Here is a 115,343-nt window from a genome sequence, read left to right as displayed (position 1 = left end):
GGCGGCCGAGGACGTGCTCGACTACTGCGAAAGCCGCCAGATCGCCTTCATCCCGTGGTTTCCGCTGGCCACCGGCGGCCTGGCGAAACCGGGCGGGCCGCTCGAGGCCATCGCGTCCCGGCTGTCGGCCACCCCGTCGCAGCTCGCGCTCGCGTGGCTGCTCCGCCGCTCACCGGTCCTGCTGCCCATCCCGGGCACCTCGTCGGTGAAGCATCTGGAGCAGAACGTGGCCGCCGCGGGCGTTCAGCTGACCGACGACGACGTCGCCGGTCTGACCGCGGCCGTCACGCCATGATGTGGCCGTGACTTCACCTCCGCCGTCAGGAAGAGCGGGCGGCGTCCGCGGCGGCGGGAACCTCGATCTGGGGCCGTGACTGCCACCTCGCCCAGTCGGCGCTGATCGCGCTCGCCGCCCTGATCAGCCGCGGCAGGTGCTGCTCGACGAGCGTCTTCACGCTGGTCTCAGCCGAGTTGACGGTCACGTTCATGGCGGCCCTGACCACGCCGTGCCCGTCCCTGATCGGCACGGCCACCGACCGGATGCCCGATGCGAGTTCGTTGTCGGCGAGCGCCCAGCCGCGGGCCCGGACCTCGCGCAACATCGCGTCGGCCGCGCCGCGGGCGTGCTCGACCCGTGGCTGCACCCCGGAGCGGCTCGGCTGCGCGAGCACGGCGCCGAGCGCGTCCGGGTCGAGTGCGGCGAGCAGCACCTTGCCCTGCGAGGTCGCCAGCGCGGGGAACCGGGTGCCGATCTGCACCCGCAACGTGATGATCTTCGGTACGGCCACCCGGGCCATGTAGACGATGTCCGAGCCGTCGAGCTGCGCCATCGAGCTGGACTCGCCGGTCGTGGCGACCAGGTCCTGCATGTGCGGGCGGGCGATGTCCCACAACGAGAGCGCGCCGATGTAGGCCATGCCGAGCTCCAGAACCCGGGGCGTGAGCTCGTAGCCGCCGGCCTCTGTGCGGACGTACCCCAGTTCCTCGAGGGTGAGCAGGAAGCGCCGCGCGGTGGGCCGCGCCAGCCCGGTCGCGGCGGCCACCTCGGCGAGGCTCAGCCGCGGATGGTCGGCATGGAACGCGGTGATCACGTCCAGTCCTCGGGCCAGAGCCTCGATGAAGTCGGGTCCCTCGCCGCGTTGCGCCATCGTCGCCTCAATCCGTCTGCTCGCTCGGTTTCCGCCGCCGGCCGGTGGTCGCCGGTCGTCTCTCCGCCGTCCGGGGCGGTGTGCGGGTCCCAGTTCATCACGTGGCGCACCCCGCGTGGCGCCGCACGAGGTCGGCCCCCGGACCTCCGGGTGGCCGCGGCCGAAGGACCGCCGGCGCGGGGCGGGACGGCCCGCGTGACGACGGTCTCGGGCGGGGCCGCGCCCGCCTGGCTCCCGACGGTCCCGCGGCCACTGAAGGGCGAGGCCCTGTGACCGTTTAGCGGACATCAGTCCGCCTGAAGGGCAATTGTTTCCGGCTTGAGTCTTGACATTACCCAAGCATGAGCGCAGATTGTGATCTGCGCAACGTCCGTCTAGCGGACGAGTGTCCGCAACTGAGACGCGGAACGGCTCAGGCCTCCAGAGGAGAGTTATGGCACCGTCACCAGTGGTTGTGTCCGCTCCCGGCCCGGGGGCCGTCGGCACTCGACCGTCAGCCGTCCACCGTTGCGCGGACCGGGCCACACCGCAGCCGGCCGGGCCGATCCCCGGCCTCGCGGCATGAGCCCCGGGCCGCCGGCCCGCGCCGCGACGCCGCGGCGGCGCCGGAGGCAGGTCCTCACGGTGTGACGCCGACAGACACGCCGCCCCAGCGGGATTCCGCCGGCGGCTCCCTCCGACCCCACCACTGAAAGACCGGCCGCCTGCGGGCAACCTTCCGCGGCGGCCGCCCCTGACGGCTGACCGCCGTCGCCCGCCCGCGCGGACCGTGCCCCGCCACCGGCGACGCACGGAACCGCCCGACGATCCCCCCCATCCCCCCATCCCGCCCAGCCGCCGTTCTCTACGGCGGCGCACGCCCCACACCCGCACCACCGTGCCGCCGACGTCCCCCGCCGGCGGCCGGCGCACATCCCCACAGAGGTGAACCTCATATGAGCAACGAGGAACAGCGAGGACTCTCCCGCCGCAGCATCCTGCGCAGCGGAGCGGTGGCCGGCGCGGCCGCCGCGGCGGCAGCGGTCGGCGCCACCGCCGGCGCAGGCCCGGCCTCCGCCCATGAGCAGTACCGCGACGGTGCGCTCCGAGCCGACCTAGTGCTCCACAACGGCCGGATCCACACGATGGACCGGCGCAACCGGGTGGCCAGCGTGCTGGCCATCCAGGACGGCAAGATCGTCTACGTCGGAGACGACGAGCGGGCCGCCGTCCGCGGCTTCGAAGGCAACCCGCGCACCATCGACCTGCGTGGCCGTACGGCCGTCCCCGGCCTGATCGACTGCCACAACCACATCGTGCTGATGGGCAACCGGCCGGGACACCACACCCCGCTGGAGAACGCCTACTCCGTCGCCGACGTCCAGAACACGCTGCGGGACCGCGCGCGGCACCTGCCGGCCGGCGAGTTCGTCACCACCATCGGCGGATTCCACTTCAACCAGTTCAAGGAGGTGCGACTGCCCACCCTCGCCGAACTCGACAAGGCGCTGCCGCACCACCCGGTCTACCTGTCCATCGGCTTCACCGGGCCGTCGGTCACCAACAGCCTCGGGAAGAAGTTCTTCGAGGCGGCCGCGCTCCCGGTGACGGTCGGAGCGGACGGATCGATCGCCGGCGGCACCGAGACCGGCAAGGCGACGCTCGCGCTGCGCCAGACGCTCACCTTCGACCAGCGCAAGCGCGGGGTGCTCGACGCGATGCGCTACGCCGCGAGCCTCGGCGTCACCACGCACCTCGACCAGGGCGCCTTCCAGGCCACCAACACCCCGTCCGACGGCGCCGCCCACGAGGACAACTACTCGATGAACCTGCCCTTCCTCTCGGTGTACGACGAGGGCAAGGGACTCATCCGGCTGCGGATCAACTACCTGCACCAGGACACCGACACGAACGTGACGACGCTCAACCAGCGGCTGCTCAACGCGTTCCAGTTCTTCGGCAACGACATGGTCCGCACCGGCTCGATCGGCGAGTTCATCGCCGCCAGCTACTCCGGCGGGCCGGTCTTCCTCGAGGCCGCGCGGCGCACCGCCAAGGCCGGCTGGCGCGTCGAGGTGCACTCGCTGACCGGCAGCGACTTCCAGACCCAGATCCAGGCCTTCGAGGCGGTGCACGCGGAGACGAGCATCGCCGACCTGCGCTGGGTGGTCGCCCACGTGCCGCGGATCACCGAGGAGTACGTCAACCGCCTCAAGGCGATCGGCGGCGGGGTCAACCTCACCGGGTGGCAGTACCTCGCCGGCACCGGTGCCGCGGCGGGCCCGCCCTTCCGCATGATCGTCGACAACGGCATCCCCGCCGGGATGAGCTCGGACGGCATGCAGATCGCGCCGATGAACCCGTGGATCCACGCGTACTACGCGGTCACCGGCAAGAACGCCCGCGGCGACGTGATCAACGCCGGCCAGCAGATCACCCGCCAGGAGTTGCTGCGCCTCTACACCCGCGACAACCAGTGGTTTCTCGGCGGAGAGGACGAGGACCTGCTCGGCAGCCTCGAGGTCGGCCGCCTCGGCGACGTGGTCGTGCTCAACGACGACTACTTCACCGTCCCCGACGAGCGGCTCAAGTCGCTCTCGTCGGTCCTGACCGTGGTCGGCGGCGCCGTCGTGCACGACACCGGCGCCGTGCGCTGACCGTCCCGCGGTCTCGCACCCCCCAAAGAAAGGTCATATCCAGATGCGCAGGCGCTCCCTAGCTGTCATCGGCACCGCCCTGGTGCTCGGCGCCGCGGCCGCGGGATGCGGCAACGGCTCGGGCTCCGGCGGGGACAGCGACAAGCCCATCGTCGTCGGCTCCACTTTGTCGCTGACCGGCGCGTTCGCGGCCACCGGGCAGATCCACAAGATCGCCGGTGAGGAGTTCGTTGACCGGCTCAACGCGAACGGAGGGCTGCTCGGCCGCAAGGTCGAGTGGAAGGTCGTCGACGACCAGTCGGACCAGGCCAAGGTCAGCCAGCTCTACGAGCGCCTGATCAGTCAGGACAAGGTCGACCTGATCCTCGGCCCGTACGCGACCCCGAACATCCTGTCGGCGATGGCGGTCGCCCAGCGGCACGGGTACGTCATGCCCCAGCACAGCGCCGTGCTGGCCCCGCAGCTGACGTACGAGTGCCAGTTCCCCGCCTGGTCGATCAGCCCCACGCCGAACAGCTTCATCCCCAACCAGCTGTTCGACGCGGTGGCCTCGCTGCCCACACCGCCGAAGCGGATCGCGGTCCTGACCAGCCAGAGCGGGTCGGCCGCGTTCGTCTCCGACGGTTTCGGCGACGACAAGTCCGGCACGCTGAGCATCGCCAAGGAGCGCGGCCTCGACGTGGTGGCCGACATCCACTACCCGCCGACCACCACGGACTGGGCACCGATCGCCGCCCAGGTCCGCGACGCCGACCCCGACCTGGTCATCGACAACGGCCTCGGCGTGGACGCGGCGAACATCCTGCAGGCGATGGCCCAGCTCGACTACCGGCCGAAGCAGATGTTCGGGCTGTTCCCCGCACCCGGGCCGCTGCTGGCCCTCGGCGACGAGGCCGAGGGCATGTTGTCGGTCTCGATGTTCGAGCCGAACAAGCCGACCCTCGACAAGCTCGGCCCGGCGGCCACCGAGATCACCGCCGACTTCACCAAGCGCGCCGAGGCGGCGAAGCTGCCGTACACGGTCTTCGAGACCCAGGCGGCGGCGTCGTGGAACGCCTGGGAGATCCTCACCGACGCGGTCAAGGAAAGCGGCGGGACGGACCAGCGGAAGATGTGCGACACGCTGCACCAGAAGGGCGCGGACACGACGTTCAGCGGGCACCTGACGTTCGACCCGAAGGTGCAGAACTTCTGGCCCACCACGCAGACCATCAAGCAGATCCAGAACGGCGACTGGGTCACCGTGTGGCCGGCCGACCGGGCCGCCGCGCAGCTGGAGGGCCCCCGCTCCTGACCCCCCGGGTGCCCGGTTCACGCCGGGCATCCGGGCTCTCCGCACCACCACCGCACAACGCCGTCGGGCGCGTGGTTTCCCCCCGGCCACGCACCCGGCGGTCCCGGCTTCCCGACCACGTGCCGCGCACCGCGCGGCACCGGCCCCACGAGGCGACCCCCTATGAACGTTATCCAGGCCACGCTCACCGGAGCGCTGATCGGTGGCCTCTACGCCCTCATGGCCGCCGGCCTCTCGGTGACCTGGGGCGTGCTGCGCGTCATCAACCTGGCCCACTTCGGGCTGATCCTGATCGGCGCGTACCTCACCTTCCAGGTGGCCGACTCCTGGCACCTCGACCCGATCCTCACACTCGTGATCACCGTGCCGGCGATGTTCGTCGCCGGCGCCGCGATCCAGTGGCTGTTCGACCGGTTGCGGCTCACCGAGTTCAACTCGCTGCTGGTCAGCTTCGGATTGCTGATCATCACCATCCAGGTGACGAGCAACATCTGGAGTGCGGACTTCCGGAGGATGTCCGCCGACGTCAACCCGTACGCCACCCAGTCGGTCGCGATCGGCAGGCTGGTCTTCCCTGTCACCACGCTGGTCGCCTTCGGGCTGGCCGCGCTGGTGGTGCTCGCGTCCCACCTGGTGCTGCGCCGCACCTTCGCCGGCCGGGCGATGCGGGCGATCGCCCAGGACCGGGCGGTGGCCGGCGCGTTCGGGGTCGACCACCGCCGCCTCAGCGTGCTGCTCGGCGGGATCGTCGGCGCCACCGCCGCCCTGGCCGGCATGGTCTTCGCGCTCTCGAACGCGCTGACGCCGGACACCGCGTACGAGTGGTTCGGCACCGTCTTCGCGGTGGTCATCCTCGGCGGGATCGGCGAAGTGGTGGGGACGTTCGCCGCAGGCATCCTGGTGGGCGTCATCTCCGGCGTCGTCTCCGCGGTGTGGTCGCCCGCGGCCGCGCCGTTCGTGCTCTTCTCGGCAATCATCCTGGCCCTGCTGCTGCGTCCGCAGGGCCTGTTCGCGGCGGGAGGTGTCCGATGATCCGCCGGGGTGGCATCGGATTGTTGGCGGCGTTCCTGATCCTGGCCGCCCTGGGCGCGTTCAGCGACCAACTCGGCCTGTCGTCGTTCTATCTCATCCTGCTCGGCTCGATCTGCTTCTGGATCGCGCAGGCGACCAGCTGGAACATCCTCTCGGGCTACAGCGGCTACTTCAGCTTCGGCCAGGCCGCCTACGTCGGCGTCGGCGCGTACACCACGGCCGTGCTGAGCGGGCGGCACGGCGTCGACTACTTCCTCACCGTCCCGCTCGCCGGTCTGCTCTGCGGCCTGCTCGCGCTCGGCGTCGGCGCCGTCGCGTTCCGGCTCGGCTCGTTGCGTGGTGAGATCTTCGCCCTGCTGACCCTGGCCGTGCCGTTCATTCTCGCCGCGTTCGCCCGGATCAACCGGTCGATCGACGGCGGACAGGGGACCACGGTCCCGATCCCGGACGTGCCCGACGCGTTCGGCGGCCTGCCGCAGTTCCAGTACCTGCTCGCCCTGCTGGTCGCGGCCGTCGCCGTCGCGGCCGCGTACGCCGTCCAGCACAGCCGGATGGGCTCGGCGCTCGCGGCGATCCGCGACGCCGAGGACGTCGCCGAGGTGATGGGGGTGGCCACCTTCCGCTACAAGATGCTGGCCATGCTGCTCAGCGGCGTGATCGGCGGTGTGGCCGGCAGCGTGTTCGCGCTGCAGATCGGCTTCGTCACCGTGGAGAGCGTCTTCGGCCTGACCATCCCGCTCTTCGTCATCGTGATGGGCGTGCTCGGCGGTCGCACCCACTGGCTGGGCCCGGTGATCGGCGCGGTGCTGATCGTCACGCTGCAGGACCGGCTCTCTTCGTACGGCCTGGACGCATGGAACTCGATCATCCTCGGCGGCGTCCTCGCGCTGCTGGTGGCGGTCGCCCCGGACGGCCTGTACGCCAGGCTGCGGGCGCGCCCGCTCGTCGCGCTCGGCGCGCTGGTCGTGGTCAGCGGGGGACTGGCGGTGCTCAACGTCTGGGGTGACATCCTCGACTGGCTGGTCGTCGGGATGCTGGTGGCCTCCCTGCTGGCCATCGTGCTGGGCTCGCGCCTAGTCGGCGCCCGGCTGCCGTTCGGCCGGCGGCCCGCCGCAGATGTCGCGGCGGCCGAGGTCGCGCCTGACCAGGCGGCGTCCGCCGAAGCGGTACTCGCAGAGGCCGTGCACGCAGAAGCGGTACACGCAGAAGCGGTGCCCGCCGGTCCCGGGACCGGCGCGGACAGCGGCCCCGCCCCTGCCGGCGACGCGGATGACGCCGAGGAGGCCGCCGCCGCGGACGGCGCCGGCGAGGCCGACCGGCTCGGCCCGGTGCTCATCGAGTGCCGTCAGGTGGCGCGCTACTTCGGCGGCGTCCACGCGCTGGAGGACGTCACGCTCGACATCCGGGAAGGCGAGCTGGTGGGACTGGTCGGGCCGAACGGGTCGGGCAAGACGACCCTGATCAACCTGCTCTCCGGCGCGTTCCGGCCGACCAGGGGCGTGATCCGCCTCGACGGGCAGGACATCACCCGGATGGCCCCGCACAGGATCGCCCACGTCGGGATGGCCCGCACGTACCAGATCCCCCGGCCGTTCGACTCGATGACGGTCCGCGACAACGTGGCGATGGCCATCATGTTCGGCCGCGAGCCGCTGGCGCTGCACCGGGCCCGCCCGATCGCCGAGCGGCATCTCGCGACGGTCGCGCTGGACCACCTGGCCGACGCCCACCCTGCCGACCTCAACCTGCACCAGCGGCAACTGCTGGAGATGGCCCGCGCGGTCGCCTCCAACCCGAAGGTGCTGCTGCTCGACGAGGCGCTCGCGGGGCTCAACCCCGCCGAGGTCGACAACGCGGTGCGGGTCGTTCGCCGCATCCACGAGAGCGGAATCACCATCGTCATCGTCGAACACCTGCTGCGCGTGCTCAACCAGCTGGCCACCCGGCTCGTCGTGCTCGACCGCGGCACCTGCCTGGCCGACGGCGAGCCGCAGGTCGTGCTCAACGACCCCGCCGTCATCCGCGCCTACCTGGGGAGGCAAGCACATGTCTGAGCCGCTGTTGCAGATCCGGGATCTCGACGTGCGCTACGGCGACGCGCAGGCGTTGTGGGACGTGGCGATGGAGGTCCATGAGGGGGAGACCGTCTGCGTCGTCGGTCCCAACGGCGCCGGCAAGTCCACCCTGGTCAACGCCGTCGCGGGGATCCACCCGGCGCACCGGGGCCGGATCACCGTCGGCGGGGTCGACGTCACCCGGGTGCGCGGCCACCGGGTCTGCGGGCACGGCGTGGCGATCGTGCCCGAGGGCCGGCGGATCTTCCCCCGGATGACGGTGCTGGACAACCTGGTGCTCGGCGCCTACCGGAAGGGCGCCCGCGGGACGCACCGGGCGACCCTGGCGGCCGTCTACGAGATCTTCCCCAGGCTGGCCGAGCGCGCCGGTCAGCTCGCCGGCAGCCTCAGCGGGGGCGAGCAGCAGATGGTCGCGATCGGCAGGGCGCTGATGGCCCAGCCGCGGTTGCTGCTGCTCGACGAACCCTCACTGGGGCTCGCGCCGGTCCGGGTGGACGAGGTCTACGACGCGATCGCACGGATCAACGAGCGGGGGGTGAGCGTCGTGGTGGTCGAACAGGACGTGCAGCGTGCGCTCGACATCTCGGTCCGGGCGTATCTGCTGGGGGAGGGGCGAGTGGTGCTTTCCGGCTCGGCCGACGAGCTCCGCGACAGCGCCGAGGTGCGGCGCAGCGTGCTCGGGCTGTGACCGGTTCGGCGCCCGCCGGTCATGGGGAAGGCGTCCGGCCGCTCCTGCTCGGCGGGCGTCGTGCGCTCGTCGACGGGCATCCGATCTGTGCGGGTTGCGGCGTCGCCGTCGTGCCGTACGGACCGGATCGCTGGCGGCACCTGCCCGCCGGGCGACCCTACCCCCACCGGTCCCGGTGGCTGGCCCCGATCACCCTCGACGAGTTGCGCGAACTGCCGACGTTCGAGGACTTCGCCGCCCGCTATCCGGACGCGGTTCGGCCGCCGGGAGGCCCGGCGGCCGCGACCACCCGGGCGGACTGGGTCGAGGGCAGGCACCGGCTGGAGGCCTACCACGCCGCGCTCGGCGAACTGGGCCGGACGCGGCTCGGCCCGGCTCGCAACCCGTACCTCGATCTGGTGGCGATCCTCGCCGGCGGACCGCCCGGAGTCGGCCCGTTCCGGCTGACGCCCGGCCTGGCCCGGGTGCTCGATCTCCCCGGCCGCAGGCGTGAGCTGGCAGGCAGGCTCGCGTGGGCGATTCCGAACGAGGCGGCTCTGGCCCGCGTCGCCGACCACTCCCCGGTGATCGAGGGCGGCGCCGGCACCGGCTACTGGGCCGCCCTGCTGCGCCTACGCGGAGCCGACGTCCGCGCCGTCGACACCACGCCGCCGGAGTCCGGAGACAACCGGTACCACCTGGCGGACGCCCGCCGCTGGGCGCCGGTCGAGCCGATGAGCACCGCGGCGGCGGTCCGCGCCGACCCCCACCGCACGCTGCTGCTGTGCTGGCCGCCGCCGGACGACGACGCCGCGGGGTACGGCGCGCTGCGCGCGTACCGCGGCGACACGCTGCTCTACGTCGGCGGGGACGCGGACGGTCCCACCGGCACCGTCCGCCTGCACCGCGAGCTCGAACTGAACTGGACTCCCGCCGAGGAGTTCGGCCTGCCGTCCTGGCCGGGTGTGCCCGACCGGCTCACCGTCTGGCGGCGCAGGCCCGCTCGCCGCGCGCAGCGCGGCCTGGACCGGTGTCCGGGGTGCGGGCGGTTCCAGCCGGTCGGCGCGGCCGGCCGCTGCGACCGGTGTTTCGCCGCCGACCCGCCGGCGCTGGCCGTGCGGGTGGACGGCAGGCGGGTGGAGTATCCGCAGCATGTCGTCGACCGGATGCATCCCGCGCTGCGGGCGGCCCTGTCCACCAGCCCCCACAGGATCCGCTGACGCCCCGCGGTACGGCGGCTGACGCGATTCGAACGGGGGGCGACCGACCGCGGCGACGGGTATCAGGACAAAATGTCACGATGCCTTGCGTTTCGGCGCTGACCACCAGGGGCGCCCAGGCCGGGGCGGGACACCGCGCGCCACAAGCGATCGAGGATTCACATGACTCAGACGGACGACAGGCCCCTCACGGACGATTCGGACCGGCCGCTGTCGACCACTCGCCCAGGCCTGACAGACGACGAAGCCGCGGCGCTTCGCGAGATCTCCACCAGGGTTCTCTGGCTGTCCACCGCCATCGTTGACGCCGCCAACCGTAACCGGCCCAACCCTTCGGGCGTGAAAGTCGGAGGGCACCAGGCGTCGTCGGCGTCGATGGTCGACATCATGGTCGCCCTGTGGTTCCACGAGCTGACCCACGAAGACCGAGTCTCGGTCAAGCCGCACGCCTCACCCGTGCTCCACGCGATCAACTACCTGCTCGGAGATCTCGACCCGAAGTATCTGCGCACGCTCCGGGAGAAGGGCGGCCTCCAGAGCTATCCGAGCCGGATCAAGGACCCCGACACGGTCGACTTCTCCACCGGCTCGGTCGGCATCGGCGCGACAGCCTCGCTGTGGGCCGCGATGTCGCTGCGCTACCTGCGGTCGCGTTCGGCCGCCGCTCCCGCCGCCGGCCGGTTCGTCAGCCTGCTCGGCGACGCCGAACTCGACGAAGGAGCCATCTGGGAGGCGATCGCCGATCCCGCCGTCTCCTCCATGGGCGAGCTCCTGTGGATCGTCGACCTGAACCGGCAGTCGCTGGACCGCGTCGTCCCCGACATCCAGATCAGGCGGCTCCAAGGCATGTTCGCCGCCGCGGGATGGCAGGTCATCACGCTGAAGTGGGGCCGCCTGATCAGCGAACTGTTCGAGCTTCCCGGAGGTGAGGAGCTTCGGCTGAGGCTCGAGGCGATGCCGAACGAGGAATACCAGCGAATGCTGCGGGTCGACTCCTCCCAGATAGCCGACCGGATCCTCGACGGTGGCGGAAGTGACAGGCTCCGCGCACTGGTCGGCGGTCTGGAGCCGAGCAGGCTCGCCGCGGCCATCCGCGACCTCGGCGGCCACGACCTCGGCCTCCTCACGGACACCTACGGCAGCGCCGCGACCGACCGGCCGACCGTGGTCTTCGCTTACACGATCAAGGGACGCGGCCTGCCCACGGAAGGGCATCCGAACAACCATTCGGCCTTGTTGACCGAAGCGCAGATGCACGACCTGGCCGAGCGGTGCGGCACCAGCCTCGAAGACCCCTGGCGGAGCTTCGGCGCCGACTCGGCTCCCGGCCGCCTGTGCTCGACGCGCTCCGAACTGCTCAGGCGTCCGCCGCTGCGACCCGTGCCGGAGGTGGCCGTCCCGACATCGCTCGGCCACCCGTACCGCAAGCCCACATCCACGCAGGCCGCCCTGGGTCGCCTCCTCGCGGACATCCCTCGCGACGCACCGGATCTGGCGCCGTACATAGTCACCTGCAGCCCGGACGTCGCCTCGTCGACCAACCTCGGCGGCTGGATCAACAAGACCGGCGTGTGGTCGATCGCGGACCGCCGCGACTGGTTCGCTGACGACACCGAGCGGATCCTGAAGTGGTCAGAAGTCCCGACCGGACAGCACATCGAACTGGGCATCGCCGAGGTGAACCTCGTCGGCCTTCTCGGTGAGCTCGGCGCCACCTGGAGCCGCTGGGGGCACAGACTGATCCCCATCGGCACCCTGTACGACCCGTTCGTGTCCCGGGCGCTCGAACCGTGGTCGTATGGAATCTACGCCGGCGGCCAGTCGATCCTCGTCGGCACGCCGTCCGGGGTGACCCTCGCGCCGGAAGGCGGCGCCCACCAGTCGATCACGACTCCGTCGATCGGGCTTGAGCAGCCGGCGTGCACGGCCTGGGAACCGGCGTTCGCCCAGGACCTGGAGTGGACCTTCCTGCACGCGATGGCCCAGGTCGGAATTCCGGGAGGAACGTCGGCCTATTTCCGGCTCTCCACCCGGCCCGTCGACCCCGACCTCGCACGGCTGCCGGAGGAACCCGCGCTTCTGGAGCGCCGCCGCCTGCAAGCCGTCGCCGGCGGATACCGGCTCACAGACCACGACCCGGCGTCGGAGCAGGTGACGCTCGTCGGAATGGGCGCGATCATGCCCGAAGTGGTGCAAGCGGCTCAGATCCTGCAAAACCTCGGCATCGCGGCGGGCGTCGTCTGCCTGACCAGTGCCGACCTGGTCTTCCGATCGTTCCAGCAGCGTGGCGAGCGGCGCCCCGGTACCGGCGGCAACATCGTGGACATGCTGTTCCCGCAGCCGCACCCGACGCCGTTGGTGACGGTCCTCGACGGCCACCCGCACACCCTGTCGTTCCTCGCCGGGGCACGCGGAGACCGGATTCGCTGTCTCGGAGTGACCGAGTTCGGGCAGTCCTCGAGCCTCGCCGACGCCTATGCGCTGCACGGAATCGACGCGGGTTCCATCGTCGACGCGGCGCTGAGCCTGCTCGGCCGATAACGGTCCGGGAGCACCCCTACGGTGACCGCCGCTGCGTCACGCCTCGTGACCGGTCTCCCCGGCAGCGGCGGCCACCTTCACCAGCGGATATGCGTGGCGGGTCGGTCCGCCCGGGAGATCCTAGAGTTCAGGGTGTTCTTGCAGGCGGGAGACGATCGCTTCGGCGATGACGAGGTCCTGCCAGGACATGCCCGCGCTCTTGAACAACACGGGCCGGTCGGTGGTGAGTTCTACCTCGCCGGAGACCACCGAGCGCATCGTGATCAGCTGCTCCGGGGTGATGGCCTTCTCTTCGACGGCCATCACCACGTCACCGCATTCGCGCAGTGCCGTACGCACGTCTTCGACGATGACGTGCGCGCGCCGGAACAGGCCCGCGTCGACCTCCCTGGCGTCGGGCTCATGGGAGCCCACCGCGATGACGACCGCGTCGTCGCGGACGAGCGTCGAATCGAAAACCGGCACACGGGAACTGGTGGCGCACACGACCACGTTCGCGTCGCGGACAGCGTTCGCGGCCTGGGCGCCCCCCGCCGGCACGACCGCGACGTCGGCGTCCCGTGGTGCGGGATATGCCTCTGGACGTCGCACGACCTGGGTCACGCCTGCGATCTCCCGGCTCCCGGACAACACCGATTTCAGCGTGGCGGCGTGCCCGGTGGCCTGCGGTCCGGCGCCGAAGATCACGATGTTGGCGGGCTCGGTCGTTCGCGTGAGCGCGGGTCCGACAGCCGCCACCGAGACGGCGGGAGTACGCAGTGTGGTCAGCATGGGGGCGTCGAGCACGGCCTTGGGGGTGAGCGTCACGGCGTCGAAGAGCACGTAGAGGCCTTGGATCCGGGGCAGGCCGGTACCGCTGTTGTGCGGCGCGACGGTGACGATCTTGACGCCGGCGCCGGCCGCACGTTCGCTGGGCATCATGAGGACCTGCCCGTGCCGGACGTCCACCTGGCTTCGCGGGGGATCATCGGCGGGATTCAGCCCCGCACGCAGCGCCGCCTCGATGGCCTCGACGGCCTCACGCGGTGACACGAGCGCGGCGATCCGCTCAGGACCGACGTACGGAAACGGCGCGCCGGTCACCGGAGGACGAACCCTTCCCCGAGCGAGTCCTCGGAATCGATCTCGAAGGTGTGCCGGCCGGTCCGGAACGCCATGCCGGTGACCTCCGGCAGGAAAGCCCGACGGCCGGCGACCGTCTGTTCGCCCGCGACCCGCGCCACGAATCGGGTTCCCACGATCGAGTCGTGCACCAACCGCCTGCCGGGCTGGAGCACGCCGTCCGAGGCGAGCACAGCCACCCGTGAGCAGGTGCCCGATCCACAGGGTGAACGGTCGACCTCACCGTCGGCGAACACGGTGACGTTGCGCTGATGAGGATTGCCCGCATCGTCCACGCCGAGATCCTCGAAGAGGATGGTGCCGTAGATGCCGCTCAGCCGGTCGTCCAGCGGATGCGCGGAATACGGAGTGTCGTTGAGCAGCCATTTGATCTCACGGCCGATCGCGATGAGTTCGGTGTAGTTCTCCGGAACGACACCGAGGCCGATGCTCGAGGCGTCCAGATGCGCGTACGTCGCTCCGCCGAAGCTGATGTCGACGGCCAGTTCGCCACGCGAGGTCGAGATCCCGACCTGCTCGTGGAGGCGGTAGCTGGGAACGCTGACGAAGTCGACTCCGGTGATCTGCCCGCCCGCAGCGTGGACACGCGCGGTCACTCGTCCGGAAGGCACATCGATGCGTACGTCGGTGACACCGGACGGGTCGGGTTCGACGAGCCCGCTCTGCACCGCCCACACGCCCAGCGCGATGGTCCCGTGGCCACATGCCGTGGAGAAACCGTCCTTGTGCCAGAAGAGCACCCCCAGATGCGCGCCTTCGTCATCGGGCTCGGTGAGGAAGCCGCCGTACATGTCCGCGTGCCCGCGCGGCTCGAAGCACAACAGTTTGCGCAGGCCATCGACGTGCGGGTCGCTGATCGCGAACATGCGCTTGTCCGCTACGGTCGCGCCTTCGATGGCCACAGGCGGGTGGCTGACGATCCGGAACGGCTCCCCAGCGGTGTGGTAATCCGTGGTGGAAATCTCTCGGATGCTCATACGCGGCAAACGTAGCATCCAAGCCTGTCCGCGACTTTGATCATGTATACGCCTTCGAGCGCGCGATCGACGCCGGAGTCAACCTGATCGCGGCCTCCCAGACGGGGGAACCGTCCAGAATGTGCCAGCGAGCATGGTTTGATCGACGCGTGCGGCGATGAGGAGAGGGGTCGGGATGAGGACGTTCACCAGCTGGAAGACCGCGCAGGGCGCCGAATCCGCCCTCGCCGATCTGCTTGCGCAGGAGACCTTCCACGAGGTCCGCAGGGCTCTCACGTTCGCCGCCGAGCAACACGGTGATCAGCTCCGGCCGACGGGCGATCCGTACGTGGCCCACCTGGTGGAGGCCCTGGAGACGGCGGTGACCGGGGCGGGGATCGTGGACCGCGACGTGCTGGTCGCGCTCGCGCTGCACGACGTCGTCGAGGACACGCCTTGCCCGATCTCCGCGATCGCCGAGCGGTTCGGCGAGCGCGTGGCCGAACTGGTCGGCTGGGTGACCAAGCCGCAGACCCCGACCGGAGGCGACAAGCGCGCGGTGAAGCGCGCCTACCTTCGCTCTCTGGTGTCGGCGCCGGACGAGGCCGTGCTGGTCAAGCTGGCGGACCGGGTCAGCAACGTGCAGGAGTTGCACCGCATGCCGGAGGACTTCCAGCGCCGGTACCACCGCGAGACCGTCGACTTCATCCTTCCGCTGGCCCAGCGCGAGCCCTGGTTCGCCGACTGGTTCGCAACCTGGCGGCAGACCTGGCGCGAGCTCGAAGCCTGAGACGGCGCAGTCTGTCGCCGTCACCGGTTCACGGCAATCGGCAGGGGGAGGGCCGGGGCCGGTGCCTGCCTTCGCGGATGACGTGGCCCTGCGGGGGACCTTCGTCCCTTACTGGGGGCGGCGCGCTCAGGCAGGCTGTATGACGTGAGAACAGATTCGGCCGGGCTACAGGTCCTTTCCCCGGCAGAGTGCATGGCGTTGCTGGCCTCGGCTCGGGTCGGACGCATCGTCTATACCGATCGCGCCCTGCCTGCCGTGCAACCGGTGAACTTTCATCTCCACGGTGAGCGGATCGTCATTCTCACATCGAGCGGCTCGAAGCTGTCGACGGCAGTGGCGAACGCCGTCGTGGCCTTTGAAACCGACGAGTACGACGTCGAGACGCGCACGGGCTGGTCGGTCACGGCGGTGGGGCGCTCACGGACCGCGCATGAGCCTGATGAGGCCGCCGCACTCGCCCGCCTGCCGCTCACTCCGTGGGGGCCAGGGCGTGACCATTACATCGTGGTGGAAGTCCAACAGCTTTCCGGGCGTCGCGTCCCCCGCTAGGCGATCGGCACCCGCCACAGCAGCCGGGTTCCGCGGGGTTCGGCCCGCGCCACCTCGAAAGAGCCGCCGAGTCTTCGTGCCCGTTCCTCGAGGTTCCGCAGCCCGCTACGCCGCCCGCCATCCGGGATCCCTACCCCGTCGTCTTGGACGGTCAGGGTCAGCCAACCGTCGTCTGCCCCGACGGAAACGTCCGAGCGAGAGGCCCTGGCATGCCGGACGACGTTCGACAGGGCTTCGCGCAGGACGGCCAGCAACTGGTCGGCGCGCCCCGCCGTCACCTCGTTGTCGAGCCGGCCCTCCATGCTCAGGCCAGGCATGAAGCCGAGATGTCCGCGAGAGCTCTCCACGACGTCCACGATCCGGGCCCGCAGGCTCGGGGACCACGCGTCGTGAGGAGTCTGGAGCGCGAAGATGGTCGAGCGGATCTGCCGGATGGTTCCGTCCAGCTCGTCGATGGCGCTCTGAAGTCTCGATGACGCCTCCTGGCGCTCCACCAGCCGGACCGTGCTCATGAGTGTCATCGCCACGGCGAACAGTCGTTGGATGACGACGTCATGCAGGTCCTTGGCGATGCGGTCACGATCCTCCAGCAGCCCCAGCCGCTCGGCGTCCTTACGTGTATCGGCCAATTCGAGGGCGATGGCGGCCTGCCCGGCGAAAGCATGGAGCGTGCGGAGCTCGGAAGCGCTGAACGGGACGCGTCCCGAGCGTTTCCCAAGCGACAGCACGCCTCGGACGGCCCCCGCCGCGCCCAGCGGCACGGCGGCCTGCGGACCGGCGGACAGGTGGCGTGGACTGGTCGTCTCAAGGTTGTCTTCGGCCGGGCTGTCCGTCCTCAGCGGCCGGCCGGTGAGGAAGGCGCGTCCAGCCAGGGTGCCGGAAATCTCTTCTGCGGTATGCCGGCGGCGCCCCTCCTCGTCGACCGTGTGGAAGGTCCTCTCATCTGCACCCGGCAGCATGATCGTGACCTCGTCGGCGTCGGCCATCTCCCGGGCCCGCTGCGCCAGGAGGGCGAGAACCTCCTGTGGCTCTGCTCCCGACAGGAGCGCCGTGGTGATCTCGGACGAAGCTTGCAGCCACGTTTCGCGGCGCCGGGTCTCCTCGTACAGCCGGGCGTTCTCGATCGCGATGCCGGCCGCGGTCGCCAGGGCGACGACGATCGCCTCGTCCTCCTCGTCGAACTCGCCTCCTCCACGTTTCTCTGTGAGGTAGAGGTTGCCGAAGACCTCGTCTCGGACCCTCACGGGTACGCCGAGAAAACCTCCCATCGGAGGATGGCCGATCGGGAAGCCGTAGGACTCGGGGTGCTGGGCGATGTCGGCCAGCCTCAGCGTTTGAGGCTGCTTGATCAGCAGCCCGAGCAGGCCCAAGCCGTGAGGCCAGTGGGCGATCCTGGCGATCTCCTCCTCGGTGAGCCCGACGGGGACGAACTGCACCAGTGTGTTGTCCTCGCCGATCACGCCCAAGGCGCCGTAGCGGGCATCGACCAGCGTGGTGGCGGTCTCGACGATCCGGTGCAGCACCGTCTCCAGATCGAGGTCGCTCCCCACTGACACGACCGCGTCCAGAAGCCTGTGGACGCGATCGCGGGTCGCCAGCACCGCGTTCAACCGGGACTGCAGTTCCGACAGCAGGTCGTCAAGCCGCATGTGCGGAATCAGCGAACGCGGCTCGTTCTCGGTCATACCGAAAGTTTCCCACTCATCGCTCGCCCGCACCGGTGGCGGCAGTGCCAAAGGTCCTGTGTCAGCCGGGACATCGGCAGGGACGGGCCGAGCCGTACGGCACTGACGGCCGGAGCGGCGAAACGGTGTGCTGGAAGCAGCAGAAAACAGTGAACCCCCGCACTGAAAGGGCCGATCATGGCACTCGTCGAAGGGCGCCACCAGGGTGACGCCGCCCCCCGCACGACCGTTGTGAAGCCGCCGCGGACCACCCGCACCGGGGCGTACGCCTGGGCGGTCGCGCGCATCGCCATCGGATGGATCTTCCTGTGGGCCTTCCTCGACAAGGTCTTCGGCTGGGGGTTCGCCACTCCCGCCGACCGCGCGTGGATCCACGGCGGCAGCCCGACCACGGGCTTCCTCAAGGGCACCAGCGGCAACGCGCTCGGTGGCCTGTTCTCCGACCTGGCCGGACAGGCCTGGGTGGACTGGCTGTTCATGGCCGGCCTGCTCGGTGTCGGCACGGCCCTCGTCCTCGGCGCGGGCATGCGGATCACCGCCGCGACGGGCGGCCTGCTCCTGGTGTTCATGTGGGCCGCGTCGCTGCCGCTGGAAACCAACCCCTTCCTCGACGAGCACATCGTCTACGCCGTCGTCCTGCTCGGGCTGGCCCTGACACGGGCAGGTGACACGCTTGGTGTCGGCGGGTGGTGGCGGAACACCGCAATTGTGCGGCGCTTCCCCATCCTCACCTGAGCCTCGGGCGACCTCACGGCCTCGCAGCCTCCACCGCATCTCCTCTGATTCCGCCACGTCACGCCGGTGCCCGCTCTCCCCACGGGAGGGCGGGCACCGGCGTGGGCACGATCGTCAGGAGCCGCCGACCGGCGGTCTGCCGGCCTTCAGCCGGGCGGCGAGGGCGGCGACCTGGGTACGGCGCTGCATGTCGAGTTTGCTCAGCAGGTTGGAGACGTAGTTCTTCACGGTCTTCTCAGCCAGGAAGAGCCGCTCTCCGATCTGCCGGTTGGTCATCCCCTCGCCGATCAGCTCCAGGATGTGCCGCTCCTGGTCGGTGAGCGCCGCGAGCGGATCCTTCCGGCCGGCCTGGTCGCGCAGGCGCTGCAGCATGGTGGCAGTGGTCGCGGGATCCAGCAGGGACTGGCCCCGCGCGACCGTGCGCACCGCGCCGACCAGGTCGGAGCCGTGGATCTGCTTGAGCACATATCCGGCGGCGCCCGCCATCACGGCGTTGAACAGGGCCTCCTCGTCGGCGAACGAGGTCAGCATCAGGCAGGCCAGCTCGGGCACCCGGGAACGGACCTCGCGGCAGACGTCCACACCGCTGCCATCGGGGAGCCTCACATCGAGCACGGCGACGTCGGGCTTCAGCGCCGGGATGCGTGCCACCGCCGACTCGGCGGTTCCCGCCTCGCCCACGACCTCGATGTCGTCCTCGGACTCCAGCAGTGCGGCGACGCCGCGCCGTACCACCTCGTGATCATCTAGCAGGAACACCCGAATCATGTCTAGGACGCTAACCACGCGGCGCCCTCGCCGGTAGAGGGCCAAGGTCCTCAATGCGGGTCCGGCCGTGGGTTCATAGCAGGCGACGTCGAAACTGAGAAGGACGGGCGGGTGCCGGTACCAGGCGGAGGCGGACGTCCACGGCGACGGCGCCGGCGGGTGTGACGACCACGGGATTGAGGTCGAGTTCGGCGACCTCGGGAATCTCGTCCATGAGGCGGCCGATTCCGACGATATGCGTGGCCAGGGCGCTCACGTTCACCTTCGGACTGCCCCGGTATCCGCGCAGGAGGGGCGCACAGCGGAGTTCGCAGAGCATTCGCCCGGCCTCCGCGCGACTGATGGGAGGCACGCGGAAGGATCGGTCGATCAGCAACTCGGCGGTCACGCCTCCCATGCCGACCATGACCAGAGGGCCGAACGTCTCGTGCGAGACACCGCCCACGATCATCTCGACCCCGGCAGGGACCATGTGCTGGATCAGCCCCCCTGTCATGGCAGGGCCGACTCGCTCCACCATCTCGCCGTAAGCCTGCCCTACCTCCTCGAGACTGCGCAGGTTCGTCCGCACCCCGCCCACGTCGCTCTTGTGCACCAGGTCGGGGCCCGTCGCCTTGAGCACCACGGGCAGGCCCAGCCACATGGCCGCCTCGCAGGCCGAATCCGGCCCGTCGACCGAGATCGCGTCGGCCATCCGGAGCCCGTAGCAGTCGAGCAGGCGCGCCGCGGTCGAGTAGTCCAGCCAGCGCCCCTGCGGATGCTCCGCGAGATCGGCCTCGACGATGCCGCGAGCGGCCGTCGCGCGCACAGGGGTTGCGTTCCCAGGAGGGTCCGGCAGCCTCGAGCGCCATACGGCGTAGTCCACGGCCCGTCCGAGGGCGTGCACCGCCTGTTCGGGAAAGGCATAAGTCGGCACATCGGAGCCGATGACCCCGTCGTGTCCGAGCACGCAGGCCAGGACCGTCTTGTCCGTACCGGCCGTCGCTGCCGCGATGGCATCCCGCGTCTTGGCCATGCCTGAGCCGAAGGGCGGCGTGTAGACGGCCAGTGCGGCGTCGACGCCGGGGTCGGCCAGCACGATCCTCAGGGCATCCGCGAGTTCCTCGGCCCGGCCGTCCGCGGTGACGTCCACGGGGTTGCCGACGGCCGCGGACGGGCGCAGCCGGACCCGCAGCGCCTCCCTGGACGCCTCCGACAGTTCGGGAACGAGGAGACCTCGCCGTTCGCACGCGTCGGCCGTCATCGCCTGGGGCCCTCCGGAGTTGCCGACGATCGCGACTCGACGGCCGGCCGGAAGCGGTTGGGTGGCGAGCAGTCGCGCGGTGTCGAGCATGTCCTGGACGCTGTCTTCGCGAATCACGCCCGAGGCCCGAAGCAAGGCGTCCACTGCCGTGTCCGGAGTGGCCGCCGCCGCGGTGTGAGACTGTACGGCTCGTCCGCCGGCCGTTCCTCGGCCGCTCTTGACGACGATGATCGGTTTCTTGGCGGCCACGCGCCGGGCGATGCGGCCGAACCGGCGCGGATTGCCGAACGACTCCAGGTACAGTGCGATGACTTCGGTGGCTGGGTCGTCCTCCCAGTATTCGAGCAGGTCGTTGCCGCTGATGTCGGCCTTGTTGCCGACGGAGGCGAAGGAGGAGACGCCGAGGCCCATCTGGGCTGCCCGGTCGAGCATCCCGACAGCGATGGCGCCGGACTGCGACATCAGCGCCAGGTTCCCCGCTGTCGGTTGATGGGGGAGGAAACTCGCGTTGAGCCCCGTGGCCGTGTTCACCACGCCCAGGCAGTTCGGGCCGACCAGGCGCATTCCCGCCGCGCGGCAGATCTTCAGCAGTTCGGCTTCCCGGTCGGCGTGCCCCGCCTCGGCGAAGCCCGCGCTGACCACGACCAGGCTGCGTACGCCGTGTCGTGCGCAGTCGCGGGCGACGTCCAGCACCGCGGCGGCCGGGACGGCGACGACGGCGAGCTCTGCCTGCCCGGGGGCGGCGGACAGGTCGGGATAGGCTTCCAGGCCCTCCACCTCGTCGGCCTTGGAGTTGATCGGATAGATCGGGCCGGCGAAGCCGGCTGCGATCAGGTTGCGCAGCACGCGGTGGCCGACGTTGGCGGGGTCGCGGCCCGCCCCTATCACCGCTACGGACCCGGCGGCGAACAGGCCGGTCATGGAATTGCGCTCCGCCTCGTGCGCCCGGGCGTCGATCGCCGTCAGCAACTCGGCGGTGGTGCCCGTGGAGATCCGGAACTCCTCCCACCCGTCGGTATGACGGCGTCGCACGTCCAGGCCCGCGTCCTCGATCACTTGGATGATCGGCCTGTTCTCGGCGAGTACATCGGCGACGAGCTCCTTGACGCCGTTCTCCGCCGCGTTCAGGGCCAGATGTTCCAAGAGCACCGTGCCGAGCCCGTTTCCATGCGCCGCGTCGTCGAGCAGCACACCCAGGTCGGCTTGATCGGCCGCGTCGCCGCCGACCCATTCCGCGACGCCGACCACTCGGCCCGACATGATCGCGACCAGTGCCTGGCCCCGATAGTCGGGCCCGATCATCCGGTCCACGTAGGCGTGTGCCGTGGCGGTGCCCCCGACGGCGAATCTCATGTAGACAGAGCGCCCGGAGACCCTGTCGACGAGTTCGTGCAGCGCCTCCCGATCACCGGGCCGCAGGGGGCGGACATGCGCGACGCCGCCGTCGCGCAGCAGGACATCACATTCCTCTGGGAGAGTCCGTCTCATAGGCACAGGCTCCGCTGGTGCCCGCTGCGCCGACAGGGTCGAAGTCCCTCTCGAGGAGGGACTCTCGGCCTGGCTGATCGCGCCCTGCCCTCCCGGCCTTCGTGGTCGCTCCGCGACCTCATGGGTCTGGCCCGGCAGAGCTTCCGGGTGACTCGTCCGCCAAGGGCCGCACGTCGCACGCGACGGTGACTTTAGCCCCTTTCGTTGCCAAATACGCCTTCCTCACTTCCTGGATCTCCATGTCGACGCCCAATAGGACCGTGGTGATCGGCTGCGGCAACGCGGATCGCGGTGACGAGGGGCCGGGCGAGGCACTCGGCCTCATGCCGGCCACGCTTGTCGTTTTCGGGATCGAGGGCGGCGATTTTTCCATCGGCGCACCGTTCTCCGCCCCTGTCTGGTCGGCGGTTCAGGTTGTCGCGGGCGTCCTGTCGGCAGAGCTCGGCTGAGCAGGGCCGAGGGGGCGGAGGTCCCCGGCCGGATGGACCTTCGGCGCTTCAGATTCGCTTCCTCCGCCGCATGTCATGGAGGTAGGACGGCAAGAGAGGAGGAGCAAATGATCATCGTTGGGGTCGACGGATCGCAGGCGGGCCTCGAGGCCGCAGGGTGGGGAAGCAGGGAGGCCGCACTGCGCGGCGTGCCGCTGAAGGTCGTATACGCCCTGCCCGAATGGGCGTTCAAACGAGCCGTGAAGAAATCCCACGAGCAGATCGCCGAGTGGATGCGGGACAGCGGCACACAGGTGGTGATGGCAGGGGTCGAACGCGCCCGCCGGGAGGCACCCGATGTCGAGGTCGACCACGCGCTCCTCGCCGGTGATCCGCGCTCGGCTCTGATCCAGGCGGCCGGGGATGCGGACCTGCTCGTGGTCGGCAACCACGGACTCGGCGGTTTCCGGGGGCTACTGCTCGGTTCGGTCGCTCACGGTGTGGCAGGGCACGCGTCCTGTGATGTCGTCGTCGTGCGGCAGCCGGCCTCGCCGCCACGCGGCGAGGTGGTCGTCGGAGTCGACGGCTCGCCCGAAGGCGCCGCGATCCTGGAATTCGCCTTCGCCGAGGCCGCGCTCCGTGGTGCGGGGCTTCGTGCCGTCCGCGCCTGGAGTCTGTGGATGTGGAGCGCCGGCGGAGCCGTCGTGCCGATGATGGATCCCGCCGACGACGAGCGGATCGGGATCCGCCTGCTGGAGGAGGCCCTGGTGGAGCACCGGAAGCGCCACCCCGAGGTGGAGGTGACCGAGGACGTCGTGCAAGGTCATCCGGCTGATGTGCTCAGACGGGCTTCCGAGGGGGCGGACCTTCTGGTCGTGGGTTCTCACGGCGCCGGTGAGTTCGCGGGGTTGGTTCTCGGCTCGATCAGCCAGGCGATGCTTCACCACGCACGCTGCCCACTGGCCGTCGTCCGTGCGCCGAAGAGATGACCTGCATGCCGATCCGCTCTGCGGGGCCGTGCGACGAACACAGGAGTCTCCGCCACCGGACCGGCAGTCGGAGCGTCGATCGGCCGGGAAGATTGTGGCCGAAAGTCCCCGGCGGACAGGACCTTCACCGCTGTCGGGGCGGAGGCCGCCCGGGCGAGGCTCTGAGTGAGGCGAACGGGAGCCGAGCAGGGAGGCCCGACATGGCGCTCGAAGTGAAGGACGTGATGGGCAAGGTCGCCGTCGCCGCCCGCATGGACGCGTCGTTCGCCGACCTGACCGGCATCATGAAGCGGTACGGAGTCGGCGCGGTCACGGTGATCGACGAGAGCGGGCGCCCGGTGGGGGTGGTGTCGGAAGACGATCTTCTTCTCAAGGTGACGGCCAGGCGCGGCCCCCGGTTCATCCGGCTCCCGAAGAGGTGGGCGGAGCACCGCAAGGCCGCAGGCATGACGGCGCGCGATCTCATGACGAGTCCCGCGATCACCGTGGCAGGCGAGACCCCGGTGGACGAGGCGGCCCGGCTGATGCACAGCGGACACATCAAACAACTGCCCGTCGTCGATCGGGCGACCGGCCGCATCGTCGGAACGGTGCACCAGGGTGATCTGCTCAAGGTGTTCGAGCGGTCGGCGGAGGACATCACCAGAGAAATCGAGATCGTGGCGAGAGTGCTGGACGCCGACCCCGCCGAACTGCGGATTTCCGTCGAGGCGGGCGTTGTCAGGCTGCGGGGATGGATTCCCAGGCATTCACAACTGCTGCCCCTGCTCGAGGCTGTGCGCGACATCGACGGCGTCGTCGACGTCAAAGCCGACCTCGCCTTCGTTTTCGACGACCTCCTCGTGCCCCCGCCTCTTCTCTAGCGCGCCGAACGGGCGTACCCACATGTCAATGGGAGATGGCTGTGAACACGCGAACATCGAACGCGGTCGCCGGGGCTGCCCATGCCGCGATCGAGGCCGCGATCTGGGCGCCGTCAGTGCACAACACCCAGCCGTGGTCATTCGCTCTGACCGGCGACGAGATCAGCCTGCGGGCGGATACGGACAGGAAACTGCACGTCGCCGACGCCACCGGACGGCAGATGCTGATCAGCTGTGGTGCCGCGCTCTTCAACGTGCGGATCACATTGAGTGCGCTCGGTTACGAGCCGGCGGTCAGGGTGCTGCCGGATCCTGACCGGCCTTCGCTGCTCGCCACCGTCCGGCCTCGATCGAATGTGAGGGGTGATGAGGACGCCTGCCTGCTTCACGGTGAGATTCCACTGCGCAGGACTCACCGAGCCGGATTCAGCGCCTTACCCGTACCCGATCCTGTGATCGATGCCCTCACCGCCGATGCGAGTGCCGAAGGGGCGGCGCTCGTGCTTGTGCGGGCGGAATCCACCATGCGCGTGCTCGCCGCGCTCACCAGCGCGGCGCAGGAGATCGAGGCTCAGGATCGGGCGTTCACCTTGGAGATGATGCGCTGGGCCAGGCCCCCGGGCAGTTCGAGGCGCGACGGCATCCCGGCACGCAGTTATCCGGCGGCGCCGAGGCGTACCCGGCCGGAGCACTTCGCGCAGCGCGACTACGCCGGGGGAAACAGGTGGGGGAGCGAGGACGATCTGGCACTGTCGTCGGAGACCGGGCTGGTCACAGTGCTGACCACTACGGGTGACTCCCGCGAGGACTGGCTGGTCGCGGGACAGTCCCTGCAGCGCGTGCTTCTCCATGCGTCCGCCTACGGCTTGAGCGCGGCGTTCCATACTCAGGCACTGGAGATGCGCGATCTGCGGGAGTTCATCCGGCGACATGTCTGCGGGGGAACCTTCCCGCAAATGATCCTGAGGTTGGGCTTCGCACTCGACGACACCAGCAGCGTCCGCCGGCCCGCGTCGGAGGTCCTGGAGGAGAGGAGAGCGTGAAAGACGACACTCGGCCGGGCGCGGTCGACGCCCGGCCGGTGATTGCCGGGGCGATTACCTCGTGGGCCGGAAGTAGTGTCCGACCATGTACGCGGTGACCTGCCTGCCGATCTTCGCGCCCTGTATGTCGGCCGTGCGGGTGTGGATGCCGCCCCAGATGCGGGCGTTGATGACCTCGTCGATCGCCTGCGAGAAGCTGCTGAAGTGCCTGGTAGTACCCGAGTCGGCGCTGTAGCCGCTGAAGGGGATGTCGTCCCGGCCGAAGAAGTTCCTCAACGCCGACATGCTCGCGGCGGTGAAACAGGTGTGTCCTGACGTGAAATCGGGGTGCGGCGGCGTGACGAGCAACGGCATCCAGGTGGGGTCGGCCACCGTCTCCGGGTTGCCGTCGGTGTCGGCCAGCTGGATCGCGGTGCCCGGCCGCCAGAAGGTCCACGCCGCCTTCTCGTTGTAGCAGGCGATCGTGGCATCGGCTTCGGCCAGATCGACCATCGCGAACATCCGCGACGTCTGGAGAGCGTTCAGTCGCTGCGTCGTCGCGAGCTGCCGCTTGATCTCCCATTCGGCCAGATGCCGGTCATGCCACCAGATCGCGGCTTGCGTCTGGTCGACGGTCCTGACCGTGCTGGTCACCGAGCCGATCGTCTTGACCTCGTTGAAGTCCCGGGCGTACTGGCTGCTGGTGAGCGCCGGCGGGCCGGACGTGCGGAACATGGACGCGCTGGGGATGAGGAACGGCTTGAGGTAACCGACCCACGCTCCGTCGTTGGCCATCGTGGGAGGCGTCGGCCGCCACTGTCCAGGCTGGGTGCCGACGGGCCAGGTCTGGCTTCCGAACGCTCCGTCGTTCTTCCGCGCAGCGATCATGGCGGAGGCCGCCTGATCGCCCACGGTGATCCCCCGTTGCTTCGCGGGATTGTCGGGAATCGCGGCCAGCGACTCGTCGTACTGCGTCTTCAACCTCTCCTGCTGAGCCGGGAACAGCGCGTTCAGCACGCGAAAGGCCGCGGTCGCGACTGCCGCGTCCGTCGACGCCTTTCCCTTGACGGCAGGCGCGGTCAGGTACGGCTGGTAGGGGGTGCCGGCGATCGCGTTCACCGCGTCGTATACGGCTCCGTGGACCATCGCGAAACTGCGTGCCTGGACCTGCGGCTGTTGACCGGCGATGTCCCAGATCGCCGTCTGGGCGTTGCGGTCCCAGACAATGACGGCATTGTCGGCCCTGTGGGAATCCGACGCGTATGCGAATGACGACCCGACTCCCGCCGGTAACCCGGTGGCGACTACTGCGGCGACGGCCAACCAGACCGCCTTGCGTCTCAGAACAGTTGACCAACCCGTTTTACGTGGTTTAGGCATTGGAGCAAACTACTACGCGGCCGTCGGCCGCTACAGGCCCGAATGGCCTGAAAATTCGATAATGACGTAACCGAAAACAAGATCCCCGTTGATACGGAAACCGGTCTTTCGCAGATGCGGTTCAGCGGTTTACCGGAAGGTCATCTCGAGTTCGTTCAGGTGGACCGGTGCACGATCGCCGCCACAGACGCGATCAGGGGTTCAACGAGTCACGTGGCGTTTCATGGCCGCCAACCGGCACGATATTCGTCAGCCTCGGCTTTCCGTTCGTGACTCTTTTCCGTGGCTGCCGGAATCGGGGCCGAATTGAGGCGCCAGGCCTTCCGGCTAGCAGGACGACGGGAGGTCAGGCCAGCCGGGTCCGCGATGGGTGCTGACTGCACAGCGGGATTCCACGCTGCCCTCGAAGACGGGGAGCCTGCGCGGCGGAATCCTGGAAGCGACCGCGGCCGCGGGAAGCGGACAGCCATGATCGCGACGATCCGATCCGCTGCCTGGTTCGAGAGCGGTTCACTCGCGATCGCACGGTGGGAGGGCGACATGTGCAGCAAAAGCCCGCTTGGAGAGTTCCTCAGGGCAAGACGGCTGCTTGTGACCCCTGCCGAAGCGGAAACGCCCTGCGCCGACTCCCGGCGGCGGACGCCGGGCTTGCGCCGCGAGGAGGTCGCGATGTCGGCCAGAGTCAGCGTCGACTACTACACGCGCCTGGAGCAGGGCAGACAGCGCCACCCCTCGGAGCAGGTCATCGACGCCCTGGCGCGGGTCTTCCGCCTCGACCCGGCCGCCACCGCGCATCTTCACGATCTCGCGCGCCCGCGAGCGTGCAAGCAAGAGTGCATCCAGCGGTCCGTCGCCCCGGACATAGTTCGGCTGATGGAACATTGGACGCACGCACCCGCATTGGTGGTGAACCACCGCTTGGATGTCCTCGTCCGCAACCGGCTGTCCACCGCCCTATGGAAGGGGTACGAGCACATCGACAACCTGATTCGGTTCACCTTCCTCAATCCACAATCCCGCGAGTTCTTTGTGAACTGGGAGGGGGAAGCAGCCTTCAAGGTCGCTCATCTGCGTGCCATGACGGTAGTGGTCGCGGACCCCTCTGTACGCGATCTCGCCGAGGAAGTGGCAGACAACAGCGACGACTTCCGCCGACTCTGGGCACGCCATGATGTGGGCGTCGCAACGCAGGCATCCTGGCCCTTGCGCCACAGAGAATTCGGCGACCTGAATCTCTGGCGCCAGAAATTCCCCATCGAGAACAATCCCGGCCACCTCCTCTTCGTGGCCCAGGCCAAGCTCGGCTCCCCATCGGAGCGCATGCTTGTCAGCCTGGCCGACTTCGCATAAGCAGGCCCCGGATGTGTCGGCCTGGGACCATCTGCTGGTGGCCACCCGTTCTACGGCGACCTGGAAATGTCGTGCGGTGCACACGGAGATCAGGCCAATTGAGGCTGCCGTCGTCGCTGCTGCGCCAGGCTCCATCACTGCCGGTCGGTGTCCTGGCCGGCAGTGCATGCGTTGCCGCGGTGACCCTGCTGCTCTTCCCGCTCCGGCACTTCGTGCCCCCGAATTCGCTCGGCGTCGTTTACCTGCTCGGCGTGGTGCTGATCTCGACCGTGTTCGGGCTGGGGCCCGGACTGGCGACCGCGGTGGCCAGCGCCCTCGCCTATGAGTACTTTCACCTGCCGCCCTTCAATCAGTGGACGTTGACCGGCAGCGGGGAATTCGTCACGACCCTGGTCTTCCTCGCAACCGCGCTGCTGGCCGGCTTCGTCGGGGACCTGGCCCGGTCGCGGGCCGTGGAGGCGGAAGAGCAGCGTCGCACGGCCGACCTCGCCGCCGACCTCGCCCACCTGCTGCTGCGCGCGGAGGACCTGCGAACCGCACTTCCGGCGGCAGCACAGCGCCTGGCCCAGGCCCTGGACCTGCGCTACGCGGCGATCGAGCCCGCAGTGGTCGCCGCCACCGGGCGATACGGGGCGCTCCCGATGCGCGACGGCGCCACCCAGATCGCCACCCTCCTGATCCCCACGGACCTGCCGGAGCCGACGTTGCTGCGGCTGCACCAGCAGGTGGTGCCGTCGCTGCAGGCCCTGCTGGGCGCGGCCTGCGATCGCGAGGTCGTCGCAGCGGAACAGGCCGCGCTCCGACGCGTCGCGACGTTGGTCGCCGGTGGCGCCGGCCCATCCGAGGTGTTCAACGCGGTCACCCGCGAGATGGGCCGCATCATGGGCACACGACACACCGACATGACTCGGTTCGAGGTAGACGGCACGTTGACCATGCTGAGCCACTGGGATGATCATGATGGCCTGGACCATTTCGTGCCGCATGGCTCACGCCGGCCGATCGAAGACGTGCCGGTGGCGAGGCTGGTGTGGGAAACCGGGAAACCGGCCCGGTGCACTACCGACGACAGCGAGCTCTTCGGGCATACACGCGAGTGGGCGCCCGGCTCGGCGGTGGGCAGCCCGATCATGGTCGAGAGCCGGCTGTGGGGCGTGATGATCGCCTTTTCGCGCGCGGAGGGCCCGCAACCCGAGGCGATCGAGGAGCGCATGATGAAGTTCACCGAACTCCTCGGGACCGCGATCGCCAACGCGCAGAGCCGAGCCGAACTCACCGCCTCCCGCGCCCGCATCATCGCGGCCGCCGATGAATCCCGCCGCCGTATCGAGCGCGACCTGCACGATGGAGCGCAGCAACGTCTTGTCACGCTCGGGCTGGAACTGCGGCAAGTCGAAGCCATTGCGCCGCCCGACCTTCAGGCCCGCCTGTCGCGCATGGTCGAAGGCCTGACCGGCGCTGTCGAAGACCTCCAGGAGCTCTCCCGTGGCCTGCACCCGGCGATGTTGTCCCAAGGGGGCCTCTGCCCCGCCCTCAAAATGCTGGCGCGCCGCTCCTGCCTGCCGGTCGAGCTGAACGTCGGCGACATCGGGTCGCAGCCCGAGCACGTCGAAACCGCCGTCTATTACATCGTTTCCGAGGCACTCACGAACGCGGCCAAGCATGCGCAGGCTTCAGTGGTGCACGTCCACCTCACCGTTGACGTGACGGTCCTGCGGCTCTGGATCCGCGACGACGGAATCGGAGGAGCCGACCCCCGCTGTGGCTCGGGGCTCATCGGCCTCAAGGACCGCGTTGCGGTGATCGGCGGCGAAATGGAGGTCACCAGCCCGGTCGGAAGCGGGACCTCGCTGGTCATCACAATTCCCTGCTGAGGACGGCTACCGCCCGCGACGGCCGATTTGCAGCACGTCGCCAGACTGTTTCCGCACTTGCCGTCGAGGTGGTGGATCTCTACGAGAGGTGGCTTGCTGTCAGGTACAGCGGGAGCCGGAGGACGAGGCGTGCACCGCGAGGGCTGTCCTCGACGCAGAGGGTTCCTCCGCCTTCTTCAGCGAACTGGCGGGCGATCGGCAGGCCCAGTCCGGTGCCTGCCACATCCTTGTCGCGAGCCGCGTCCAACCGGATGAACCGCTGGAACACTACTTCGCGCTTGTCCGGCTCGATGCCGGCGCCGTCGTCGAGCACCTCCAGTACGGCGGCACCCTGGGGAAAGCGTTGATCGCCGTTCTCGTCGCCCGGCTCGCGGCGCAGGGTGATGGTGATCGTGGTTTCAGCATGACGTTCGGCGTTGTCGAGAAGGTTGTTGAGCAGGCGGCCCAGTCGTAGGGGGTCGCCGATCACGAGCACGCCATAGTCGAGCGAGCCTTCGAGCGTCTTCGCTGAAGGTCGGCGGATCCGGTGCTCCGCGATGACCAGTGCAGCCAGGTCGATCAGCTGGCGTGCGCCCGGCACCCCCGCGTCCAAACCTGCGAGGGTCAACAGATCGTGCGTGATCGCCTGCATTCGGTCCAGGCTGTTGAGAATGGTGATCACGACGTCGGTCACATTGGTCTTCGTCGGTGCGTACAGCGCATCCACTACATCGGCCCGCATCGTGGCCATCGGACTGCGCAGACCGTGTGAGGCGTCGAAGAGGAACTGACGCTGCTGATCCATGGCGGCTTGAAGCCTGTTCACGCTTACGGCCAGATCGTGAATCTCGTCATCGCTGGGCGGTATGGAGACTCGGCGGCCAGGGCAGGTCGCGTCGATCTCGTCGAGTTCGGCTCGGATGGCGTTCACCGGCTTGAGCGAGGCGATGGCGAACCGGTAGCCAAGGTAGGTGACGGCCGCTGCGAGCAGCACCGTACTTCCTCCTACCAGGCCGGCGAGCCGGGGATCGATCCACGGAGGGATCACCGGGGAGGCGCTGTAGACGATCCAGTTCTCGCCTGCGTGATGAGCCGGCCGCGCGACGACGGTGTAGCAATCGCCTTGCGGGAAGACTCCGCCGCACACGACGGACGTGGCGGGCCTGTGACCATTGGGCGCGAACGCGGCCATGGCCGGCTTGCCTCGTAGTTTCTCGGTCGAGGCGGCCACCCGACCCTGTGCGTCGACGACTTGGACGCTGCGGGACGGGCTGAGCGTGAGGGGGCGGTTCACCGGTTGGCCCCGTTCCACCCGGATGGCCACGCGAGCGCCGATCACGGCGTTCTCCTTGGCAAGGTGCTTGGTGGCGAAATGGCCCACGGTGAACATCAGCATCGTCGCGAGCACAGCCGGCAGCGCCGCGACCACCCCGGTGAACAGGGTGATTCGTGTTGCGATGGGTAATCGGCGTCCTGCACTCATCCTGGAGTCCCCCCAGGTCAGTGGAACACACGCGCCGAAAAGCAGTGGCAAAGGGGACGAATGGTAGCGACCACCTACTGGGTGATCCTCTGTCGGGAAGCGCCGCGAACTTCAGTTCGTGCCAAAGCCGCCTTCTGCGGAGCCCCCTGGATTAGCGTGCGGCGCGTAGGTCATCACGGGCTTCTGCGGAACCTCCGTCGTCGCGAAGGAGGGCCGGAGCGTCACCCGACGCCCCGGCCCTCCCCGGATCATCGGGTGGTGTAACGGATGACGTCGGTGCGCATCACGTCGCCCGATGCCTTCACCGCCATGAAGGTGTGCTGCGCCTTCGTGAGCCCTGAGACGCTGAACACCTTCTGCTGCGTCGAGCGTGTGTCGCTGTGCGTGTCGACGCGCTTGACGAGTTCGCCGTCGACGTAGATGTCGACGAGCCCCTGATCAGGCGTGGTGGCGGTGATCCAGTCGACGCCTGTGCCCGCGAACGTGTACGAGACCGAGTCGCCGTTGCGGGTCGTGGCGTGGACGTCGTCGAGGTTGTCCCCGCGGAACGCGAAGTCCAGTTTCGCCGCGCCGACAGGCAGCGTGGCGAGATAGCCGGCCGGCAGGGTCACCGTCGACCCTGACAGGGTGTAGTCGGTCCCTTCCTTGAGTGCTGTGCCATTGAGCGAAACCCCGGCGAACTCACTGCCGTCGCGCAGGAGTTTCACCTGCACGTCCGCGGGGGCCTTCTTGTCGAACGACACCGCCGACGGGTCGATGAGACTCGGCTGGATCACGTCGATGCGATCGAGCAGCATGAAAGACCCGGACTTCTTGACGACTTTGAGCGTGTGGCTTCCGTTGGGCAGGTCGTTCACGCTGAATACCGTCTGTTGCGCGAGGCGCGGCTGTCCTGAATCGCGCCCGGTGTTCACGGTCTTCACGAACTGTTCGTCGATGTAGACATCGACGTTCCCCTGCGAGGTGTCCATTTCGGTGATGTAGGAGACGCCCGTGCCCACGAAGGTGTGCTGGAACGAGTCACCGTCGTGTTCGGTGTAGTGCACGCCGTCGCCGTAGTCGCCCAGGCCCCGTCCGGTGCTTTGCGACCACGATCCCGTGTAGACGATGCCGGAGGCGGTGTCGTCGAGTGTGGTGGTCCGGGTCGGGCCCGATGCCGACGGCGGCGCCGCGGTGCCGGTGTCGGTGACGTTGACGTCGAGTGGTTGGGTGGTTGCGGCCACCTCGTTTCCGCCGTTGCGGGTCCACTCACCGGCATAGCCGACGCGGAGCGCGTCGTCGTTGACACTGACTTCGGCGCCGGACTGCGGCGTCACCTTGAGGAGCCGTACCCCGTGGATGGGGACGTCCGAGGCGGTGAACCCGGTGCGGAAACGGCCGAGGTTCTTGCGCGCCCACAGGTCGCGCACGGTGGCGGAGCCGGTCAGACCGATGTCGGCCCAGTTCGCGGTGATGTCCTTATCGGTCCGGCCGAGGTTGAACAGCGCGACGGTGTAACTGCCGTCGGAGTTGAGCGCGTACCACACCTGTTGCTGAGTCGCGGTCGAGACCGGGCGCGCCGGCGTTCCTTCTTGGTCGACGGCGATGACCTCCGGGTTGGTGAGCAGGCTGAGCCCGTAGGCGTCGAGGTCTGTCAGGTCGTTGCCCGTGTACAGCGGCGCGGCGGAGGTCGCCCACAGCGTCATCGCCGTCTGGCGTTCGTCGCGGGTCAGGCCGTCCATCTTGCCGTTGCCGACGTCAAGCGAGTCGAGGTCGTTCCAGCCGCCGTTTCCGCCGTTACGCCACCAGGTCGCCTCGGTCGGGAAAAGCCGGGCGATGTTGTCCCAGTTCGTGAGCGCGTCATTGGGACAGTAGCACTCGACGTCCCACTGGACCCGCCAGCCGTTGGCCATGGATCGCCAGTAGTCCGCGTAGTTCGGGTCGAGCGCCCACGACAGTTCGAACCAGATCTTGTGCGCCTTGAGGGCTTTCGACCAAGCCGCGACGTCGTCTCGGGCGTCAAGCGAGAGGTCGCTCACCCCGGATCCGGGCGTGACGCTGTCGAACTTGACGAAGTCGACACCCCACTGCGCGAGCAGGTCGACGATCGAGTCGATGTATTTCTGTGAGCACGGGTTCGAGAAGTCGATCTTGTAGCCGATCTTCCAGTAGTCGGAAGGGCGGAGCGGTTGCGCGGCGATGTCGTGCGTCGTGCATCCCGGGGCCCCGGCGATCGGCAGGTTCGCGTTGTAAACGTCGGGGGAGATGCCCGGGATCATGTAGAGCCCGAACTTCTGACCGTTCGCGTGGACGTGGTCGATGATCTTCTGCAGGCCTTGCGGATAGAGCGTGGTGCTGGGCTTGGGCCGCCCGTTGGCGTCGACCCCGTCGTTCCATCCCGCATCGACGTTGATGTAGTTGTAGCCGTACTTCTGCAGCTTGGCGTGCATCGCGTCGGACTGCTTGATGAGCTGCTCGCCGGTGATCCACTTCGAGTTCCCGGAGTAGACCTGCATGCTGTAGCTGCTCCACCCCATGTACGGCCGCGTGGCCCACGGGTCGGCGGTGGACGCGAGTGGCTTCCTCGGCGTCGGGGTCGGCACCGTGTCGGACGCGGGTGTCGTCGACGGCGTCGTCGACGGAGTGGGCGCGGTGCTCGGCGCTGCGGTCGTGGACGCCGTCAGGCCGATGCCGGCCCGGGTCGCGGACGCCGGCATGACCTCGCCGAGTGTGAGTCCCACGGCCATCGCCGCGACGCTCATCACCATGAGCGCTCGGCGCGTCCTCGTATATCGATTCAAGCGATCTTCTCCTCTTCGGTGTGGTCCGGGCCACGATGGCCGTGCGGCGGTGGGCCGCCCGGTGGAGCGATCAGTGATGGCAGCCTCGTGATGTCGAGGAGCACCGCCTGACGCGGGTCGAGGGGTGGGCAGTGGGATGCCTGCGTCGGCGAGCACGGAGCCGGATGCCTCAGCGCACTCAACTGCGCAGTGGCGACCGCTCGGGATCGCCGTTCTGATGCCGGGACGCGTCTCCGATCGCGCGGCGCACTCGCACGAGGCAGCGCACGTGCAGGTCCGGCTCGGGTGGGCGCATGCGCCCGCTCTGGTCGGCTGGAGAGCTGGACGGCCGCGCACCGACGAGAGGCTCGTCGACCGGCCTGAATCAACTGGACGCGACTCCGGCGTACACGGTCGGCATCCGTGAACCCGACCCGATCAGGGGAGGTCGCCTGGCGCCTTGCCGAACTCGTCCATAAGGACTCTCTCCGTTGAGTACGCATGACGCGACGGAGTGAGGAGGAAAGTGAGTGATCGCGCGCGGTGGCCAGGGGAAACGGCACGAAGGGCGACAACGGGCATGGGGGGTCCTCAAAGTCTGGCGGGGAAGCCTGTGAGTGCCGCCGAGCGTAGGACCCGTTCGCCCATGAATCAATACTTGACGAAGGAAATTATTAAGCCTACGTTTCGGGCCATGCTCACCACACCTCTAAGGCACGGGGACCTGACACAGGTCCGAGCCCCCTGGAATCCGGCTTACGCCTGTCCACGAGGCTCGGACCTGCTTGTTCGTTGCTTCCTTCCGCCTTCGGCCAGCCGAGGAGGTGGGATACGCCGACGAGGTCGACGTCCGGTCGGTCCGCCGACCAGCCGGATTCCACGCTTACCCTGAAGCGATGCATAATGCCGCGGCGGGCCCGAGGCGGCGCCGATGGTGACGATCTTCCCGCCGTCACGGACGGCCTGTGCGGACAACTCGGCGGTTGCTTGGCCCACGAGGTCGTACACGACGTCCACGCCGCCGGCCGTCACCTCTCGCACCGTGGCGAGAAAGTCAGGGTCCGTTGCAAGCAGCGCGTGGTCGGCACCGGCCTGCACCTGGGGCAACTTCTCCTTCGAGCCGGCCACTCCGATGACCGTCGCGCCCAAGTCCTTCGCCCAGCGCGAGAGGATGGAGCCCACCCCGCCGGATGCCCCCTGGACCAGGATCACCTCACCGGGCTGGACCTGATGCAATGCCCTGATTCCCATCCAGGCGGTCAATCCCTTGGCCAGGAACGCGGCCGCCTGGTCTGCTCCGATGTCTTCCGGAATCGGGATGAGCGACTCCGCGGCGACAAGGCGTTCGGTCGCGTAGGCGCCCATCGAGAAGAAATAGCCGACGCGGTCACCGGGGGAGTGGCGCTTCACTCCTGGGCCGACGGCCTGGATGACGCCCTCGACGCCGAGTACGGCAGGAAGTGCTACTGGCAGTAAATGCGCAGAGTGCCGCCCACCACCTGATCATTCTGTTGGAGCGCGCTACTTGATCGTGACTCGATCAAAAGCGGGCGGATAGGCTCCGACCATGCAACTCCTAGACCGGGAAGTCGAAAAAGAACTTCTGGCGGGATTGCTTCAAGCCGCCAAACGGGGCAAGAGCGGGACAATTGTGCTCCGCGGCGAAGCCGGTATCGGCAAGTCCGCTCTCATCGACCACGCGATGGAGTCGGCGACGGGAATGCGGGTGCTCCGCGTCACCGGGGTCGTGGCGGAATCCGAGCTCGGATATGCCGGTCTGCACCGATTGATGCTGCCTCTTCTGGACCGGCTCAGCGGCCTTCCCATTCCTCAACGTGCCGCGCTTGAGAGCGCCTTCGGCATGGCGGAAGGCATCGCTCCCGACCCCTTTCTCGTTGGCCTGGCGGTGCTCACGCTGCTCACCGACCACGCTGAGACACGGCCGGTGCTGTGCGTGTGCGACGACGCGCAGTGGCTCGACGACGAGTCCCTCCGCACACTCGCCTTCGTCGCGCGGCGTCTGCAGGCCGACCGCGTCGCCATCCTCGTCGGTCTCCGGGGAACCGACGGACTCACCGCGCTGGACGACTTACCCACACACCTTGTGACCGGACTTGCCACACAAGCCGCGCACACCCTTCTCGCGTCGACCGTCAAAGACAGGCTCGACCCACGCACCGCCGACCGGATCGTGATCGAGACGGGCGGCAATCCGCTGGCCATCTGCGAACTGGGTCGCGAACTGATCGCCCGCCGGGAGCCGCCCATCCCCCTCTCGGAACGGCTGCCGATGGGACGACAGCTGGAGGCCGGCTTTCTGCGCCGGGTCGGGATGCTGCCCGAGCACACCCGGACACTCCTGCTCGTCACGGCCGCCGACCCCACCGGGGACCCCGGCCTCGTATGGCGGACCGTACTGCACCTCAAGGCCTCCGGCGGCGCACCGGATCTGATCTCGGCGGCCGAACCCGCCGTGACCGCTGGTCTGATCAACACACATCGTGTGATCGGCTTCCGGCACCCCTTGATGCGCTCAGCTGTGTACGGCGGTGCGGCCGACGGCCTCCGGCGAGCCGTCCACAGCGCACTGGCGGCCATGACAGATCGAGACACCGACGCCGACCGGCGTGCGTGGCACCTCGCTGCGGCGACCGCCCATCTGGACGAGGATGTCGCGGCCGAACTCGAACGCTCGGCTCATCACGCACGTCTCCGGGGAGGTTTCGCCGCGGAGGCGACTCTCCTGGCACATGCCGCGGGCCTGTCCCCACACCCGGCGAAGCGCACCGCACGGCTCGTGGCGGCGGCGGGCGCGGCGCAGGCCGCAGGCCATGTTCAGCGTGCCGAGCATCTGCTGGACCAGGCGGAGCCCGCCCTCGATGACGGTTCGGCGGCGGACGCCATGCGACTGCGCGGGATGTTGCTCCTGCACACGTCCAGGTCGGAGCAGGCGATCGGGGTCCTTCTCCGGGCGGCGACCCTGTTCCAAGACCACCACATCGCCCCGGTGACGGAGTCGCTGCTGGCGGCGTTCGAGGCTGCCGCCATCTCCCCCTGGACGGTGACGGACAAGAGCCTCCACGATCTGGCGGAATTCGCGTTGCGCTTCGTCCGTGACAGCGAGCAGTCGGAGTCCGGCGCCCGGACTCTGCTGAGGGGTCATGCCACGGCGGTCATCGAGGGGTTCGACGCCTCCGCGCCGTTCCTCCGAGCCGCATTGACTGCGATCCGCCGGCGCACCCCCGAGGAAGAACCCTCTTCATGGCTCGTCCTGAGCGGCACTGCGGCGATGCAACTCTGGGACGACGAGGCGATCAGCACGATCGCCGTCAATGAAGCCGACCGGGCCCGGGAACGAGGCGACCTGCAGGTCCTGCGAAGGGCGCTGCACTGCCAGGCGATGCTGAGGATTTGGCGGGGCCAGTTCGCGGCTGCCGGCCTGCTTTTTGCAGAGTGCGATGAACTGTCGGCCGTCATCGGGAGTTCACGCGTTGGCTCGCCGGGGGAAGTGCTGCTCCTGGCGTGGCAGGGTGACGAGACCCGCACCCGGCAGGCCGCCGCCAGGCTGTTGAGCCTCGGCCCTGCGGAACCACAAGCAGTAGGCGGCCACATGGTGCAACTGGCCAGAACGGCGCTCGCCGTGCTGGAACTCGGACGCGGAAACTATCGCGAGGCTCTCGATGCGGCGCACCGCGCGTTCGATGACGACTTCGCCTTCTTCAACACTCCACCCTTACCCGAGCTGCTTGAGGCTGCCGTGCGTGGCGGTCAACCGGACGTCGCGCGGGCCGTACTGGACCGGCTCGCCGAACGCGCCGCCGCAGCGGGCACACCATGGGCGCTCGGACTGCTCGCTCGGTCCCGAGCTCTGCTGACCGACGAGCCCGAACAGCACTACGCCGAGGCGATCCGGCTGCTCGAAGGCACCGGGATCATCACCGATCTTGCCCGGGCCCACCTGCTCTACGGCGAATGGTTACGCCGGGTGCGCCGCCGTACCGAAGCCGGACTCCACCTCGCCAAGGCCCACACCATGTTTACGACGATGGGAGCGAACGACTTCGCGGAGCGGGCTCGAGCCGAGCTCATCGCCGGAGGCCACAGGCCACCGAAGCGAAGCGTGGAGTCCACCGACGGGCTCACCCCGAGAGAGGCCCAGATCGCCGCCCTGGCCGCGCATGGGGCGACGAATCAGGAGATCGCCACCCGTCTCTACATCAGCGCCAATACCGTCGACTACCACCTGCGCAAGGTGTTCATGAAGCTCTCCATCACGTCACGCCGTCAATTGCGCGAACGCCTTTCGCGGATTGACGGGCAAGATTGGACTACCCCCGTTCGGGGCTAGTCGCTCAGACGTGACGTGTGCATCCTCGTTCTACGAGCGTTCAACCGAGGAGCCCCCCATGGACGTCACCAGTGCTTACCGGGCGAGCCGGGACCAACTCCTGTCCATGCGGGGTGACTACAGGCGGGCCGTGGCGGAGTTCCAGTGGCCGCAGCTCGGTGACCGCTTCAACTGGGCGGTCGACTGGTTCGACGCAATCGCGCGCGGCAACGACCGGCCGGCTCTGGCGGTCGTGGAGGAGGACGGTTCGGCGATCGAGCGGAGCTTCGATGAGATGGCTCGGGCGTCGGATCGCCTGGCGTCGTGGCTGGCGTCGAACGGCGTGGTGAAGGGTGACCCGGTTCTCCTGATGCTGGGTAATCAGGTGGAGCTATGGGAGTCGATGCTGGCGATCATGAAGTTGGGGGCGGTCGTGCTGCCCACCACGACCGCCGTCACGGCGGCGGATGTGGCCGAGCGGATCGCCCGCAGTGGTGCGCGGCATCTGATCTGCAAGGCGGCCGACACTGCGCGGCTGGGTAAGGTGCCGGGAGAGTTCACGCGAATCAGTGTCGGACAGGCTGACGGCTGGGCTGATCTGCGAGAGGCGGCGACGCTGGAGTGGGCGCCGATCAAGCATCCGCGGACGTCGGTGGATGACCCGGTGTTGCTCTACTTCACGTCGGGGACGACGTCGCGCCCGAAGCTGGTCGAGCACACCCAGGTGTCCTATCCGGTCGGGCATCTGCCGACGATGTACTTCCTGGGGATCCTGCCGGGTGACGTACACCTGAACATTTCATCTCCCGGATGGGCCAAGCACGCGTGGTCATGCTTCTTCGCGCCGTGGATCGCCGAGGCGACCGTGTTCGTCTACAACTACAGCCGTTTCGACTCCGCCGCGCTGCTGGGGCAGATCCGCGCGCGTGAGGTCAACTCGTTCTGTGCCCCGCCGACGGTGTGGCGGATGCTGATCAAGGCGGAGTTGGGGGAACGTCCTGCGGGGTTGCGTGAGGCGGTCGGCGCCGGGGAGCCGTTGAATCCCGAGGTGATCGAGCAGGTCCGGCGTGCCTGGGGGCTGACGATCCGGGACGGGTTCGGGCAGACGGAGACGACCGCGCAGGTCGGCAACGTGCCCGGGGCCGAGGTCAAGCCGGGTTCGATGGGTCGTCCGCTGCCGGGCGTTCCCGTGGTCCTGGTCGACGTCGGCACCCATAAGCCGTTGATCGGGCCGGGCGAGGGAGAGATCTGCCTGGAACTGGCCCGCAGGCCGCTGTCCCTGATGAAGGGATACCAGTCAGATCCGGAACGCACCGCCGAGGCGATGGCCGGCGGTTATTACCACACCGGCGATGTGGCCACGATCGACAGTGAGGGATACATCTTCTACGTCGGGCGCACCGATGACGTCTTCAAGGCGAGCGACTACAAGATCAGTCCGTTCGAGCTGGAATCGGTCCTGATCGAGCACCCCGCAGTGGCGGAGGCGGCCGTCGTTCCGGCGGCTGATCCGATTCGCCTGGCCGTACCCAAGGCCTACATCGCGCTGGCGCCGGGGCACGAGCCGACGAGGGAGACGGCACTGTCGATCTTCAAACACACCCGCGAGCGGCTGAACCCTTATCAGCGGGTACGCCGCATCGAGTTCTCCGATCTGCCCAAGACCCTGTCCGGCAAGATCCGCCGGGTTGAACTGCGTGCGCGCGAGAACGAGCCCAGGCCCGACGAATGGCGCGACGACCAGTTCCGCTCAGAGTTGAGCTAGGTCCTGTATCGAAGTGACGTCCTAGCGGGTCAGCCGCGCACCCTTGTAGCGCTTGGAGCCGCCCTAAGCGCGCTTGGGCCAGATGAGGCCCTGGTCGGTCCAGATGACACCCTTGTTGTGGCAGAGGCAGAAGGGGTGACCGACGGGGTCGGTGTAGACGCGCCAGCCATAGCCGTCGGAGCCGATGGAGTCCTGCTGCAGGGACGCCCCGAGGGCCAGGACGCGGCTCTGTTCGGCCTCGATGTCGTCGACCTCGAAGTCGAGGTGGAATTGCTTGGGGTGCTCGCTGTCGGGCCACTGTGGGGGGTGGTAGTCCTCCACCGGGTTGAAGGCCAGCTCGATCTCGCCGAACTGGATACCGGCCCAGTTCTCGTGGCTGCCCTCCTTGAGCGGGCGACCCGTCACCTCGGAGTAGAAGGCCGCCAGTTTCATCGCGTCTGGGCAGTCGATGATGAAGTCGGTAAGTCGCAGCATTCTGGGATCTTGTCACAAGATCAAATTCTGTGGTTCGTGGAATCCGCACTTCGTCCAGGCGCGAGACACACCGAGGGCGGTCCGCCGGCATCCAAGCTGCGGGCGGTGTCGAGCCGGGTGAACCGCTGGAATGCCGCTTACGGATGATGATCATGGACTGTCGAGGTCAAGGAGCTCTGTTCCATCTCCGGAGGCTGGAAGTCGGGGATCCTTCGTCTCCAGAGCCGGCAGGCGGAGGACGAATCGTGCGCCTCGTGGCGAGTCCTCGACATGTAACGTCCCTCGGTGGGCGGCGGCGACCTCTCGCGAGATGGCGAGGCCCAGTCCGGTGCCGTTTGGATCTTTCTGGCGCCCGTCATCCAGGCGGACGAACGGTTTGAAGATTCGTTCGCGGTCGCAAGGGGCGATTCCATCGCCATCGTCGGTCACCGACACGACAACGTGGCCGTCCACGCGTGTCGCGCTGACCTCGACCCGAGTGTCGGCATGCCGCTGCGCATTGACCACCAGGTTGTTCAGTACGGCGCACAGTTGTGACCCGCTCCCCAAGACCTTCAGGTCATCCTCGACGCGGGTGAACACCGGGACGTCACGGCACGTAGTGATCAGTTTGTCGCTTATCAGCGCAGAGACGTTGACGGGTTCGGGGGGCGGCGCAGCAGCTGTTCGAACCCTGGCGAACATCAACATGTCGTCGATCACTGTGCGTAATCTCTCGGTCATCGACAGACTCCTGGCGATCGTCGCGCGCGGATCGACCTCGTCCGGATACAGCAGTGCCTCGTCGAGCTCAACTTGCAGGGCGGCCAGGGGCGTCCTGAGTTCGTGGGAAACGAGTGAGGCGAAATGCCGCTGGTGCTCTACAGCCGCTTCCAGGCGGGCCAGCGTGTGATTGAAGGTGCGGGCCAGTTGTCCGATTTCGTCATCTTGAGGCGGCTCGGGCACACGCAGCCGGAGGTCACTTACGGTGATATCGGATACTCGAGCCCTGATGTCCGCCACTGGGCGGAATGTCTTGCCCACCACGACCCAGGTGATCCACGTCGTCACGATGATCGCTAACACGACCATGATCAAAATAAGGAGCCCCAGCCGGGTGCCGGCCAGGGTGAATGGCTCTGGCATTCCTGCGTAGACGACATGGGGATCGCCTCGCCAGAGCAGTGAGGCCTCCTGAGGCGAGATTCGGATCGCCGTCACCAGGATGCAGTGGCCGTGTGAGCATCGCTCGAGATGAAGAGCGTGGTGGCTGTACGTGGGACGGGCCTTGCTCAACGGTGGCCTGCCCAGCGCCGCCCGAGAGGCCGCCTCCACGCGTCCATGGGAGTCCACGAGTTGGAGGAGCGGGACGTTCGCCGTCGAACGCGGCGCCGGCACGTGGCCCGGCTTCATTCGGGCGATCCACTCGCTTGCCGCTCGTGTCATGAGCGTCCACATCCGGCTTTCGATCGTCTTACGGACAGCGATGTCGAGGGCGACCCCGATCGCGCTGAAGACGAGCAACGCGAACAGCGCAGCCGCAGTCGTGAACCGTGCGCGGATCGAGCAAAGTCGTCGGTGAAGTCCCATTGATTCCTCGAATCGTGGCTCACGTTTCCGTGGCGACATCGCCATGCGATGCCCGCAGGGCCGAAGACACGTTCCGTACCTTTTGGAAGTCGTATGTGCGGCGATCATCGGTACATCAGGCGATCACCCGTCATGCGGACGTCGCGGATGAACGCACCTGAGTCGTCAGCGCATCTATCGATGCAGACCGCCGGCACGCCGACCATCTCTCAGTGAAGCCGCGGGCCACCTGCAGAAGTGCATCGTCCGTGGTTTCTGCTACAGCTTGCACGAGTATACGGTCTACGGGGTTCTGTATACATTTCGGCTGGCCTGCAAGCAGGTGATCCTGCTGCCGGGGTCCCACCTATGGCTGCTACCGCCCAGAACCGGGACCGTCTCCCCACCTGGGCTGGAGCCCCTTGATCCGGTCGCCGCAATAGGGATCAACGCGTGGGGTGGTGCAGACGGGCGGCGTCATGACTGGGCGGGGTGCCGTACTGGCGGCGGTATTCGCGACTGAACTGGGAGGGGCTGTCGTACCCCACGCGGTGGGCGATGGCGGTGATGTCGCGGGGGTGCGTGGCGAGCAGGAGCCGGGCCTGCTGGAGGCGGATCTGTTTCTGAAACTGGATGGGGCTCAGCGCGGTGACGGTCTGGAAGTGCCGGTAGAACGCTGAGGGGCTCATACCGGTCAGCCGTGCCAGGTCCTCGACGCGGAAGGGTTCGGCGTAGTTGTCGCGGATCCAGCGGACGGCTCGGGTGATGTGGCTCAGGTTGCTGTCGGCGAGGCCGAGCTGGCGTACGGCGCCGCCCTGCTCTCCGGTGATCAGCCGCCAGAGGATCTCGCGTTTGACCATCGGCGCCAGAACCGCCTGGTCGCGAGGCCATTCGAGCAGGCGCACCAGGCGGATCAGAGCGTCGAGAAGTCCGGCTGTCATGTCGGCGACGGCGATGCCCGGGAGTGCTCCCGCCCGGGAACGGGGAAGGTCGCCGGGCCCGGCATGCAAGAGGAGGTCGGCGATGGCGGACGGTTCCAGAACGAGCGCCATTCCCAGCGCCGGGTGCTGCGGGCCGACGTCGACGAAGTGGCCGGTGACCGGCAGGTCGACCGACGCGACCAGGTACGTGCCGGGCCGGTACTCATGTATCCGGTCGCCCACCATCAGGCGTTTGGCGCCTTGAGTGAGGACCGCCAGCACGGTGCCGGACATCGTCAGTGCCGGCGGGCCCGGCCGCTCGGCCTTCGCGATGTGCAGGCCGTCGATCGCGGTGGTCTCATCGGGCCGGACGTGCCGGGCCAGCAGGGTACGAAGCTCCTCGAGTCCCATGCCCTGATTCCATCACAGCGACCCTGGCTCCATTCCACTTGAGTAGAGGATCGTGCAAGAGGCGGAGAGCTTCCTTCTACCAGTCCCTTGCTCAGCAAGGTGAAATTGGATCAGCGAAGCCGCCGACCGGATGACGAAGGATCACCTGGTCGGGAGGATTCTGCATCTGTCCGACAAGGAGCTCCGTCATGAACGTCCGCTATGGGTTCAACGCCACCCTGACCGCCAAGCCCGGCATGGGCGCCCGGCTGGTCGACCTGCTGTTGACCGGCCTGGACGAGGGCAAGCCGGCCGCGAGCGAGCACTGCCTCGTCTACCTCGTGTGCCGTTCGGCGTCCGACCCCGACGTCGTCCACGTCACCGAGGGCTGGACCGGCGAGGAGGACCACCACCGGATCTTCGCCGGTCAGGCCGCCCAGGCGATCGTCTCCCAGGTCCAGGACCTGGTCGTCGCGGAATCCCCGTACACCGACTACGTCCCGGTCGGCGGCAAGACCTTCTGACCCCGCCCCCACACCCCTCCCACTGACCCGAAACACGTACCGAAAGGACTCCCATGCCGTTCCTCGCACGCCCCGCTCTCGACCCCGAACTGAATGATCTCCTCGCCGACATGCCGCTCATTCCCGAGGTCACTCCGCGGATCCTCCCGCAGCTGCGCCGGATGGCCCTGACGCCGATCGAGACCCTGCTCGACGGCCGCGCCGTAGACCGGCGCGAGGTCACCGTCCCCAGCTCCGACGGCGCGCGAATCCCGATGACGGTCCTCACTCCGGCCGACGCCGGACCCGGAGCTCCATGCGTCTACTGGATGCACGGCGGCGGCATGATCATGGGTGACCGGTTCTCGCAGATCGACATCCCCCTCGAATGGCTCGACCTGCTCAGAGCCGTTGTGGTCACCGTCGACTACCGGCTTGCGCCCGAGGCCGGCGGCATCACCGCTGTCGAGGACTGCTACCAGGGCCTGTCGTGGGTCGCCGACCACGCTGACGACCTCGGCATCGACCCCGACCGCATCGTCGTCGCGGGCGCAAGCGCCGGCGGCGGCCTCGCCGCGGGCGTGGCCCTCATGGCTCGCGACCGCGGCACCCCCGCGATCGCCGCCCAGATGCTGATCTGTCCCATGCTCGACCACCGCAACGCCACCACCTCCAGTCGCCAGTACGCCGGCGAACCCGGCGTCTGGACCCGCGAAACCAACGCGTTCGCCTGGAACGCCGTTCTCGGCGACCTCACCGACGACCAGGTTCCCGGCTACCTCTCACCCGCCAGGGCCGAAGACCTGTCCGGCCTGCCCATGACCTACATCGATGCCGGTTCCGCAGAGGTCTTCCGCGATGAGGACGTCGACTACGCCACGCGCATCTGGGCCGCGGGCGGCCAGGCCGAGCTCCACGTCTGGGCCGGCGGCTTCCATGGCTTCGACGCCCTCTTTCCCGACGCCCGACTGTCGACCGCCGCCCGCCGAACCCGCACTGAATGGCTCGCTCGTACGGTCGACCCCGAGACATCCCGGTAACGACACCCCCCGACGCGGATCACCCGACCCGGTGATGAGTCGTTTTGCAGGTTGTTGACCTGGGATTTCCTATCGTGCCTGGAATGAGCACTCTTCTGGGAGAGTTCCTTCGCGCTCGGCGCCGGCTCATAACCGTTGATCAGGTGGGGCTGACACGTGTGGGCGGGCGTCGCCGGACTCCGGGGTTGCGCCGCGAGGAGATCGCGATGCTGGCCGGTCTGAGCGCCGACTACTACACCCGGCTGGAGCAGGGGAGGGATGACAACCCATCGGATCAGGTGCTCGCCGCCTTGGCACGGGCTCTCCAGCTCGACCCCGCTGCCACCGAGTACCTGTTCAAGCTCGCACACCCGCGAGCATGCGTCCAAAGGACCGTTTCGCGCGCGGATCAGGTCAGCCTCCGCGTGTTGCGGTTCATCGAGAAATGGGATGACGCATCAGTCTTCGTGGTGAACCGTCGGTTGGACATTCTGGCCAAAAACCGGGTGGCCACTGCGCTCTTCGAGGAGGTGGATTACACCGACAACCTGATCAGATTGGGCTTCCTCAACCCTGCGGCACGCCAGTTCTGGTTGAACTGGGAAGAGGAAGCGGCTGCGAATGTCGCTCACCTGCGTGCCGTGGCGGGCCCAGACCGCGACGACCCGTACTTGCTCGAGCTGGTTGACGAGATCTCACGGGAAAGTGAGGAGTTTCGCCGGCTCTGGGCTCGCCACGATGTACGTGGCAGGAACCAGGGACTCATCCGCTTGCACCACAGCGAAGTCGGCGAGCTGACCTTTTCGCTCGAGACGTTGCGGATCGAGAGCGCTCCCGGCCTGCGTATCCTCGTCGCCGAGGCTGTGCCACGCGGCCCCGCTGACGATGTCTTGGCCAAGCTGCACGTGCTCGCCACCAGCCGGCAGTGATTCGAGCAGACGTGCCGGGCGCGGCCGCCGACTGCTACACCGACGTCAAGTGAACTACCGGGCGCGAGGCACCGGCGTCCACGGCGAGGGCAGATTCCGGCCGTCGGTGTGCGAGATCGACAGGTAGCCGTCCGCCAGCGCGGCGAGTTCCTGCTCTGACAGCACCTCGTCCACGCGGTCGAAGCCGTCGGGTGCCCGCCGCGCGACGGTCTCCATGATGGTGTCCCCGCGGGTGGTGCGGTTGGCCAGAACGATCGGGTTCACCGTCTTGCGCCGTACCGCCTCGTAGGCCGCGAGCCCGGCGGCGGGGGAGTCCGCCCGGGTGAGCTCGTAGGCGAGCGCCCGGGCGTCGAGGATCGCCTGCGATCCGCCGTTGGAACCGAGGGGGTACATCGGGTGCGCGGCGTCGCCCAACAGGGTGACCCGGCCCCGGCTCCAGAACGGCAGCGGGTCGCGGTCCACCATCGGGTACTCGAGGATCTCTTCGGCGCCGCTGATCAGCTCGGGCACGTCGAGCCAGCCGACGTTCCAGTCCGCGAAGTGGGGGAGCACGTCTTCGAGCCGACCGGCCCGGTTCCAGTCGGGCATCTCGGTGAGCCGGCCGGTGGCCGACTGGACCTCGGCCAGCCAGTTCAGCGAGGCCCGGCCTCGGTCGTCCGGCCGGGAGATCGGATATACGACGAACTTCGCCAGGAATCTGGTGCCGAGGATGGCCATCGTGTGGCCGTCGAGGAACGCGTCGGCCTCAGTGATGCCGCGCCACAGCCGGACACCGTTCCACAGAGGAAGGCCCTCGCCGGGATGCGACTGGGCGCGCACCGCGGAGTACAACCCGTCCGCGCCGATGAGGGCGTCGGCCGTCTCGACGAACTGCTCGCCGGTCGCCTGGTCCCGCAGCGTGGCGGAGACGTGGTCGGGCCCGTCGACGAACCGGACGAACGTGGTGCCGGTCCGCACCGTGTCCGCGCCCAGCCGCTCCCGCACCGCCGCCAGCAGAAGCATCTGGAGCTCGCCGCGGTGGATGCTGTACTGCGGCCACCGGTAGCCGAGGGCGATCCCGCGCGGCTCGCCCCAGACCCGGTTCCCGTGCCGGTCGAAGTGCGCGAACGACTCCACGGGCAGGCCTGTCGCGCTGAGCGCGTCGCCCAGGCCGAGCTCGATGAGCTCCCGGGTGGCGTGCGGGAGCAGGTTGATGCCCACGCCGAGCGGGCGCAACTCCCGGACGGAGTCCACCACTTCGACGTCGACACCTGCGGCGTGCAGGCTGAGGGCGGTGGTGAGCCCTCCGATCCCGGCGCCCACTATCAGAACTCGCATGGTGGCGGACCTTTCGTCGATCGGGCGGCCGCGGCCGGCCAGGACGGCCGGGAGCGGCCGGAGGACGGGCATACGGCGGGAAAGTGTCAGGACTTCGGCTCGTCGGCCGCCTCGCGGCCGCGTACCAGCCGGCCGACCTCGGCGCGCAGGTGGACGAACTCGGGCAGCTCACGGGTGGTGATCTGGTCGCGTGCCGTGGGCAGCCCGACCCACAGGTCCGCGCGGACGCGCGCGGGCCCCTTGCTCAGTACGACGACCCGGTCGCCGACATAGACGCTCTCGTCGATGTCGTGGGTGACCAGCAGGATCGTCATGCCGCTGTTCCCGCGCACCCGCAGTAGCAGGTCCTCGAGGTCCTCGCGGGTCTGCGCGTCCACAGAACCGAACGGCTCGTCCATGATCATGAACTCCGGCCCGTAGGCCAGGGCGCGGGCGATCGCCACGCGTTGCTGCATTCCGCCGGACAGCTGCCAGGGATACTTGGCCGCGGCGTCGGGAAGGCCGACCGACTCGAGCGCCTTCATGGCGTTCTCCTGGCGCTGCGCCCGGTTCTTGCGGCGGCGGCGGAGCGGCAGCGCGACGTTGTCGCGCACCGACATCCATGGGAACAGTGAACGGCTGTAGTCCTGGAAGACCACGGCAAGGTTGTCCGGGACCCGGTCGACGGGCTTCCCGTCGAGCCGGACCTGGCCCGCAGTGGGCGCTTGCAGTCCAGCGATGCAACGCAGAAGGGTCGACTTCCCGCAGCCGGAGGGGCCCACGATGCTGACCAACTCGCCTGGCCTGACCTCCAGGTCGATGCTGGAGAGGACGGGGGGAGCATCGCCGTAGGCATGGGACAGGTTCGCTACCTCGAGCACTCAAACCACCATCATGAGTCGAGTCCGCGTGCACGGCTGTGCCAGGAGAGGAAGCGGCGCTCCACCAGTGCGAACACCGCGTTGAACAGGCACCCGAGGATGCCGAGTAGCACGATGCCGGCCCACATCTCCGGCAGTTCCATGCCCTGTTGCGAGCTGATCAGATGCGCGCCGATCCCAGTCGTGCTGCCGATGAGTTCGGAGATGACCATCAGGATCAGGGCGAACCCCAGGCTGACCCGCAGGCCCGCGAAGATCTTCGGGGCGGCGGCGGGCAGGGTGATCCGGAAAAGGCGGGCGGCACCGGTGATGCCGAATACCTCGGCTGTCTCGAGCTGCAGCTTTTCCACGGTGCGGACTCCGTCGGCGGTGTTGAGCAGTACCGGCCAGATCACGCCGAAGGCGATCGTCGAGATCTGCATCTGGGCGCCGAAGTCGAACACGACGATGAAGAACGGAATCAGGGTGGGCGGCGGGACGGCCCGGCCGAACTGGAGCACCGGGTCCAGGATCTCGCGCGCCACGCTTGAGCGGCCGAGCAGGATGCCGAGCGCGAGGCCGACGACTGCGGCGAGCGCCCAACCGCAGAACAGGTTGACGAAGCTCGGCTGGAAGTCGTCGAGCGCCTTGTCGGTGAGGAACAGGTGCGTGGCCGGCCCGGAGAACCACAGCTCGTGGAATACCCGCACGATCGTGGACGGCGGGGGGAAGTAGGCGTCCTGCTTGGTCCGGGCGATGATTTCCCAGCAGCCGACCAGCAGAGCGACCAGCCACAGCCGGGCCGCGCCGCCGGTGAGGATCCGCAGGCCAGGCACGCCGGTGGGGCGGCGTCGCCGGCCGTTCGTCCCGGTGGGCCGTTCGGCCGGGTGGTCGCCGGTGATGGCGGTCATGTCGCGTTCTCCCGCTCGGTCATGCCGACGCCTCGGTCCGGACCGCGTGCCATCGGAACGCCCGTCGTTCCAGCGCGACGAGTCCGACGTTGATGAGCGCGCCCAGCACGCCCGCCCAGATCGCGCCGGCCAGCATCAGGTCGGGGCGGCCGCCCCCGGACTGGGTCTGCAACAGATAGCCGCCGACCCCTTCGCCATTGCCCGCGACGAGTTCGAAGCTGACCACCACGACCAAGCCCACCGCGGCCGAGATCCGGACGCCGGTGGCCACGAACGGCGCGGCGCTCGGCAGGCTGACCCGCAGCAGAATGGCGGCCTTGCCGAAGCCGAAGCTGCGCAGCGTCTCCTTGGCCAGGGGGTCGACGTCGCGCAGCGCGTAGAGGGTGTTGATCAGGATCGGCCAGCAGGCCGAGTAGAACACCAACGAGACCTTCGACTCGGTGATCGAGCTGAAACTCACGATGGCCAGCGGGATCAACGCCACCGATGGGATCGGGCGCATGAGCTCGACCAGCACACGGGTGGCCCGGTTCAGCCAGGGTGTGGTGCTGAGTGCCATCCCGACCGCGACCGCCACCACGGTGGCGAGCAACAGTCCGAGAACCCATGCCTCAAGCGTGCTCCCCACGGCGCTGAGGAACTCGGTGTCGCCGAAGAATTCCGCGGCCCGCAGCAGCACGGTGGACGCGGGCGGCAGGGAGGTGTCGGAGAACCCGGCCCTGGAGACCAGCTCGGCGACCGCGAGCACTCCCGCGACCCCGATCGTGCCACGGACGATTCGCGTCCAGTTCGTCATCCGTTCTGCAAGACCATCGAATTCACGTCGACGTCGTTCTTCAGGTAGCCGAACTGCTTCATCACGTCCGCGACCCGCTGGATCCGGGAGGCGCTCGTCGACGTGGGGAAGTTGTTCAGCGCGACGACGCTGATGACGGTCGGCGGGAGCTTCGTGTACTTGGGCACGACCTCCTGGAGAACGGCGCGGTCGGCGGCGTCGGCCTGGGCCTTGACGATCGCGCGCTGGAAGGCCGCAACCGTCTTGGGGTTCTCCTTCACGAACTCATCGCTGGCCGCGTAGCCGGTGATCGGGATGTCCTCGGTGGCACCGGTCGAGAAGTCGGTCAGCAGCCGCGCGCCGATGTTCTGCTGGATCTGCGTGACGAAGGGCTCGGGCACGACGACGGCGTCGACCTTGTTCTCCTTGAGCGCCGCCTCCTGGTTGGGGAACGGGATGACCTGAAAGTCCTTGTCCTCGTCGATCTGAACCCCGTAGGGCGCGAGGGCGGCGCGGACGAGCAGGGCGATCTGGTCGTGCTTGGCGTTGGTGGCGATCTTCTTGCCGACCAGGTCCTTCGGGCTGCTGATCTTGGAGTCCTTGGCGACGAGGATCGCGTTGAGGTTCTTCGTCATCGAGGACGCCTCAGCGATGATCTTCGGCTTCAATGTGCCACTGTCCGCCGCCAGCAGCCAGCCCACGTGCCCGCCCTGGCTGATGTCCAGCTGCCCGCTCTTCAGCTGCGGAATGGCCGCGGCGCCACCGGCTATCTGCCTGAGGTTGACGGTCAGCCCCTCGGCTTTGAAGTATCCCTTGGTGATCGCGATCTGGACCGCGGCGCCCTCGATGATGGGCATGACGCCGACGTTGAGGTTGGTCTTCTCCAGCCCGTTGGCGGACTTCTCCGAGTCGCTGCCGCCACAAGCGGCACTCGAGAGGACGAGCGCGACGGCCAGTGCCCCTCCGAGTGAGGCGCGGCGTAGACGAGCGAACTTCATGAACGCTCCTTCGAGAGAATGCATGGGGGGAAGTGGGCCGCCAATGCGCGGCTTAACCGCCGGCGACTTCAGCGTAGGAAACGGTGCGTGAGACCGATCTTCACCAGGATATTTACGCACCGCGCTGTATATAAGTCAAGATGGAACAAGCAGACATAAGGGGCGATGCTTGACGTATTTGTGCTGCTACGCCACCTACCGTCGTCCCCTTCACCCCACGAAGTCGGCTCGTGCGGTAGCGACCGAAGTGTCTTTTCGGTCAGGTCGCCATCGCGAGAGCGGGTAGGTCGACAAGCTTGACCGGACGGGCCACCACCGGCATGACGAAGCTGTACGGATTTGTCGTCTCGCTGCGTGCGATGAGTTCGCCGAGTGGGTCGAACTTGTCATGTTCGGCTCGTCGCATCCGCTCCGTATGAGTTCACTCAGCTCAGCAGAACCAAAGTGATGAACTGACTGCGAATTGGCCGCGGGGGAGTCCTGGTAAGAGGTCGCCCGGCGCGGCGATTATTGGCGGCCGCTCATCGGCGCAGGGCTCGGCGGGCGAGCCAGTTGCCGAGGAACTGGCCGGCCTGGACGATGACGACGATGGTGGCGACGCTGATGTAGACGATCGGCCAGTTGTAGCGCTGCGAGCCGTACGTGATCGCGAAGTCGCCCAGACCGCCGCCCCCGAACAACCCGGCCTGGGCCGACATGTCGACGACGGCGACGAAGATGAAGGTGTATCCGAGAATGATCGGGCCGAGAGCCTCGGGAATCAGTACGGTCACGAGGATGCTGATCGGGCGGGCGCCGGCCGCGCGGGCGGCCTCGATCACGCCGGGGTCGACGGTGAGAAGATTCTGCTCGACGATCCGGCCGACCGCGAACGCCGCGGACAGTGACAGCGCGAAGGTGACCGCGTTCGTCCCGATGGTGGTGCCGATGGTGTGGAGCATGATCGGCTGTATCGCGGTCAGGAAGATGACGAACGGGATAGGCCGCACCACATTGACCAACACGTTCACGAGCACGAACACGGGCCGGTTCGCCAGCAGGCTGCCGGGGCGGGTCGCGTAGAGCACCAGGCCGAGGCCCAGTCCGAGCAGCCCGCCGACGGAGACGGAAATGAGGACGATATAGAAGGTCTGCCGGATCGCCTCGCGGTAGACGGGCAGGTTGGTGAGGAACTCGTGCATCTCACTCGCTCTTCTCGGTCACGACGCCGGCGTCCTGTTGGGAGTCGTCCATCACTCCGGCTCCTCGATCAGGTCGACCCCGTCGGCGCGCAGCGCCGCGAGTGCGGTGTCCACGGCACCGTCCGGTCCGGTCAGCTCGAAGGTCAGACCGCCGACCGGACGGTCCTGCAGCTCGCTGATGCCCCCGAAGACGATCTCCGCGGCGACCTGATGGTCCAGGAACGTGCGCGCCAGGCGGGTCTGGAACCCCGCCTGGTCGCGGACCCGGACGGTCACGAGACGACCGGAGTGGGTGGCACGCAGCCGTGCCAGGGTCGCCGGTGATGGGCGGTCGCGCAAAGTCGTTCCGATGAAGCGGGCGGCCGCCTCGGTCTGCGGGCGCGCGAAGACGTCGTACACGCTGCCGGTCTCGACGACCCGTCCGGCGTCGAGCACCGCGACCCGGTCGGCGACCGCCCGGATGACGTCCAGCTCATGGGTGATGAGCACGATCGTCACGCCGAGGTCGCGGTTGACCCGGCGCAGCAGGCCGAGCACCTCGCCGGTCGTCTCCGGATCCAGGGCGCTGGTCGCCTCGTCGGCGAGCAGGAGGGACGGCTCGGTCGCCAGCGCGCGGGCGATGCCGACCCTCTGCTTCTGCCCGCCGGAGAGCTGCTCGGGGTGGTCGTGGGCGCGGTCGAGCAGGCCGACGAAGTCCAGCAGTCGCGCGACCCGCCGCTCCCGCTCGTCGCGTCCCAACCCGGCGACCTTCAAGGGGTAGGCGACATTGCCCGCGACCGTGCGCGATCGGAACAGGTTGAACTGCTGGAAGACCATACCGATGTCACGCCGCACCTCGCGTCGGCCCCGCTCGCCCAGCGCCGTGAGCTCGTGACCGCCGACCAGCACCTGCCCGGAGCTGGGAACCTCCAGGCCGTTGATCAACCGCAGCAGTGTGCTCTTGCCGGCACCGGAGTAACCGATGATCCCGAACACCTCGCCCCGCCGGATCTCCAGGTCGACGTCCTTGAGCGCCGCCTGCGGCACGCCACGGCGCCCCCTGCCCGGAAAGATCTTGTCGACATGCTCCAAACGCACGTGCACGTCGCCGGACACCCGCACACCGTCAGGCATCTGCGCCGGCTCGATCGCCGGCCCGGTCTCGGTGGACATCGGCCTCCTCATCTTCTGTGGACCCCGGCAGGCGGTGAGTCACCTACTGCTGTGCGGCCCTGGCCTGGCTTTCGACCGTCGTCAACTCGGACTGCAACTGCTCCGGCGGCACCGTGCGGAAGACGGCCGTGCCACTGTTGGCCTTCTGCACGCCCGCCTCGACCGCAGGGTCGTGGTAGAGCGCGGCCAGTTTCAGGTACGTGGGGTCGTCCTTGTCGGCGGCCCGCGCGACGAAGGCGTTCACGTACGGCGCGGCGCTCGAACTGGCCGGGTCGTCCTGGAAGATCGTGTTCGTCGTCGCCAGCTTCGCCGCGGTGGCGAAGTTGTTGTTCACGATCGCCGCGGCGACCGATCCGTTCTGCAGCGCACCGGCGGTCTGCGACGCGTCCAGCGTGACCACGTCCACCTTGTGCGTCTGGATGTCGGTGGTGGCGGAGAACGCCGTGCCGCCGTCTTTCAAGGTCAGCAGACCCGCCGCCTGCAGGACCAGCAGGCCGCGAGCCTCGTTGATCGCATCGTTGGGGATCGCGACCTTGGCCCCGTCGGGCAGCGCCGACGGCGCACCGTACTTCAGCGAATACAACGGCAGCGGATACACCGCGGTCGACCCGATCGGTTCCAGGTCGTCATGCGCGGTGACGTTGTAGTTCGCCAGATACTGGATGTGCTGGAACTGGTTGAGGTCCAGCTGCTTCTCCTTCAACGCCGGGTTCGGCTGGCTGTAGTCGCTGAAGTTCACGAGTTCGACCGTCACCCCGAGCCGCTTCCTGGCCAGATCGGAGAAGGTCTTCCAATACGGCTGCGACGCGTCCGTCACGCCGATTCGCACCGTCTGCGGGCCGTCGTCGCCGCCCCCGAAGGACCGGACAAGCCCGACCACCAACCCGGCGACCACGACCACCGCGAGGGCGGCGATCCACACCAGACGCCGGCCCGCACCGCCCTTCGACGGCAGTCGTGGTTCGGCCGGCGGCGCTCCCTGCGCCGACGGTCCCGGCGCCTCAGCTGACTCGGACACGGCAACCTCCATGAAGATCGAGACAAAGACGGAATAGACCGCACAACAAGGCGCCGTGGGCCGCGGAATGGACACCCCGTCTCGCCCCGGAGGGCGATGAGGAAGAGGCCTCACGGAGACAACGGTGCCCTTCAGGCATACCTATAATAACGGTAGGGTTTACCGGAATATGTCCATTGGGGCGGTGATCGGGATCACGTTCGCGACGCTGTCCCACCCGGCGGCAGTCGGCCACATCGGTGTCGGCGGATCCGCATCAAGGATCACCGGCGCGCGGCCAAGTAGCCCGCGAGGTGATCTATCACCTCGCGGGCGTCGTCCTCGACGCCGTAAATGAACGTGGACTTGCGTCGCCGCAGCACGGGTAGCCCCAACGCGTACAGGCCCGGGCTGTCGACCACGCCGCCCTCGTGGCGAAGCCGGCCCTTCGCGTCGACCACGGGCACGTCGAGCCACCTGTAGTCGGGCCGAAATCCCGTCGCCCACACGATCGCGCGGATCTCGCCGCTTCGCAGGTCGATCTGCCATCGCGCCGACTCGGGCACGTGTGTCGACGAGAAGCGCTCGGGAGGATCGACCTCGGCCTCGCACCCGTGAGCCCGGGCCCAGTCGTCGAACGTGTCCAGCAGGCGCCGCATCTTGAGATCCGCGAGCGAGAACACGTTACGCAGGCCACCGGAGAACAGCGCACGGCCGTCACGCACAGCCGCCCAGCGGCCCACCAGCTCGACACCCATAGCGGCGAGCGCGTTGAGATCGAGCGTGCTGCGCTCGGGGCTTCCGATCAGCTGCGGCGAGGGCAGGCGCCGCGCCCGCGTCAGATCATCGACCTCGTCGTGGCGCTGGTCCCACACGCCGGCGGCGTCCATCCACCACAACACATCACGCCCCCGGTACGTACGGGGCAACCGCACATGCTCGCCGACCGAGAGGGTCACCGGCCGGCCGGAGGCCTTCAGCTCGGCGGCCAACTGCACGCCGGTAGCCGACGCTCCCACGACGAGCACCGCACCGTCGGGCAGTTGGGCGGGGCCGTTGTAGTCGAACGGCGTCAGTTGCACGACGGACGCCGGCACCGCGTCTGTGAACTGCGGCACAGTCGGCTGGTTGCAGGCGCCGCTCGCGATGGCCACCGCCCGGCAGCCGATTTCGCCGTGGCTCGTCGTCACGCGGTACCCGTCGTCGGTGCGTCGCACCGATGTGACGTTCGTCCCGGTCCGGACGGGGGAGCGCGAGACGGCGGCGAAGTGCTCGATGAACTCGATCACTTCGCCCATCGTCATGTAGCCGTCGGGATCCGGGCCGTCGTAGCGATGGCCAGGCAGGCGGCTCTGCCAATTGGGAGTGAGCAGCCGCAGGGAGTCCCAGCGTTCGTGTCGCCAGGAGTTCGCCACCTCGCCGCGCTCGAGCACGACGTGGTCGATCGACCGGTCGCGGAAGAAGTGGCTCGCGGCGAGGCCCGCGTGCCCCGCACCGATGACGACCGTGGTGGTGCGTTCGATGGTTCGGCTCCCTCAGGCGACTTCGACGGTGACGTTCGTCGGGTTCGTGAGGGCGTCGAACACGGCGGAGCGCTTCTGGGACTGGGCCACGAGAGCTTCGATGTCCTCCTGCGAAGCGTCCGCGTCGATCGTGAACGTCACCTTGATGTCGTTGAAGCCGTTGCGCACGTCCGAGTCGGCGCCCAGGATCCCGCGAATGTCGTGGTCGCCTTCGACCGTCGACTCGACCGAGCGCAATTGAATGCCGCGATTTTGTGCCACGGACGCCACGCCCGCCGTCAGGCAGCTCGCCAGGCCGACGAGAAGGTACTCGATCGGCGTGATGCCGTTGTCCTCCGCCGCGAAGACCTCAGGGTGGTCGGCGGTGAACACCGTTTCCCTCTTGTGACTCTGCTCCTGACCGAGGCCGAAGAAGTTCTGGATCGTGGTCGTGCTGTGGACTCCGTTCTGCCACCTGGAGGACGCCCGCCAGGTGAACTGAGCCGCCTCGGGCGCGCCCTTCAGCACCTCGCGTGCGTCGAGCAGTGCCTGAACGTTGACTCCGTTGTCGATCGTCGTCATGTCCCGTGACGCCCCTTTCGCTGATCCCTGCATTTCCTGCCGGGATGCTCGACAATACTTTGGCCGGTACGGGTATGACTAGGTATGCTCTCGCCCATGATGCCGCCCTCGACGCTCCCTGCCGGTTCGGTCGGCAGTGTCGAAACGCAGTACCTCGACCTGCCGGAACCGGTGCAGCTGGACTGCGGACAGGCGCTGTACCCGATCCGCGTGGCGTACGAGACCTACGGCACCCTGTCTCCCGAGCGGGACAACGTCATCCTGGTGTGCCATGCGCTCAGCGGCGACGCCCATGCGGCGGGCTCGGCGAAGGAGTCCCCCGAGGAGAGCACACGCGACGGGTTCGGAGCCGAGGATCGCGACGGCTCGGCCGGCAAGGGGCTCGGCTGGTGGGACGGGATGATCGGCCCCGGCAAGGCGTTCGACACCGACCGCTACTTCGTCATCTCCACGAACCTGCTCGGCGGCTGTCGCGGGACGACGGGGCCGTCATCGATCAACCCCGCGACGGGCAAGCCGTACGGATCCGACTTCCCCGTCATCACGGTCGCGGACATGGTGCGCACCGAGCGAGCGTTCCTGGACGTCCTGGGTATCGAGCGACTCGCGGCGGTGGCAGGCGGCTCACTCGGCGGAATGCAGGCGTTGCAGTGGGCGATCCTGTTCCCTGATCAGGTCGATGCCGTCGTGGCGATCGCCAGCACGCACGCCCTGCACCCGCAGGGCGTGGCCTGGAACGCGATCGCGCGTAACGCCATCACGGGCGACCCCGCCTGGCAAGGCGGCCACTACTACGGCACCGGCCGCACGCCCGACGCCGGGATGGGCGTGGCCCGGATGGTCGGCCACGTCACGTACCTGTCCGCTCCGGCGCTGGACGACAAGTTCGGCCGGCGACTGCAGTTCGCCGACGACGTCCGCTACACGCTCGCCGAACCGGAGTTCGAGGTCGAAAGCTACCTCCGCCATCAGGCCGACTCGTTCGTCAAGCGCTTCGACGCCAACACCTATCTCTTCACGTCACGTGCGCTGACCTATTTCGATCTCGCGCGGCAGCACGGCGGCGGATCTCTCGCGCGGGCACTCGAACCTGTCTCCGCGCGGACGCTGCTGATCGCGTTCAGCTCCGACTGGCTGTACCCGCCGTCCGCGTCGGGGGAGATCGAAGACGCGCTGCGCGTTCTCGGCAAGCCTGTCGAGTTCCAGGTGATCGATGCGCCGTACGGCCATGACTGCTTCCTGCTTGAGGAAGCGCGTCAGACTCCGATCATCCAACGCTTCCTGGCCGAAGGTCAGGGCCGCGGGTGACGCCGAGGAAGAGGATTTGGTGACCGACAAGTTCCCCCGCGCCGAGAAAGCTCGCGCGTTCGGATTCGAGACACGACAGCTGCACGCCGGACAACGGCCCGACCCGAACACGGGCGCACGTGCGGTGCCGATCTTCCAGACGACCAGCTACGTGTTCGAAGATCCGGAATCGGCTGCGGCCTACTTCAACCTGCAGGAGTACGGGAACACCTACTCCCGCATCATGAACCCGACCGTCGCGGTGTTCGAGGAGCGAATGGCGAACCTGGAGGGCGGCTCCGGCGCGGTGGCGTTCGCCAGCGGGATCGCCGCGCAGGCAGCCGCACTCTTCACGCTGCTGGAGCCAGGCGACCACGTCGTCTCGTCCTCGGCGCTCTACGGCGGAACGGTGAACCAGTTCAAGCACCTGCTGCGCAAGATGAGCATCGAGGTGACATGGGTCGATCCCGATGACCCGGACGCGTGGCGGCAGGCGATCCGCCCGAACACCAAGGCCTTCTTCGGTGAGACGATCGGCAACCCGGCCGGGAACGTGCTGGACATCGAGACCGTGGCCTCCATCGCGCACGAGCACGAACTGCCCCTGATCGTGGACAACACGTTCGCGACGCCGTACCTGTGCCGCCCGATCGAGTGGGGCGCCGACATCGTGATCCATTCGGCGACCAAGTTCATCGGCGGCCACGGCACGAGCATCGGCGGCGTCGTCGTCGAGGCCGGCACGTTCAACTGGTCCAACGGGCGGTTCCCCGTGATCGCGGATCCGTCGCCCGCCTACCACGGCCTCCAGTTCCACGAGACGTTCGGGGCCTACGGCTATCTGATGAAGCTGCGCGCCGAGACCCTGCGCGATCTCGGCGCTGCGCTCGCGCCGTTCAACGCGTTCCTGTTCCTGCAAGGGCTCGAGACGCTGTCGCTGCGGATGGAACGCCATGTGGAGAACGCGCGGGCGGTCGCGGCGTTTCTCGAGTCGCACGAGCTGGCGGAGAACGTCACCTACCCCGGCCTGCCCTCGAGCAGGTACCGGCCACTCGTGGAGAAGTACCTGCCGCGTGGTGCCGGCGCGGTGTTCTCGTTCGACTGCGCCGGCGGCCGGGCCGGCGGGCAGGACCTCATCCGCGGCGTGGCGCTCTGGTCCCACCTGGCGAACGTCGGCGACGCGAAGAGCCTGATCATCCACCCGGCCAGCACGACGCACCGTCAGTTGGGCGACGACGAACTGCGGGCGGCCGGAGTCGGGCCGGGGACGGTGCGCCTGTCGGTCGGCACCGAATCCGTGTCGGATCTGATCTGGGATCTGGAGCAGGGCCTGGCCCGCGTCGCCGCGGAAACAGGAAAGAAGGGGGCGACGGCATGACCGATCTCGGGCGGTACCAGGACCCGTCGACGATCCAGCGCGTGCTGCACACCGCCAAGACGATCGCGATCGTGGGCCTGTCGAACAACGAGCTGCGGGCCAGCTACTTCGTCGGCTACTACCTCAAGCGGCACGGATATCGCGTGATTCCGGTGAACCCCCGCGAGAAGCAGATCCTCGGAGAGACGAGTTACCCGAGCCTGCTCGACGTACCCGTGCCGGTGGACGTCGTGGACGTCTTCCGCGCGCCGGACGCGCTGCCGGGAATCGCACGGGAGACCGTGGCGATCAACGCCGGTGCCCTCTGGTGCCAGTTCGGCGTCATCAACGAGGAGGGCGCGCGGATCGCGGAGGACGGCGGCGTGACGGTGATCATGGACCGCTGTCTCAAGATCGAGCACGCGCGGTACGTGGGCCGGATGCACTGGCTCGGCTTCAACACCCAGCGCATCACATCGGTTCGCGCCGGCCTCCAGTAGCCGGCGATCCGCAGCGTCTTTCGTGATGCTCAGGTCTCCACGGATCCACCGCGGACCCTGGCGAGGGACGCGCGGAACTCCTGGATTCCACCGTGGTCGCGGCGGAGTGTGCCGGTGACGACCACGACTTCCGTGGGCTCGCCGAGGGCGTCTCTCGCGAAAGCCTGGACGCCCTCAGTGAGGATCACGTGCGGACTGCTCTCGACGAACACACGGTGCCCGTCGGCGACAGCGGCCCTGACCGCGTCCCCGAGTTCCACCGTCTGACGCAGGTTGCGGTACCAGTAGCCGGCGGTGAGCCTGGCCGTGTCGAGCCGACGGCCTGTGACAGTGGAGTAGAAAACGATGTCCGACGCTCGGGGACGGATATCCGACAGCACATCGAGGAGACGAGGTTTCACCGGCTCGACCAGGGGCGAATGGGACGCGTAGTCGACCCGCACCTCCCGTACGTCGAGGTCCTCAGCGCGGCATGAGGCGACGAACTCGGTCAGCGCTGTGACCTCACCGGACACCACCGTCACCGCGGGCCCGTTCACGGCTCCGACGTTGAGCCGATCACCCCAGCCGGCGAGTCGTCTGCGCACCTCGTCGGCGCGGAGCGGCACGGAGGCCATCCGGCCCGTGGTCCCGATGGACGCGATCGCCTGGCTGCGGAGTGCGACGACCGTGGCGGCGTCGCCAAGGGACAGTGCGCCGGCGATGTGGGCGGCGGCGATCTCCCCTTGCGAGTGGCCGATGACAGCGTGAGGGTGGACGCCTGCCTGCTCCCACAGCCGCGCGAGCGAGACCATCATGGCGAAGAGAGCCGGTTGGACGACATCCACGCGATCGAGCGCCGGTGCACCTGGGCGCCGGGTCAGCACGTCGGTGAGGGACCAGTCCAGGTGGGGAGCCAGGGCGTTCTCGCATGCGCGGATGTGACGGGCGAAGACCGCCGACGTGCTGAGCAGGTCCTCAGCCATGGCCGCCCACTGTGAACCTTGCCCGGGGAAGACGAACACGGCGCCGCGGCCATCGGCCGCGACGCCTACGGGTGAAGCGGAGATGTTCTTCCGTTCGTTCGGCGTGGAGAACGCTGGGGTCATGCCGGACTCCTTTCGCTCGCTGGAGCCCTGCCGAGCGGTTGGGGGGAGCGTCCGTTTCCCGGGAACCGGCCTAGCCTTTCCGCGGTTCGAGCGTCTCGGCTGCGGTCTCCAGCGCGGACAGGTGCTCGTCGACCGAGCGCAGTCCCGCTTTCATGGTGTTGATGGCGATGTGAGTGGCGCCGGACTCCCGCCACCGGCGGGCCAGATCGTTCAGCTCATCCGCGTCGCCTGTCCAGTTGACCCGGCCTTCCATGCCGAGCATGGAGGGGTCGCGTCCCGCCTGGACAGCGGCCTCCTCGACCATGGTCTTGGCCTCATCCAGCTTCGGGCCTGGGGACATCTGCGGGAACCAGCCGTCGGCGAGTCGTCCAGCACGGCGGTACGCCGCAGGCGACTGCGCGCCGAACCAGATGGGGATCGGCCGCTGCACCGGCAGGGGCGCCAGCCCCGCTCCGGTCACCCGGTCATAGGTGCCGTCGAAGGTGACCGACCGCTCGGTCCACAACTGGCGCAGCAACTCGACCTGCTCCTCGATGCGCTTGCCCCGGGTGGTGAAGTCCTGGCCGAGGGCTTCGTACTCGACCTGGTTCCATCCGAGGCCCACGCCCAGCCGCAACCGGCCGGCACTGAGCAGGTCGACTTCCGCCGCCTGCTTGGCCACCAGGGCCGTCTGCCGCTGGGGCAGGATGATGATGGAGGTGACGAGTTCCAGCGAGGTCAGTGCGGCGAGGTAGCCGAAGAGGACCATCGGTTCGTGGAACGTGGTCCGCACGTCGTAGACACCTTGCCAGCCCTCGTGGACCGCCGGGTCGGCGCCCACGACGTGGTCATAGGCCATCACATGCCGGAAACCGAGCTCCTCGACCCCTTGCCCGTAGGCGCGCACCGCGCCTACGTCCGCGCCGATCTCGGTCTGGGGAAAGACGACACCGATCCGCATTCATGGCTCCCGTCAACTGTCAGGCGAACTCGCCGACCATCATGCCGTGCACGGCGCCGCTCAACCGCGTCGCGAGTGGTGTCTGAACAGAATGGGAACTCACAGGTTTGCTTTGGCATCGGCCCTACCCGGGACACGGGGCTCCTCCGATGCGGAGACGGGAGCCCGAGGGATCGCACCCTCAGGCTCCCGTACGGCCGGGCATCACAGCCAATGGGTGACGGAGCGTACCCGGACGCGGGCCGCCCCGGTGGTCATGCGATCGCTGGTTCACCCGATGGGCGCGGGGCGCTCACCGGAGCCTCGTCGAGCGACTGCGGGGGAGCGTTGAGCACCGCCTCGTCGAGACGGCCCTCGCTGCGGGCGACGAGGACCGGCACCACGATCTGTCCGGCGACGTTGGTCGCGGTGCGGATCATGTCGAGGATCGGGTCGATGGCCAGCAGCAGGCCGACGCCCTCGAGCGGCAGCCCAAGTGTGCTCAGCGTCAGCGTGAGCATCACGATCGCGCCGGTCAGACCGGCCGTCGCGGCCGAGCCGACCACGGATACGAACGCGATGAGCAGGTACTCGCCGAACCCCAGCGGGACGTCGAACACCTGAGCCACGAAGATCGCCGCCAGCGCGGGGTAGATCGAGGCGCAGCCGTCCATCTTGGTGGTCGCGCCGAACGGCACGGCGAAGGAGGCGTAGTCGCGGTCGACGCCCAGACGCTCGATTGTGACCTTCTGCGTCAGCGGCAACGTGCCGACCGAGGAACGGGAGACGAAGGCCAACTCGATCGCCGGCCACGCGTTGCGGAAGAACGTGATCGGGTTGACCTTGCCGACCAGCGCGAGCAGCGCCGGGTAGACGGCCAGCAGGACGATGAAGCAGCCGACGTAGACGCCGAGGCTGAACTTGGCCAGCGGTGCGAGCAGGTCCCATCCGTACGTGGCGACCGACTTGCCGATCAGGCCGGCGGTCCCGATGGGTGCCAGGCGGATGACCCACCACAGCGCCTTCTGGACCAGTTCGAGGATCGAGCGGCTGAAGCCGAGGAACGGCTCGGCCTTCTCGCCGATCGCCATGGCCGCGGCGCCGAGCACGATACCCAGGAAGACGATCTGGAGGACGTTGAGCTCGGTGAACGCCGTGACGATGTTCGTCGGGATGATGCCGGTGAGGAAGTCGACCCAGGTGCCGACGCTCTCGGGCGCCTTCGCGCCCGCCGTGTCCAGGGTGACGCCCTGGCCGGGGTTGATGATCAGGCCGAGGCCGATGCCGATGATGACGGCGATCAGCGCGGTGGTGAGGAACCAGAACAGCGTCTTGCCCGCCAGCCTGGCCGCGCCGTTGACGTTGCGGAGGTTGGCGACGCTGACCACCACGGCGGTGAACACCAGCGGCGGCACTGCCAGCTTGAGCAACTGGACGAAGATTCTTCCGACTTCGGTGAGGGTGGTGGCCAGCCAGGCGAGGTCCCAGACGCGGGCGGCGAAGCCGAGGGCCACGCCCACGACCAGGCCCAGCAGCAACTGCAGGGAGAAAGAGAATCTCTTCACGATGACGAAGGCTCCGAAAGAAGGCATGCCTGACAGGGCACGCGAAAGGGGGAGTGAGTGAGGGTGATGGCGATCGAGCGCTCGTCAGAGCGCGATCAGCGACAGAGAGAGCCGGCCAGACGACAGAGATCGATGTGCAGCCGCGCAACGAGCCACACGGACAGGACGGTAAGCCTCACGGGATTGTCCAGCGGTAGTGAAATGAACGTTACTTCGACTGTAAGAGTGATCCACTCGCCAAATCAAGTCCTTCCCGACCAGGAGTGCCGGAATCGCCCGGGCGATGCGACCGTTCACCGTGTCCCGCCATGTTGCCGCGAATCCTCCTGAACGCCACCCTGCACCACCGGTGTGGCCGTCGGCGTGCGACTGCTGACGCTGACCACAGCCGCCGCCACGCTGTGCGGCTTCATCGCGACACCACGGGCGAAGATCACGTGGCTGGGAAAGCATTGGACGGGGTGATGCTCGGGCTTGTAGCTTGCAGTGACCGTGACACCGCCCGAGGAGGTGAGACCCATGAACGCTGTATCGATGTGGGTGCTCCCCCTTCCCGTCACGGTCGGGCGATTGACGTAGGTGTCGCCGGGAGCGCCTCGACAACAAGGCACTCCCGAAAGGCAACACCTATGCACTCTCGCAGTTCACCGCCGGGCCGTCGTCGAACGATACGGTCGAGCGCGACTCCACCGTGGGCGACGTCCCCGGACTCCGATCGTCGGCCTCCGGCGCTGATCGCGCCCCCCTCATGTTCGACGTGATCATTGCCGGGTGCGGGCCGACCGGCGCGATGCTGGCCGCCGAACTGCGGCTGCACGATGTGCGGGTACTCGTTCTGGAGAAGGAAACCGAGCCCGTGTCGTTCGTACGCATAGTCGGTCTGCATATTCGCAGTCTCGAGCTGATGGCGATGCGCGGCCTGCTGGATCGCATTCTCGAACACGGAAGACAGCGTCCGGCCGGCGGTTTCTTCGCCGCCATCCCCAAACCCGCGCCCAAGGGCCTGGATTCCGCGTACGCCTATTTGCTGGGCATCCCGCAGCCGGTCATCGTTCACCTGCTCGAAGACCATGCGATCGAACTGGGTGCGCAGGTCCGGCGCGGTTGTGCGGTGGCCGGTTTCGAGCAGGACGACGAGGGTGTGACCGTCGAGCTGGCCGACGGGGAACAGCTGCGTTCGCGCTATCTCGTCGGCTGTGACGGCGGGCGCAGTACGGTGCGCAAACTGCTCGGCGTCGGCTTTCCCGGCGAGCCCTCGCGGACCGAGACGCTGATGGGCGAAATGGAAGTGGGCGTGCCGCAGGAGGAGATCGCCGCCAAGGTGACCGAAATCCGCGAGACCCATCAGCCATTCTGGCTCCGGCCGTTCGGCGAAGTGGTCTACAGCGTCGTAGTCCCCGCCGCGGGAGTCAGCGACCGCGCGGAACCGCCCACCCTCGAGGATTTCAAACAACAGCTGCGCACCATCGCCGGAACCGATTTCGGCGTGCACTCCCCGCGCTGGTTGTCCCGCTTCGGGGATGCCACCCGGCTGGCCGAACGTTATCGGGTCGGGTGGGTGCTGCTGGCCGGCGATGCGGCGCACATCCATCCACCCACCGGCGGGCAGGGCCTCAACCTGGGAGTTCAGGACGCATTCAACCTCGGCTGGAAACTGGCCGCACAGATCCGCGGCTGGGCCCCGGAAACACTGCTGGACACCTACGAGGCCGAACGTCATCCAGTCGCCGAGGACGTGCTGGACAACACCCGCGCCCAGATGGAACTGCTGTCCACCGAACCGGGCCCGCAGGCCGTGCGCAGGCTGCTCACCGAACTGATGGACTTCGACGAGGTGAACCGCCACCTGATCGAGAAGATCACCGCGATCGGCATCCGCTACGACTTCGGCGCAGGCCCCGACATGCTCGGCCGCCGCCTCCGCGACATCGACGTGAAACAGGGCCACCTCTACGGTCTGCTGCATCGCGGCCGCGGCCTGCTGCTGGACCGCACCGAACGCCTGACCGTCGGCGGCTGGTCAGATCGGGTCGATCACCTCGCGGATCCGACTGCGGCACTGGATGTTCCGTGCGTCCTGCTACGCCCCGACGGCCACGTCGCCTGGATCGGCGACGATCAGCAGGACCTGGACGATCACCTCTCCCGCTGGTTCGGCAAGCCCGCCAACTGATTGCGCCTGAGCAACCGAAAAGGGCTCGTGAGGATGATCGGAACGGTCAGTGGCGACTGACCATCGGAAGGCTGGAGGCAGCATCAGCCGTGGTGCTCTGGCGCCAGGGTCGGCCTGCGAGGAGGGTCGGCCTCCAAGTGACGACCGGAAGACGGCGGAAGAGCACCGCGGAGTGGATCAGCGCAGGCGACCGTCGTTCGTCTAACGGCGGTTTCCTGAAGCTCGCTCACCTGGTCCGTTCACCGGGGTCGGCGGCAGAGGCTCGACTACCCAGCTCTCGGGCCGGGTGAAGACCACGATGATTATGATCACGGCGAACGCGGCAAGCCCGGTCATGGTGCGCAGGTAGTGAAAGGTCTCCCACCTCTGCAGGATCTCGGCGTAGCCCTCTGTGACCGAAGTGGCGGCCCACCGCCGGATGTGCGCGTGCAGGGGGACGTTGCCGAACACCGTGACCAGTAACGAGGTCAGCGTCAACGCACCGGCGCCGATCGCCAGTCGCCGTGACAGACCGTGGCTGACGACCGCCAGACCGAACGATGACAGGATCGCCAGAGCCATCGCGGCCTGCATGACCGGCTCGTTGACCTTCATCATCGCGGTGTGGAAGGTCAGCCGCACCTCCAGGGGGACGGCTGCGAACGTGGGAACCACGTTGGCGGCGCCGTACCCGAACGCGCCCGCGAGCAGTCCCGTGGCCAGCAGGGCGGCCCCCTGAACGTACCTGACATGGGTTCTCATGACACGCAATGGTCGTCCGAGCGCCACGCCGCAGGCGTCCCACCAGAGGAGGCTTCGCCACTACTGCACAGGGAGCAGGATCCGGCGATCTGTCGCCCCGGGAGTATTCGCGCGGACGAAACTTGGTCACCCCAGGAGACGACTCCGGATGGGACGAAAGGTGAAGGGCGGCCTTTCAGACCGGTGGATCACCGGGGAGGCCCAGATGGCGGTGGAGCATCTGGTGCATGGTGCGTCGGAACCGGCGCAGGCTCCGCGGGTTCGAGGGCCCCCGGAGTTCCCCGTCAGCCTCCAGAACGCCCGCTTTGACAAAGCCGTGGACGGACCAGATCACGGTCCAGAGCGTGTACTCGATGTCGACGTCGGTATCGGGGAGCAGATTTCCCACCGACTTGCCGATCATCCCGGTGAGCGGCTCGACATATTGGTTCTCCAGCTCCGCGACGTCCGCCGCGTCCAGCAACCATCGATGCATCCAGAGCGCCACGATGTCCGGATGCTCGACGTAGAAATCAAGGTAGCGGTCGAATAACTGGTGAACCGAACCGTTCGCCTCGAACTCCACCGCCGCCGCCTCGAGCGCGGCGCGCTCCGATTGGAACGCCCGCTCCATGACGGCGAGGTAGATATCCCGTTTGGTGCCCACCTGCTCGGTGATCGTGGTGATGTCCAGCCCGATCGCCTCAGCGATCTGACGGATTGACGTACCGTCGTAGCCGAGAGCCGCGAAAAGCCGTGTCGCGACCTCCAGAATGACCTCGGACCGGCCCCCGTGTTCCTGTGGTGCCATGAAATGACGCTACCCCAGGTCGCATGCGCCTAATTGGCCAGATGGGGCATCTTGCGCAAGACCGTCGAAGGCCGTACGGGGCCGGCCCCTGTGCCGGCCCCGTACGGTCTGCGTCACTTGAAGGTGGTCAGGAACTCGCTCGTCCGCAACGCGCGGGACGAGATGCGAACGTCGCCGATCCATCCGTAGAAGCCCTGGCCGAACTGCAGGTCACTCTGCGTGGCACCGAGGACGAACGGCTTGCCGAGGGTGGCGATGCCCGTCGAAGGCTGAGTGGGGTTACGGACGATCTTCGATCCGTTCACGTAGATCACCGTTGCCCGGCCGTCGTTGACCACGGCGATGTGCATCCACTCTCCGGGCGGCAGGGCGTGGCTCCACGAGGTGGGGCTCGAGTTCTGCACGTCCGGATAGACGATGTACTGCAGGAACCGCTCGGGAGACAGGTTCAGGCTGCAGGTGGGTTCGTCCTGGGAGAAGCCGTTGGTCTTGCCGGCGTCGCCGCTGCGACCCTCCCAGCTGAGGATGCCCATCCAGGCGTGGTCACCCTGGAACGGATCGGGCAGCTTGATGAACGCCTCGATCGTGTATCCGGAGCGGAACTTCATGCTGTTGACGGGCGCACCGGCCACGGCCTCGAGAATCGCAGCCCTGTCGGGGCTCTTGCCTCCGTCGAAGCGCAGGCTGGCATGCGCCGGCTGCCCGGTGTGGTGATCGGGCGACCAGGTGAGCAGATGGTTCGAGCCGTCGCCGATGCTCCAGTCGGCGAGCTGGATGAGCGAGTCACCGGAGTTCGCGGTGACGTTGAGCCGGTAGTACGCGTAGGCGGTCTTGTTGGTGAAGCTGTAGGTGTTGGTGGCGAACCGCCCGCTGAAGCTCACCCCCGTCTGCGTGTCCAGGTCGGTCCACGAACTGCCGTCGTTCGAGCCCTGCACCGTGAAGTCCTTGGGGTCGCGGCCCGCCGAGTCGTTCGCGGAGGTCAGCGCGTACTGCACCACCACCGCGGGCTTGGCCAGCCGGTAGGTCACCCAGCCGGTCGAGCTGAACGCCAGCCACTTGGTCGACGAATTGCCGTCCTTGAGGTTCGCGGCGATTTCGTTCGGCGCGTTCTCGGCGCTCGCGGTCACCGCGCTGACCTGGCCGAGCAGGTTGCCTGGCACCGGAGTGCCGAGCAGCTGAACCGTCAGGTTGTTGCCGTTGCCGGTGAGGTCGGGAACCACCGTTCCGGCCGCGACGGGGCTTCCCGCCGTGCCGGCTCCGGTCAGCCCTGCCGCGTCGAAGCGCCAGTACGCCACGGTGCTCTTGGGCGTCACGGCACTGACGGGGCGCGGAGGGGGCGGCGTCACCGGGGCGAACCCCTGGAAGCGCGCGGTGAAGTCGATGTCGATGCTGAAACGGTCCGTCGGGCCGGTGAGCTCCAGCGTCTCGGCCTCGAGCGGAGACCGCCGCTCCGGGTCGTGGTCCAGGAACCACGGCGAGAAGGTTTCGACGTCGACGACGTTCCGGACGAGGTCGAAGTGATACAGGCGGATCATGCCGCCGCCACCGTAGTAGCGGTCCTGGTAGTTGGTGATATGCGCGTGAACGTCGTTCCCCGCGTCGTTCTTCAGAACCGTGCGCGCGGGCGGCCAGAAGTGACCGTTGAGCGTGAGGAAGATCTGGTCGTTACGGCGAATGACGCCGTCCCACAGCTGTTGCCCGTAGGCGGACAGGGACGCCGTGCCGTTGTCGCCCGGAGCGACCAGCTCGTGGGTGGTGAGAATGACGGGCAGCGTGCGGTGAGCGTCGATGACGCCTTGCGCCCACTGCACGCCCTTGTCCGACAGCCTCCAGTCGAGCGCGAGGATCAGCCATTCACGGCCGCCCGCCCGGACCACGTGGAAACTGTTGTAGCCGTCGGGTGAGGCGCCGCCGAAGGTCGGCGACTTGGCGAAGCGCTGCGGGCCGAAGACGCTCAAGTAGGGCGTCTTTCCGCGCTGGTCGTCCGACGTGACGTCGTGGTTTCCCGCGAGCACGCTGTACGGCACCTTGTCGTCGATGGCCCGGAAGGTCTTGCCCGCGAGCGTTTCCTCCTGCTCGGTGCCGTGCTCGGTGACATCGCCGAGGTGCGTCATGAACGCGATGTTCAGGTCTGCGCGTTCCTGAATGAGGTAGTCGAAGGTCTTGAGCAGTGGCTCGGGGTTGGCGCTGTCCGCGTCGAAAAGGTATTGGGTGTCCGGCAGCACGGCCAGGGCGAAACGGGGGCTTTCCTCGTCGAAGTGCCCGTTGCCACCGGAACGGTGTCCATCGTCCGCGCTCGCCGGAGAGGCGCCTACCAGCGTCGACAAAGCGCCGACGGCGGGAGCGGCCAGAGCGGCCTGAATCAGGGCACGGCGTCCGACACCGTGCTGTTCGCCTACGTTGTCCATCAGTCTCCAAACCGCTACTTCCTAGATAACGGCCGGACCGTATTCAGCACGCGCGGCTGTCCGGTGAAGCAGATCTGAATCGTGGGAGCCTCACGCAGGAAGATAAAGGGGCCAGTCCCGGACTTGTTCCGGGGAGCCTCGGGTGATCACCAGACCCGCTTTCGTGCGCGCGCCTCCGCTCGGGACGCCATGGCTGAGAGCGGCCGCCGCAGCCCGGCTTTCGGCACGCGGCGGCGATCGACCGGCATCGACCTGTTCGAGGCGGATCAGGCGCCCGCCGGTCCGCTGTAGTCGGTGGCGGCATAAACCTGCAGGAGCCTCTCGACTCCGCGCAGGAAGGTCTCGCAGATCAGCACCGGGTCGAACAGGCAACCGGCGGCCATGGCGCCGTCGCGCATCATCACGAAGTGGTGGGCGGCGGGCTCGGCGCCGGTCTCCTTGATGTTGGCCAGCAGTTCCGTGACGGTTTCCAGGAACCATTGGCGGTGGGCGAGCACGGCCTTGCGCACCGGGGACTCGGGGTCGGGATACTCAGCGGCGGCGTTGAGGAAGGCACATCCCCGGAAGCCGCGGGACTGGATGCCCTGGGCGATGGACTTGCTGAGGGCCCGGATGGTGTCGGTGGCCGGTAGTCCGGCGGCGACGGCCTCGTCCGCCTGACCCCGCATAGCTCGGTCGACCTCGCTCAGATAGGAGAGGACAAGGTCTTCCTTGCCGGGGAAGTGCCGGTAGAGGGTGGCCCGCGTCACCTGCGCTTCGGCGACGATGCGATCGATGCCGACGGCGTGGATGCCCTCCGCGTAGAAGAGCCGGGTGGCCGTGTTGAGCAGCCGGGACCGCGCTTCGGACGGCCGGTCTTCGGATTGGCTGGGCATACCCCCACCTTAGCGGATAGAACGTTCGGTCTTGACAGTCCGTGCCGCAGGTTGCCATGCTCAGCCAAGACAGAACGTTCGGTCTAGCTGGGGAGGGTCCAGCGGCGGCCTGGCAGACCATCCCGTCCTGGTACCTGGTCAGCAGGCAGGACCAGGCCATCGCTGGTCGCCCACCTGATCGAGAAAGCCGACCGCGGGACGCGCTGAACCGCTCTCCTCGTCACTCATCCACCGAAAGGATCACCATGAGCACCATCGCTGCTTCGCCCGGTATTTCCAGGACCGCGTCCGCATTGCGGCAGCTGTACTTCGTCCGGTTCGCGTTCGCCATCGTCTGGGCCCTCGTGATGTTCACGACCGCCTCGAAACTGGGTCCGGTCGCGGTCACTCTGCTCGTGCTCTACCCGCTGTTCGACGTGGCCGCCGCCATCGTCGACGCCCGCGCGTCGCGCACCACCGGAACACCTGCCCTGCTGTACGTGAACATCGCGGTCAGTCTGATCACCGCCGTCGGCGTGGGCATCGCCTGCGCGTCCGGCATCCCGGCGGTGCTGCGCGTGTGGGGCGCTTGGGCGGTCGTGGCCGGGCTGGTCCAGCTGATCGTGGGTGTCACTCGCCGCAAGATGGGCGGCCAGTGGCCGATGATCATCAGCGGCGGCATCTCCGTACTCGCCGGTGCGTCGTTCATCGTCGGTGCCTCCGCGGACAGCCCGACGCTGATCAACGCGGCCGGCTACGCCATCCCCGGCGGCATCTTCTTCCTCATCTCGGCCTTCCGTCTCGGCCGCGCCGCGAAGGGAAACTGACATGGACAGCATCACTTACGGCGTCGTCGTCATCTGCCGGCGACGCCTCGCCCGCTCCATGGAACCGGCCCTAAACCTGGGCGTTCCGTGAGGACTCCTGGGCCTCCGCGCGGCCTTCATCGCGGGCGCGGGCGAGCAGGTCCGCCAGATGCCGGCGGCGGCGCCAGGTGATGCCCCGGTAGGAGAAGAAGAGGATCACGAGGAGCGCGGCCAGGGCCAATTGGGGCCAGGGCACGGTCCAGATCGTCATGTCGGTGGTGGCGTCCTCGACCACGACGCCGACGGGGACGCCACCGTGGACGGACGGGGACACGGTGACGCTCGTGGAGAGCGGGCCCAGGGCCCAGACTCCCGCGATGCGGGTCTCCACCGTACGGCTGTCGCCGGGGAAGATCTCCTCCACATCGGTCTTGGCATCACGTTGACCGGACAGGTCGCTGACCGTCACCTCGCCGACTCCGCTCACCGTGACGTTCCCCTTGTTCGTCGCCGTGTACTTGACCCGGATGGCACCAGACGAGAAGGGATTCCACGACTGCTCGTACACGGCCGTGAGGTCGCTGACCGCCACCGCCGCCGTGATCGTGCCGGTGGTGCGCGTCATGACTCGGAACCCCACCCGGCTCTCCACGGAGACCGTGTCGCCGGCGCTGGTGACCGTCGCCGCGATGCCGGCCGGATGGTCCCCCGGCGCGGCGTCACGCGGCACGGTGATCGTGAACGGCACCACCTTCGTCTCGTCGGCCCCGACGGTGACCTTGTTCTGGACCTTGATCCAGGTGCCGCCGTCCTTGGACGTCTGGCCGGACTGGAGCATGTTGAAGCGGCCCTTGTCGGTGAGGTAGCCGTCGGCGGCCTTCAGGGCGAAGTCGGCGGCGGCGTCGCTGAAGTTCCGCACAGCCAGGTACTCGGTCACGGTCTGACCCGGGTCGAGGGTGAGCTCGACCCATCGGCGGCCGTCCGGGCCCTGCTCGTCGGCCGGCTGGACCGACCAGGTGAGGGTCGGAGCCGGGTCGGCCAGTGCGTCGACGGGCGCGAAAGGCACGGTGAGGAGCGCCGCCGTGAGCACGGCGAGGAGCCGCGGCAGCGTCTGCGACAGGGTTCGGATCACGGCGGGGCCTCCGGCGAAAGGGGGTGGTGGGGGCCGCGACGCTGCGGCCCCCATCCGTCGGCTATTCGGTTATTCGAAGAGGGACAGGGTCAGCGTCGAGGCGTACGAACCCGCCGCGACGTCCGCGGGGGTGCGCAGGAACAGGTCGGCGTTGACGGTGTACGCGCCGCCGGCCACGGCGCCGGAATCGAAGGTCGAGGCCAGGAGTTCCTGGTCGACCAGACCGACGTTGTTGCCGGGCTGGGTCGGCTCGTCGAGGACGGTCACGACCTCCTCGCCTTCGGCGACCAGGCCGGTCTCGCCGCCGTCGATCAGGTGCGGCTTCCAGCCGAGGTGGCCGGCGCTGATGGGCGCCTGACCGGCGTCGCCGACGAAGTCGGACGCGTTGCCGAGGACGGCCCATGCGGCGCCGTTGGGCACCTCCTCCAACGTGCGGGTGTCGGTGACCGTCACCGTCGGCAGGGTGCCGGTGAACTGGCGGGTCTCCAGGGTCGAGCCGTCCTCGCTCAGCGCGACGGAGTCCGCGGCGATCGACATGGCGAGCACGCCCGGCTCCTCGATCGGCGCGATTTCGACCGTCACCTCGACGTCGGTGCTGTCGCCGGGGTCGGCCACGGCGGGCCCCGGCAGCGCCACGGAAGCGGTCAGCGCGACGGCCGCCGCGAGCAGCCATTTGGGTTGGATTTTCATGTAGTGCTCCACTCTGGATTATGGGGAATTTCTGGAGATAGGGGTGGGCCCTCAGGAACAGGAGAGAGCGTGGAAATCCGCGGTGTACTCGGAGGTGGTCTCCTCGCCGTCCACCGCCCCGGTGGCGCTGACGGTGACCGAACCCGCCGCGATCGAGGCCGTACGGGTGGCGAACGACTGGTAGGCGCTCGCGCCCGGCGCGACATTCGGGAACGATCGCTCGCCGTACGCGCTCTCCAGGGTGATGCTCGCCGCCGCGTCATGGTCGTTGCGCGCCTGCACGGCCACGTACGCCTTGCCTGCCAGGCACCGCGGCAGGACCGTGATCGTGACGGGGATCTCGGCGGGCTCCTCGGGAGCCGGTTCCTGGGCGAAGACCCGCCATTCCGTGATCGCCACCGCGGAGTAGGCGGTGCCGTTGCCGTCGGCCCGGACCGTGGCCCGTACCCGGGACGTGGTGATCGGGTCGAAGGTGACGTTGTTGAACGCGGTCGTGCTCGTGCCGTACGTGGACGCGCCGGGCACGTCACGCCAGGCCGAGGTCGCCTCGTCCCAGTACTGGAGCACCCAGCCGTCGGGCTGGGCGACGCCGTCGCCGGTGCCCTGGTTGGAGTCCCGCCAGAACTTCAGCTCGGTGCTGATGATCCGTACGGGGCGTGACCAGTCGTACTGGACCCACTGGGTCGCCGGGCGGGTGCCGGACCAGGTGCCCCAGATCTGCGCCTGGCTCGGGTTGGCCGGGTCGGCGTCGTCGTTGAGGGCGGTGACGTTGTTCCAGCCCGCCGTGTAGGAGGCGGTCGAGGTCGCGACTGGGGCGATGTTGCCGTTGAGCGGCGCGGACAGGTCCGCCGGGATGACGACCGTCTTGGCGGTCTCCAGGTTTCCCGCCTTGTCGATCGCCCGGTACGACACGGTGTGCCGGTTGGCGTCGGGCGCCGTGATGACGCCGCCGGCGGTGGGGCTCCACGGGCCGGTGCCGATGGCGTACTCGATGCCGGCGACGCCGGAGGTGGCGTCGGTCGCGAGGACACCGACCGACCGGGTGGTGGTGTTCAGGGTGCCGACGCTGACCGGTGCCGTGGCGTCGATGCGTACCGTGAGGTTCTCGGGTGTCGAGACGTTGCCCGCGCGGTCGGTCGCATTCGCGGTGACGGCGTGCTCGCCGTCCCCGGAGACGTTGGCGTCGGCCTGCCGGGTGTCGGTGGTGACGACCGGCTGGCCGTCGTCCACCTTCGTCTCAATGGTCATCCGGCCGCCGCGGTCGTCGACGCCGTTGACGCGCACCCGTACCGCCGAGCGGTACCAGCCGGCGTTGCCCGAGCTGCCGCTGGGGGTGAGGGTCAACGTCGGCGCGGTCTCGTCGCCTTCGGTGTCGTCCGGCGAGAGGACCGTGACCTGCGTGGAGATACGGCCGGCGGCGTAGCCGAGCACGGTTCCCCGGATGGTGACCGTGCCGGGCTGGGCGACCTGCTCGGGGGTCAGCGGGTCCCAGAAGACCGGGATCCGCAGCGTCTCGCCGCCGAAGGCGACGCCGACGGTGCCGGGCAGCTCCGTTTCGCCCACTTCGACGGTGATGGCCGGCGGATCGACGGTCTCCGGCTGCGTGGCCAGGATCTTCCACTCCTCGACCGCGACCGCCGAGTAGGTGCTGCCATTGGTGGAGGCGTCGAAGGTCGCGCGTACCTGCGTGGTGGTGACCGGGTCGAAGTCGGTGTTCTGGAGGCCCTGCGTGCCGGTTGGATAGCCGCTCGCGTTGGGCACGTCGGCCCACTGGCCGATGGCGAGGTTCCAGTACTGGATCTTCCAGCCGGCGGGGGCCGCGACGCCCACGCCGCTGCCCTGCGGGTTGTCGTTCCAGAAGTCGATCTGCGAACCGGAGATCCGCATCGGCTGGTCCCACGTGTACTGCACCCACTGCTGCGGCGGGTTGTTGCCGGTCCAGGTGCCCCACATGTCCGGCGGCAGCGGGTTGGACCGGACGAGTTCGTCGTTGAGCGCCTTCACCCAGTACTGGGTGGGCACGGGCTCGTTGGAGACGGTGACCTTGGCCTCCTGCGCGACGTTCGGGCGGGGCGTGAGGTCACGTCCCTTGACCGGCGTCGGCGTGACGGGCTTCATCCGCGGCGGGGTCTGCGTGTCGTCCCACTCCACCCGGTCGATCGCGACCGAACGGCGGAAGTGCCCGCCGCCGACCGCGTCGGCCGTGTGGTACGCGATGTACCACTTGCCGTTGAACTCCAGGATGCCCGGGTGGCTGGTGGTCGAGGAGACCGGCCGGAGCACGGTGCCCCGGTAGGTCCACGGCCCCGCGGGCGAGGAGGCCGTCGCGTACGCGATGCAGGCGTGGTAGTTCGCCGGGGTGCACTGCGAGGTCGGGCCGGCGTTGTTCCCGGCGTACGCCATGTAGTACGTGCCGTTCCGCTCGAAGACCCAGGGCGCCTCGAAGAAGCCGGTCAGGCCGGTGATGGAGCGCTGAGTGCCGATCGGCGTCTTCATGTCCTGCTGGTACTCGAGCATCCGCAGGTTCCCGAAGGTGCCCCAGTAGACGTAGACCCGCTGGTTGGGGGCCTCGCCGTCGATCAGGATCGTCGGGTCGATGTTCTGGATGTTGTTGGCCGAGGGCACCCGCTGGGAGATCAGCGGCCCCCCGACGTAGTCGGTCCACGGGCCGGTCGGCGACGTCGCGACGGCCAGGCCGATGGCGAACTTGTCGGACGCGGTGCTGTTCCGCTCGCTGACCGGGACGTACCAGTAGTAGCGCCCGTCCACGCCCTGGATCATCTGGCCCGCGTACGCGCGCCCCGGGGTCGCCCAGGCGAAGACCTGCTCGGGGCGCATCAGCGACGGATAGTGGGTCCACTGGCCGGCCTCGACGTCAGTGGTACGGAACGCGCCCCACTCGTTCATGATGAAGTCGTTGGTGGACGGCCCGGCCTGGTCATGGCCGGTGTAGATGTAGAGCTCGTCGTGACCGCTGGTGTTGCCGGGGGCGCCCGCCGGGATGACGACCGGGGCCGGGTCGGCCGAGTAGTAGGTCCCGTCGCCCAGGATGGGGTTGCGGGTGTTGGTGAAGGTGGTGGAGTCGGCGGCGTGGGCCGGAACGGGAACCCCGACCAGGCATACGGCCACGAGCTGGGCGACCGCCGCCGCGGCGGTCCTGCGGAACCGGCGCTTCGGCCGGGAGCGGGGGGGTGATGAGGCGTCGGAGCGCCTCACGGCGATCTTCAAGGTCCTGCTTCCTTACTGTCAGCGAGTTCTCAGCGGGGGGTGGTGGCGGCGCCGCCGGGGACGCCGCCACCAGTGAGTGCTAGCCGCAGTTGAGCGCGCCGTACGGCACCTGTGCCGGCACGGTGACCGGCACGCCGTCGACGGTTCCGGTGACCTTCACGGTCGCGGTTCCGGCCGGGATCGACTTGGCGCGGGAGTTGAACGCCTGGTAGGCGAACTTCCCGGGCGCCACGTTGGCCACGGTCCGCGAGCCGTACGGCGTGATCAGCTCGATCGTGAGCGGCACGTCGTCGTCGTTGCGGACGTTGACAGTGACGTAGGCGTTCGTGCCGGTGCACTGGCTGCGCGCCTGCGCGTCCGTCGCCCAGACCGGGCCGCCTTCACCCACTGTCAGCGTCAGTGTGGTCCGGATGGTGCCGGCCTCGCTGACGTACGGCGGCAGGACCAGGTCGCCGATGATGGTGTAGGTGCCGTCGCTGTTGACGATGTCGGGGTTGAACCGCCAGTTAACGCCGATGGCCTGGTTGTCCCTGGATCCGTCGTTGTAGGAGACCTCCACCTTGGTGGGCAGGTAGGGCAGCTCGCCGACCTCGACGTGCTGCTGGAAGGATTCGGCGCCCTGGATCGAGATGCCGTCGTCTGACATCTCGGGACGCACGTAGACCCGGGCTTCGGCGATCAGGCCGTAGGCGTCGTTGGTGCCGTAGATCACGAACGGGTCGACGTTGGCTTCCGCGACCATGTCCGGGGTGATCGGCTGCCACTTGAACGCCACGGTGCCGCGGGCGCCGCTGGTGTAGACCGCCTCCAGCGTCGCCGGCGGGGTGGGCACCATGCCCACGCCGGTCCGGATGAGCACCGGCGAGCGCACCGCGTCGACGGTCTCGCCGTTGGCGCGCCAGCGCAGCACGCCGGTGCCGGCGCCGCCGGACATGAGGCCCCAGATCCGGATACGGATCCGGCTCGTGGTCACCGGTTCGAAGTTGAAGCGGTTGTAGGCGTTGGTGGCCAGGCCGTTGGCGTACGAGGAACCCCCGGTGAGCGTGACCGGCGTCCAGGTGGTGCCGTCCGTCGAGGTCTCGACGGCGTAGGTCGTGGCCGTGGGGCGGCGGGTGCCGCCGTTGTCGTCGTACCAGTAGATGTCGGTCGAGGAGAGCCGCACCGGTGAGGTCCACTGGTACTGGATCCACGCCTCGTTGGCGGGGCTGGTGCCGTTGCGCGGCTGACCCCAGTTGCCCCAGCCGTTGCCGGCGCCGGGGTTGGAGCTGCTCGGCGTGGTGGCCTCGTTGACCCGCGAGTGGTTCTCCCAGGACGCGGTGCCACTGGTGGTGATCGACGCCGTGGAGCCGAACTCCGCGACGACGTCCTTCTTGGCGAGGGTCACCGACACGGTCGCCGTCGACCGCTTCTCGCCGTCGTCGGCGAAGAACCGGAAGACGTAGTCACCGGCGACGGTGCCGGTCACCCGGGTGGCCTGCGCCCTGGGGTCGGCGAAGATGACGCCCGCGCCCTGCGGCGCCGAGACGGTCTCCCAGCCGAAGGTCAGCTCGTCGTCGTACGGCACGCCGTCGTCGGAGGCCGTGCCGACCAGCCGGGTGGACAGGTTGCCGTCCGCCGAGCCGTCGCGCGTGGCGGTGACGGCCGGCGCCTGGTTGGTGACCTCCGGCACCTCGCGGCCCGAGTTGAACACCTGGATCTCGGAGATCGCGGTGAAGTAGGTCGGGCTGTTGGTGAAGACGACGCGCACCTTGTCCGAGGACACGGCGTCGAACAGCGCCTCGTTGAACTTGGCCGTCGGGACGGCCGGGCTCTTGAACTGGCCCGGCACCTCCTTCCAGCCGCCGCTGCCGTCGGGCACCTGGATCCACCAGCGCGCGGGCTCGTGGTAACCACCGGCCTGGCGGTCGCTGACGAAGTACACCTTGACGTTGTCGAAGGACTTGGCCGAGCCCAGGTTCAGCTCGACATAGCCGTTCTTGTCGGTCGTGCCGTAGTTACCCCAGTAGGGCTCGTTGGCGGTGACACCGTCGGTCACGGCCGCCAGCGCCACGGGCTGCTCGGTCTCCTTGATGGCACCGGGCGTGTAGTTCATCGACGTGGTGCTGTAGCCGGGCGTGTGGAACTGCCGCCACGGGGTCGGCCGGGTGCCCTGCTGGGTGTACGACGAGGCGAGGGCGGCGCCCTTCGCCAGGTTCGCCGAGTCCTCGGTCAGGTCGATGCCGGCCGTCTTGAGGTACGAGACGACGCGGTCGTCCTCGATGGGGGTGTTCACCGCGGCCGGGAAGTCGTCACCGTCCTCGGCGTGGAAGGTGACGGTGAGGCCGTTGTCGGCCTGGACCTGGTTGGTCTTCGGGTCGTAGGTGACCTTGCCGAGCTGGTCGGTGCTGACCTTGCGCTCGCCGTTCAGGAACAGGCTGTAGCCCGCGCCCAGGCCGTAGTTGGTGCCGTCCGGGTCCCAGACGATGGTGACGTCCTGGCCGTGGTACTTCAGGTTGTTGACCATGAAGTGCTCGTAGCCGAACTTGATCGGCCAGAGTTCGATCTTGTCGTCGGACCTCGGCTGGATGCCGGCCATGTCCTCGACATAGATGTAGTTCATGTTCCCGAGCATCACGTGGTTCGGGTTGTTGCGGTTGTAGGTCTTGGTGGCCGGGTTCCAGTTGGAGTAGTACTCCGACTGGTTCGGGACCCGCAGGTCGGCGTTCGGGTAGATGCTCCAGGCCATCCAGTCGAGCAGCCGCTTGGCGTAGGCCGGGGTGACGTACTTTCCTTCCGGGTCGTAGTGCCGCAGCGCCGACCGCACGGCGCGGTACTGCACGGTGAAGTTGATGTTGGAGAAGTTGTTCGATCCACCGATCCCGTAGGCCGTCCGGTCGTACTGGTTGGCCGTGTAGAAGGGGAAGATCGGGAAGTTGTCGCCGTACGTCAGGAAGCGGTAGCCGTCGACGTACTTCTGCCACTCGTCGAACGGGATGAGGTTCTCGGAGTAGACGTCGTAGAGGTTCGACTCCTTGGCCGGGATCGACCCGCGGGCCGCCACGGGCAGCGGGTTCGCGCGGCCGTTGGAGCTCGCCCCGCTGGTGGCGCCGTGCGACGTGGCGGCCAGGAACATCCGCGTGTCCGGGCTCCACAGCTTGTTCAGGATCGCGTCCCGGATGCCGTTGGCGTCGGCCGCCATCTCGTCGACCTTGGTCTGGTCCGCGCCGGCGATCTGGTAGAGCTGCCGGGCGGCATCGAAGGCGCCCCACACGTACGCCGACTCCGGACGCTCGATCGTTCGCGCGCCGGGCGCGCCGGCGTTGGCCTTCGGGAACCCGAAGGAGATGGCGTCCGCGTCGTTGCCAGGCATGTAGTTGGTGTCGTACGCGATGAGCTTGTCGTTGTTGCCGTCGTAGTGTTCGAGCTGGCCCTTGCCGTCGCCCTCGAAGAAGTGGGCGAACTTCTCGGCGATCTCCTTGCCGCCACCGTGCACTTCGTAGGCCTCAAGGCCGGCCGTGCCGATGTACTGCGAGTAGTGGTTGTTCCAGCTGGTGTGACCCGGGCTGTCCAGGAAGGCCGAGGAGCCGGACAGCTCGCCGATGTTGAGGATCTGGCCGTACGGCAGGTACGGCGTGCGCAGCCACTTGGTGTCCTGCAGGTGCATCGGCTGGGTCAGCGCCACGGCGTTCTGGTAGAGGTTCACTCCCTCGATCGTCGTGGGGTACTGGTAGACATAGCCGGTCGCGTTGGCGTCGAGGGAGTTGTAACGCTCTCCCCACCAGCGGTAGACGATGGCCTTCTCCACCGCGGGATCGGGGACGTCGATGTAGGGCACGTCCTGCGCCCAGCGGCGGTTGAACGCCGTGATGCCGGTGCGGACCGCCTCGGCGGGGGTCAGCTCGGCGTAGTCGTGGTAGGCCTCCACCGTCTGCGGCAGCGAGTCCGAGGAGACCGCGCCGACCACGGAGAGCGAGACCGTGCTACCGGCGGGAACGGTGATCTCGCGGTCCAGGTTGGCGCCGGCGCGTGTGAAGCCGTCGCCGGTGAGGTCGATCTTGACGGTGTTCCACGGGGTGTCGATGAGCCCGTTGTTGGAACCGCTGGTGATGACCCGGGTGCCGGTCAGCTCGGCCGCGGAGGCGCCCGCCTGGGTGGCCAGCGGTGAGGCCGCCCGGACTGTGAAGGTCGCCGCCGACCCGCCGGGGTTGGTGAAGGTGATGGCGGTGACCGCGACGTTGTCGTAGGTGATGAACTTCGTCTGATCGGCGGTGACGCCGGTGGTCCCGATCGTGTACTGGCTCTTGGCGTGGCTGGGCGCGTTGAACCGGTTCGTGTTCACCTCGGTCACGGTCTGCCCGGGCACGGTGACCGTGTACAGGTTGCCGAGGTTGTTGGGGCCTCCGACGAAGGTGCTGCCGGCGAAGCCCATGACGGTGAAGTTGTTGTTGCTCGCACCGCGCATGTACAGCGAGCGGCCCCGGGTCATCAGCACGGCCGACCCGATCGCGCCGCGAACACCGAGCACGCGGTCGAGGTAGTAGTCGGTGCCGCCGGCGGCCAGGTCCTTCTCGAAGATCGACTGGTGCATGCTCGACGCGGTGAACGGAACGCCGGGCTTCAGCTGGTCGGCGACGTCGCCGACGGCGCTGTAGACCGGGTCCCCGATGTCCATGACATGGCTCTCGCCGTTGGTGTAGACACCCACGTCGCCTTCGTTGCCGGGGAGAACCGGGCCGGCGGCGTGCGCTGTGGTGGGCGGCAGGCCGACCAGGCCCGCCATGGTGAGCGCGGCGAGAGCGGCCCAGGTGGGCGCTCTGCCTTTGCGTCTGACAATCATTAGACTTCCTCCTGGTACCGGGATCGCTTGCCGGCGTCGCGGCTTGTCAGAGCACGGACGCCGTCGTGAGGGGTGAATCTCGGCCGAGTCGCCGGGACGGCGTGGACGCGCCGCCCGGCGACATGAATGGGGTCAGGGAGAGTCGTGCACTCGATCCGGCACCGTTTCATCTCATGCGCGACCACCCCAGGCGCGTACTGACCGGACCGCGTTCCCCCGGAGAACGCGGGATCGGTCCCGACGGGCAGCCAGACCCGCATGGTGGCGGAGCCGCGGTATCCCAGCGGTGGTACGGCACCAGCCGCAGGGTGCCCGCCACCTCTGCCGGTGGGAGCTCGTCCGCCACCGACTCCGCGCAGCAGACCAGGGGCCTGCGCTCGACCGCCACGCTGCCGCGGATCGCGTCGATCCTGGAGTCGGGCACGGTCCACCTGGGGGTAATCGGCAGGTCGAGGGCGGGTGACGTCGCCCGGACGCCACCCGCCCTCGACCTCGGCTTCGGCGTAGCCGGGCGACACCGCGCGCCGGGTGTCGCCGTAGAAGACGGTGGCGCCGTCGGCCTACGACGGGACCGGCAGGGAGATCCGCCCGGGCCCGCCCTCGGCCACCCGGACGGTGATCGCGCCCGACCACGGATAGCCGGTCTCCACGCGTAACACGAGCCCGCTGTGCGGGATCTCGGACGGCGTGTGGTGGTGAATCCGCACCCCGGAGTCGTCCTCGCGGCCAGGTGGGCGGGCAGCGTGCCGGCCGTACGGGGTCCAGGCCGAGTGGGGACAGCACGTCGGAGGAGGGCGGCACAGGATTAGCCACGCAGAGCTCCTGACATGTATCCGCGCACGAAGCGGCGCTGGACGACAAGGAGGAGAATCAGGCACGGGACCGCCATGACCATGACGCCGGCCTGCAACATGCCGTAGACGATGGTGCCGGCCGTGTTCTGCGTCATGCTGACCACGGCGACCGTCAGCGCGAAGCTCGCGCCGTCATTCAGCAGGATCAGCGGCGCGAAGAAGTCGTTCCAGGCGGCCAGGAAGGCGAACAGGCCGACGGTGATCAGCGGCCAGTTGTAAGCCTCGGCCGGCCGCCCACTCTGCGCCCAGGTGGCCGCGCGAGTCCACATGGTGACCGTGACGGCTCCGGCCTCGGCGGCGGGCTGCTGTTGCTCCTCGCGACCCGAACCTCCGCACGCCGCTGTTAGCGATAACAACGTGACCAATGCGGCACTGACCAGCACACGTTGCTTCATGGCCTGCTCCTTCCGATACCCCCAACCCACGACCGAAAGCACCTAAAAGGTTTTCGTAACGTAGAAGAAATCTACGAAGCTGTCAACGGATTGGTCGGGTATGCCGGTGTCGGAACGGCGTGGGACAGTCGAAAAGGTTTTTATTCGTAAAGGTGCGCGACCAATGAGTGACGTGGCCGTCTTGGAGGGCGTCTCCGTCGCCACCGCCTCAAGGCGCTCAACGGCCGCGTCGATGTCCGGGAGACGACCAGGCAACTGGTTCTGGACGCCTCCGCCCAGCTCGGTTTCCAGCCGAACGCGTTGGCGCAGGGCTTGCTCTCCGGGCAGACCCGCACCGTCGGGCTACTCAACCAACGACGTGGTCGGCAGGTTCGGCATTCCCACGCTACTCGGCGCGGAAAGCGCTTTCGGGGCAGGTGAGATGGTGTTGAGCGCAGTGGGCGGTCAGGCCGCAGCCGTTGAGAGTGGTCGGCCGCCCGAGCGGATGCCTTTCTCGCTGCGGATGCGGATGCGGGCGCATTCGCGGCGTTGGGCCGCCAGGACGTCGGGGTGGCGGGCGTTGGCGTTGCGCCGGCGCAGGTAGGCGTGCGGGCCGATGCTCAGCTCAGGCGGGCTTTCAGGAGGCAGAATTCGTTGCCTTCGGGGTCGGCCAGGCAGTGCCAGGGCTCCTCGCCGGTCTGGCCGATGTCGGCCGGGCGTGCCCCGAGCTTCAGGAGGCGTTCGAGTTCGGCGTCCTGATCGCGGTCGGTGGCGTTGACGTCGATGTGCAGCGGCAGCTTGCCCGCCTTGGGCTCGGTAGTGGGGCTGAAGACCAGAGTCGGCTGCAATCCGCCGAACCCTTCCCGTGGTCCGATCTCCACCGCGCCGTCGTCGTCGGTGACGAGCACGATGAAGTCCAGTACCTCGCACCAGAACGCCGCCAGCCGTTGCGGATCCCGGCAATCGATCACCAGCTCGGAAATGCGACAAGCCATGATCGGCACCGTACAGGGCATCAACCGCACGCAGCCAATCCCTAAACGCCCAGGGCCGCGACGCAGTGGGCACCCGGGAGTGGCGGCCCGGCCCGGCCGGCCCGGCGGAGTCGTCGCATCCGCGCCAGGCAGATCACGCCAAGGCATTCACGAATTGCGAACTTTCGCAATTGGCGGCACTATGAAGTGCGTTGATGATGTCGGAGAGCCAGGGGGCACCGTGAGCGGGCCGTTCGCCGCCGCGATCAGAGAGCGGGCACTACTGGCGTGGGCCGCGCTGGAGGAGGCCCGCCGCGAGGAGGATGTCGAGGGGCTGATCGTCGCCGAAGGGGAATGGGAGGATGTCGTACGGTTGGCTCGCGCGCATGGGGTTCAGATCGGCGATGACGAGGCCGGACCAGGCGAGGGGACGGTTCGATGATGTCGGTGCCGCTGTATGAGGCGAAGGCCGAGCTGTTCCGCCTGCTGGGGCATCCTGTGCGAATCCGGGTGCTGGAGCTGCTGCAGGACGGGCCGCTGCCGGTGCGGGACCTCTTGTCCGCCATCGACGTGGAGCCGACGGGACTGTCGCAACATTTGGCCGTGCTGCGCCGGTCGGGGATGGTGACCGCCCATCGTGACGGTTCCACCGTCGTCTACGCCTTGGCCGGAGGCGATGTGGCTGACCTGCTGAGGGCGGCCCGCAAGCTCCTGACACAGAAGCTCTCCGGGCAGAGTCAGTTGCTGAGCGAGTTGCTCGACACGGAGACCAGCGTCCGGTGAACGCGGTTCTCAGCTCGGGGATATCCCGGGTGCGATCGGTGCTGCCCGAACGTGACGATCTCGCCGCCATCGGTCGCCGTCCTCGTCGCGACTTGCTGGCCGGGCTCACGGTCGCGATCGTCGCGTTGCCGTTGGCGCTCGGATTCGGCATCTCCTCCGGTATGGGTGCCGAGGCGGGACTCGCCACTGCGGTGATCGCCGGCGCTGTGGCGGCCCTGTGCGGTGGATCCGGCCTGCAGGTGTCCGGCCCTACTGGGGCGATGACGGTGGTGTTGGTGCCGATCGTGCACGAGCACGGCACCTCTGGTGTGCTGGCGGTCGGCCTTTTGGCCGGACTGCTGCTCATCGCCCTCGCCCTGGCGCGCGCAGGCAAGTACATGGCATTGGTCCCAGCTCCGGTGATCGAGGGCTTCACGATCGGCATCGCCTGCGTGATCGGCTTGCAGCAGGTCCCTGCGGCGTTCGGCGTGCCGGTGCCGGAGGGCGACAAGGTCGCCGTGGTCGCTTGGCATGCCGCACGAGGATTCTTCGACCATCCGCACTGGTGGGCGGTGGCCATCACTGCCGGCGTCGCCCTGTTGATGTTGGCGGGAGCACGTGTGCGACCCACGCTGCCCTTCTCCCTGGTCGCTGTCGCGGTCGCCACGGCCATCGCGGAAGCGGCAGACCTGCCGTTGCCGCGGATCGGAAACCTCCCGGCAGGGCTGCCCGCACCCTCGTTCTCCTTCTTGGACGTTGGGGCGTTGCCTGCGTTGCTCGCGCCCGCGGCCGCAGTTGCCGCGCTCGCCGCCTTGGAGTCGTTGTTGTCGGCCGCGGTGGCCGACGGCATGAGCGTCAACCATCGGCATGACCCTGACCGGGAGCTCTTCGGCCAAGGTCTGGCCAACCTGGCCGCTCCGCTGTTCGGCGGAGTCCCCGCCACCGGAGCCATCGCCCGTACGGCGGTCAATGTCCGCTCCGGCGCCGGCTCCCGGCTGGCGGCGCTGGCTCACGCGGGCATTCTGGCCATCATCGTGTACACCGCCTCCGATCTTGTGGCCCGGATTCCCCTGGCCGCGCTGGCAGGTGTCCTGCTGGCGACGTCCGTTCGAATGGTGGAAGCCGGTTCCGTCAAGGCCATGGTCCGCTCGACCCGGAGGGACGCGGTGGTCCTGGTTCTGACCGCGATCGCCACCGTGGCCCTGGACCTGGTCCAGGCGGTTGTTCTCGGCCTGGTAGTCGCCGGCGCGCTGTCCCTGCGAGCCGTCGCCCGCAACGTTCGCCTCGACGCGGTACCGATCCGGCCCGACGTGCCCGGCGATCACACGGACGAGGAATATGCGCTGCTCGCAGAGCACATCGTGGCTTACCGGTTGGACGGCCCCCTGTTCTTCGCAGCAGCTCACCGCTTCTTGCTCGAACTTTCCGATGTCGCCGCCGTATCCGCAGTGATTCTGCGGATGTCTCGCGTGACCACCATTGACGCGAGCGGTGCCCTGGTGCTCGGCGATGCGATCCGGCGGCTGGAGCACCGCGGGATCACCGTCTATGTCTCCGGGATCCGCGACGGCCACCACCAGCCGCTACGCGCTCTCGGCGTGATCGCACGGCTCGACGAGGCCGGGCGCGTCTTCGCGACCACCCCAGAGGCGATCTCCGCGGCGCGGGACGGGCTGCACCGTGCCGGCGTCCTCACGGCCGTCCCGCTCGGTGCCGGGCCACAGACCGTCGTGCCCGGATAACGGGCTGGGATTACCGTTCAGTCTTCTCCGGCCGTCCTGTCAAAGGAGAGGGCGGGATACCCTGCCTGCCATGCCTCGAACCACGTGACCGGAGGAGTCGATGCTGGGATGACGGCAGGGCGACCGATGCCCACACAGGACGACGTGCTCGGGTACTTCAACACGCTGTCGAACTGGGGACGGTGGGGCGACGACGACGAACTGGGCACTCTGAACCACATCACCGACGACGTCCGGCTGGCGGCGGCGCGGGCCGTGCGCCACGGCAGGAGCGTGTCGTGCGCATGGGAGGTCGCCGTACCGGAAGACATGGAGCGGTCGACGACGACGTGCCCATGCGCCGCCGACATGCCGGGCGCCGAGAACATGCCGGCGCCCGGATTCCGCAACGACCGGCGCTGGGGCTTTTCGTCCGAGCGGCTCGGCGTCACGTTCCACGGCAACACCCTCACCCACGTCGACTCGCCGTGCCACATCTTCTGGGACGGCACGATGTACAATGGGCGGTCGCACTCGCTGGTCGACGCCGCAACGGGGTCGGCGTGGGCGTCCGTCACGGCGGCGGCGAACGGGATCATCACGCGTGGTGTCCTGCTGGACATCGCGAGCGTGCGGGATGTGCCGTGGTTGGAACCGGGGCAGGGTGTGTTTCCCGACGATCTCGAGGAGGCCGAGCGTCGCCAGGGTGTGCGGGTGCGATCCGGCGATGCGGTACTCCTGCGGACCGGCTATGGCCGCGTCCGGCACGAGACCGGTGCGGTCAGCGGTTTCACGCAGGCCGGGTGGCACGCGTCCTGCCTGCCGTGGCTGCATGAGCGGGAGGTCGCGCTGATCGGCGCTGACACCCCCCAGGACGTTCAGCCATCGGGGTACGAAGGCGTGTTGATGCCGGTTCACGCCGTGAGCCTCGTCGCCATGGGTCTGTGGATGCTCGACAACTGCGACCTGGAGGCGTGCGCGACGACGGCTGCCGAGCTCGGCCAGTGGGACTTTCACCTCGCGGTCGCGCCGGTCCGCTTCGCCGGTACGTCCGGCAGCCCGGTCAACCCGATCGCCACATTCTGACCGCGCTTCACGAGTGCGACGCCATGAAGGACCCGGCCGCCCTGATCAGGACCATGACGACCACGGCCATAAGTGCACGCCAGGGCACGATCGCGACGAATGATGGAGCCCCAAAGGTGGCATTTGCAACATTTGCACCATGACAGTCGCTCTTACAGATCTCTAGAGTCGTGTCAGGTGTGATCTTCGGCCGCGCGGTTATCCAACTGCACTGCCGGCCCCTAAGGGAGGGTCTGGTGAAAGCAAAATCCCTCGTGGCGGGTGCTGTCGCTCTGGCAACGGCTGCGGCACTGCAGCTGTCCGGAGCCGGCTCAGCATTCGCAGACAAGCCGTCCGACCCGAGTCCGTCCAGCAACTCCGCTCATGGCGGTCCGGTCATCGACGACGTGCACAACGTTCCGACGACCGCCGTCGCAGGCAACGTCACGTTCATCGACAACGTCAAGGGCGTCAGCGGCTACTCGGGTCTGAACTTCATTCACTACAACAAGTACGGCTACGACTTCATGTTCGCCAACGGCACCGGCGGCCTGGCCGTCTGGTCGCTGAAGGACCCCAAGCACCCGGCCCTGATCTCCAAGATCACGGCGGCGGAGCTGCGCCGGCCGGGGGACACCCAGGACAGGTTCTGGGAAGGCGAGAACATGACCGTCGACCCGAAGCGCAAGCTGGTCTTCCTCAGCCGGGACCCGCGCGGCTTCGGCGGCACCGTCTCCACCGGTCAGTCCGGCGTCTACATCGTCGACGTCAAGAACCCGTGGAAGCCCGAGACCGTCATCTTCCAACCGGTCCCGGCCGGACACACGGCCACCTGCATCAACGACTGCACGTACCTGTGGTCGGTCGGTCCCGCCAACACCGGCACGCCGGGCCAGGATCCATCCTGGAAGGGCGTGCCGATCCGGGTTACCGACATCCGCGACATCAAACACCCGCGCACCTTCGACGGGGCGCTCGACCTCGGCCGGTTCGACGGGACCACGGACTACGTGCACAGCGTCGACGTCGACAAGAACGGTGTCGCCTGGGTCTCCGGTGAGGGCGGCGTACGCGGCTACTGGACCAAGGGCAGGCACTACGACCCGGTGCAGAAGCGCAAGCGGGTCGCGACGGCGTACGACCCGGTGCCGTACGCGGGCGGCACTGTCGTCCCCACCAACCCGGCGGGCACCGCCTTCTTCGACTTCTTCGACCACAACGCCTACCACAACACCGAGAAGCTCGGCTCCTTTGACAAGGGCGAGCTGCTCTACATCACCAACGAGAACATCACGGCCTGCTCCCAGGCGGGCGAGTTCAAGATCGCCTCGTTGAAGGGCAGCTACGACGGCGAGAGCTGGCGGTCCACGCCGGAGAAGCCGTTCCGGCTGAACCTGATCAGCCACTGGTCGCCGTGGGGCAAGGAGGGGTCGGCCACCACCGGTAGCTGCTCCGCGCACTGGTTCACGGTGAACGGCAACATCGTCGCGCAGGCGTGGTACGGCCAGGGCACCCGCTTCCTCGACGTGTCGGATCCCAAGAACCCGACCCAGGTCGGCTACTTCCGGGTGCCGGCGGGGGAGGGCGTGACCGGCGGCTCGGCGTCGGCCGCCTACTGGCACAACGGGTTGGTCTATGTCGCGGACTACAACCGGGGCGTCGACGTGCTCCGGTTCGACGGCAAGCTGGCCGGAAAGCCGGACAAGAAGATCTGCTGGAACTCGTGCGACAAGTGACCGTCTGAGTCGAAAGCCCCGGCCCGAGCGTGGCGACGTTGCGCTCGGGCCGTCTTTCGGTGGCGACGGCCATGGAGGTAGGACGGGCGTGGAGGTAGACGGTGGGACGCCGAGGTGCCATGCGCGCGGTCGCGCGGGACCGGTGGTGAGCGATCTGCTCGGTGCCTGCTCCGCCTCCGCTGAGGGCAGAGGCGCCCCGAGGCCGCGCGGTGAGATCACGTTTGGGGTGTCGGGCCCTCTCTCCGGCGACGGCACGCTGCCTACGGACCAGCTCGGATGACAGGCGGTGTGCACCTCGCGGGCCGTAGCCGGGCCCGGCTGATCACGCGGCTGGCGGTGGTCGCGATCCTCGTGGCGTGCGGCCTGGTCGCGGATCTCGTCTCCGACGCGGTCACGCGTCCGGCGTACGCGCACGCCTACCTGATACAGAGCTCGCCGGTGGACGGCCAGGTGCTCCACTCGCCTCCGGCCGACGTCAGGCTCACCTTCAATGAGGCGGTGAGCTTCAACCAGCGGTCGTTCCAGCTGCTCGACGTGACCGGGAAGAAGCTGGCGATCGGTGCTCCCGGTTACGTGGACGGGAAGGCCAACACGGCGCGGGTGAGCCTTCCGGCGAGTTTGGTGGAGGGAACCTACGTCCTTGCCTGGCGGATCACGTCCGCGGACTCGCACGTGGTGTCGGGGGCGTTCAGCTTCAGCATCGGCCGCCCGAGCACGCTGGCCGCCCCGGTGGAGGAGGATGTCAGCCCTGCCGTTCCCGTCGTCGACGCCGTCGGCCGCGCCCTTGCGTTTCTCGGTCTGGCCCTCGCCCTCGGTGGTGCACTGTTCGTCGCCGTGCTCTGGCCCGCCGGCCGCGACGACCGCCGCGGGCGGGGCATCGTGTGGTCCGGCTTCGCCGCCTTGACCGCGGGCACCGTGGTCGTACTGCTCGTACAGGGGCCGTACGCCGCGGGCACGTCGCTGTCCGGGGTGTTCGACCCTGAGCTGCTCAGCGCGACGCTGTCCACGCGGCTGGGTCACGCGCTGTCGGTGCGGCTGTTGATCGTGCTCGTTCTTGGTGTGGCCTTCTGGATGGCTGTACGCCCCTCCTCGTCCCTGGCTGACGTCCGGACGGACGGCGCCAGGACGCCTGGCGCTGGGACGGCCGGCGTCGGGGCCGCCTGCGCCGTCGCCCTGCCGTTCACCTGGACGCTGGCGGATCACGCACAGACTGGCGTGCAGACCTGGCTGGCCGTACCCGCGACCAGCCTGCACCTGCTCGCCATGGCTCTGTGGCTGGGCGGCCTGATCACGCTGGCGGCCTGCGTGCTTCTCCCAAGGAGGGGGCGGGAGCCCGCCGGCGCCATCTCCCTGGAACCCGCGCTCCCGAGGTTTTCCACGCTCGCGCAGATCTGCTTCGCGGTGATCGCGGTGACGGGCGTGTATCTGGCCTGGCGGCAGGTGGGAACGTTGGGTGCGCTCGGCGGGACCGGCTTCGGGCAGCTGCTTCTCGGCAAGCTCGCCGCCGTCCTCGCCGTGGTGGGTCTTGCCGCAGGAGCGCGGCGGTTCGTGCGGCGGCGCGGTCGCGACCCCCTCGGCCTCGACGCCGCCCCTTACACCGCGGTGCGCCGGCTGCGCCGCTCGGTCGCGGGTGAGGTCGTGCTCGGGGTCGCCGTCGTGTCGATCACGGCCGTCCTGGTCAACACCGCCCCGGCCCGCACCAGCTACGCGCCGCCGGTGCATGCCACAGTCCCCATTCCCACCGGCGTCGCGGACGCGGCCGGCCCAGCCGCCGGGCTGGGGGGCGGCTCGCTCGAGGTGAAGATCGAGCCCGCGAAGCTGGGAAGCAACGTGGTCGACATCTACATCACCGGGCGGAACGGCTCGTTGGTCGCGGTACCCGAGGTCTCGGGCGCGCTCGAGCCGCGCGACCGCAGCGTCCCGGCGCTGCCCGTCAAGGTCTCCGCGGCCGAACCCGGCCACTACGTGGCGAACTCGATGTCCATCCCCTACCCGGGGGAGTGGGTCCTGCGGCTGGACATCCGAGTCTCCGACTTCGACGAGACACCCGTGCGTGTCCCGTTCACGGCACGCTGAAAGGCTGGTAACACACATGCGAGGCGCTGACAGGAAGGCATCCCGGCTCCGGGCGACCATGACCGCTGCCGGCGTGATCGCCCTCTGCGTCCTGGCGGGCTGCTCCAACGGGGCTCCGCAGCCGCTGACCAAGCCGCCCTACACCGTGAAGTCAATCCGGTCCGGCCTCGTCAGCCCCGGTGACCTGGGAAAGGGCGCCACCGAGTTCGCGGACACCGACCACGCCTCGCACGTCATCTACACACCCCCGAACAGCATCCCGACCTGTCCGTACGTCCAGCGCTCGGAGGACGCCAAGGTCGACGTGCAGCCGGCGATCGAGCCGGTGGGTGGGAACCCGACCGGGCGGTTCATCGTCGGCCCGCAGCGCGTGGGGCCGTCGTCGCTTCCGGTCGTCACCCAGGGCGCAGTGGTCTTCCAGAGCCCCTCGCTCGCCGACGGCACGATGGACACCGTCGTGGCCGAGTCCGCCAAGTGTCCGGAGGCGTTCAGCGTGCTCGGCGGACCGCCGTCCGTCGTGGGCGCTTACAAGGTCGGCAGCCGGCCGATCGAGATGGATGGGTGGAAGGGGTTCGCCCAGCATCTCGTGCACACCTCGCCCCCAGAGATGAACACGGACACCTACGACGATCTGGTCACCGTCGTTGTCCACAAGGCCAACGCCATCATTTACGTCGGCTACGCGCAGATCAAGGCGGTAGGCCAGCGTGCCGACACCGACGAGAAGGTCAAGGCGTTGATGACGACGACGCTGGCCCGCCTCGGTTAGCGATCTTCCATGAAGATCACCTAGTGACGGTCGAAGAACAGTGAGAGTCTTACCTGCTGGAGGAGCGTTGAGCGCTAGAGCCCCCCTGACGGGCACTGCCGTACCCGTCACGGCGCCCGCGCTGCGGATGGGGAACCTGGGCCCGGCACACGCGGGCACGTCGCCCGGTCCGGTCAGCTCCGACACGGTCGGGGCCGCCGAGGCCGAGGCGGCCAGTGCCCGGCCGTCTGACATGCCCCGGAGAGTGCGTATGCTGCGCCGCGCCGTACGTGGCCTTGTAACCGTGGGGGTGGCGGCCTGCCTGGTCGGCGTCATGCAGGCGGTGGCGTTCGCGCACGTGACGGTGAGCCCGGAGACGGCCACCCGGGGCGGCTACGCCGCCTTGACGTTCCGCGTCCCCAACGAACGTGACGACGCGAGCACCACCGAGATCGAGGTTCAGCTTCCGACCGACTCCCCGCTGGCTTCGGTCTCGGTGAAGCCACATCCCGGCTGGTCGTACGAGATCACGAAGACCAAGCTGGCCACGCCGATCGAGGTGCACGGCGCCCAGATCAGCGAGGTCATCGGAAAGATCACCTGGACCGCGGCGGATTCGAAGTCAGCGATCAAGCCGGGTGAGTACGACGAGTTCTCCGTGAGCGCCGGACCGCTGCCCGAGACCGACCGTCTGGTGTTCAAGACGCTCCAGCACTACAGCGATGGCGAGGTGGTGCGCTGGATCCAGGAGCCGGCCTCCGGCGCCGACGAGCCGGAGCGGCCTGCGCCGATGCTCCGGCTCGTGCCCAAGGGGGACACGGCATCATCCCCGTCGACGGGCACCGCCCGGGCGGCTCTGGCCGCGGGTAGCACGTCTGAGACCGGGTCGGGCGCGGGAGTTCCGTGGGCGATCGGGCTGTCCGTGGCCTCGCTGGTGATCTCCCTCGCGTGCGCGGCGACGATGGCCGTGCGGTCGCGCCGGACGCGATAGCGCCTGCTCCTGCGGGAGTCACGCCGGCGGCAGAAGCGGCTCCAGCACGGCCCACTGATCATCTTATGGAGTGCAGTGGGCTGTCGGGCTTCTCCCCGGCGGGGGCTCACCGTCGTTCCGCGACCTGGCCGTCAACGGCCGCCGCCCCCGCCCGAAGAGCGAGCACCCGGATCTCGGTCACGCCGCGCCGCTGGTGGGTGCTCCGTCCTGGTAGGCGGCGATCGCGGTTCGGACGAACGAGCGGATCAGCGGATTCGTGTCGCCCTCGTTCCACGCCACCACCACACGGCTCGGCGGCATGTCGATCAGCGGCACCACGGCGAGCCCGTCCGCCTGCTCATGGTCCAGGAGAGTCATGCCGACCGTGCCGTTCCAGAGAACGGCTTGCCGGCACTCCTGGACGGCACGCACCACCGGCCCCTCCCGGGGCGCCCCGCCGTTCCAGTACGACTGCCAGACGGGGTCGGTGCCCTCCGGGAACAGGAACCAGCGGCGGTCGGCCAGATCGGCCAGCTTCACGCTGTCCCGCCCGGCCAGCGGATCGTCCGCGCGCACCAGCGCGCCCACCGGGTCGGCGCGCAACTCCCGCACGGTCAGGCCCGTCTCGTCGAACGGCCCGCGGGTCAGGGCGACGTCGACCAGTCCGGCGTGCAGCCCGCAGGTGGGATCGGTCAGGTCGGTCTCGCGGATGCGGACCTCGACCTGCGGGTGCAGACGGCGGTAGGCGTCGGCCAGCCGGGTCGCACCCGGGTCGGCGGTGTCCCCCAGGAAACCCACCGTGATGACCGCGGTGCCGGCCGCCGCGGCCACGCGTACGCGCAACCGGTCGGCCTGGTCGAGCAGGGCCCGCGCCTCGTCCAGCAGCACGGCCCCCACCGGAGTGAGCGCGACTCCGGCGGGCGAGCGGTCGAACAGCGCGGCACCGACCTCGGTCTCCAACTGCTTGATCGCCCGGCTCAGCGGCGGCTGACTCATGTGCAGCCGGGCGGCGGCCCGGCCGAAGTGAAGTTCATCGGCAACCGCCACGAAATAGCGCAGCGTGCGTAGCTCCATGGTGCGACGATACCCGTACGGTATCGGCGGCACAGAACAGATCTTGGACAGGCGCAGTGCACTGACAGTGAGATCGAGACATGACCGACCAACCGAAGACCAGTGAGCCGACCGCCGACCCCGTCGTATCGGTGGTCAGCCCGGGCGGCGGCGAAACGATCGTCCTGGGCACCACGCAACTGCGCGTCCTCGAAGACGGCAGCAACACCGGGCACCGCCTCGGAATCGCCGAATCCGTCCTCGCGCCGCACACGCCCGGACCGCCGCAGCACCGCCACGCCCAGCACGACGAGGGCTTCTACATCATCTCCGGCGCGGTGCGGTTCACGGTCGGCGACAAGGACTACGACGCGACGGCGGGCACGCTCGTGATGGTCCCGCCCGGAGCCCCGCACACCTTCGCCAACGTGACCGACGAACCGGCCGTCATGCTCAGCACGTTCACGCCCGATTTCTACGTGCAGTACTTCCGCGACCTGGAGGACATGATCGCCGGTGGCCGGGCGATGACCCCGCAGGCGAACATCCAGGCGATGCGCCGCTACGCCACCGAGCCCGCCACCGACTTCGCCCGGAAGCCGGAGGCATGATGCCGCCCGTCTTCTCCGGGCCGCCTGCGCACGGCACCCGTGGATGGGCACCGTGAACGTCGCGTATTGGATCGTCGCCGGACTGCTCGCCCTCTTCTACCTCTACGCGGGTGGGCTGAAGGTGGCCCGGAGCCGTGAACGGCTCCGGCCGATGATGGCCTGGGTGGACGACACGCCGATGCCGGCCGTCAGGGCCATCGGCGTGATCGAGGTACTCGGCGCGATCGGGCTGCTCCTCCCGCCGCTGACCCACATCGCCTCCTGGCTGGCCCTGGCCGCAGCCATCGGCTTCGTGGTCCTCCAGATCGGTGCGACCACCCTGCACCTGAGCCGCGGGGACCGCCAGATCGCCCTCAACATCACCCTCCTCCTCGCCGCGGCCCTCACTGTCTGGCCGGCGACGACATGGCTGTGAACAGGTGGAGGCAACGAAAACGACCGTATCGCCGAATGGACATGAACTCCCACCTCGAACTGGCCACCGTTCCCGGCCCCTGTAGTGCACCCGTGGCACCCACTGCCCAGCCGGTGGGCGCGACGGCAGGCTCGGTCTGAAAACCCCGGCGGAGCGTCAGAAGCTCACGAGGGTGCTGATCGGCTTGGGGCCGCCGCCCATCACCTACATGGGGCGGGCGTGGACGCCGGTGCCGCCGGAGACGATCAGATTGTCGCCCGTTATGTAGCTGGCGCCGTCGGATGCGAGGAAGGCGACGGCTTCGGCGATGTCGGCAGGGGCTCCGACGCGGCCGAGGGGAACGCTTTCCCCCCAGGAGGAGATCGTGTCCGGGGAGATACCCATCTTGCTGTACGCGGGGGTGCTGATCAGGCCGGGACTTACCGCGTTGACGCGGATGCGGCGGGGGGCGAGTTCGATGGCCAGGGAGCGCACGAGAGGCAGCAGAGCCCCCTTGGAAGCGGTCATGGCGGCGCCGAGTCCCTCGCCGGCGCCGACGGTGAACACCACGGACGCGCCTTCGTTCAGTAGGGGGAGCGCCTTTTGAAGTGTGAAGAAGTTGCCCTTGACGTTGATGTTGAACAGGGCGTCGAAGGCGGCCTCGTCGGTGGACTCGATCGAAAGGCCGGGACGAGGGAGGCCCGCGTTGAGGTAGAGCAGGTCGAGCGAGCCCAGGTGCTCGCGCGCCTGGTCCACGGCCCGGTCGATGTCGGTCAGGGAGCTGATGTCGGCCTCGACGGCGATGACGTCTGCGGGAAGGCCGGCGTCATCGAGGTCGTCGAGGCCGGTGACCATGACGCGATAGCCGCGCGAGTGGAGCAGTTCTGCGGTGGCCTTGCCGATCCCGCTGGTTCCGCCGGTGATGAGTGCTGTCTTTGTTGTCACGGTTGTTCTCCTTGCTGATTTGCGCGGGGGCGCCTCCAGCCCTGTCGCCATAGGCAGAGAGGAACTGAGAGGCACAGCGCCGATGCAGGCGCCCGGTCTCACGTCCTGACAGCGTACGCCGGGTTGGCAGTGACTGCCAAACTGTCTGTAAGCGTCAGATTGGCAGGCCGCGCTAAGCTGATGACGTGACGCAGGGAACACAAGGCAAAGGGGCGACCACGTCCACACTGTGGGATCGCACGCGACAGCTGGCCACCGAAGAGATCCTCCAAACCGCGTTGCGCCTGTTCACGCTGCAGGGCTACGACGAGACGACCATCGCGCAGATCGCCCGGGAGGCCGGCGTCTCCCAGCGCACCCTCTTCCGTTACTTCGGCACCAAGGAAGACCTCATCGGCGGCAGCGAGGAGCAGTTCGTCACCCTTCTGACGGAAACCGTCCGCAAGCAGCCGGCCGATGCCGGCGCCTGGGAGGCGTTGCGTGCCGCATTCAAGGCCGCGCTCTCCCTCCATACAAGTCCCGAGCAGGCGCTGGAGCGCTTCCGCTTGGTGCACCACACCGACTCGCTACGCGCCGCCTATCTTGGGAAGCGCGTGCGCTGCCAGGAGCAGCTACTGCCAGTGCTCGAAGCCAAACTGGCCCCCTCGGGGACGGACAGAGGGCAAGCCCGTGCCATCGTTGCGACAGCGTTCGCGTGCTTCGATGCCGCCACTGCGACGTGGCTCGAGGGCAACGGGCAGGGCGACATTCTTGACCTGTACGACCAGGGCCTGGCTGCGGTACGCGGCTAGCGTTCTCACCCCACGACGGCATCAGTGACTGCGGCGTCGGGTCGCGGTCATCGTTGCGAGCAGGGCCAGGGACTGCTCGTCCGGTGAGCCGGGCCGGGCGTGGAGGACGGTGAGCACCTGGCCGTCCTCTACCGGCATCGCGTGGAAGCGGAGGCTGATCACGCCCAGCTCCGGGTGTCGGAAGCTCTTCGCGCCCGCCGTGGTGGTGCGGACGTCGTGGCGGGCCCACAGTTCCCGGAACTCCTGGCTGTGCAGCGACTGGCTCGCCCTGAAGCCTTCGTCGAGGTCGAAGCGACAGCCGTGTCACTTAACCGATGGGAACGCCAACGGTGTCCTGGCCGCTGTCGGCAGGCCAGGCCACCTGGGTCTCCAGCGGCACCACCGAGACTCAGCCGGCGTAGGCGTCGGTCGATCGGCTTGTATATACATAGCTCGATAGATGTAGACGAAGTAGAACAAAGTGTCCTAGCCTTTTGGCTGATGTCAGCTCAACACGATCCGCCCGGGCCGCTGCGATGCCTGGTGACAGGGGCGACCGGCATCGGGGCGGCCGTCGCGCTCCGGCTTGCGGATCTCGGCCACCGGGTGTTCGTCGTCTCCCTGGACCCGGACGAGTGCCGGCCGCTGGTCGCCCTGCTCGGCGATCAGGCGGCGGGCTTCTCCGCCGCGGACCTGCGTGATGAGAGTGCGGCCGTCGCCGCCTTCACGGCTGCCGATGAAGCCCTAGGTGGAGTGGATCTTGTGGTGGCGGTGGCGGGCGGGAGTGGTCGCGGATTCGGTGACGGGCCGCTCCACGAGGTCACCCTTCAGGCCTGGGAGGAGACGCTGCGGCTGAATCTGACTACGGCGTTCCTGACCGCGCGTGAGTCGGTGAGGCGGCTTCGTCGTACCGGGGGTTCGCTGGTGCTTGTCGGCAGTGTGCTCGCCGCGCGCCCTTCGCCGGAACTGTTCGGGACCCAGGCCTACGCCACCGCGAAGGCGGGCATTGCCGGCCTGGTCACCACCCTGGCCGCGATGTACGTCAACGATGGCGTCCGCGTGAACGCGGTCGCGCCTGGCCTGGTCCGTACGCCGATGGCGCGGCGGGCCGCGAGCGACCCGATGATCCAGGAGTACGCCCGCCGCAAGCAGCCCCTTGCGGCCGGGATGATCGAGCCCGGCACGGTGGCTGAGGCCGTCTGCGCGATCGGGCTGGCCGAGTGCGTGACCGGCCAGGTGCTCGCTGTGGACGGCGGGTGGTCGGTGACTGAGGCCTGATGACGACCGAGGAGATCCTGTGACGGCGACGGTTCGCGGCTACACCTACGCGCAGGTGGCCAAGATGATCGATCACTCACTCCTGCGCCCTGAGTTGACGCTCGCCGAGGTGGGGGAGGGGTGCCGGGTCGCGGGGGCGTACGACGTGGCGTCGGTGTGCTGCCGCCCGGCCGACGTGCCCTTCGTGACCGGGCTGCTGTCGGGCGGTTCCGTGGCGGTCGGGACGGTGGTCGGCTTCCCACACGGCGCCAACACCACGGCGGTCAAGGCGTTCGAGGCGCGGCGGGCGCGCGAAGACGGCGCCACCGAGTTCGACATGGTGCTCAACATCGGCTGGCTTCGGTCGGGAGAACTCGCAAGGGTGCAGGAGGACGTCGCCGCCGTGGTCGAGGCCGCAGAAGGCGGGATCGTCAAGGTCATCCTGGAGAACGCCTATCTCACCGACGAGCAGAAGGTGGCCGCCTGCAAGACAGTGGAGGCGGCCGGCGCGCACTATGTCAAGACTTCCACCGGGTTCGCCCCATCGGGCGCGACCCTGCCGGATCTGCGGCTGATGGCCACATCGGTGTCGCCCAATGTGAAGGTGAAGGCCGCTCACGGGGTGCGGACGCTGGACGCGCTGCTCGACGTCATGGACACGGGCGCCACCCGCTGCGGGGCCACCGCCACGGCGGCCATCCTCGACGACTTCCGCGAGCGGGACCGGTCGTGACGGCCGTCCGCTACGCAGGTCTCGACCTGGGCGGCACGAACATCAAAGCCGTCGTGGTCGAGCGGGAGTCGGACGGCGAGATCCGGGTGCTGTCCCGCGGCTCGCACCTCACTCATGGCCGCGAGGGTGCGGACGCGGTGGTGAAGCGGGTGGCGGGCCTGGCTCGCGCAACGGCCGGCGAGTATGGCGTGGCGGGGGTGGGGGTGGGCATCCCCGGGCTGTTCGACCCGGCCTCGGGATGTGCGCGGCTGATCCCGAACATTCCCGGTGAGTGGGTCGGCAGGCCGCTGCGCGGGCCCGTGGAGACGGCGGCGGGGCGGCCGGTGGCGCTGATCAACGACGCCAGGGCCTTCGCGCTGGCGGAGTCGCGGCTCGGCGCCGCCCACGGCCTGGGCACGGTCGTGTGCGTGACGCTCGGCACGGGCATGGGTGGCGGCGTCGTCATCGGCGGGCGACTGCACATGGGCGCCGGCACTGCCGGCGAGATCGGACACCAGGTGCTCCAGGCTGACGGGCCACCCTGTGGCTGCGGAAACCGCGGCTGCGCCGAGGCGCTGGTGGGCTCGGCCGCCGTGCTCCGCATGTCAGGGCGGCCGAGCGTGGAGGAGGTGTACGAGGCGGCGCGCATGGGGGACGAGCGCGCGACGCGGACCGTCGACCACGTGATCCGCTGGCTCACCGTCGCGCTGGTCAACGCCCATGCCCTGCTCGCGCCCGACGCCTTCGTGGTCGGCGGGGGCATCGCGGCCGCCGGCCGAGCGCTCTTCGGCCCGTTGGAGCGTGAGGTGCGCGACCACGTCACACTCGGCAGGCCGGAGGACGTACGCGTGCTTCCCGCCGCTCTGGGCACCTACGCGGGCGCACTCGGCGCGGCCCTCGCGGTGATGGAGCAGGGCAAGGACCGCGCGCCCACGCGGTGACGGACACCCTGAGGGTCGCGGCCTCTCGCTCTCATTGAGCACGGCGAACCCCGCGCGGCACCTGGCCGCGCGGTCCCTGGCCGTGACGGGCCGGTCAGGTGGGCGTGGCGGCCGTCAGCGTTCCCGAACCGGTGGCGGCGAACGTCGCGTCGATCACGTAGCGCTCGGCGACGTAGGCGGTCTCGGTGTGCTCGAAGGGCCGGTGGTCCTGGTCGTAAATGATGCGCCGCTCGACGAGCAGCGCTCCGCGCGACGTCATGTCGAGCATCCGCACCTCGGCAGGGGTGGCCACGCGGGCGCCGATCCAGCTTCTGGCCAGCGCCGGGGTCCAGCCGCGCCGATGAAGGTACTCGTGCAGGGAACCGCTCTCCAGGTCCTCGGCGAGGACACCGGCGCATTCCGCCGGCAGCGCCACGTGCTCGACGGCGAGCGGCACGCCGTCGGCGAGTCGGATCCGGGAGATCGCGACGACCCGCGACGCCTCGGGCAGCCTGAGCGCCTCGATCTCGCCGGCCGTCGCCGACCGGAGTCTCGCGTCGAGTAGTTGCGAGGACGCCACCACGCCCCGGCGCCGCATGTCGTCGGTGAAGCTCATCAGCGTGCTCTCGCGGCGGTGCAGCGGGCGCTGCGCGATGTAGCTGCCGGCGCCGCGCCGCCGGCTGATCAAGCCTTCCTGTGCGAGGTTCTGCATCGCCTGACGCGCCGTCATGCGGCTCACCCCGAAGCGCTGGGCGAGGTCGGACTCGGACGGCAGTGCGTCCCCCGGGGCCCCACGCAGCACGAGGTCGCGTAGCCAGCGCTCGATCTCTTGGTAGCGGGCCTCGTGCGACTCGTCCTGGTTGTTCACGACTCTCTTGACCTCCCTGGTCTCCGAGCATAGAGTACCGGCCACATTAGATATCTAGACAACTTCACATATATGTATGGAGTTTTGGATGCCGGTAGGTAAGGTGGCCGGAGCCTGGGCCACCGAGGCGTGGGCACTGCTCGAACGGCTGATGCGGGATGAGGGGGAGCGCATCTCGCAGGCCTCGCAGTGGTGCGCGGACGCCATCGCCGCAGGCGGGTTGGTCCATCTCTTCGGCACGGGGCATTCACGGATCGCCGTGGAGGAGATGTTCCCGCGCTACGGCTCCTACCCCGGCTTCCACCCGATCGTCGAACTGTCGATGACGAACCACACGCAGATCGTCGGCGCCAACGGGCAACGCCAGGCCATGTTCATCGAGCGCGTCTCGGGTCTCGCCGAGGCGATACTTGCCAACTTCCACCTGGCCGCCGACGACCTGATGATCGTCTTCAGCAACAGTGGCGTGACCGCCGTGCCGATCGAGATGGCCATGGGCGCGCGCGCCCGCGGGGTGAAGGTGATCGCCGTGACCTCGGTGGAGCACTCCCGCGCCTCGGACTCCGGTCATCCGAGTGGCGACCGCCTGCTCGACCACGCCGACCTCGTCATCGACCTTCACGTCCCCGTCGGTGACGCTCTGGTGGACCTGGAGGGGATGGACACCCCGGTCGGGCCGGGCTCCACGCTCGCCGCCGTGACCGTGGTCAACGAGATGAAGGTGCAGACCGCGCAGTTCCTCCTGGAGCGAGGGATCACCATGCCGGTCATCACGTCGGCGGCCGTCGTCGGCCATGAGCGATCAAGGGAGTTGTTCGAGGCCGCCTACCAAGAGCACGGACGACGCGCCGCCCATGTATTAGCCGGACACCCGATGTGACAGACCGTCCGCCGGGTGGCGGGCGGGGGAGAGAAGGGAAGTGGGTCGGATGAAGCCGAGTATGACCCGCGTCGGCGCCCTCGCCGGCGGTATCACATTGCTGGCCTCGCTCGCCGCGTGCGGTGGCGGCGGTGACACCACCACACCCGGAGGCGCCGCCACCGGCCAGGGCCAGCAGCAGAGCTCATTCGTCATCGGCGTGAGCAACACGCTGGTCGGCAACGGCTGGCGGGAGGAGATGATCTGCTCCGTCAAGGCGGAGTCCCTGGCCAGCGGCAAGGTCAGCAAGGTCATCGTGGCCAACCGGAACGGCGGTCCCACCGAGCAGATCGCCGACCTGCGGCAGCTCATCTCGCAGGGGGTGAACGCGATCATCGTCAACCCCTCCGATCCCGACAAGCTCAACCCCGTGATCAAGCAGGCCAAGGACAGGGGAATCGTCGTGGTCGCGGTCGACCAGGCCGTCTCGGCGCCCGAGGCTCTGGTCGTCGCCAACGATCAGGTCGCGTACGGGCGCCTCGGCGGCGAATGGCTCGCCAAGACGCTCGAGGGCAAGGGCAACGTGGTCGAGATGCGCGGCATCGCCGGCGCCCCCGCCGACAACGACCGGCACAAGGGCTTCACCGAGGCGCTGTCGAAGTATCCCGACATCAAGATCGTCAAGGAGGTCTTCACCGGCTGGGACTACTCCAAGGGCGGCCAGCAGGCGCTCGACCTGCTGAACTCCTCGACGGCGGTCGACGGGATCTGGACGTCCGGCATCGACTACACCGTGGTCAACGCCTTCAAGACGCTCGGCAAGCCGTACGCCCCAGTGGTCGGCGCGGACAACAACGAGTTCATCAACCAGATCAAGAGCGTCGACGGCTTCACCGGCGCCGCGGTGACCAACCCGGCGGCAATCGGAGGCGTGGGCACCGCGGTGGCCCTCGACGCGCTGTCGGGCGAGCAGGTGCCGCGCGAGACCTTCCTCACCCCTGAGGTGTGGGACCTGGCGACCTCGAAGGACAAGCTGGACGCCAACTACTTCCCGGACAGGGAGGCGACCTTCAGCGCCCGGGTCACCGTCGAGCCCCACACCAGCTACACCCCCGAGCAGTTGTTCGCATGCAAGGGCCCCGGTGAGTGATGGGGGAGACGCGCGAGGCGCTGCGTACCCGGGCCGTCGCCAAGCGGTACGGCCCGGTCGTGGCGCTGCGTTCGGTGGATCTCTCCGTACGGCCGGGTGAAATCCACGCCCTGCTCGGCGCGAACGGTGCCGGGAAGAGCACGCTGGTGAAGATCCTCACCGGCGTGCTCGCTCCCGATTCGGGCGAGATCGAGGTGGGCGGCCGGCCGGTGGCCTTCAGGTCACCGGCCGACGCGCGGCGTCACGGGGTGACGCCGGTGTTCCAGGACCCGGCGCTGCTTCCGGACCTGACCGTCGCCGAGAACCTGCGCCTGACCGGGACCGGCGCCGCCGACGTGCTCGAGCGGCTGCGCGAGATGGACCTCACGCCGCCCGACTTCCGTACGCCGGCCGGAGAGCTGCCGTTGCCGTTGCTGCGCATGCTCGACCTGGCCCGCGCGCTCGCCCACCGGCCCGCGCTGCTGGTCCTCGACGAGATCACAGCCGCGCTGCCGAGCGACTACGCCGAGCGGGTGTTCGCCGTGATGCGCCGCACTCGTGAGGCCGGCGGCTCGGTCCTGTTCATCACGCACCGCCTGCTGGAGGTGCAGGAGGTCTGCGACCGGGCGACCGTACTGCGCGACGGGCGCGACGTCGACACGCACGTCGTGGCCGAGGGCGGCGAGGATCGCATCGTGGCCGCCATGCTCGGGGACAAGGCCGTCGGGGCCGTCCCGGCCGCAGGGTCCACGGCCGCCCGGCCAACCGGCGAGAAGCTGCTCGAGGTCACCGACCTCGGCGACGGCGGCCGGCTCAAAGACGTCTCCTTCGCCCTGCACGCCGGAGAGGTGCTCGGGGTCGTCGCTCTGGAGGGCCAGGGGCAGGACGAGCTGTTCGAGCTGCTCGCGGGCGACCGGCGGGCCGCTTCCGGCGAGGTGGCCGTCCGGGGGCGCCGGCTGGCCGGCCGCCATCCCCGCGAGGCCGTACGGCACGGCGTGGCGCTGGTGCCGTCGGATCGGCAGGAAGCCCTGTTGCCGATGCGCTCGGTCCGCGAGAACCTCGCCCTCCCGTTGTCCGGGCGGCGCTGGGGGCCGATCCGGCTGAACGAGGAACGTCGGAAGGTGGGGGCGGTCATCGAGCGGCTGGAGATCGACACGCGGGCGCAGGACGAGGTCAGGAGGCTGTCCGGCGGCAATCAGCAGAAGGTCGCCATTGGCCGCTGGCTGGTCGGCGGCTTCGACGTGCTGCTCTGCTTCGATCTCACCCGCGGTATCGACGTCGGCACCAAGCACCAGATCTATGCCCTGCTTCGCAGCATCGCCGAGGACGGGCGGGGGGTGCTGATGTTCACCAGCGAGCTGCGGGAGGTGCCGATGGTGTGCGATCGGGCGCTGGTGATGTACGGCGGGCGTGTGGCGGGCGAACTTCCCGCCGCCGAGGCCGACGAGGGGATGCTGCTCAACGCGGCACACGGGCTGACCCGGGCCGAGGAGGTGGGCTGAGATGCAGGCCACCACCATGGCGGCGACCGGATCGATGGCGCGCAGGCAGGCATGGACGGGGGCCACTCTGCTCGCCTTCCTGCTGCTGGTGGCGGTCAAGGCGCAGAGCGGCGGCTTCGACTCCTTCGAGATCCAGACCATGGTCACCTCGACGCTCGCCCTGGGCTACCTGACCCTCGCGCAGGGCGTCATCGTGATCGGTGGCGGCATCGACCTGTCGGTGGGCGCCCAGATGGTTCTGTTCAACTGCCTGTCCGCGCGCCTGATGGAGGGCCGGTCGTTCGGCACCTGCCTGTTGATCGCCGCCGGCGCCACGCTCGCCGGGGCCCTGCTCGGCGCGCTCACCGGCCTGGTCATCGCCAGATCAGGGGTGCCCGACATCATCGTCACGCTGGCCACCGGGTTCGTCTGGTCGGGGCTGGCCCTGTTCGTCCTGCCCACACCGGGTGGCGGCACCGCGCTGGAGTTCCAGACGCTGGTGCTCGGCAGCGGAACCGAGTTCTGGCCCCCGCTGGTCGGGCTGGCGGTCCCCGGACTGATCATCTGGTACGTGCTCCGCCGCACCTCGGCGGGGCTCGGCATCTACGCGCTCGGCAGCGACCGTCAGGCGGCGTTCCTGGCCGGGGTGCCCGCGCTGCGCGCGCAGGTCACGGCGTACGCGATCGGCGGACTGCTGTGCGCGCTCGGCGGGCTGGCCGCGACCGCGTTCACAGGTGGCGGCGACCCGCGGGCCACCGCGGGCATGACGGCCACGCTCACGTCCGTGGCGGCGGTGGTGCTCGGGGGAATCGCCCTCACCGGCGGCGTCGGCGGCCTGCTCGGCCCGGTCGTCGCCGTGTGGTCCCTCTACCTGATCCCCGCGATCATGCTGGCCCGCGGCGTCGATCCCGCGTACGGCGAGGCGGTCAAGGGCGTTGTCATCGTGCTCGTCGTGCTCATCGGCGGGCTGCTCAGGAGGAACGGGAGAAAGACATGACCGCCGTCAGGGCGCGCGACTGGCCCAAGGTGGACCGGTCGCTGCTGGTGCTGGTCGGCGTGCTGGCCGCGCTCGTGCTGGCCAACGGCGTGATCGACCAGGGCTTCCTGAGCGCCGCGCAACTGCGCAACACGCTGCTGGTGACGGTTCCGCTGGCGCTGATCGCGGGCGGTCAGACCCTGTGCATGCTCACCGGCGGCATCGACCTGTCCGTGGCCATGACGGCGACCGCCGCGGCGTACGTCACCGGGGTGCGGGCGGCCGACGGCACTGCCCTGGCCATCCTGGAGGGGCTCGCGGTAGGACTGGTGATCGGCCTGGTCAACGGGGTGGCCATCGCGGTGTTCCGGGTCAACGCGCTGATCATGACGCTGGGCATGTCGGCCATTCTCACCGGCCTGCTCACCGTGGGCAGCCAGACCTTCCTCAAGGGCGCCACCCGCATGCCCGAGTTCGTCCGGGAGTTGGGTGGCGGGACCATCGTCGGCCCCATCCCGTGGAATCTGCTGGTCTGGTTGCTCCTCGGCGGCCTGCTGATCTTCGGGCTGCGCCGCACCGGCCTGGGCCGGCTGATCTACGCGATCGGCGGCAACCGCAGGGCGGCCAGGCTGGCCGGCGTCCGGGTCGCCTCGGTCGAGGTCGCGGTCTACGTGGCGTGCGCACTGCTCGCCGCGGTCGCCGGCATCCTCATCGGCGGCCGCGGCGGATCGGTGGACCTGCAGCTCGCCGGCTCCTATCTGCTGCCCTCCGTCGCGGCGGCCGTCATCGGCGGCACCTCGATACTGGGCGGCTCCGGCGGGTACACCGGCACCATCCTCGGCGCGCTGATCCTCAGCGTGCTCGACACCATGCTCAACGTCCTCAACGTCGACGAGGCGGTGAAACAGGTGCTCTACGGAACGATCGTGCTGGTCCTCGCCTGGGTCTACATCCGCACCTCCCGCGCGCGGACGGGGGACAGGTGACGCGGCCGGGTGCGGCCGTGATCGGCGTCGGCTTCATCGGGGAGCTGCACGCCGACGCGTTGCGCCGGGCGGGCGTGCACGTCGCCGGCGTGCTCGGCTCCCGCCCCGAGCGGGCGCGCGAGAAGGCTGCCCGGATGGGGGCGGAACGGGTCTACAACGACCTGCCGGAGCTGCTGGCCGACCCCGACGTCCAGGTCGTCCACGTCACCAGTCCCAACCACGTCCACGCCGAGCAGGCTCTGGCGGCGATCGAGGCGGGTAGGCACGTGGTGTGCGAGAAGCCGCTCGCCCTCGACGCGGCCGACGGGCTGCGCATGCTGCGCGCCGCCGAGGCGGCGGGTGTCGTCCACGCGGTGTGCTTCAACATCCGGTTCTACCCCGTGCTGCACGAGGCGGCCGCCAGGGTGCGCGCGGGCGCGGTCGGCGCGCCACGCCTGATCAGCGGGCACTACCTGCAGGATTGGCTGCTGCGCGCCACCGACTGGAACTGGCGGCTCGACCCCGCCCAGGCCGGATCGCTGCGGGCGGTGGCCGACATCGGCTCCCACTGGCTCGACCTGGCCCGCTTCGTCACGGGGCTCCAGGTGACCGAGGTCCTCGCGGACCTGCACACCTTCGTACGGCGACGGCTGCGCCCCACGGCCCCTGTGGAGACCTTCGCCGCCACACACGAAGGCGAGCGCGAGGCGGTGGAGATGTCCACTGACGACGCGGCCGGGCTTTTGCTGCGGTACGGCGAGGCCGCCCGCGGCGTGCTCACCATCTCTCAGGTGTCGGCCGGCCGTAAGAACACCCTGGGCATCGAGGTCGACGGGGCGGACGCGGCGCTCGCCTGGTCGTCCGAGGCCGCCGAGCAACTCTGGCTCGGCCACCGCGACCGTCCCAACGAGCGGCTCTGGCGCGACCCTGCCCTGCTCGGACCCGACGCAAGACGCGTCGCACACTATCCCGGCGGGCACGCGGAAGGCTTCGCCGAGACCTTCCTCGGCCTGTTCGAGCGGGTCTACGCGGACGTGGCCGCGGGCGGCCCATCGGCCGATCCCGCCTATCCCACCTTCGCTGACGGGTTGGAGGGCCTGTTCGTGGAGGAGGCCATCAGGCGCAGCGACGCGGAAGGCCGATGGGTATCCGTCGAGAGGAGAAAAGAATGAGGCTTGGCCTGCTCACCGCGGCGTTCCCCGGGACTCCGCTCACCGACGTCGCCGACTGGGCCGCCGCGAACGGCTTCGGCATGCTGGAGGTGGCCTGCTGGCCGCGGCATGAGGGGACGGCGCGCCGCTACGCCGGCGTCTCGCACATCGACGTCGCCGGGCTCGGCGACGCCCAGGCCAAGGAGATCGTCGACGACCTGCGCGGCCGGGGCATCGAGATCTCCGGGCTCGGCTACTACCCCAACCCGCTTCACCCCGATCCCGAGCATCGCGCCCACGTCCACGACCACTTGCGGGCGGTCATCCGCGCCGCGTCGCTCATGGCCGTGCCGGTCGTCAACACCTTCATCGGCGCCGACCAGAACAAGAGCGTGCAGGAGAACTTCGCCGAGTTCCGCCGGGTCTGGCCAGAGTTGGTGGCCTTCGCGGACGACCACGGGGTGCGCGTCGCCATCGAGAACTGTCCGATGATCTTCAGCCGCGACGAGTGGCCAGGCGGCCACAACCTGGCCTACGCGCCACAGGTCTGGCGGGACATGTTCGACGCGATCCCCGGCGACACTCTGGGGCTCAACCTCGACCCCTCCCACCTCGTCTGGCAGATGATCGACATCGAGCGGGTGGTACGCGAATTCGGCTCGCGCATCTATCACGTGCACGGAAAGGACCTCGAGATCGACCGCGAGATGCTGTACCAACGGGGCATCCTCTCGGCCGGCATCGGCTGGCAGATCCCCCGGCTGCCCGGCCTCGGCGAGGTGCCGTGGGACCGCTTCGTGGCCGGTCTCTATCGAGCCGGTTACGACTACGTCATGTGCGTCGAGCACGAGGACAGGAACTTCGAGGGCAGCGACGAATTGGTCAAGCGCGGCTTCTTGATCGCCCGCAACACGCTGGCCCCCTTGGTCGGCTGAGATCAATCCCGGAAACCGGCCCGCGGTCGCGACGGCGAACGCGGGCCAGGCCTGCTCCGGCTGTCAAACGATTCGGTCTTCGAACCGGCCAGAGGTCTCGTCCTTGAGGATCAGCTTGCGCCGGCCGTCCGGGAGCACTTCGTCCTTGATGACGGTCAGGCCGTCGAACTCGCGCCGGTCCCGGTCGATGGGTGCCGTCTGGCCGCCTCGCCACTCCAGTTCGATCGGCTCCCACTGGCGGGACTCGGCCGAGCGGTAGCAGGCATCCATGATGGCGTTGACGACGTAGCCGTCGTAGAAGGTCTCGGCGGGTTGCCGGCCCGCGTCCAACGCGTCGAACATGTCGGCGAACATGTCGACATAGCCGAGTTCGGACACCTCGTCACCCACCGGGAACAGCCAGCCGCGCGAGCTTTCCGCCTTCTCCGCGACGTATCCCTCATTGCCTCCGGCGGTGAACATCTCGAAACCGGTGCGCAGGAAGTGGTTGAGCCAGATCGTGCCCTCGGTGCCGGCCACCTCGTCGCGAAGGTCCATGCCGCCGCGGAACGTCCACGACACCTCGAACTGGCCGACCGCCCCGCTCTCGAACTTGATCAGCGCGATCGCGTTGTCCTCGGCCTCGATCGGGTGGACCAGGGTGTCCTTCCAGCACATGACCTCGACGGGGCGGTTCTGCTTGCCGGCGAAGCTCCGGATGATCTCCACACAGTGGCAGCCGAGGTCGACGATCGCGCCGCCACCCGCCTTGGCGGCGTCCCAGAACCACGCGCTGTGCGGGCCGGGGTGTGTCTCCCGCGAGCGCACCCAGAGCACGTCGCCGACCGCTCCCGCCCGCACCGACTCCAGGGCCTTGAGCGTCTTGGGCGTGTAGCAGAGGTCCTCCAGATAACCGGCGAACACGCCCGCGTCCTCGACCGCACGCAGGATGCGCCGCGCCTCCTCGGCCGTCCTGGCCAGCGGCTTGGTGCACAACACGGCCTTGCCCGCCGCGGCGGCCAGCGTGATCGCCTCCTCGTGCATGTCGTTGGGCAGCCCGACCACGACGGTGTCCGTCGCGGGGTGCTCCACGGCCTCCTTCAGGCTGGTGGTCCAGTGCGGGATGTCCCAGCGCCCGGCGAAGGCCGCGCCTCGCTCCTCGGATCTGGAGTAGGCCACCTCGACCCGATCGAGGCCGCGGCGGCCCTGCAACGTCATCGTGTAGAAGTCGCCGATCAGTCCGGTGCCCAGCATGGAGATGCGATGAGGCTGCGCCATGGCCGTCCTTCCGATGCACGTTGTCTAAGTATTTTGAAAAGGTAGTCTAGACATCTCGAATTCGAAAGATGCGTTTTGTCGCGAGGAGGCCTGGTTTGTGGGGTTCTCTTGACGGGGGAGCGCCGTCCCTCGGCTCGTACGACGTGGTGGTCGTCGGCTCCGGGTCGGCGGGCTCCTGCGCGGCGATCGCCGCCGCCCGCCACGGCGCCCGCGTCCTGTTGCTGGAGAAGCTGCCGTTCCTCGGTGGCACCAGCACGGCCGTGCTCGACACCTTCTACGGCTTCTACACACCCGGTGAGCGCGCGCTGAAGGTCGTCGGCGGCATCGCTGACGACGTGGTCGGCGGGTTGCGCGGGCTCGGCGCCGTCGTGGAGCGCCCCAACACCTACGGCGCCGGGACGGGCGTCACCTATCTCGCGGAGCACCTGAAGGTCGTGTGGGAGCGGCTGGTGACGGAGGCGGGGGCCGACGTGCTGCTGCACGCGTTCGTCCAGGACGTACTCGTACGCGACGGCAGGGTCGAGGCGCTGCTCGTCGCCACCAAGGGCGGGCTGCGCCAGGTCGGTGCGACCGCCGTCGTGGACGCCTCGGGCGACGCCGACGTCTGCCACTTCGGCGGCTTCGGCTACGAGCGGGCCGGCGACGTCGCCCCCGCTCAGACGCTCACCACCACCTTCCGCATGGCGAACGTCGATCTCGGCGCCCGGCGCAGGATCCGGAAGGAGGACCTGCACCGGCTGATGGAGGAGGCCGCGGGCGACGGCTACGGGCTGCCCAGGCGGGAGGGCAGCGACCACATCACCCCGGTTCCCGGGGTTGTGGCCACCGTGATGACCCGCCTCGACTCGGTCAAGGACGGCGCCGACGTCACCGAACCCGCCTTCCTCACAGAGGCGGAGATCGCCGGGCGCCGGCAGGCCCTGGAGTACGCCAGGTTCCTCATCGACCGCGTTCCCGGGTACGGCGATGCCGCCCTGTGCGCACTCGGCACCCAGATCGGCGTCAGGGAGACCCGGCGGGTCCACGGCGACTACCGGGTCACCCGCGAGGACGTGCTCGAGGCCCGGCAGTTCGACGACCAGATCGCGCTGTGCGGGGCACCCATCGAGGACCACCACTCCGGCACCGGAACGAACTGGGCCTACCTTCCGGAGGGGACCGCGGTGGGCGTCCCGTTGCGCGCCCTCGTCGTCAGGGACGCGGCCAACATGCTCGTGGCCGGCCGCTGCTTCTCCGCCACCCACGACGCGCACGCGAGCATCCGCTCCATGGCCCAGTGCATGGCGATGGGCCAGGCCGCGGGCACGGTGGCCGCGCTCGCCGTACCAGGTGGGGGAGACGTGCGTGCCGTGCCGTACCGGCGAGTCCGTGACGTCCTGCACGCCGACGGGGCGATCCTCGAGGTGGGTGCGGAGGCGGTGAGGTGAGCGGTGGAACAGTTGGGCGCGGCAGCCCGCAAGAGCGCGTGGTGCGGTGTGTGCTCGGGGACGTTCCGGCAGACCGGCTCGGGGTGGTCTACGCGCACGAGCATCTCGTGCTGGACAGCCCCCTGATCGCCGCCGCCTTCCCGCACATCCTGCTCGACGACGTGGACGCGGCGGTGGCCGAGGTCGGCGCGTGCTCCGCGGCGGGGGTGGGCACGATGGTCGACGCGATGCCGTGCGCGGCCGGCCGGGACGCCGTACGGCTCGCGACCATCAGCGAGAAGACCGGGGTGCACGTGATGGCCGCCACCGGCCTGCACCACGTCCGCTACTACGGCGGGGCGCACTGGAGCGGCCGGGTGGACCCAGGCGAGCTGGCCGCGTTGTTCGCCGCCGACGTGCGCGACGGTATCGACGCCTTCGACTACACCGGCCCGTTCGTGCGCCGCACGCCGCACCGGGCCGGGATCGTCAAGGTCGCCACCGGTGAGCGGCCCACAGCCCGCGATCGCCTCGTGCTCGAGGCCGCGGCGCTCGCGCACCTCGACACCGGTGCCCCCGTGCTCACGCATTGCGAGCAGGGACGCGGCGGACTCGCCCAGGTCGAGACGCTGACCGCACGCGGCGTGCCGGCGGAGGCGATCCTGCTGTCGCACGTGGACAAGGTCGTCGACCGTGCTTACCACCGGGAGCTCGCGAGCACCGGCGCCTACCTGGAGTACGACCAGGGCCTTCGCCGGCCGGAGGACACCGCACGGTTGGTCGCGTGGATGCTGGAGGACGGCAACGGAGACAGGATCGTCCTGGGCACCGACGGAGCACGGCGCGATCTCTGGCACAGCCTCGGCGGCGGCCCGGGGTTGGCCTGGCTCGCCACCGGTTTCCGCGCCCTGCTGAGGGAGCGGGGCGTGGACGAGGCGGATCTGCGGCGGCTCCAGGTCGCCAACCCGGCCCGTGCTCTGGCCCTGCGTCGTTCGGCGTCGGTGTTGTAGCGTATGTCGTCTTTGTAATTTCGACCGGCTGAAGCGCGCTCATCAGTCCATGGACGCGGCGGCGTTGCGACGACATCGACTGGGCCTCCCTCGGTCACGCGTACGGTTCAGCGGCGGACGTGCCGCAGACGTTGCGGGACACCGTCGGCCAGGACGAGGAGCCGGCCGGGGAGGCCACCGAGCATCTGTTCGGCAACATCTACCACCAGGGGAAACCAGCGCCTCCGAATCGGGCGTCAGGCCCACACCGGAGGCGTGTCAGCATTATCACCGTGTGTGCAGCCGGTCCATTGCTGCTCGGCTGTCGTCGTCCGCGGCGCGGCAGATCATCAGTCGCTGGTCGGGGTCTTGAAGTGGCATGAGTACTTCGAAGTGGACTGCGATTTCTCCGGCGTCGGGATGCCGTATCACCTTGTGTCCGCGGCCGTTGATTTTGACGTCGCGCTGGGCCCACAAGCGTGCGAACTGCTCGTTGTGAGTGATGCACCGGGAGATGAGTTCGTTCAGAACCTGGTCCTCCGGATATGCGGCCCACGCGGCGCGCAGGTAGGCGATTCCCTCCCGCACGACGCGTTCGCGGTCGACGTAGTACTCGCGTGTTTCCGGATGGATCAGACACAGCCACATCGAGTTGCGCTGCTGGGGCGGCAGGGTGTCGAAATCGATGAGCAGCCTCCCCATTTCGGGATTCCAGGCCAGGATGTCGTAGCGGTGGTTCAGCACCATGGCCGGCAGCGGGGACAGGTCGGTGACCAGCCGGGCCAGCGGCGGTGCCGCCGTGGTGGGGGGCTTGGCGGTGGTGCGGGGGCGTTGCCGGGTGAGGTCGTAGAGGTAGGTGCGTTCGTCGGGGGCCAGGCGCAGGGCGCGGGCCAGCGCTTCGACCACGTCGGCTGAGGGCCGCAGCGGGCGGGCCTGTTCCAGCCGCACAAGGTAGTCGATGCTGATCCCGGCCAGTTCGGCGACCTCTTCGCGGCGCAGTCCGGGGGTCCGCCGGGCCTGCCGGCGCACGGGCAGGCCGACGTCACGCGGGTCGAGGCGCTCGCGTCGGGTGCGCAGGAACGCGGCCAGTTCCTGGGCGGGGTCCACGGTGCGAGTCGTCATGCCCTGTCCAACAGGCTGGGTAGGAGCGGTGTTCCCAGGAAGCGTCTTCCCTTACCTCCTGGCTGCTGGCGGTCGCAGGCTGGTGGCCGACGTTGGATCACGAGCACAGGAGAACACGATGTCGCTGACCCTCGACACCTACCGGCTGCTGGGCCGCTCGGGGCTGCGGGTCTCACCGCTGGCTCTGGGCGCGGCGACCTTCGGCACCGAGTGGGGCTGGGGAGCCGAGCGCGAGGAGGCGCGCAAGCTGTTCGACCGCTACACCGAGCTCGGCGGCAACTTCTTCGACACCGCCAGCACCTACACCAACGGCAGTTCCGAGCGGCTGCTGGGCGAGTTCACCCGCACCAACCGCGACGGACTGGTGCTGGCGACGAAGTACTCGACGCTGCGCCAGCCCGGTGACCCCAATTCCGGGGGTACGCACCGCAAGAGCATGCTGGCGTCGGTGGAATCCAGTCTGCGGCAGCTGAACACGGACTACATCGATCTGCTCTATCTGAACGTATGGGACTTCAGGACGCCGGTGGAGGAGATCCTGCGCGGCCTGGACGACCTGGTGAGGCAGGGCAAGGTTCTGTACGTGGCGATCTCCAGCGCTCCGGCCTGGCAGGTGTCGCGCATGCAGACGATCGCCGACCTGCGCGGCTGGTCGCCGCTGGTCGCACTGGAGATCGAGTACAGCCTGATCGAGCGTACCGGGGAGCGTGACCTGATCCCCATGGCACGCGAGATGGGACTGGGCGTAGTCTCCTTCTCCCCGCTGGGCGGCGGGGTACTCACCGGCAAGTACAGCCGGGAGGACCTGAACCCGACGGGCCCCGTTGCCGGCGAGACCGCCAGCACCCGCAAGAGCCTCAACGCCGCCCTGGGAATGGTCACCGAACGTACCCTTGCCATCGCTGATGTGGTGAAGGAGGTGGCCTCGGAGCTGGGCCACACACCCGCCCAGGTCGCACTGGCCTGGACCCTGAACGCCCCAGGCGTGACGGCACCCATCATCGGCGCCCGCACTATCGCGCAGCTGGAAGACAACCTGGGCGCCCTGCAGGTCGACCTCACTCCTTCTCAGCTGGCCCGCCTCGGCGAGGTCAGCGCCATCGACCTCGGCATTCCGCACGGCCTGCTCGCCAGCGACCACATCCGCACGGTCACAACAGGCGACATGAAGGTCGAAACCCGCAGCTGATTCACGTCATGAACGGCAACATCCAGACATATCACCACGTTTTTGACGATGGAACGGAGCAACCTCGGCATGGGTAAGTACAGCGACAAGAATGTGGTGATCACGGGTGGCAGCAGCGGCATGGGGCTCGCGGTAGCGGAGCTGCTGGCGCAAGGCGGAGCCCGCGTGGTGATTACCGGCCGTTCTCAGGCCACGCTCGACGCGGCGCGGAAGCGGCTCGGTGAGAATGCCGTGGCCGTCCGGGGCGATGTGGCCTCACTGTCCGACCTGGATACGCTCGCCGGCCGTGTGAAGAGCGAGCTCGGCTCGATCGAGGCTCTGTTCGTCAACGCCGGCATCGCACCCCTCACGCCCCTTGAGTCGACGACCGAGGAGGTGTACGACGAACTGTTCGCGATCAACGTCAAGGGCGCCTTCTTCACTGTGCAGAAGCTCGCCCCGCTGCTGAGCACGAACGCCGGTGTCGTCCTCACCACCTCGATCGCGAACGTCATCGGCATGGTGGACACCAGCGTCTATGCGGCCGGCAAAGCGGCGCTGCGCTCAATGGCCCGCACCTTCTCCGGCGAGCTGCTTCCGCGACGAATTCGTGTCAATGCGATCAGCCCGGGTCCCATCGACTCGGGGATTCTGGAAACGATGATGTCCAAAGAGGCCGCCGACCAGTTCAGGGCGGAGCGGATCGCGAGTAACCCCATGGAGCGTTACGGCACCGTCGAAGAGTTCGCCAAGGCGGCGGCATTCCTCGCCTTCGACGCCACGTACACCACCGGTATCGAGCTGGCCGTGGACGGCGGCGAAACCCAGCTCTGAGCTCGCCCTGCCGCTCCTGCCATGGGCTCAGGCCCGGCCACGACCGACCGAGAGACTTCCATCATGACTGTCCAGGGACCATACGCCGTCGTCCTGCGCGAGCATCGCAGGGATCTGGCTCAGCCGCCCAGCTCACTGCTCGAGGTGGTCACGCTCCCTCCGCAGGACCTGGCCGCCGGCCAGGTCCGGGTGCGGAACCTGTACCAGCAGGTGATCGCGGCGAGCGGCGACCTGATGTTCGAGACCACTCAGATCCCGGTGCCCGCCTTCCGGGTCGGCGAGCCGATCTACGGCACCGCGATCGGCACGGTCGTCGAGTCACACGCCGACGGCCTGCCGGTGGGAACCGTCGTGCTGCACATGTCGGGCTGGCGCGAGGAGAGCATCCTGGGGCCGGGCGAGGCGTTCCCCGTGCCCGACAGCGTCTTCCCCGGTCCCGAGTACCTGCTCAACCAGGGCGTGCCCGCCTACCACGGCATCGTCGACATCGCCGCCGTCGGCGACGGTGACGTCGTCCTCGTCAGCGGAGCCGCCGGCGGCGTCGGGTCGATGGCCGCGCAGATCGCCAAGGCACGTGGCGCCGCGTACGTCATCGGCATTGCCGGCGGGCCCGAGAAAACCCGCTACCTCGTCGAAGAGCTCGGCCTCGATGCCGCCATCGACTATCGCAACGACGACCTCGACGACCGGCTCACCGAGCTCGCCCCCGACGGGATCACCGCCTTCTTCGACACCATCGGCGGCTCCCAGTTCGAAGCAGCACTCCGGCACACGGCGTTCGGCGCCCGCTTCGCGCTGTGCGGCACCCTCGCCGGGCAGGTCAGCGGCGGCGACGGCGGGCACCCCCGCTTCGACATCATGACCGCGCTGGTCCACGAGGTGCAGATCCGCCCCTTCACCACCAGGCACACCCCCGACCAGGTCCAGGCCTGGAACACCCACTATGCCCAGTGGTACGACGAAGGCCGGATCAGGTTCGCGCACACCCTTCTCGAAGGCACCCTCCAGCGCGTCATCACCGCGCAGGACGAGCTCCTCGCCGGCGTACACCGCGGCAACGTCATCGTGAGGCTCACCGACGCATAGGCGAGATTCACGATGACGCGGCGGCGCTGGTCCCGCCGCAGTCTCAGCTCCCCCGCCCCGGCGGCAGTCCCGACGTGGGCGGGCCGGGTGCCAACGCTCAGGTCCCACGTGATCGCACCCCCCGCGCATCGGCCCCGGACTGAAGATGGGTGAAGACCCGGTGCCAGTGCCGTCCTGCTGCCATCGGCGGAACACGTCGTGGATCCGGCCCAACGGCCCGTACGCGACTGAGCTAGCGTCGGATCGGGAGCTGGTGGCCAAGCTGGTCGACCAGGCCCGCGCCGAAGGTGACCTGCACGAGGGCAACCTGCTCGCCGGGCCCAATGGGCTGCAGCTCATCGACTGGGGACTCGCCTGCCGTGGTGCGGCCTGGGTGGAGCCCGCCCTCCTGATCCCACGCCTGATCCTCGAAGGCCACACCCCCGCGCAGGCCGAAGCACTCGTGGCTCAGATACCGGCATGGAAGGCCGCGCCGCCGGAGGCCGTCACCGGGCCGGCCGCGGTATGGAGCCTGTTCCGCGAGTTCGTCGCCCGCTACGGCCCCGAGCCGATCAGGACCTCACGGGCGCGTGCGGCAGCTGCAGGCCGCGCTTGGGTCGAGCACCGTTTGAGCTAG

The 115,343-nt window shown here is 68.6% G+C and carries 101 protein-coding genes and 1 pseudogene (1 of these 102 running past the window's edge); 54 read left to right on the top strand and 48 right to left on the bottom strand.

The window, feature by feature from the left end:
• Positions 1 to 295, top strand: partial view of an aldo/keto reductase gene (locus Pka01_RS08780; protein ID WP_203882129.1) — the end only. It extends 572 nt beyond the left edge of the window; only the last 295 of its 867 coding nucleotides appear in the window; its start codon lies beyond the left edge, outside the window; its stop codon occupies positions 293 to 295.
• A 25-nt stretch (positions 296 to 320) separates the two neighbouring features.
• Here Pka01_RS08780 and Pka01_RS08775 read toward each other — a convergent pair whose 3' ends face one another.
• The gene (locus Pka01_RS08775; protein ID WP_203882128.1) at positions 321 to 1,148 is read right to left on the bottom strand and encodes an IclR family transcriptional regulator domain-containing protein; all 828 of its coding nucleotides are present in this window, start codon (positions 1,146 to 1,148) and stop codon (positions 321 to 323) included.
• Between the two features lie 935 nt (positions 1,149 to 2,083).
• Here Pka01_RS08775 and Pka01_RS08770 point away from each other — a divergent pair.
• The 7 genes from Pka01_RS08770 to Pka01_RS08740 all read left to right on the top strand — a co-directional run bounded on the left by Pka01_RS08770 (position 2,084) and on the right by Pka01_RS08740 (position 12,613).
• Positions 2,084 to 3,784 (top strand): amidohydrolase, encoded by a 1,701-nt coding sequence (locus tag Pka01_RS08770; RefSeq protein ID WP_203882127.1) that lies wholly within the window; start codon positions 2,084 to 2,086, stop codon positions 3,782 to 3,784.
• 43 nt (positions 3,785 to 3,827) lie between these two features.
• Positions 3,828 to 5,078 carry an amino acid ABC transporter substrate-binding protein gene (locus tag Pka01_RS08765; RefSeq protein ID WP_203882126.1) on the top strand — a complete coding sequence of 417 codons (1,251 nt, stop codon included), beginning with the start codon at positions 3,828 to 3,830 and terminating at the stop codon, positions 5,076 to 5,078.
• Between the two features lie 162 nt (positions 5,079 to 5,240).
• Entirely contained in the window at positions 5,241 to 6,110 is an 870-nt protein-coding gene (locus Pka01_RS08760; RefSeq protein WP_203882125.1) for a branched-chain amino acid ABC transporter permease, read from the top strand.
• Complete coding sequence (locus Pka01_RS08755) at positions 6,107 to 8,164, top strand: branched-chain amino acid ABC transporter ATP-binding protein/permease (protein WP_203882124.1); 2,058 nt, start codon at positions 6,107 to 6,109, stop codon at positions 8,162 to 8,164. Before Pka01_RS08760 ends, Pka01_RS08755 begins: the two co-directional genes overlap by 4 nt.
• Complete coding sequence (locus Pka01_RS08750) at positions 8,157 to 8,873, top strand: ABC transporter ATP-binding protein (protein ID WP_203882123.1); 717 nt, start codon at positions 8,157 to 8,159, stop codon at positions 8,871 to 8,873. The genes Pka01_RS08755 and Pka01_RS08750 overlap by 8 nt, the downstream gene beginning before the upstream one ends.
• A complete protein-coding gene (locus Pka01_RS08745; RefSeq protein ID WP_203882122.1) occupies positions 8,870 to 10,072 on the top strand; it encodes a hypothetical protein in 1,203 nt (400 codons plus the stop codon). The genes Pka01_RS08750 and Pka01_RS08745 overlap by 4 nt, the downstream gene beginning before the upstream one ends.
• A gap of 162 nt (positions 10,073 to 10,234) precedes the next feature.
• Positions 10,235 to 12,613: a thiamine pyrophosphate-binding protein gene (locus Pka01_RS08740; RefSeq protein WP_203882121.1), complete on the top strand. Its 2,379-nt coding sequence runs from the start codon at positions 10,235 to 10,237 to the stop codon at positions 12,611 to 12,613.
• Between the two features lie 120 nt (positions 12,614 to 12,733).
• Here the strand turns inward: Pka01_RS08740 and Pka01_RS08735 are convergent, their stop codons facing one another.
• Both Pka01_RS08735 and Pka01_RS08730 read right to left on the bottom strand, forming a co-directional pair.
• Positions 12,734 to 13,696, bottom strand: a complete 963-nt coding sequence (locus Pka01_RS08735) for an ornithine cyclodeaminase family protein (RefSeq protein WP_203882120.1) — start codon at positions 13,694 to 13,696, stop codon at positions 12,734 to 12,736.
• Positions 13,693 to 14,712: a proline racemase family protein gene (locus Pka01_RS08730; protein WP_203882119.1), complete on the bottom strand. Its 1,020-nt coding sequence runs from the start codon at positions 14,710 to 14,712 to the stop codon at positions 13,693 to 13,695. The genes Pka01_RS08735 and Pka01_RS08730 overlap by 4 nt, the downstream gene beginning before the upstream one ends.
• 175 nt (positions 14,713 to 14,887) lie before the next feature.
• Between Pka01_RS08730 and Pka01_RS08725 the strand changes: the two genes are divergently transcribed.
• Entirely contained in the window at positions 14,888 to 15,481 is a 594-nt protein-coding gene (locus Pka01_RS08725; RefSeq protein WP_203882118.1) for an HD domain-containing protein, read from the top strand.
• 192 nt (positions 15,482 to 15,673) lie between these two features.
• Positions 15,674 to 16,030, top strand: a complete 357-nt coding sequence (locus Pka01_RS08720) for a pyridoxamine 5'-phosphate oxidase family protein (RefSeq protein ID WP_203882117.1) — start codon at positions 15,674 to 15,676, stop codon at positions 16,028 to 16,030.
• On the opposite strand, the gene Pka01_RS08715 is transcribed toward Pka01_RS08720, so the two are convergent.
• Positions 16,027 to 17,715 (bottom strand): sensor histidine kinase, encoded by a 1,689-nt coding sequence (locus Pka01_RS08715; protein ID WP_203882116.1) that lies wholly within the window; start codon positions 17,713 to 17,715, stop codon positions 16,027 to 16,029. The genes Pka01_RS08720 and Pka01_RS08715 overlap by 4 nt on opposite strands.
• A 177-nt stretch (positions 17,716 to 17,892) precedes the next feature.
• On the opposite strand from Pka01_RS08715, the gene Pka01_RS08710 reads away from it, so the two are divergent.
• Positions 17,893 to 18,450 (top strand): hypothetical protein, encoded by a 558-nt coding sequence (locus Pka01_RS08710; protein WP_203882115.1) that lies wholly within the window; start codon positions 17,893 to 17,895, stop codon positions 18,448 to 18,450.
• 114 nt (positions 18,451 to 18,564) lie between these two features.
• On the opposite strand, the gene Pka01_RS08705 is transcribed toward Pka01_RS08710, so the two are convergent.
• Both Pka01_RS08705 and Pka01_RS08700 read right to left on the bottom strand, forming a co-directional pair.
• A complete protein-coding gene (locus Pka01_RS08705) occupies positions 18,565 to 19,218 on the bottom strand; it encodes a response regulator (RefSeq protein WP_203882114.1) in 654 nt (217 codons plus the stop codon).
• A gap of 73 nt (positions 19,219 to 19,291) precedes the next feature.
• Complete coding sequence (locus Pka01_RS08700; protein WP_203882113.1) at positions 19,292 to 21,949, bottom strand: bifunctional acetate--CoA ligase family protein/GNAT family N-acetyltransferase; 2,658 nt, start codon at positions 21,947 to 21,949, stop codon at positions 19,292 to 19,294.
• A 239-nt stretch (positions 21,950 to 22,188) separates the two neighbouring features.
• Here Pka01_RS08700 and Pka01_RS08695 point away from each other — a divergent pair, with 239 nt between their 5' ends.
• From Pka01_RS08695 to Pka01_RS08680, 4 genes are all read left to right on the top strand, one after another.
• On the top strand, positions 22,189 to 22,398 hold the full coding sequence (locus Pka01_RS08695) for a hypothetical protein (protein WP_203882112.1): 210 nt from the start codon (positions 22,189 to 22,191) through the stop codon (positions 22,396 to 22,398).
• A 107-nt stretch (positions 22,399 to 22,505) separates the two neighbouring features.
• Positions 22,506 to 23,366, top strand: a complete 861-nt coding sequence (locus tag Pka01_RS08690) for a universal stress protein (protein WP_203882111.1) — start codon at positions 22,506 to 22,508, stop codon at positions 23,364 to 23,366.
• A gap of 200 nt (positions 23,367 to 23,566) precedes the next feature.
• Complete coding sequence (locus Pka01_RS08685) at positions 23,567 to 24,229, top strand: CBS domain-containing protein (protein WP_203882110.1); 663 nt, start codon at positions 23,567 to 23,569, stop codon at positions 24,227 to 24,229.
• Between the two features lie 41 nt (positions 24,230 to 24,270).
• Positions 24,271 to 25,272: an Acg family FMN-binding oxidoreductase gene (locus Pka01_RS08680; protein ID WP_239114842.1), complete on the top strand. Its 1,002-nt coding sequence runs from the start codon at positions 24,271 to 24,273 to the stop codon at positions 25,270 to 25,272.
• Positions 25,273 to 25,326: 54 nt separating this feature from the next.
• Here Pka01_RS08680 and Pka01_RS08675 read toward each other — a convergent pair whose 3' ends face one another.
• Positions 25,327 to 26,574 (bottom strand): vanadium-dependent haloperoxidase, encoded by a 1,248-nt coding sequence (locus Pka01_RS08675; RefSeq protein ID WP_203882108.1) that lies wholly within the window; start codon positions 26,572 to 26,574, stop codon positions 25,327 to 25,329.
• Between the two features lie 525 nt (positions 26,575 to 27,099).
• Between Pka01_RS08675 and Pka01_RS08670 the strand changes: the two genes are divergently transcribed.
• Together Pka01_RS08670 and Pka01_RS08665 are read left to right on the top strand one after the other, a co-directional pair.
• Positions 27,100 to 27,981 carry a helix-turn-helix transcriptional regulator gene (locus Pka01_RS08670; RefSeq protein ID WP_203882107.1) on the top strand — a complete coding sequence of 294 codons (882 nt, stop codon included), beginning with the start codon at positions 27,100 to 27,102 and terminating at the stop codon, positions 27,979 to 27,981.
• 11 nt (positions 27,982 to 27,992) lie between these two features.
• Complete coding sequence (locus tag Pka01_RS08665) at positions 27,993 to 29,855, top strand: sensor histidine kinase (protein WP_275414439.1); 1,863 nt, start codon at positions 27,993 to 27,995, stop codon at positions 29,853 to 29,855.
• A gap of 79 nt (positions 29,856 to 29,934) precedes the next feature.
• Here the strand turns inward: Pka01_RS08665 and Pka01_RS08660 are convergent, their stop codons facing one another.
• The 3 genes from Pka01_RS08660 to Pka01_RS08650 all read right to left on the bottom strand — a co-directional run bounded on the left by Pka01_RS08660 (position 29,935) and on the right by Pka01_RS08650 (position 35,441).
• On the bottom strand, positions 29,935 to 31,317 hold the full coding sequence (locus Pka01_RS08660; protein WP_203882105.1) for a sensor histidine kinase: 1,383 nt from the start codon (positions 31,315 to 31,317) through the stop codon (positions 29,935 to 29,937).
• Positions 31,318 to 31,565: 248 nt separating this feature from the next.
• Entirely contained in the window at positions 31,566 to 34,097 is a 2,532-nt protein-coding gene (locus Pka01_RS08655; protein ID WP_203882104.1) for a X2-like carbohydrate binding domain-containing protein, read from the bottom strand.
• Between the two features lie 735 nt (positions 34,098 to 34,832).
• A complete protein-coding gene (locus tag Pka01_RS08650; protein WP_203882103.1) occupies positions 34,833 to 35,441 on the bottom strand; it encodes a zinc-binding dehydrogenase in 609 nt (202 codons plus the stop codon).
• A 202-nt stretch (positions 35,442 to 35,643) separates the two neighbouring features.
• Here Pka01_RS08650 and Pka01_RS08645 point away from each other — a divergent pair, with 202 nt between their 5' ends.
• Positions 35,644 to 38,424: a helix-turn-helix transcriptional regulator gene (locus Pka01_RS08645; protein WP_203882102.1), complete on the top strand. Its 2,781-nt coding sequence runs from the start codon at positions 35,644 to 35,646 to the stop codon at positions 38,422 to 38,424.
• Between the two features lie 58 nt (positions 38,425 to 38,482).
• Positions 38,483 to 40,168, top strand: a complete 1,686-nt coding sequence (locus tag Pka01_RS08640; protein WP_203882101.1) for an AMP-binding protein — start codon at positions 38,483 to 38,485, stop codon at positions 40,166 to 40,168.
• 63 nt (positions 40,169 to 40,231) lie between these two features.
• Here Pka01_RS08640 and Pka01_RS08635 read toward each other — a convergent pair whose 3' ends face one another.
• From Pka01_RS08635 to Pka01_RS08625, 3 genes are all read right to left on the bottom strand, one after another.
• Entirely contained in the window at positions 40,232 to 40,642 is a 411-nt protein-coding gene (locus Pka01_RS08635) for a VOC family protein (RefSeq protein WP_203882100.1), read from the bottom strand.
• A 150-nt stretch (positions 40,643 to 40,792) separates the two neighbouring features.
• Positions 40,793 to 42,145, bottom strand: coding sequence for a sensor histidine kinase (locus Pka01_RS08630; RefSeq protein WP_203882099.1), 1,353 nt, complete (start codon positions 42,143 to 42,145; stop codon positions 40,793 to 40,795).
• 491 nt (positions 42,146 to 42,636) lie between these two features.
• Positions 42,637 to 43,521, bottom strand: a complete 885-nt coding sequence (locus Pka01_RS08625) for an AraC family transcriptional regulator (protein ID WP_203882098.1) — start codon at positions 43,519 to 43,521, stop codon at positions 42,637 to 42,639.
• Between the two features lie 188 nt (positions 43,522 to 43,709).
• On the opposite strand from Pka01_RS08625, the gene Pka01_RS08620 reads away from it, so the two are divergent.
• From Pka01_RS08620 to Pka01_RS08610, 3 genes are all read left to right on the top strand, one after another.
• Positions 43,710 to 44,024: a putative quinol monooxygenase gene (locus Pka01_RS08620; RefSeq protein ID WP_203882097.1), complete on the top strand. Its 315-nt coding sequence runs from the start codon at positions 43,710 to 43,712 to the stop codon at positions 44,022 to 44,024.
• A 53-nt stretch (positions 44,025 to 44,077) separates the two neighbouring features.
• A complete protein-coding gene (locus tag Pka01_RS08615) occupies positions 44,078 to 45,043 on the top strand; it encodes an alpha/beta hydrolase (RefSeq protein WP_203882096.1) in 966 nt (321 codons plus the stop codon).
• An 83-nt stretch (positions 45,044 to 45,126) separates the two neighbouring features.
• A complete protein-coding gene (locus Pka01_RS08610) occupies positions 45,127 to 45,951 on the top strand; it encodes a helix-turn-helix transcriptional regulator (RefSeq protein ID WP_203882095.1) in 825 nt (274 codons plus the stop codon).
• A 54-nt stretch (positions 45,952 to 46,005) separates the two neighbouring features.
• On the opposite strand, the gene Pka01_RS08605 is transcribed toward Pka01_RS08610, so the two are convergent.
• The 11 genes from Pka01_RS08605 to Pka01_RS08555 form a co-directional block, all read right to left on the bottom strand.
• Positions 46,006 to 47,268, bottom strand: a complete 1,263-nt coding sequence (locus tag Pka01_RS08605) for a flavin-dependent oxidoreductase (protein WP_203882094.1) — start codon at positions 47,266 to 47,268, stop codon at positions 46,006 to 46,008.
• Between the two features lie 86 nt (positions 47,269 to 47,354).
• A complete protein-coding gene (locus Pka01_RS08600; RefSeq protein WP_203882093.1) occupies positions 47,355 to 48,128 on the bottom strand; it encodes an ABC transporter ATP-binding protein in 774 nt (257 codons plus the stop codon).
• 11 nt (positions 48,129 to 48,139) lie between these two features.
• Entirely contained in the window at positions 48,140 to 49,018 is an 879-nt protein-coding gene (locus Pka01_RS08595) for an ABC transporter permease (protein WP_203882092.1), read from the bottom strand.
• A 19-nt stretch (positions 49,019 to 49,037) separates the two neighbouring features.
• Positions 49,038 to 49,814, bottom strand: a complete 777-nt coding sequence (locus Pka01_RS08590) for an ABC transporter permease (RefSeq protein ID WP_203882091.1) — start codon at positions 49,812 to 49,814, stop codon at positions 49,038 to 49,040.
• The gene (locus tag Pka01_RS08585) at positions 49,811 to 50,791 is read right to left on the bottom strand and encodes an ABC transporter substrate-binding protein (RefSeq protein ID WP_203882090.1); all 981 of its coding nucleotides are present in this window, start codon (positions 50,789 to 50,791) and stop codon (positions 49,811 to 49,813) included. The genes Pka01_RS08590 and Pka01_RS08585 overlap by 4 nt, the downstream gene beginning before the upstream one ends.
• Positions 50,792 to 51,050: 259 nt before the next feature.
• Positions 51,051 to 51,197, bottom strand: coding sequence for a hypothetical protein (locus tag Pka01_RS08580; RefSeq protein WP_203882089.1), 147 nt, complete (start codon positions 51,195 to 51,197; stop codon positions 51,051 to 51,053).
• 115 nt (positions 51,198 to 51,312) lie between these two features.
• On the bottom strand, positions 51,313 to 51,972 hold the full coding sequence (locus Pka01_RS08575; protein ID WP_203882088.1) for a methionine ABC transporter permease: 660 nt from the start codon (positions 51,970 to 51,972) through the stop codon (positions 51,313 to 51,315).
• Positions 51,973 to 52,023: 51 nt separating this feature from the next.
• A complete protein-coding gene (locus Pka01_RS08570; protein ID WP_239114841.1) occupies positions 52,024 to 53,124 on the bottom strand; it encodes a methionine ABC transporter ATP-binding protein in 1,101 nt (366 codons plus the stop codon).
• A 43-nt stretch (positions 53,125 to 53,167) separates the two neighbouring features.
• Positions 53,168 to 54,142 carry a MetQ/NlpA family ABC transporter substrate-binding protein gene (locus Pka01_RS08565; protein ID WP_203882087.1) on the bottom strand — a complete coding sequence of 325 codons (975 nt, stop codon included), beginning with the start codon at positions 54,140 to 54,142 and terminating at the stop codon, positions 53,168 to 53,170.
• A gap of 263 nt (positions 54,143 to 54,405) precedes the next feature.
• A complete protein-coding gene (locus tag Pka01_RS08560; protein WP_203882330.1) occupies positions 54,406 to 55,620 on the bottom strand; it encodes an NAD(P)-binding domain-containing protein in 1,215 nt (404 codons plus the stop codon).
• Positions 55,621 to 55,656: 36 nt separating this feature from the next.
• A complete protein-coding gene (locus Pka01_RS08555) occupies positions 55,657 to 56,205 on the bottom strand; it encodes an OsmC family protein (RefSeq protein ID WP_203882086.1) in 549 nt (182 codons plus the stop codon).
• Positions 56,206 to 56,301: 96 nt separating this feature from the next.
• On the opposite strand from Pka01_RS08555, the gene metX reads away from it, so the two are divergent.
• The 3 genes from metX to Pka01_RS08540 are packed head-to-tail and all read left to right on the top strand — an operon-like array spanning position 56,302 to position 59,349.
• The gene (metX, locus tag Pka01_RS08550) at positions 56,302 to 57,513 is read left to right on the top strand and encodes a homoserine O-acetyltransferase MetX (protein WP_239114840.1); all 1,212 of its coding nucleotides are present in this window, start codon (positions 56,302 to 56,304) and stop codon (positions 57,511 to 57,513) included.
• Positions 57,514 to 57,532: 19 nt separating this feature from the next.
• The gene (locus Pka01_RS08545; RefSeq protein WP_203882084.1) at positions 57,533 to 58,870 is read left to right on the top strand and encodes an O-acetylhomoserine aminocarboxypropyltransferase/cysteine synthase family protein; all 1,338 of its coding nucleotides are present in this window, start codon (positions 57,533 to 57,535) and stop codon (positions 58,868 to 58,870) included.
• Positions 58,867 to 59,349 carry a CoA-binding protein gene (locus tag Pka01_RS08540; protein WP_203882083.1) on the top strand — a complete coding sequence of 161 codons (483 nt, stop codon included), beginning with the start codon at positions 58,867 to 58,869 and terminating at the stop codon, positions 59,347 to 59,349. The genes Pka01_RS08545 and Pka01_RS08540 overlap by 4 nt, the downstream gene beginning before the upstream one ends.
• 29 nt (positions 59,350 to 59,378) lie before the next feature.
• Here Pka01_RS08540 and Pka01_RS08535 read toward each other — a convergent pair whose 3' ends face one another.
• The 5 genes from Pka01_RS08535 to Pka01_RS08520 all read right to left on the bottom strand — a co-directional run bounded on the left by Pka01_RS08535 (position 59,379) and on the right by Pka01_RS08520 (position 63,442).
• Positions 59,379 to 60,437, bottom strand: a complete 1,059-nt coding sequence (locus Pka01_RS08535) for an acyltransferase domain-containing protein (protein ID WP_203882082.1) — start codon at positions 60,435 to 60,437, stop codon at positions 59,379 to 59,381.
• A 70-nt stretch (positions 60,438 to 60,507) separates the two neighbouring features.
• Positions 60,508 to 61,377, bottom strand: a complete 870-nt coding sequence (locus Pka01_RS08530; RefSeq protein ID WP_203882081.1) for an LLM class F420-dependent oxidoreductase — start codon at positions 61,375 to 61,377, stop codon at positions 60,508 to 60,510.
• Positions 61,378 to 61,631: 254 nt separating this feature from the next.
• Positions 61,632 to 62,921 (bottom strand): dicarboxylate/amino acid:cation symporter, encoded by a 1,290-nt coding sequence (locus tag Pka01_RS08525; protein ID WP_239114839.1) that lies wholly within the window; start codon positions 62,919 to 62,921, stop codon positions 61,632 to 61,634.
• Between the two features lie 95 nt (positions 62,922 to 63,016).
• Positions 63,017 to 63,079 carry a putative leader peptide gene (locus tag Pka01_RS41560; RefSeq protein WP_373318119.1) on the bottom strand — a complete coding sequence of 21 codons (63 nt, stop codon included), beginning with the start codon at positions 63,077 to 63,079 and terminating at the stop codon, positions 63,017 to 63,019.
• A gap of 135 nt (positions 63,080 to 63,214) precedes the next feature.
• A complete protein-coding gene (locus Pka01_RS08520; protein ID WP_203882079.1) occupies positions 63,215 to 63,442 on the bottom strand; it encodes a hypothetical protein in 228 nt (75 codons plus the stop codon).
• 227 nt (positions 63,443 to 63,669) lie between these two features.
• Between Pka01_RS08520 and rox the strand changes: the two genes are divergently transcribed.
• Positions 63,670 to 65,094 (top strand): rifampin monooxygenase, encoded by a 1,425-nt coding sequence (gene rox, locus Pka01_RS08515; RefSeq protein WP_203882078.1) that lies wholly within the window; start codon positions 63,670 to 63,672, stop codon positions 65,092 to 65,094.
• A 201-nt stretch (positions 65,095 to 65,295) separates the two neighbouring features.
• Here rox and Pka01_RS08510 read toward each other — a convergent pair whose 3' ends face one another.
• The 4 genes from Pka01_RS08510 to Pka01_RS08495 all read right to left on the bottom strand — a co-directional run bounded on the left by Pka01_RS08510 (position 65,296) and on the right by Pka01_RS08495 (position 69,908).
• Positions 65,296 to 65,835 (bottom strand): anthrone oxygenase family protein, encoded by a 540-nt coding sequence (locus tag Pka01_RS08510; protein ID WP_203882077.1) that lies wholly within the window; start codon positions 65,833 to 65,835, stop codon positions 65,296 to 65,298.
• 175 nt (positions 65,836 to 66,010) lie between these two features.
• A complete protein-coding gene (locus Pka01_RS08505; RefSeq protein ID WP_203882076.1) occupies positions 66,011 to 66,625 on the bottom strand; it encodes a TetR/AcrR family transcriptional regulator in 615 nt (204 codons plus the stop codon).
• A 113-nt stretch (positions 66,626 to 66,738) separates the two neighbouring features.
• Positions 66,739 to 69,033: a LamG-like jellyroll fold domain-containing protein gene (locus Pka01_RS08500; protein WP_203882075.1), complete on the bottom strand. Its 2,295-nt coding sequence runs from the start codon at positions 69,031 to 69,033 to the stop codon at positions 66,739 to 66,741.
• Between the two features lie 266 nt (positions 69,034 to 69,299).
• Complete coding sequence (locus Pka01_RS08495) at positions 69,300 to 69,908, bottom strand: TetR/AcrR family transcriptional regulator (RefSeq protein ID WP_203882074.1); 609 nt, start codon at positions 69,906 to 69,908, stop codon at positions 69,300 to 69,302.
• Positions 69,909 to 70,153: 245 nt separating this feature from the next.
• Between Pka01_RS08495 and Pka01_RS08490 the strand changes: the two genes are divergently transcribed.
• Positions 70,154 to 70,714 (top strand): hypothetical protein, encoded by a 561-nt coding sequence (locus Pka01_RS08490; RefSeq protein WP_203882073.1) that lies wholly within the window; start codon positions 70,154 to 70,156, stop codon positions 70,712 to 70,714.
• 70 nt (positions 70,715 to 70,784) lie between these two features.
• Here Pka01_RS08490 and Pka01_RS08485 read toward each other — a convergent pair whose 3' ends face one another.
• From Pka01_RS08485 to Pka01_RS08455, 9 genes and pseudogenes are all read right to left on the bottom strand, one after another.
• Positions 70,785 to 71,825 (bottom strand): WxL protein peptidoglycan domain-containing protein, encoded by a 1,041-nt coding sequence (locus Pka01_RS08485; protein ID WP_203882072.1) that lies wholly within the window; start codon positions 71,823 to 71,825, stop codon positions 70,785 to 70,787.
• Between the two features lie 69 nt (positions 71,826 to 71,894).
• Positions 71,895 to 72,515, bottom strand: coding sequence for a hypothetical protein (locus Pka01_RS08480; protein ID WP_203882071.1), 621 nt, complete (start codon positions 72,513 to 72,515; stop codon positions 71,895 to 71,897).
• A 51-nt stretch (positions 72,516 to 72,566) separates the two neighbouring features.
• The gene (locus Pka01_RS08475) at positions 72,567 to 75,743 is read right to left on the bottom strand and encodes a family 43 glycosylhydrolase (protein WP_203882070.1); all 3,177 of its coding nucleotides are present in this window, start codon (positions 75,741 to 75,743) and stop codon (positions 72,567 to 72,569) included.
• 79 nt (positions 75,744 to 75,822) lie between these two features.
• Positions 75,823 to 80,559 (bottom strand): discoidin domain-containing protein, encoded by a 4,737-nt coding sequence (locus Pka01_RS08470; protein WP_203882069.1) that lies wholly within the window; start codon positions 80,557 to 80,559, stop codon positions 75,823 to 75,825.
• Between the two features lie 166 nt (positions 80,560 to 80,725).
• Entirely contained in the window at positions 80,726 to 80,947 is a 222-nt protein-coding gene (locus Pka01_RS41555) for a hypothetical protein (protein ID WP_373318118.1), read from the bottom strand.
• 172 nt (positions 80,948 to 81,119) lie between these two features.
• A complete protein-coding gene (locus Pka01_RS08465) occupies positions 81,120 to 81,266 on the bottom strand; it encodes a hypothetical protein (RefSeq protein ID WP_203882068.1) in 147 nt (48 codons plus the stop codon).
• Between the two features lie 98 nt (positions 81,267 to 81,364).
• Positions 81,365 to 81,808: an ABC transporter permease family protein gene (locus tag Pka01_RS40690; protein WP_239114838.1), complete on the bottom strand. Its 444-nt coding sequence runs from the start codon at positions 81,806 to 81,808 to the stop codon at positions 81,365 to 81,367.
• 444 nt (positions 81,809 to 82,252) lie between these two features.
• Positions 82,253 to 82,396 (bottom strand): annotated as a pseudogene (locus Pka01_RS41730) (IS630 family transposase); the annotation flags it as partial.
• A gap of 11 nt (positions 82,397 to 82,407) precedes the next feature.
• Complete coding sequence (locus Pka01_RS08455) at positions 82,408 to 82,782, bottom strand: VOC family protein (protein WP_203882329.1); 375 nt, start codon at positions 82,780 to 82,782, stop codon at positions 82,408 to 82,410.
• 220 nt (positions 82,783 to 83,002) lie between these two features.
• Between Pka01_RS08455 and Pka01_RS08450 the strand changes: the two genes are divergently transcribed.
• From Pka01_RS08450 to Pka01_RS08415, 8 genes are all read left to right on the top strand, one after another.
• Positions 83,003 to 83,203 (top strand): hypothetical protein, encoded by a 201-nt coding sequence (locus tag Pka01_RS08450; RefSeq protein ID WP_203882067.1) that lies wholly within the window; start codon positions 83,003 to 83,005, stop codon positions 83,201 to 83,203.
• Positions 83,203 to 83,544, top strand: a complete 342-nt coding sequence (locus Pka01_RS08445) for an ArsR/SmtB family transcription factor (protein WP_203882066.1) — start codon at positions 83,203 to 83,205, stop codon at positions 83,542 to 83,544. The genes Pka01_RS08450 and Pka01_RS08445 overlap by 1 nt, the downstream gene beginning before the upstream one ends.
• Complete coding sequence (locus tag Pka01_RS08440) at positions 83,541 to 85,265, top strand: SulP family inorganic anion transporter (RefSeq protein WP_203882065.1); 1,725 nt, start codon at positions 83,541 to 83,543, stop codon at positions 85,263 to 85,265. The genes Pka01_RS08445 and Pka01_RS08440 overlap by 4 nt, the downstream gene beginning before the upstream one ends.
• Before the next feature lie 108 nt (positions 85,266 to 85,373).
• Positions 85,374 to 86,330 carry a cyclase family protein gene (locus Pka01_RS08435; protein ID WP_239114837.1) on the top strand — a complete coding sequence of 319 codons (957 nt, stop codon included), beginning with the start codon at positions 85,374 to 85,376 and terminating at the stop codon, positions 86,328 to 86,330.
• 236 nt (positions 86,331 to 86,566) lie between these two features.
• A complete protein-coding gene (locus Pka01_RS08430) occupies positions 86,567 to 88,045 on the top strand; it encodes an LVIVD repeat-containing protein (RefSeq protein ID WP_203882064.1) in 1,479 nt (492 codons plus the stop codon).
• 276 nt (positions 88,046 to 88,321) lie between these two features.
• Positions 88,322 to 90,121, top strand: a complete 1,800-nt coding sequence (locus Pka01_RS08425; protein ID WP_203882063.1) for a copper resistance CopC/CopD family protein — start codon at positions 88,322 to 88,324, stop codon at positions 90,119 to 90,121.
• Positions 90,122 to 90,137: 16 nt separating this feature from the next.
• A complete protein-coding gene (locus Pka01_RS08420) occupies positions 90,138 to 90,890 on the top strand; it encodes a hypothetical protein (RefSeq protein WP_203882062.1) in 753 nt (250 codons plus the stop codon).
• Positions 90,891 to 90,957: 67 nt separating this feature from the next.
• The gene (locus tag Pka01_RS08415; RefSeq protein ID WP_203882061.1) at positions 90,958 to 91,860 is read left to right on the top strand and encodes a YcnI family copper-binding membrane protein; all 903 of its coding nucleotides are present in this window, start codon (positions 90,958 to 90,960) and stop codon (positions 91,858 to 91,860) included.
• A gap of 177 nt (positions 91,861 to 92,037) precedes the next feature.
• Here Pka01_RS08415 and Pka01_RS08410 read toward each other — a convergent pair whose 3' ends face one another.
• Entirely contained in the window at positions 92,038 to 92,913 is an 876-nt protein-coding gene (locus tag Pka01_RS08410; protein WP_203882060.1) for a LysR family transcriptional regulator, read from the bottom strand.
• Between the two features lie 80 nt (positions 92,914 to 92,993).
• Between Pka01_RS08410 and Pka01_RS08405 the strand changes: the two genes are divergently transcribed.
• On the top strand, positions 92,994 to 93,503 hold the full coding sequence (locus Pka01_RS08405) for a cupin domain-containing protein (RefSeq protein ID WP_203882059.1): 510 nt from the start codon (positions 92,994 to 92,996) through the stop codon (positions 93,501 to 93,503).
• A gap of 52 nt (positions 93,504 to 93,555) precedes the next feature.
• Positions 93,556 to 93,918, top strand: coding sequence for a DoxX family protein (locus tag Pka01_RS08400; RefSeq protein WP_203882058.1), 363 nt, complete (start codon positions 93,556 to 93,558; stop codon positions 93,916 to 93,918).
• Between the two features lie 204 nt (positions 93,919 to 94,122).
• On the opposite strand, the gene Pka01_RS08395 is transcribed toward Pka01_RS08400, so the two are convergent.
• The gene (locus Pka01_RS08395; RefSeq protein ID WP_203882057.1) at positions 94,123 to 94,842 is read right to left on the bottom strand and encodes an SDR family NAD(P)-dependent oxidoreductase; all 720 of its coding nucleotides are present in this window, start codon (positions 94,840 to 94,842) and stop codon (positions 94,123 to 94,125) included.
• A gap of 185 nt (positions 94,843 to 95,027) precedes the next feature.
• Between Pka01_RS08395 and Pka01_RS08390 the strand changes: the two genes are divergently transcribed.
• Positions 95,028 to 95,633: a TetR/AcrR family transcriptional regulator gene (locus Pka01_RS08390; protein WP_203882056.1), complete on the top strand. Its 606-nt coding sequence runs from the start codon at positions 95,028 to 95,030 to the stop codon at positions 95,631 to 95,633.
• Between the two features lie 21 nt (positions 95,634 to 95,654).
• Here the strand turns inward: Pka01_RS08390 and Pka01_RS08385 are convergent, their stop codons facing one another.
• Complete coding sequence (locus tag Pka01_RS08385) at positions 95,655 to 95,888, bottom strand: MmyB family transcriptional regulator (RefSeq protein WP_203882327.1); 234 nt, start codon at positions 95,886 to 95,888, stop codon at positions 95,655 to 95,657.
• A gap of 225 nt (positions 95,889 to 96,113) precedes the next feature.
• On the opposite strand from Pka01_RS08385, the gene Pka01_RS08380 reads away from it, so the two are divergent.
• From Pka01_RS08380 to Pka01_RS08370, 3 genes are read left to right on the top strand one after another with little or no spacing between them, the layout of a single operon-like run.
• Positions 96,114 to 96,890, top strand: a complete 777-nt coding sequence (locus Pka01_RS08380) for an SDR family NAD(P)-dependent oxidoreductase (RefSeq protein ID WP_203882055.1) — start codon at positions 96,114 to 96,116, stop codon at positions 96,888 to 96,890.
• A 19-nt stretch (positions 96,891 to 96,909) separates the two neighbouring features.
• Positions 96,910 to 97,602, top strand: a complete 693-nt coding sequence (gene deoC, locus Pka01_RS08375) for a deoxyribose-phosphate aldolase (protein ID WP_203882054.1) — start codon at positions 96,910 to 96,912, stop codon at positions 97,600 to 97,602.
• The gene (locus Pka01_RS08370) at positions 97,599 to 98,522 is read left to right on the top strand and encodes an ROK family protein (RefSeq protein ID WP_203882053.1); all 924 of its coding nucleotides are present in this window, start codon (positions 97,599 to 97,601) and stop codon (positions 98,520 to 98,522) included. The genes deoC and Pka01_RS08370 overlap by 4 nt, the downstream gene beginning before the upstream one ends.
• Positions 98,523 to 98,616: 94 nt before the next feature.
• Here the strand turns inward: Pka01_RS08370 and Pka01_RS08365 are convergent, their stop codons facing one another.
• Positions 98,617 to 99,369 (bottom strand): GntR family transcriptional regulator, encoded by a 753-nt coding sequence (locus Pka01_RS08365; RefSeq protein ID WP_203882052.1) that lies wholly within the window; start codon positions 99,367 to 99,369, stop codon positions 98,617 to 98,619.
• 88 nt (positions 99,370 to 99,457) lie between these two features.
• Between Pka01_RS08365 and Pka01_RS08360 the strand changes: the two genes are divergently transcribed.
• From Pka01_RS08360 to Pka01_RS08330, 7 genes are all read left to right on the top strand, one after another.
• Positions 99,458 to 100,249 carry a sugar isomerase domain-containing protein gene (locus Pka01_RS08360; protein WP_203882051.1) on the top strand — a complete coding sequence of 264 codons (792 nt, stop codon included), beginning with the start codon at positions 99,458 to 99,460 and terminating at the stop codon, positions 100,247 to 100,249.
• A 61-nt stretch (positions 100,250 to 100,310) separates the two neighbouring features.
• On the top strand, positions 100,311 to 101,378 hold the full coding sequence (locus Pka01_RS08355; protein ID WP_203882050.1) for an ABC transporter substrate-binding protein: 1,068 nt from the start codon (positions 100,311 to 100,313) through the stop codon (positions 101,376 to 101,378).
• Positions 101,378 to 102,859 carry a sugar ABC transporter ATP-binding protein gene (locus Pka01_RS08350; protein WP_203882049.1) on the top strand — a complete coding sequence of 494 codons (1,482 nt, stop codon included), beginning with the start codon at positions 101,378 to 101,380 and terminating at the stop codon, positions 102,857 to 102,859. Before Pka01_RS08355 ends, Pka01_RS08350 begins: the two co-directional genes overlap by 1 nt.
• Position 102,860: 1 nt before the next feature.
• Positions 102,861 to 103,835, top strand: a complete 975-nt coding sequence (locus tag Pka01_RS08345) for an ABC transporter permease (RefSeq protein ID WP_203882048.1) — start codon at positions 102,861 to 102,863, stop codon at positions 103,833 to 103,835.
• Complete coding sequence (locus tag Pka01_RS08340) at positions 103,832 to 104,800, top strand: ABC transporter permease (RefSeq protein ID WP_203882047.1); 969 nt, start codon at positions 103,832 to 103,834, stop codon at positions 104,798 to 104,800. Before Pka01_RS08345 ends, Pka01_RS08340 begins: the two co-directional genes overlap by 4 nt.
• Positions 104,797 to 105,951 (top strand): Gfo/Idh/MocA family protein, encoded by a 1,155-nt coding sequence (locus tag Pka01_RS08335; protein ID WP_203882046.1) that lies wholly within the window; start codon positions 104,797 to 104,799, stop codon positions 105,949 to 105,951. Before Pka01_RS08340 ends, Pka01_RS08335 begins: the two co-directional genes overlap by 4 nt.
• Entirely contained in the window at positions 105,948 to 106,865 is a 918-nt protein-coding gene (locus tag Pka01_RS08330) for a sugar phosphate isomerase/epimerase family protein (RefSeq protein ID WP_203882045.1), read from the top strand. The genes Pka01_RS08335 and Pka01_RS08330 overlap by 4 nt, the downstream gene beginning before the upstream one ends.
• Positions 106,866 to 106,928: 63 nt before the next feature.
• Here the strand turns inward: Pka01_RS08330 and Pka01_RS08325 are convergent, their stop codons facing one another.
• Positions 106,929 to 108,122, bottom strand: a complete 1,194-nt coding sequence (locus Pka01_RS08325; RefSeq protein WP_203882044.1) for a Gfo/Idh/MocA family protein — start codon at positions 108,120 to 108,122, stop codon at positions 106,929 to 106,931.
• 95 nt (positions 108,123 to 108,217) lie between these two features.
• Between Pka01_RS08325 and Pka01_RS08320 the strand changes: the two genes are divergently transcribed.
• Together Pka01_RS08320 and Pka01_RS08315 are read left to right on the top strand one after the other, a co-directional pair.
• Positions 108,218 to 109,549, top strand: a complete 1,332-nt coding sequence (locus Pka01_RS08320; RefSeq protein WP_275414438.1) for an FAD-dependent oxidoreductase — start codon at positions 108,218 to 108,220, stop codon at positions 109,547 to 109,549.
• Between the two features lie 50 nt (positions 109,550 to 109,599).
• Positions 109,600 to 110,538 carry a phosphotriesterase family protein gene (locus Pka01_RS08315; RefSeq protein ID WP_203882042.1) on the top strand — a complete coding sequence of 313 codons (939 nt, stop codon included), beginning with the start codon at positions 109,600 to 109,602 and terminating at the stop codon, positions 110,536 to 110,538.
• Positions 110,539 to 110,805: 267 nt separating this feature from the next.
• On the opposite strand, the gene Pka01_RS08310 is transcribed toward Pka01_RS08315, so the two are convergent.
• Positions 110,806 to 111,639: a helix-turn-helix transcriptional regulator gene (locus Pka01_RS08310; protein ID WP_203882041.1), complete on the bottom strand. Its 834-nt coding sequence runs from the start codon at positions 111,637 to 111,639 to the stop codon at positions 110,806 to 110,808.
• Between the two features lie 118 nt (positions 111,640 to 111,757).
• Here Pka01_RS08310 and Pka01_RS08305 point away from each other — a divergent pair, with 118 nt between their 5' ends.
• From Pka01_RS08305 to Pka01_RS08290, 4 genes are all read left to right on the top strand, one after another.
• Positions 111,758 to 112,828: an aldo/keto reductase gene (locus tag Pka01_RS08305; RefSeq protein ID WP_203882040.1), complete on the top strand. Its 1,071-nt coding sequence runs from the start codon at positions 111,758 to 111,760 to the stop codon at positions 112,826 to 112,828.
• Positions 112,829 to 112,876: 48 nt separating this feature from the next.
• Positions 112,877 to 113,641 carry an SDR family oxidoreductase gene (locus Pka01_RS08300; protein ID WP_239114836.1) on the top strand — a complete coding sequence of 255 codons (765 nt, stop codon included), beginning with the start codon at positions 112,877 to 112,879 and terminating at the stop codon, positions 113,639 to 113,641.
• A gap of 63 nt (positions 113,642 to 113,704) precedes the next feature.
• On the top strand, positions 113,705 to 114,727 hold the full coding sequence (locus tag Pka01_RS08295) for an MDR family NADP-dependent oxidoreductase (RefSeq protein ID WP_203882039.1): 1,023 nt from the start codon (positions 113,705 to 113,707) through the stop codon (positions 114,725 to 114,727).
• Positions 114,728 to 114,887: 160 nt separating this feature from the next.
• Positions 114,888 to 115,343 carry a hypothetical protein gene (locus Pka01_RS08290; RefSeq protein WP_203882038.1) on the top strand — a complete coding sequence of 152 codons (456 nt, stop codon included), beginning with the start codon at positions 114,888 to 114,890 and terminating at the stop codon, positions 115,341 to 115,343.

Origin of the sequence: Planotetraspora kaengkrachanensis (assembly GCF_016862895.1) — a bacterium.
Classification (GTDB): Bacteria; Actinomycetota; Actinomycetes; order Streptosporangiales; family Streptosporangiaceae; genus Planotetraspora; species Planotetraspora kaengkrachanensis.
This window is presented reverse-complemented; position numbering and strand designations above follow the sequence as displayed.

Bases quoted from the DNA above. Each gene is read 5' to 3' on its own strand.
- Pka01_RS08425 (WP_203882063.1), top strand. From the start codon at position 88,322: ATGACAGGCGGTGTGCACCTCGCGGGCCGTAGCCGGGCCCGGCTGATC.
- Pka01_RS08730 (WP_203882119.1), bottom strand. From the start codon at position 14,712: ATGAGCATCCGAGAGATTTCCACCACGGATTACCACACCGCTGGGGAG.
- Pka01_RS08665 (WP_275414439.1), top strand. From the start codon at position 27,993: ATGTGTCGGCCTGGGACCATCTGCTGGTGGCCACCCGTTCTACGGCGA.
- Pka01_RS08590 (WP_203882091.1), bottom strand. From the start codon at position 49,814: ATGACGAACTGGACGCGAATCGTCCGTGGCACGATCGGGGTCGCGGGA.
- Pka01_RS08605 (WP_203882094.1), bottom strand. From the start codon at position 47,268: ATGCGAGTTCTGATAGTGGGCGCCGGGATCGGAGGGCTCACCACCGCC.
- Pka01_RS08610 (WP_203882095.1), top strand. From the start codon at position 45,127: ATGAGCACTCTTCTGGGAGAGTTCCTTCGCGCTCGGCGCCGGCTCATA.
- Pka01_RS08520 (WP_203882079.1), bottom strand. From the start codon at position 63,442: ATGGGTCTCACCTCCTCGGGCGGTGTCACGGTCACTGCAAGCTACAAG.
- Pka01_RS08575 (WP_203882088.1), bottom strand. From the start codon at position 51,972: ATGCACGAGTTCCTCACCAACCTGCCCGTCTACCGCGAGGCGATCCGG.
- Pka01_RS08595 (WP_203882092.1), bottom strand. From the start codon at position 49,018: ATGACCGCCATCACCGGCGACCACCCGGCCGAACGGCCCACCGGGACG.
- Pka01_RS08355 (WP_203882050.1), top strand. From the start codon at position 100,311: ATGACCCGCGTCGGCGCCCTCGCCGGCGGTATCACATTGCTGGCCTCG.
- Pka01_RS08535 (WP_203882082.1), bottom strand. From the start codon at position 60,437: ATGACCCCAGCGTTCTCCACGCCGAACGAACGGAAGAACATCTCCGCT.
- Pka01_RS08695 (WP_203882112.1), top strand. From the start codon at position 22,189: ATGTCGACGCCCAATAGGACCGTGGTGATCGGCTGCGGCAACGCGGAT.
- Pka01_RS08570 (WP_239114841.1), bottom strand. From the start codon at position 53,124: ATGTCCACCGAGACCGGGCCGGCGATCGAGCCGGCGCAGATGCCTGAC.
- Pka01_RS08470 (WP_203882069.1), bottom strand. From the start codon at position 80,559: ATGATTGTCAGACGCAAAGGCAGAGCGCCCACCTGGGCCGCTCTCGCC.
- Pka01_RS08765 (WP_203882126.1), top strand. From the start codon at position 3,828: ATGCGCAGGCGCTCCCTAGCTGTCATCGGCACCGCCCTGGTGCTCGGC.
- Pka01_RS08625 (WP_203882098.1), bottom strand. From the start codon at position 43,521: ATGGGACTCGAGGAGCTTCGTACCCTGCTGGCCCGGCACGTCCGGCCC.
- Pka01_RS08660 (WP_203882105.1), bottom strand. From the start codon at position 31,317: ATGAGTGCAGGACGCCGATTACCCATCGCAACACGAATCACCCTGTTC.
- Pka01_RS08405 (WP_203882059.1), top strand. From the start codon at position 92,994: ATGACCGACCAACCGAAGACCAGTGAGCCGACCGCCGACCCCGTCGTA.
- Pka01_RS08615 (WP_203882096.1), top strand. From the start codon at position 44,078: ATGCCGTTCCTCGCACGCCCCGCTCTCGACCCCGAACTGAATGATCTC.
- Pka01_RS08690 (WP_203882111.1), top strand. From the start codon at position 22,506: ATGATCATCGTTGGGGTCGACGGATCGCAGGCGGGCCTCGAGGCCGCA.
- Pka01_RS08420 (WP_203882062.1), top strand. From the start codon at position 90,138: ATGCGAGGCGCTGACAGGAAGGCATCCCGGCTCCGGGCGACCATGACC.
- Pka01_RS08720 (WP_203882117.1), top strand. From the start codon at position 15,674: ATGGCGTTGCTGGCCTCGGCTCGGGTCGGACGCATCGTCTATACCGAT.
- Pka01_RS08445 (WP_203882066.1), top strand. From the start codon at position 83,203: ATGTCGGTGCCGCTGTATGAGGCGAAGGCCGAGCTGTTCCGCCTGCTG.
- Pka01_RS08340 (WP_203882047.1), top strand. From the start codon at position 103,832: ATGACCGCCGTCAGGGCGCGCGACTGGCCCAAGGTGGACCGGTCGCTG.
- Pka01_RS08620 (WP_203882097.1), top strand. From the start codon at position 43,710: ATGAACGTCCGCTATGGGTTCAACGCCACCCTGACCGCCAAGCCCGGC.
- rox (WP_203882078.1), top strand. From the start codon at position 63,670: ATGTTCGACGTGATCATTGCCGGGTGCGGGCCGACCGGCGCGATGCTG.
- Pka01_RS08635 (WP_203882100.1), bottom strand. From the start codon at position 40,642: ATGCTGCGACTTACCGACTTCATCATCGACTGCCCAGACGCGATGAAA.
- Pka01_RS08530 (WP_203882081.1), bottom strand. From the start codon at position 61,377: ATGCGGATCGGTGTCGTCTTTCCCCAGACCGAGATCGGCGCGGACGTA.
- Pka01_RS08455 (WP_203882329.1), bottom strand. From the start codon at position 82,782: ATGGCTTGTCGCATTTCCGAGCTGGTGATCGATTGCCGGGATCCGCAA.
- Pka01_RS08580 (WP_203882089.1), bottom strand. From the start codon at position 51,197: ATGCGACGAGCCGAACATGACAAGTTCGACCCACTCGGCGAACTCATC.
- Pka01_RS08330 (WP_203882045.1), top strand. From the start codon at position 105,948: ATGAGGCTTGGCCTGCTCACCGCGGCGTTCCCCGGGACTCCGCTCACC.
- Pka01_RS08585 (WP_203882090.1), bottom strand. From the start codon at position 50,791: ATGAAGTTCGCTCGTCTACGCCGCGCCTCACTCGGAGGGGCACTGGCC.
- Pka01_RS08750 (WP_203882123.1), top strand. From the start codon at position 8,157: ATGTCTGAGCCGCTGTTGCAGATCCGGGATCTCGACGTGCGCTACGGC.
- Pka01_RS08700 (WP_203882113.1), bottom strand. From the start codon at position 21,949: ATGAGACGGACTCTCCCAGAGGAATGTGATGTCCTGCTGCGCGACGGC.
- Pka01_RS08725 (WP_203882118.1), top strand. From the start codon at position 14,888: ATGAGGACGTTCACCAGCTGGAAGACCGCGCAGGGCGCCGAATCCGCC.
- Pka01_RS08360 (WP_203882051.1), top strand. From the start codon at position 99,458: ATGCCGGTAGGTAAGGTGGCCGGAGCCTGGGCCACCGAGGCGTGGGCA.
- Pka01_RS08650 (WP_203882103.1), bottom strand. From the start codon at position 35,441: ATGGGCGCCTACGCGACCGAACGCCTTGTCGCCGCGGAGTCGCTCATC.
- metX (WP_239114840.1), top strand. From the start codon at position 56,302: ATGATGCCGCCCTCGACGCTCCCTGCCGGTTCGGTCGGCAGTGTCGAA.
- Pka01_RS08555 (WP_203882086.1), bottom strand. From the start codon at position 56,205: ATGACGACGATCGACAACGGAGTCAACGTTCAGGCACTGCTCGACGCA.
- Pka01_RS08480 (WP_203882071.1), bottom strand. From the start codon at position 72,515: ATGAAAATCCAACCCAAATGGCTGCTCGCGGCGGCCGTCGCGCTGACC.
- Pka01_RS40690 (WP_239114838.1), bottom strand. From the start codon at position 81,808: ATGAAGCAACGTGTGCTGGTCAGTGCCGCATTGGTCACGTTGTTATCG.
- Pka01_RS08770 (WP_203882127.1), top strand. From the start codon at position 2,084: ATGAGCAACGAGGAACAGCGAGGACTCTCCCGCCGCAGCATCCTGCGC.
- Pka01_RS08295 (WP_203882039.1), top strand. From the start codon at position 113,705: ATGACTGTCCAGGGACCATACGCCGTCGTCCTGCGCGAGCATCGCAGG.
- Pka01_RS08300 (WP_239114836.1), top strand. From the start codon at position 112,877: ATGGAACGGAGCAACCTCGGCATGGGTAAGTACAGCGACAAGAATGTG.
- Pka01_RS08775 (WP_203882128.1), bottom strand. From the start codon at position 1,148: ATGGCGCAACGCGGCGAGGGACCCGACTTCATCGAGGCTCTGGCCCGA.
- Pka01_RS08710 (WP_203882115.1), top strand. From the start codon at position 17,893: ATGGCACTCGTCGAAGGGCGCCACCAGGGTGACGCCGCCCCCCGCACG.
- Pka01_RS08645 (WP_203882102.1), top strand. From the start codon at position 35,644: ATGCAACTCCTAGACCGGGAAGTCGAAAAAGAACTTCTGGCGGGATTG.
- Pka01_RS08350 (WP_203882049.1), top strand. From the start codon at position 101,378: ATGGGGGAGACGCGCGAGGCGCTGCGTACCCGGGCCGTCGCCAAGCGG.
- Pka01_RS08510 (WP_203882077.1), bottom strand. From the start codon at position 65,835: ATGAGAACCCATGTCAGGTACGTTCAGGGGGCCGCCCTGCTGGCCACG.
- Pka01_RS08490 (WP_203882073.1), top strand. From the start codon at position 70,154: ATGAGCACCATCGCTGCTTCGCCCGGTATTTCCAGGACCGCGTCCGCA.
- Pka01_RS08310 (WP_203882041.1), bottom strand. From the start codon at position 111,639: ATGACGACTCGCACCGTGGACCCCGCCCAGGAACTGGCCGCGTTCCTG.
- Pka01_RS08540 (WP_203882083.1), top strand. From the start codon at position 58,867: ATGACCGATCTCGGGCGGTACCAGGACCCGTCGACGATCCAGCGCGTG.
- Pka01_RS08715 (WP_203882116.1), bottom strand. From the start codon at position 17,715: ATGACCGAGAACGAGCCGCGTTCGCTGATTCCGCACATGCGGCTTGAC.
- Pka01_RS08705 (WP_203882114.1), bottom strand. From the start codon at position 19,218: ATGATTCGGGTGTTCCTGCTAGATGATCACGAGGTGGTACGGCGCGGC.
- Pka01_RS08435 (WP_239114837.1), top strand. From the start codon at position 85,374: ATGACGGCAGGGCGACCGATGCCCACACAGGACGACGTGCTCGGGTAC.
- Pka01_RS08380 (WP_203882055.1), top strand. From the start codon at position 96,114: ATGTCAGCTCAACACGATCCGCCCGGGCCGCTGCGATGCCTGGTGACA.
- Pka01_RS08345 (WP_203882048.1), top strand. From the start codon at position 102,861: ATGCAGGCCACCACCATGGCGGCGACCGGATCGATGGCGCGCAGGCAG.
- Pka01_RS08505 (WP_203882076.1), bottom strand. From the start codon at position 66,625: ATGGCACCACAGGAACACGGGGGCCGGTCCGAGGTCATTCTGGAGGTC.
- Pka01_RS08640 (WP_203882101.1), top strand. From the start codon at position 38,483: ATGGACGTCACCAGTGCTTACCGGGCGAGCCGGGACCAACTCCTGTCC.
- Pka01_RS08495 (WP_203882074.1), bottom strand. From the start codon at position 69,908: ATGCCCAGCCAATCCGAAGACCGGCCGTCCGAAGCGCGGTCCCGGCTG.
- Pka01_RS08760 (WP_203882125.1), top strand. From the start codon at position 5,241: ATGAACGTTATCCAGGCCACGCTCACCGGAGCGCTGATCGGTGGCCTC.
- Pka01_RS08670 (WP_203882107.1), top strand. From the start codon at position 27,100: ATGATCGCGACGATCCGATCCGCTGCCTGGTTCGAGAGCGGTTCACTC.
- Pka01_RS08500 (WP_203882075.1), bottom strand. From the start codon at position 69,033: ATGGACAACGTAGGCGAACAGCACGGTGTCGGACGCCGTGCCCTGATT.
- Pka01_RS08740 (WP_203882121.1), top strand. From the start codon at position 10,235: ATGACTCAGACGGACGACAGGCCCCTCACGGACGATTCGGACCGGCCG.
- Pka01_RS08305 (WP_203882040.1), top strand. From the start codon at position 111,758: ATGTCGCTGACCCTCGACACCTACCGGCTGCTGGGCCGCTCGGGGCTG.
- Pka01_RS08755 (WP_203882124.1), top strand. From the start codon at position 6,107: ATGATCCGCCGGGGTGGCATCGGATTGTTGGCGGCGTTCCTGATCCTG.
- Pka01_RS08325 (WP_203882044.1), bottom strand. From the start codon at position 108,122: ATGGCGCAGCCTCATCGCATCTCCATGCTGGGCACCGGACTGATCGGC.
- Pka01_RS08685 (WP_203882110.1), top strand. From the start codon at position 23,567: ATGGCGCTCGAAGTGAAGGACGTGATGGGCAAGGTCGCCGTCGCCGCC.
- Pka01_RS08410 (WP_203882060.1), bottom strand. From the start codon at position 92,913: ATGGAGCTACGCACGCTGCGCTATTTCGTGGCGGTTGCCGATGAACTT.